Genomic DNA, 110,659 nt, shown 5'->3' with positions numbered 1-110,659 from the left:
GCCGGGGCAATTCATCACGGCACTGGCGGCAGATCAGGGGCTGTCCGGTGCAGTTCTGCCGGCACAGCAGGCACTGGCCCCACCAGAGCGGGCCGGATTGTAAGCGGGCGGTCAGACGTCTTATCATGGGGCGGTATCGATAACGGGTGTCTGCGATGAGTGTATATGTAGAACGACGGGGCCGGGGGCCGGATCTGGTGCTGCTGCACGGCTGGGGCATGAACGGCGCCGTTTGGCAGGGGCTGGCCGAGTTGCTGGAGGCCGATTTCCGGCTGCATCTGGTGGACCTGCCGGGGTTCGGCCACAGCCCGGCGCTGCCGGCCTCGGCGGGGCTGGACGACTGGGCTGGTGCCGTGCTCGGCGCCGCCCCGCCCCGGGCGGCCTGGCTGGGCTGGTCCCTGGGGGGGCTGATCGCCACCCATGCCGCCCTGCGCATGCCCGAGCGGGTCGGCGGCCTTATCACCCTCGCCAGTTCGCCCCGCTTCGTGGCCGGGGACGATTGGCCCGGCATCAAGGCCGGGGTGCTGGCGGAGTTCGAACGGCAACTGGCGGAGGATCACCTGCAGGTGGTAAACCGCTTCCTGGCCCTGCAGGCCATGGGCAGCGAGCACGCCCGGGACGACATCCGCCGCCTGCGCGACAGCCTGGGGCAAAAGCCGACGCCCGACGCCGGCGCCCTGGCCGCCGGCCTGGCACTGCTGGGCGAGGTGGATCTGCGGCCGCGGCTGGCCGAGCTGCGGGTGCCGCTGCTGCGGCTCTACGGTCGGCTCGACGGCCTGGTGCCGAGAAAGGCCGCCGCCCTGGTGGACGAGCTGGCGCCGAACAGTCTGAGCCATATCGAGCCCAGGGCCTCCCATGCGCCCTTTATCTCCCATCCCGACGCCACCGCCGAGCGGATCCGCCGCTTCCTGCACGAACTCGCCTGATCCCGGCCGTTGCCGGGCTCCTTGGCCGGGCGGAATCGGGGCGGGGAGGCCATAATAAGGAGGCGATCAACGGCGACGGAGGTGAATGATGGCATTACCGGTGATTTTGCCCAACCTGGCCCCCAACTGGGCCCAGCCCACCACGGAAGCGGCCCAGGCCGACAACGTGCGCCGCCCGGTGATCCCGGTGATCAAGGCGGTGCAGCCCTATGTGGCCATCCGCAAGCGGGACCAGGACAGGGACCGCAGCCGGCGGGAGGCGGCGTTCGAAGCCTGGCTGGGCCTGCACCAGGGCGGTGTCTGCTGGATTGGCGCCAGTCCCGTCATGAGCCGTCGGCTCCACGCGATCAGCCGGCGTTACCACGACCGGCACGAAAGCGCCGGCAGTGCCCTGGATATCGAAGTCTGATCCCCGGAGGTCTCCGCCATGGCCAGTTACCCCGTTTTTCTCAAACGCAACCAGCAGGTCGCCGATCGGACCCTGGCGTTCTATTTCGACAAGCCCGAGGGCTTCGCCTTTCGGGCCGGGCAGTGCATCCGGCTGGTGCTGATCGATCCACCGGAAACCGACGGGGAGGGCAACGGCCGCATCCTGTCCCTGGCGTCGGCGCCCGCCGAGGCGGAGCTGATGGTGGCCACCCGGATCCGCGGCAGCGCCTTCAAGCGGGTGCTGAGCGGTTTGGCTCCCGGTGCCGAACTGACCCTGAAAGGCCCCTACGGTGACTTCGTGTTGCCGGCCGATCCCCGCACGCCCGTGGTGTTTATTACCGGTGGCATCGGTATCACCCCGGTGCGCAGCATGCTGCTGCAGGCCCTGGCGGAGCAGGAGGAACGGCGCCTGGTGCTGTTCTATGCCAACCGCCAGCCGCAGGACGCCCCCTTCCTCGAGGAGCTGCAACAGGCCTGCGCGGGCGACGCCCGTTGCACCCTGGTGGCGACCATGACCCGGGCGGAGCCCGCGGCAACCGGCTGGCAGGGCGAGCAGGGCCATGTGGACGAGGCCATGCTGGCGCGCTACCTGGATGAGGTGCAGGCGCCGCTCTATTTTGTGGACGGCCCGCCGGCCCTGGTGGCGGCGATGAAAGCCATGCTGGGCCGGCTCGGGGTAGCCGAAGAGCGGGTGCGCACCGAGGAATTCGCCGGTTATTAGCGGCCCGGGCCGCGAAAATCCGCCGCGAAGTGCCAGGAAAATAGATCTGCCGCTTCTCTGTGTGTAAAATTCGCGCTCTTCCGATGAGCAATTGAGACGATCCCATGGGCAGAGCCTATCAAAACCGCAAGGAATCCATCGCCAAAACGGCGAACGCCAAGAGCAAGGTCTACAGCAAATACGGCCGCGAGATCTACGTTACCGCCAAGTCAGGTGGAGCAGACCCTGACGGCAACCTGTCCCTGCGCGGCCTGATCGAGCGCGCCAAGAAAGACCAGGTGCCGGCTCACGTTATCGAAAAAGCGCTGGAAAAGGCCAAGGGCGGCGCCGGCGAGGATTTTTCTCCCGCCCGTTACGAAGGCTTCGGCCCGGGCAACTGCATGGTGATTGTGGACTGCCTGACCGACAACCCCAACAGGACCATCGGCGATGTGCGCCAGTGCTTCAACCGGGTCAAGGCCAAGCTGGGCACCTCCGGCACCGTCAGTCACATGTTCGATCACTGTGCCATCCTGGCCTTTGCGGGCGACGATGAGGAAGCCGTGCTGGAGGCCCTGATGGCGGCCGACGTGGACGTGACCGATATCGAGAACGAAGACGGCCGCATCACCGTGTTCGCGCCCCATACCGAGTACTTCAAGGCCAAGCAGGCGCTGACCGAGGCCTTCGAGGGTATCGACTTCGAGGTGGATGCCATCCAGTTCGTGCCCCAGACCACGACCCCGGTCAGCGGCGACGACGTGGCCCAGCTCGAGAAATTCCTCGACATGCTCAACGACGTGGACGACGTACAGAACGTCTACCACAACGCCGAGTACTGATCTGGCAAGGGGGGCCGATATGGCCCCTTCGTCGACAGACCCTCCCCATGGAGGGTTTTTTTACATTCCCCGGCCGTACCGGAACCATAAATCGCTAACGATCTTCACCCTATTGGTGCACCAAAACATCGCATCCTTTCCTTCTTCTGGCCCGCCTGGCGCAGCGCCGGGCCACTGTCTTTGCCCAGGTAATCGACAAAAGCTTTTTATATTCAATGGATTATGCTTTATCTGATGATCTTTTTGCCATTAATGGCACGATAGTTGCCTTTATTTTTTACGATTAAAATTTATTTCGTAAACATGTTTACAGGATGTTAAATGTTGATCTAGTATTAAATCGTTAACAATAAAACAGCATTTATGTGAACGAGGAGTTAGCCGTGAGGATCAAGATCATCAACCCCAACACCACCCAGTCGTTTACCGATGCCTTGCAGCGGCTGGCCGATGCGGTGGCCCGGCCCGATACCGAGATCCTGGCGGTCAGCCCCGCCAGCGGACCGGCATCTATTGAAAGTTTTTATGACGAGGCCCTGGCGGTGCCCGGCGTACTGGAAGAGATCGCCAAGGGCGACCGGGAACAGGATATCGACGCCTATGTGCTGGCTTGTTTCGGTGACCCCGGCCTCTACGCCGCCCGGGAGCTGACCGACAAGCCGGTGCTGGGCATCGCCGAGGCGGCCTTCCACCTGGCGGCCATGGCCAGCGCCTGCTTCAGCGTGGTGACCACGGCCCCCCGGGTCCGTTTTATGACCGAGCACCTGGTCAGCCGTTACGGCTTCGGCGAACAGTGCAAGAAGGTACGCACCACCCCCATCCAGGTGCTGGATCTGGCCCGCTCGCCGGAGGCCGCCATCGCCAAGGTGATCGCCGAGTGCCTGCGGGCGCGGGAGGAGGACAAGGCCGAGGCCATCGTGCTGGGCTGCGCCGGCATGTCCCAGTATCGCGCCCAGATCGAGCAGGAAATCGGCATTCCGGTGATCGATGGTACCGTCGCCGCGGTCAAACTCTGTGAGGCCATGGTGGACATGAAACTGGGAACCAGCAAGGTGCTGACCTTCAACTGGCCCCGACCCGAGCTGGCCAACCCCGGGCGCAGCCTGAAAATCGCCTGATCCGGGGGCGGCCAACAGCGGCGGTCGGGGACACCCGGTTGCCGGAACAGGATGCACGGCCCAAGACGCGGCCGGCAGAGGAAAAGGGGGGTGGCAACACCGCCCCAGTGATGGAATACCGAGGACAAACCAATGGCAATCCAACAAGTGAACAGCGAAACCGCGATTCCCATGGCCCAGGTCGGCGCCCAGCCGGTCACCGCTGGGGAGGTGCACGAGAAGAAGGCGGGCGATGAATCCCTGGCCCCCCAGAAACACCGCATCATGGGCCGGGTCTCCTACCTGCTGGCCTGGTTCGGCGGTTGCGTATCGATCGGCACCTTTACCATGGGTTCCAGCATAGTGGGCACCCTCAACCTGCTGCAGGCAACCGTGGCCATCGCCATCGGCTGCTTCGTGATCGGCATTGCCCTGGCCCTGAATGGCGCCGCCGGTTACAAATACGGCATTCCCTTCATGGTGCAGGCGCGCGGCGCCTTCGGCTTTGCCGGCACCCGCTTTCCGGGGCTGGTGCGGGCGGTGCCGGCCATCGTCTGGTACGGTTTCCAAAGCTGGATCGGTGCCGGCGCCCTGAACGCGGTGTCGGCCACCCTGTTCGGCTTCGACAACCTGGTGCTCTACTTCATCCTGTTCCAGTTCCTGCAGATAGGCCTGTCCATCTTCGGCTTCAAGGGCATCAAGTGGCTGGAGAACGTGGGCAGCGGCTTTATCCTGCTGGCGCTGGTGTACATGTTCTACAGCGTGATCAACCGCTACGGCGACGAGATCACCACCAACCTGGTGAATGTGGAAGGGACCTGGGGCCTGCCGTTCTGGGGGGCGACCATGCTGTTCCTCGGCATCTACAGCACCATGATGCTCAATGTCAGCGACTATTCCCGTGAGCTGAAGGAAGGCACCAAGCCGGGCCTGCTCACCACCATCTACGCCATGTCCATCCTGCCCTGCACCCTGTTCATGGGGCTGATCGGGCTGATGGTGTCCGGTGCCACCGGGGTGTCCGACCCCATCCAGGTCTTCGCCAGCGCCGTCGACAACACCCCGCTGCTGGTGATTACCCTGCTGTTCATCGCCTTCGCCCAGGTCACCACCAACGTGCTCAACAACGTGGTGCCGCCCACCTATATCCTGATGGACGTGTTCAAGCTGAAGTTCCGCACCTCCACCATACTGGTGGGCCTGCTGGCCTTCTGCACCTTCCCCTGGGAACTGGTGAAGGACGAATCCTCCGCCGGCCTGCAGCTGTTCGTGCAGACCTACTCCGCCTTCCTCGGTCCCATCTTCGCGGTAATGGTGGTGGACTACTTCATCCTGCGTCGCCGCAAGCTCGACCTGGACAAGCTCTATGACGAGAACGGGCCCTACCGTGGCGTCAACTACGGCGCGGTGATCGCCGCCCTGGCCGGTGCCGCCGTGGCCCTGACCTTCTCTTCCGTGTCCTGGTACGCCAGCCTGCTGCCCGCCGGCATCATCTACTACCTGCTGATGCAGCACTGGCAGCCCTGCCAGCGGTTCCGCCAGTAATCAATCCGGGGGCCGGGACTGGCCCCCGCTCCGACCTTCACATGAGGAATACCGATATGGACGATCGTCAGCTTGAGGTAAGGGGGCGGGATCCCCTGCTGTACAATGAGGATCTGGCCCCCATCAAGCACAAGGACCGCAGTTGGGGCTGGTTTGAAATCTTCAACGTCTGGTCGAACGACATCCAGAGCCTGTTCGGCTACACCCTGGCCGCCTCCCTGTTCCTGGCCTACGGCCTGAACGGCTGGGCGGTGATGGCCGCCATCATCCTGGCCGGCTTTATCGTCATGGTGCTGGTCAACCTGACCGGCAAGCCCAGCGTCAAGTACGGTATTCCCTTCCCGGTGATGATCCGCTCCAGCATGGGGGTGCGCGGCGCCAACTTTCCGGCCCTGCTGCGGGCCATCATCGGCATCTTCTGGTACGGGGTGCAGACCTACTTCGCCTCCACCGCCGTGACCCTGCTGCTCACCGCGCTCTGGGGCGTGGGCAACGGCAGCAGCTTCCTCGGATTGTCCGGCACCGCCTGGCTGTCGTTCCTGATCGTCTGGCTGTTCCAGATCCTGCTGTTCTGGCAGGGCATCGACAAGATCAAGACCTTCCTCAACTGGGCCGGCCCCCTGGTCTATGTGGTGATGCTGGCGTTGATGGTGATCGTCTGGATCCAGGCCGGTGACCAGCTGATCCCGGCGGTGGGCACCATCTTCAGCGGCGGCGGCAGCTATGAGGGCGGCAGCATCGCGGCCTTTACCGCCATCGTCGGCACCATGGTGGCCTATTTCGCCGCCGTGGTGATCAACTTCGGCGACTTCACCCGTTTCGTGCGCAGCGAACGGGAGATGAAGATCGGCAATCTGGTGGGGCTGCCGCTCAACGTGGCCTTCTTCTCCTTTATCGCGCTGATCATCACCGCCGGCACCATGGTGCTGTTCGGCGAGGCGCTGACCAACCCGGCCGATATCGTGGAGCGGGTGGATTCCCTGCCCCTGACCATAGTGGCGGCGCTGACCTTCTTCGCCGCCACCGTCGGCATCAACCTGGTGGCGAACTTCATTCCGCCGGCCTATGACCTGGCCAACCTGTTCCCCAAGATGATCAGCTTCCGCATCGGCGGCCTCATCACCGCCATCGTCGCCTTCTTCGTGGGCGCGCTCTGGGTCTCGGTGATCAGCCAAATCGGCATCCCCGGCTTCGTCAATGCCCTGGGCGCCATCGTGGCTCCCTTCTACGGCATCATAGTGGTGGACTACTACCTGGTGAAAAAGCAGAGGCTGGACATGGAGCAGCTGTTCTCCACCGATCCCAAGGGTGCCTACTACTACCAGAACGGCTGGAACGCCAAGGCGCTGATGGCCTTCGGCCTGGCGGCCCTGTTCTCCATCTCCACCGTGCTGGTGCCGGCGCTGGCCGATCTCAACGGTTATGGCTGGCTGATCGGTGCCGCCCTGGGCGGGCTCTTCTACCGGTTGTTGATGCGTAGCTCGGTGCCCCAGGCCAGGACCAAGGCCAGCAAGGCCGGCTGAAAAACCCACTGAACGAAGAAGGGGCCCGGGCCCCTTCTTTCCTTAACAAAATATTCCATTTATTGTTGACAATATAAGCCCTGTGCTAATCTGTGCGCGTTATCCGTTCCACCAACAGAGTGATCGCGCCCCTGGTGGCCGAATCAAGACGGCAGGAATCAAGAGCACCTCACCAGGGGGCCTGCCATGCATCCAAGGTAGCGCCATGCAGAATAAAACCAACGATCTCGACAGCGTCTATCAACGCATCTGGGAGGCCATCGTCGCCCACAAGCTGTTGCCGGGCACCCGCCTGAAAGAAGAAGATCTAAGCGAAACATTTGGACTCAGCCGGGGCTTTGTGCGCAAGCTGCTGCTGCAGCTGTCCCACCACAAGCTGGTCCACCTGGTGCCCAACAGCGGCGCCTTCGTGGCCGAGCCCTCGCCGGAAGAGGCGCGGGAAATCTTCCAGGCCCGCCGGCTGATCGAGGCCGAGCTGGTGCGGGAGCTGGCGAGCAAGTGCACGGCCCGGGAAAAGCAGCTGCTGCAGGAGCACGTGGAGCGGGAGCACCAGGCCTTCGCCCAGGGGCAGCAGAGCCTGCGCATCCGGCTGTCCGGCGAGTTTCACCTGCTGATCGGCAAGCTGGCCAACAAGCCGGTGCTGACCTCCTTCCTGCACGAGATCATCCCCCGTTCTTCCCTGATCATCGCCCTCTACCAGGGTCCCGGGCCGCTCAAGGGCAAGGCGCGCCATTCCGGCCTGTCCTGCAGCGAGCACACCGGCCTGCTGGCCGCCATCGCCGCCCACGAGGTGGACAAGGCGGTGCAGCTGATGATCGACCACCTCAACGAAATCGAAGCCCAGCTGCAGCTGGAGCCGACCCACGACGAAGACGTCAACCTCAAGGAAATTTTCGCCGACCTCTGAGTACCCATAGGACGGCCATCTGCCCCATGCCCTGCCCCAAAAAGGGTAGTGGGGCCTCTTTTGGGGGCAGAGCCCGCCCCGCCAGCCTGTTCAGATGTACTCTTTCCCGCCGCCGGGTCCGCCCGGTTAGTGACTGATCTTCCACCACTTATTTTCTCCACCACGGCCATCGGCCGCGGTGGCGGCAGCTTTGGCACTATCGTTGCAGTTATCACCTCGCCTGAATCGAAAGTTTCAGGCTTGCCCGATACATGGACCCCACAGAGGTGAGTAATGGAACTCGTTAAATTGCATAGCTTGAAACAGATGATGGTTCACGGCCTGGCGGCCCTCGGCCTGCTGGCGGCGGCCAGCACCGCCCAGGCCAGCCAGTTGGCGGACATCGAACAACGCGGGGTGCTGCGGGTGGCGGTGCCCCAGGACTTTCCGCCCTTCGGCTCGGTCGGCCCGGATCTCAAGCCCAGGGGCTACGACGTGGACATGGCCGCCTACCTGGCGGAGGAGATGGGCCTCAAACTGGAGCTGATCCCGGTGACCAGCGCCAACCGCATCCCCTACCTGCAGACCGGCAAGGCCGATCTGGTGATCTCCAGCCTGGGCAAGAACGAGGAGCGGGAGCGGGCCATCGACTTCACCGAGGCCTACGCTCCCTTCTTCCTCGGCGTGTTCGGCAACGGCGAACTGCCGGTGGCGGCGGCCGCGGATCTGGACGGCCGGGTGGTCGGGGTGACCCGGGGCGCGGTGGAGGACATGGAGCTGGAGAAGGTGCTGCCCGCCTCGGCCAGGCTCCAGCGCTTCGAGGATAACAACACCACCATCTCCGCCTATCTGTCCGGCCAGGTACAGCTGATCGCCACCGGCAACCTGGTGGCCGCCGAGATCGCCGAACGCCACGCGGACAAGGCGCCGGTCGCCAAGTTCATGCTGAAGGACTCTCCCTGCTATATCGGCCTGAAAAAGGGGGAAACCGAGCTGCGCGACAAGGTCAACACGCTGATCGCCCAGGCCCTGGCCGACGGCACCCTGGAGCGTATTTCCCAAACCTGGCTGAAAGCCCCGCTGCCGGCCGGCTTCGGCAGCTGAGAGACGCGCCATGCTGAACTTTAACGAGCTGTGGCCCTACCAGGAGCTGATCCTCCAGGGCTTGTGGGTCACGGTGGAACTGACTTGCTACGCCACGCTGGGAGGCGTGGCCATCGGCACCGCCTGCGCCGCCGCCCGCCATTACGGCGGCCGGCCCCTGCGGGCGCTGGTGGGGGCTTATGTGGAGCTTATCCGCAACACGCCCTTTATCGTCCAGCTGTTCTTCGTCTTCTTCGGGCTGCCCAGCCTCGGGATCAAGCTCGGCGCTTGGGAGGCGGGCCTGCTGGCCATGCTGATCAACCTGGGTGCCTACAGCGCCGAGATCATCCGCGCCGGCCTGGCGGCCACCCCCAGGGGGCAGATAGAGGCGGCCCGGGTGCTGGGGCTCAGCCCCCGGCAGAGCTTCTTCCGGGTGGTGCTGATCCCGGCGTTCGAGAAGATTTATCCGGCGCTGACCAGCCAGTGCATCATCGTCATGCTGGGCTCGGCGGTGGTGTCGCAGATTTCGGTGGCCGACCTGACCTACGCCGCCAACCTGATCCAGTCCCGCAACTTCCGCAGCTTCGAGGCCTACCTGGTGGCGGCGGCGTGTTACCTGGGGCTGGCGATACTGATGCGGCAGCTGTTCGCGCTGCTGGGTCACCGCCTGTTCCGCCATCGGAGGGCCACGGCATGATGGAGTTCACCAACTGGGATATCTTCCGCAACCTGCTGCTGGCGGCGCGCTGGACGGTGGCATTGTCGCTGGTCGCCTTCGCCGGCGGCGCCCTGGTCGGGCTGCTGCTCACCGCCCTGCGCCTGACCGGGCGCCGGCCGCTGCAGTGGCTGGTGCGGATTTACGTGGAGCTGTTCCAGGGCACGCCGCTGCTGATGCAGCTGTTCCTGGCCTTCTTCGGCCTGGCCATGCTGGGGCTGGACATCTCCGCCTGGGCCGCCGCCGCCCTGGCGCTGACCCTGTTCACCAGCGCCTTTCTCACCGAGATCTGGCGCGGCTGCATCGACACCCTGCCCAGGGGCCAGTGGGAAGCCGCCCGCTGCCTGGGACTCGGTTTCGGCCAGACCCTGAGCCGGGTGATCCTGCCCCAGGCGGTGCGGGTGGCGCTGGCGCCCACCGTCGGCTTTTCGGTGCAGGTGGTCAAGGGCACCGCCCTGGCCTCGATCATCGGCTTCGTGGAGCTGACCAAGGCCGGCACCATGCTCAACAACGCCACCTTCGAGCCGTTCAAGGTGTTCGCCCTGGTGGCGTTGCTCTACTTCGCGCTCTGCTATCCGCTGTCCCTGGCCAGCCAGTACCTGGAGAAAAAATTCAATGGCACTCGTTAATATCGAACAAGTTCACAAGTACTACGGGGAGCTGCACGTGCTCAAGGGCATCGATCTCAGGGTCAAGGCGGGCGAGGTGGTGTCCATCATCGGCCGCAGCGGCTCCGGCAAGAGCACCCTGCTGCGTTGCATCAACGGCCTGGAAGACTACCAGCAGGGCGGCATCGTGGTCGACGGCAAGGAAGTGACCAGCGACGAGGTGCAGGTGCGCCGGCTGGCGCGCAGCGTGGGCATGGTGTTCCAGAGCTTCAACCTGTTTCCGCACCTGACGGTGGGGGAGAACCTGATGCTGGCACCCCGGCTGGTGCTGAAGCAGGCCAGGGAGGAGGCGCGGGAGCTGGCGCTGGAGATGCTCGGCAAGGTCGGCCTGGCCGACAAGTTCGACCAGTACCCGGACCGCCTGTCCGGCGGCCAGCAGCAGCGGGTGGCCATCGCCCGCGCCCTGGCCATGTCGCCCAAGGTGCTGCTGTGCGACGAGATCACCTCGGCGCTCGACCCCGAACTGGTGGGGGAGGTGCTCAAGGTGCTGGAGGAACTGGCGGCGGAGGGCATCACCCTGATCCTGGTGACCCACGAGATGAACTTCGCCCGGGACGTGGGCGACCGGGTGGTGTTCATGCACCAGGGCAAGGTGTGGGAAAGCGGCCCGGCCGAGGAGCTGTTCGCCCGGCCCCGGACCGCCGAGTTGCAGAGCTTTATCAATGCGGTACTGTAGCGGAACCCTTGTCGATCAGGACAGACCCGCATGAGCCAGCTTGGCGAACAGATCCGCGCACAGTTTTCGCAACTCGGCCCCCAGGAGCGGCGGGTGGCCAGCTTTATCCTCGACCATATGGACGATCTGGCCACCTACAACTCGGTGGAACTCAGCCGCTGCTGCGGGGTGTCCAAGTCCACCGTCAGCCGGCTGTTCCGCCGCCTCGGCTACGACAGCTTCCGGGAGATGCGCGATGAAAACCGCCGCCTGCGCCAGTCCGGGGTGCCGATACCGGCGGCGCTCGGCGACGGACCGGCGGGCCTTATCGAGCGCCAGCTCAAGTGCGAGCAGGACAAGATTGCCCAGTTGCTGACCCTGCTCGGCAACGGCAGCCTCGATGGCCTGATAGGCGGCCTGGCCGGGGCGCGGCGGGTGGGCATCATCGGCTTTCGCAACAGCTACCCGGTGGCCCTGCACCTGCGCCAGCAACTGGTGCAGGTGCGCGCCGGGGTGCAGTTGCTGCCCCAGCCGGGCCAGACCCTGGCGGAGGAGCTGGTCGATTACGGCGTCGACGACCTGATCATCCTGGTGGCCTTTCATCGCCGGCCGGCGCTGTTTCCCAAGCTGCTGGCCAGCCTGCGCCGGAGCGGGGTGCCGCTGGCGCTGATGGTGGAGACCCAGGCCGAACTGCCCGACGCCCCGGACTGGCTGCTGGAGCTGCCGCTCGATTCGGTGTCCGCCTTCGACAGCTACAGCGCCGCCATGTGCACCGTCAGCCTGATCTGCAACCTGCTGCTGCACCGGCAACTGGCGCAGGGGCGGGAGCGCATCGGTCGCATCAACGAACTCTACCGGCAGACGGAGGAGCTGGAGCTCAACCGGCTGTGGCAGTTTTCCAGCGGGGGCTGATCAGGCCTCGCCCTCGAAGGTGCGATCGCAGGCGCCGATCAGCCGCTCCGCCAGCAGCCGGCTGTGGGCCGAGAGCTGGGCCTGGGCGTGCAGGGTCAGCTCCAGGTCCGGCACCGGCGGCAGGCCGTCGCGCTGGTCGAGGATGCGGTGGCGTTCGGTAACCAGGCGGCGGGGCAGCAGCGAGATGCCGAGACCGGCTTCCACCGCGCAGCACACCCCGGACAGGCTGGTGCTCACATAGGCCAGCCGCCAGCTGCGGCCCAGGCTGTCGAAGGTGTGGGCCATCTCGCTGCGGTAGAGGCCGCCGATGGGAAAGGTGACCAGGGGAATGGGGTGGTTGTCCAGATTGTTGCCGTCCAGGCTGTCGATCCAGCACAGCGGCTCGGGCCAGCTGGCCAGGCCGGGGGCGCTGCCCTGGCGCTGCTTGACCAGGGCCAGGTCCAGGTCGCTGCGCTGGAACTCGCGCCAGATGTCGCTGCACAGGCCGCTCTTCACCTCCAGGCGGATGCCCGGGTATTCGCTGGCGAAGGCCGACAGGGTGGGCATGATGGCGTGGGTGGCGAAGTCTTCCGGCACCCCCAGGCGGATCTTCTGCTGCTCGGCGCTCAGGCTGGTCTGGGCCAGCGCCTCGTTCATCAGCTGCAGGATGCGGCGGGCGTAGCTCAGCACCCGCTCTCCCTCCAGGGTGGCGGTGACGTAGCGCCCCTTGCGGTGCAGCAGCTCGCAGCCGAGCAGGGATTCGAGCTTGCGCACCTGCTGGCTGACGGTGGACTGGGTGAGGTGGGTGCTGTCGGCGGCGCGGGTAAAGCTGCCGGTGTCGACCACGGCGACAAAGCTGCGCAGCAGCACGGGATCCAGGGTGGTGTTCAGGTTCATGCCTTCCATCCAGTGGCAAAGCCACTAGTTGCCATTCGGTTATTTAATTTATAAATCAAACGGCCTTGCTCTACAATCAGGGGTGTTCAGCATTTAAACAGCAGCCTCGTCAAGACCACTGCTGATCCGTTGGCGCAGACCAACCACTTTGCATAAATAAAGGACAGATGTCATGGCCCGTAATTCTTATTATGCCCCCACCGGCGGTCTGCCGCCCCAGACACAGCTGATCAACGATCGCGCCGTCTTCACCGAAGCCTACGCCATCATTCCCAAGGGCGTGATGAGCGACATCGTGACCAGCTTCCTGCCGTTCTGGGACAACACCCGGCTGTGGGTCATCGCCCGGCCGATGAGCGGCTTCGCCGAGACCTTCTCCCACTACATCATGGAAGTCTCCCCCCAGGGCGGCAGCGACAAGCCCGAGCTGGACTCCGGCGCCGAAGGCGTGCTGTTCGTGGTGGAAGGGGAAATGACCCTGACCCTGGAAGGCAAAGTGCACCAGATGCAGACCGGCGGCTACGCCTTCCTGCCGCCCGGCACCAACTGGAGCCTGAAGAACAACGGCGACGCGCCGGTGCGCTTCCACTGGATCCGCAAGGCCTACGAATACGTGGACGGCATCGAAGTGCCGGAAGCCTTCGTCACCAACGAGAACGACATTGCACCGACCCCGATGCCGGACACCAACGACGCCTGGGCCACCACCCGCTTCGTGGACTCCGCCGACATGCGCTACGACATGCAGGTCAACATCGTGACCTTCCAGCCCGGCGGCGTCATCCCCTTCGACGAAACCCACGTCATGGAGCACGGCCTCTATGTGCTGGAAGGCAAGGCGGTGTACCACCTGAACCAGGACTGGGTGGAAGTGGAAGCCGGCGACTACATGTGGCTGCGCGCCTTCTGCCCGCAGGCCTGCTACGCCAGCGGCCCGACCCGCTTCCGCTACCTGCTGTACAAGGACATCAACCGCCATATGGTGCTGAACGCCTCGCCCGCCTACCGCGGCAACCGCAAGTAAGCGATATCGGTTAAACAAAGGGCGGCCTCCGGGCCGCCCTTTTTGCGTATGGCCGCGAGGGGAAAATCGTAAGGCGTGAGGGGGAAGAGTCGGTATTCTGCAACGGCTCACCCCTCACCCCTCACCCCTCACCCCCTAACACAGCAGCAGCCGGTGCAGTTCGTGCAGCGAACTCACCTGGTAGTGGGGGCTGATGCCCTCTGGCGCGGGCTTGCCGGCGGGGTTCAGCCAGCAGGTGTGCAGGCCGGCGTTGAGGCCGCCGAGAATGTCGGAGTGGGGGTTGTCGCCCACCATCAGCACCTGCTCCCTGGGGGGCTGGCCCATCAGCTCCAGGGCGTGTTCGAAAATGCCCGGATCCGGCTTGGCCAGGCCCACCTGCTCGGAGATCACCAGGGGGGAGAAGGCGTCCCTGAAGCCGGTGCGCTCCAGCCGTACCTGCTGCAGCTCGGTAAAGCCGTTGGTGATAATGCCGAGTTGTGCCTGGCCGGTCAGGGCGTCGATCAGCTCCCTGGCGCCGGGCAGGGGAGCGCAGATATCCGCCATGGCGGTGAGAAAGGCGCTGTTCAGCTCGCGGGGGCTGACCTCCAGCCGCTCCGCCCAGCCGGCGAAGCGCCGGTGCTGCAATTGCTCGGCGGTGATGTGGCCGTCCTGGTAGTCCACCCACAGCGGCTGGTTGAGGGTCTGGTAGTGGGCAAAGTCCTGCTCGCCGAAGTCGACCCCGAAGCCGGCGAACATGCGCCTGAGCCCCTGGTAGGCGTCGAAGTGGAAAAGGGTGTCGTCGGCGTCGAACAGTATCCATTTATATTGCATTTGTTATCTTCTCCAGCGTCTTTCGCGCTTTTGTGGGGGCTTTCTGCAAGAACGTGAGAATTGTATGCTTTTTGGCCGAGAAAGCACAGGATAGCCTTTCAAGACTCGAACATGTCCTGTCATGCGGGCGCTTCCTTTCCCCCTCGTGCGGGCTGGCCTAAGATAGGAGCCCGGCCCCGCTCAGGAAAACCCAAGGTGCAACTCAACTACAACCTGCTGCCCACCCTCAGGGTGCTGCTCGATACCCGCAACCTCAGCCTGGCGGCCGAGCGGCTGCACCTGAGCCAGCCCTCGGTGAGCAAGCAGCTGGCCCAGCTGCGCCGGGACTTCAACGACGAGCTGCTGGTGCGCGAGGGCCAGCGCTGGCTGCTCACGCCCCGGGCCGAACAGCTGGCCCGGGAGCTGGCCGACGCGCTCGGCGGCCTGGAGCGGCTCTACGCGACGCCCGGCTTCGAGCCGGCCCGCTGCGAGCGGGTGTTCCGCCTGGCCTCGTCCGACTATGTGGCCCAGTACATCTTGCCGGACATCTGCGCCGAGCTGGCCCGCCAGGCGCCGGGGGCGGCGCTGGAGTACGAGCTGTGGGACAAGCGCCAGCTGCCGCTGCTGTGGGAGTCGCCGCTCGATCTGGTGTCCACCATCACCGAACAGGTGCCGGAGCTGATCCGCGGCCTGCGCCAGGGGGAAGACGGCCTGGTGGTGCTGATGGGCCGGCAGCACCCGCTGGCGGGGCGGTTGCTCGGCTTGGACGACTACCTGGCCTGGCCCCATCTGCAGGTGAGCGGCGGCGGCGACAAGGACAGCCCGGTGGAGCGGGTGCTGGCGCCCCTGGGGCTGGCCCGGCGCTGGTTTGCCCGGGTGCCCTTCTTCCAGGCGGCGGTGGAGGTGCTGTGCCGCACCCACTGCCTGCTGACCACCCCGGCCCATATCGCCTGGCAGCTGTCCCAGGCCCATCCCCTGGCCTATACCGCCCTGCCGTTCGCCACCCAGAGCCAGCAATACCACCTGATGTGGCACCAGCGCCACCACCAGGATCCGGCCCACCGCTGGTTCCGGGAGCTGTGCTTCCCCTTCCTGCGGGATCACCTGCAGCGTACGGTGCGGGAGAGTCGCACCAAGCTATAGCCTGTGGTTATGAAATCTATTCCTAACTTTCATTATGGGCATGGTTAGGGCGGTATTAAGCTGAGACCCAGAACCCCGGTGACAAGAGAGGAAGAGCATGGAACTGACCAGTTGGCTGGCCTTGGCGGCGATTTGCGTGATGGGGGCCATCAGCCCCGGGCCCAGCCTGGCCCTGGTGATCCGCAACACGGTGCGGGGCGGCCAGGGGCACGGGGTGGCCACCGCCCTGGGCCACGGCCTGGGGGTGGGGCTCTACGCCCTGATCACCGCCCTGGGACTGGCGCTGCTGATCACCAAAACCCCGCTGCTGTTCGACCTCATCCGCTACGGCGGCGCCGCCTTTCTCGCCTGGCTGGGGCTGAAGGCGCTGCTGGCCCGGCCCGGCGATGAAGGGGGCCGGCAGGGCAGCCATCCGGTGCGCGGCCGGCGGGGCGCCTTCGAGGGCTTTATGGTGGCCTTTCTCAATCCGCAGCTGGCCATCTTCTTCCTGGCCCTGTTCAGCCAGTTCGTGCGCGCCGACACCGGCTGGCAGCAGGGCGGCATCATGATGCTCACCGCCGGCGGCATCGACGCCCTCTGGTACGTGCTGGTGGCCCTGGCGCTGTCGCGCGGGCCCGTGCTGGTGTGGCTCCAGGCCAAGTCGCGGATGATCGACAAGTTCAGCGGCCTGGTGCTGCTGGGGCTGGCACTGAAGGTGGTGTTCTGATGGAAGCCCATACCCTGCTGATGTTCGTGATCGCCACCCTGTCGCTCAACCTGATCCCGGGGCCGGACGTCGTCTATGTGGTGTCCAGCACCATGCGCGGCCGGCTGCGCACCGGGCTCAAGGCCGCCCTGGGCCTGGGCCTGGGCTACCTGGTGCACACCGCCGCCGCCGTGCTGGGGCTGTCGGCGCTGATTTTGAGCTCCGCCTTCCTGTTCGGCCTGGTGAAGTACCTGGGCGCCTGCTACCTGCTCTACCTCGGTGCCATGGCGCTGCGCAACAGCTGGCGCGGCACCTCGCCCCTGCGGCCGCAGGCCGGCGCCGCGCCGGCGCGGGGGGTGTTCCGCCAGGGGGTGGTGGTGAGCGTGCTCAACCCCAAGGTGGCCATCTTCTTTTTGTCCTTCCTGCCCCAGTTCGTGAGCGTCAACTCGGCCAATCCCGCCGCCGAGCTGGTGCTGCTCGGCCTGCTGTTCAGCCTGCTGGCGACCCTGAGCAACAGCCTCTACGCCTGCCTGGGCGGCCTGGTGTTCGGCAACCCCGCCAGCGCCCGTTACACCCGGGCGCTGGAGGGCGGCTCCGGGGTGCTGCTGCTGGGCCTGGGCGCGCGCATCGCCCTGAGCCGGGGCTGACCGGCTGTAGGCGGCTCAGCGCCGCTGGTAGAACACCTTGCCCACCCGCCGGATATGGTCCAGCAGGGCGGGATTCTCTATCTCCCGGTAGGCGCTGAGGTCGAACTGCCAGGGCAGCAGCAGATCGTCCAGCCGGTTGCACAGGTTATCCAGCAGCCGCTGGTCGATATCCTCGCCCACCAGGGTCAGGTCGATATCGGAGCCGGGGCGCTCCCGGCCCATGGCGCGGGAGCCGTACAGGATGGCGCGCTCTATCTGCGGGAAGCCCGCCAGCACCGATCTGATGCGCCCTATGGCCTCATGGCCGAGTCCGTACGAAGCCTCAGTCATCCATCAGCCCCGAGAGCCGACTCCTGAGCTGCTGGAACAGCGGGAGGTACTGGGTGCAGACCGCCTCGACAATGGCTTCGGCGGTCGCCTTGTTGTAGGTATGGGAAGTGCGGTTGCGGCTGGCGATCATCGCCATCCACAGTTCACCTTGTTCGATCAGGCCGACTTCAAAGGCTTTGCGGGTCGCATCGCGGGAGCCGAAGATGTCCTGGGTGCCCTGGTAACGCAGAAAGTCCTTCAGGCAGTTCCAGGCCAGCTCGTGGGTGTATTCAAAGGCCTGGATCAGCCCCTGCTTCTCCAGGTCCGACAGGGGACGGGTAGTGCCGAGCGTGACGGCATCGGTGAGCTGTTGCAAGGCCAGCTGGTAGTTCTGGAAGCGCTGTTGCCAGCGGATATCCTCGGACATGGAATCCCCGCGATCAGGTGAAGGTGGTGGGGCTACTTTACCTCTTTACGGCCATGGGCGGAAACCGCCATCGGCCTCGGCGGCATCTGTGCCTCGATGCGGATAAACTTCAGCAAAAGGGCTGTTATTTCATGGAGTGCAGGCCGACCACATTGCCTTCGGTATCTTCCACCAGGGCGATAAAGCCGTGGGGGCCGATGGCGAACTTGTCGCGCACCAGGCGTCCGCCGTTGGCCGCCGCCCGGGCGGCCTCCACGGCGCAGTCGTCGCAGCCGAAATACACCAGGGTGCCGTTGCCGCCGGGGGCGCAGCCCTCCATACGCGCCAGGGTGCCGCAGGCCCCGGCGCCCTCCGGCTGGCCCGGAAAGGCCCACATCTCCAGGTTGGTGCCGTCGTCGACGGTGGGGTCGGCCAGCGGCTCCAGCCGCACCGCCAGCATGGCTTCGTAGAAGGCTCTGGCCCGGGGCATGTCCGCCACATAGATCTCGAACCAGACGACCGGATTCATGTTCATCACCCTGCTCCTTGTTGTGGTCAAGCGTTATGGTCAAGGCCTTAACTATAGCCGGCTCTAGAGCGCCATATGGTTTGAAAATCAAGCTGTCAGGCGTGTGCTATCCCAGCCACTCTCATCGGCAGCAAACGACGTTTGCAGATTGACACCTGACTGATGGAGCGCAGGCGGCCCGCCTGCTTTCCCGCGTAGCGGGAACCTTCGGACTGGCTAACTACACCACAAGTTTAGAGAGGTTCGAGGCAGAACAGGCATTGCGGGTTGGGCTGTGCCTTCGCCTACCTCGGTGCCCCCTCATGCGGGCGGGCCGCCCGCGCCCCAAAAAACATCATGCTGCTCAACTTTTAAACTGATCGGTGCTCCGGCCGGGATGGCGCCCGGGCTCAGTCTTCCTCCACCTGGCCGCGCAGTATGGCCTCGAGACTGACCTTGGGGCAGACCGCGTCGTTGATGTAGTCGATCAGGTTGCGCGCCGCCCGGCGGATGTATTTTTCCGTGCCGGCATCGAGGCAGTGGCCTTCGGCATCGAACACCTGCTGCACATTGGCCACCGACACCGCCAGGGGCAGGGGCACCGCCCCGATATGGGCGCAGATGGCGCGCAGCTGCTCGGTGGACTTGATGGCGCCGATGGTGCCCGCCGCCACCCCCAGCAGGGAGACGGGCTTGCCGGCCAGCTTGCTGGGAAAGCCCAGGTTGTCGATGGCCAGCTTCATGGGGCTGCTGATGCCGCCATGGTATTCCGGCGAGGCCAGCAGCACCCCGGTGGCCGAGGCCACCGTTTCCTGGAACTGGGCGATGGCGTCCGGGTTTTTTGCCGGCAAGCCCGGCAGGGGCAGCTCCAGGCCGTCCAGCCGCAGGGGGATCAGCTCCACCCCGGGCATCTTCCTGAATTCGTCATGGACCAGTTCCAGCGCCATGGCGGTGTAGTTGCCGGGGCGTACGCTGCCGCAGAGGGTCACTATCTTGATGGACATGGCTGTGTTCTCCTGTGGGTAAGGCAATTGGGCTTCTCCGGGCCCGGGGCTGGATACGAGTATAGAAAGGAGAGCGGCCGGGCGCCTGCCCGGTGGTCGCGGGCCGGGCCGGAATGGCGGCCCGGTTGTCCGGCGGCTCAGGAGGGAATCAGCAGCACCGGGTTGGTGGCGTGCCGGCAGATGCCTTCGGCGGTGCTGCCGAGGGGCAGCTCGGCGATGGGGTTGGTGCCGCGCTTGCCGAGGATGATCAGGGGCGTTCTGACGTTGCTGGCGGCTTCGCAGATCTCCTCCACCGGATCGCCGACCACGGTGCGGACGTCCAGGTTGGGATTATCGGTGGCAAAGCTCTCACCGGCCTGCACTTCCTCGAAGGCCACCTGGTGTTCGGGGCTGCGCACTATCATCACCATGCCCTGGCGATCGGTACCCACCAGCTCGGTGAAGCAGGCCCTGGCCCTGGCCGAGGCCGGCGAGTTGTCGGTGGCCAGCAGCAGGGGGGCGTCGTCCGCCACGGCCCCCAGATCCGAAGGCACTATCAGCAGCGGCAACTTGCAGAGGCGTGCCAGGTTCAGTGCCACGTTGCCCATAAAGAATTCCCGGCTGCGGGAATGGCTGCGGTTGGCCACCACTATCAGGTCGGCCTGTTTCCTTTTGGCACAGTCGAGGATGGAGGACACCGCAAAGCCCGAGACGAACTGGGTATGCACCGTTATCGCCAGCTCACGGCTCATGTCCGCCGCCACCTGCTCCAGGTGGAGCTTGCGATTGGTGCGATCGTTGGCGTCCTTATGGGCCCGGCGGTGGGGTTCGTCCGCGTGCACCAGGGTCAGCTCCCGGATATCGAACAGGGCCACCATCTGCCGAAGCCGGGACTGCACCCTGTCCCAGCCCGCCGAAAAATCAATACCTGCAACGCAATGCCTGAACATAAGGCGCCTCCTGGCGTTGGATCCAACCAGACATGAACTGTCACCTCACTCAAGGATAGCCCAGGCCCCGGGGAGCCGCCTTCGATCCCGATCCTGTTCTGGCCCCGGGCCTTATTCGAGGCGGCTCGCCCGGCGAATGTGCAACAGCTCTATGCGAAGGCCGACCATGCCGCTGGTCGGGCTGTCCTCCCGCAGCCGGGCCAGGGCTTCTATCGCCAGGCCGTCCTGCTCGAAGGCGGGAGGCAGATTGACGGGATGGTAGTGGGTGCCGCGCACATCGCGGATCACATAGAGGCCCCCTTCCAGGTTGAGGTAGCGGATGGTGCCGCTGATATAGAGGCTGGGTTCGCCCGGGGCCAGTTCGAACCAGCGGGGAATATTGGCGTGCACGGCGGTGGTCAGCATCAGGAGCAGGCCGAGCAGTCGGACACGCCAGCGATGGCAGTAAGGGCATGGCATACAAGGCTCCTGTCGGGCGCCATATGATTCTCTATATCGCCTGCAAGGTAATGGTTTATCCCCGTGCTCCTTGCCATGGCTCAGGGTTAACTATAGTCAGCATCCCCCGGATCTACGGCATGTCGTTGATCCGGCAAAAGCGGCCGGGCTGACGGATACTGATAGCAATGGCGCATCGCCGGCCGGGATGGCGCCTCTCTCGTTTCCGACGTCCGCAAGAGGAGAATAGCGATGAAGATAACCTTTCTCGGCGCCACCCAGACGGTGACGGGCTCCAAGTTTCTGGTGCACAGCGGCGACACCCGCATCCTGGTGGACTGCGGCCTCTACCAGGGCTACAAATGGCTGCGCGAGCGCAACTGGCAGCCGTTGCCGCTGGATATCGACCGGCTCGACGCCATAGTGCTGACCCACGCGCACCTGGATCACTCGGGCTATATTCCCGTGCTGTACCGCCAGGGCTACCGGGGGCCGGTGTATTGCCATCCGGCCACCCGGGCCCTGTGCGAGATACTGCTGGCGGACAGCGGCAACCTGCAGGAAGAAGACGCCCGTTTTTTCTCCCGTCACCAGCTGAGCAAGCATGCCGAGCCTGAGCCGCTTTACGACAGGGCCACGGCGGAGCAGAGCATGACCCTGTTCCGCCCCCTGGAGTTTGGCCAGGTGCTGGATCTCGGCGGGATGCGCCTGCACCTGCAGCCCGCCGGCCATATCCTCGGGGCCGGCAGCTTGATCCTCGAGGCCGAGGGCAAGCGGGTGGGTTTTTCCGGCGATGTGGGGCGACCGGACGATCTCTTCATGTATCCCCCCAAACCCTTGCCGGAGCTGGATCTGCTGTTGCTGGAGTCCACCTACGGCGATCGCCGCCACGAAACGACGGATCCCTTCCTGCAGATGGAGGAGCTGGTCAACACCACGGTGGCCGGCGGCGGCATCATGCTGATCCCCAGTTTTGCGGTGGGCCGCGCCCAGGCCGTGCAGTATTTGCTGACGACCCTGATGGAACAGGGGCGCATTCCCAGGCTCAAGGTGTTTCTCGACAGCCCCATGGCGATCGAGGTGGGCGAGATCTACGAGCGTTTCGCCGACCAGCACAAGCTGAGCCGGGCCGACTGCCGGCGGATGAGCCGTACCATCACCCTGGTGCGCAGCGTGGAGGACTCCAAGGCGCTGGCCGACGAGGTCTACCCCCATATCATCATCGCCGGCAGCGGCATGGTGACCGGCGGCCGCATCCTCCACCATATGAAACGGTTGCTGTCGGATCACCGTACCACCCTGTTGCTCACCGGCTACCAGGCGGGGGGTGGCCGGGGGGCCAAGCTGCAGCAGGGAGCCGAGAGCGTGCGCATTCACGGCGACTGGGTGACCAATCGCGCCCGCATCGAAATGCTGCACGGGCTGTCGGGCCACGCTGACTATGTGGAGCTGCAGCAGTGGCTGGCGGCCTCGGCGCTGACCGCCGACACCCGCATCCAGCTGGTGCACGGCGAGCCCGATGCCCTGGAGGCCATGCGCGATTACCTGCGCCGCACCAGCCCCTACCGGGTGGAGATAGGGGAATACCAGCGGATACTGACCTTTTAGCCTGCCAGCCAGTGGCGGATGGCGGGCAGCAATGCCGGGGAGAGGTCGATGGCATTGCTGGGGTGGGCGACGCCGTTGCCGGTGAGCAGCCGGCGCAGCCCGGCCCGGGCCAGCTCATCTTCTATGTCGTCGGCGAACAGGCCGTGCACGGCGGCGCAGTCCACCGGCCCCATCCCCTGGGCGCGCAGGGCCCGCAGGCAGCTCAGCACGGTCCGGCCGCTGGCGATCACATCGTCCAGGATCAGGGCGCCATGGCTCCGGTAAGCCCCCAGATCCGGCAGGTTTACCTCCACCTCCCGGTCGCCCCTGCGCACCTTCTCGCCCACCACATGGGGCCGGCCGCTGGCCCCGGCCAGCGCCGCCACCCATTGTTCGCTTTCCGCGTCCGGGCCCACCAGCAGCACCGGCTCTGGCCGGCCGCGCAGCCAGTCCGCCAGCAGGGGGGCGGCGTGCACCACTGTGTTCGGCACCGAATAGATCTCGTCCAGGCGGTGGATGCGGTGCAGGTGCGGGTCCACGGTGATCAGCCAGTCGATGCGGGGGGAGAGCAGGCGGGCGAAGCTGTGGGAGCTGAGCGCCTCGCCGGGGTGGAAGCGGGCGTCCTGGCGCAGGTAGCAGAGGTAGGGGGCCACCAGGCCGACCCGGGCGGCGCCGAGCTCCCGCAGGGTGTCGCACAAAAAGCACAGGGGCAGGAACTTGTCGTCCGGGCGGGACAGATCCGCCAGCACCAGGCAGGGGCGGCCCGCCACCTCGCCCAGCAGGCGCAGGTAGCTTTCGCCGTCCGGAAAGCGGCGCCGCTCCAGCCGGCCAGGCTCGGCACCCAGCCCGTGGCAGAGCGGGCCGAGCAGCGGATGCCCGTCTTCCAGCGCGAACAACAGCGGTGTCATGGCGTCTCCCCGATCATAAACAGATCCTGGTTGTCGGCGTAGTAGTCGGCGGCGTAGTCCAGCTCGCCCTGGCTGTCGGCGTAGAGGGTGAACAGCGGCTGGCCCCGGGCCAGGGCCTGACCCAGCTTGGCGTGCAGGCGCAGGCCGGCGGCCGGCGAGATGGGCGCCCCGGCCAGCTTGGCCAGCCGGGCCAGGCGGCGGTTGTCCATGGCCAGCAGGGTGCCGCTGTGGCCGGCGCCCAGCTCCAGCCGGAAGGCCGCCTGGGGAATGGCCTTGAGCCCGCCCTGGGCGGCGCAGATGCGCTGGAACTGGACCCAGGCCTTGCCGGAGGCGAGCAGTTCCCGGGCGCGGGCGATGGCGGCGGCCAGCTCTTCCCCGCTGGCCATGTTGAGCAGGTGGCCGGTAAGGAACAGCGCCCGTTCGCGCAGATCGGCGGGCGCCTGGGGCGCGTTGTTGAGCACGGCGAGGATGTCCAGTGCCTCCTGGGCCGGACCTATGCCGTAGCCGATGGCCTCTTCCCCCCTGGTGGTCAGGCAGCGCAGCCTGAGCCCCAGCGCCTTGCCCACGGTGTCGAACAGGTGCGCCAGGTGCCGGGCCTGGGGTTGACTGCGCACCTTGGCGGTGGGGCCCACCGGAATGTCGATCAGCACGTGGGTGGAGCCGGCGGCCAGCTTCTTGGACAGCACCGAGGCCACCATCTGGCCCTCGCCGTCCACGTCCAGTGCGTGTTCGATACGGATCAGCATGTCGTCCGCCGGGCTCAGGTTGACGGCCCCACCCCAGGCCAGGCAGGCGTTTACCTGGGCGACCGTGGCCTGGATCTGATCCAGGCCGAGGTGCACATTGGTCAGCACCTCCATGGTGTCGGCGGTACCGGAGGGGGAGGTGATGGCGCGGGACGAGGTCTTGGGCATCGTCAGCCCGGCCGCGCTGGCGATGGCCACCACTATGGGGGTGGTGCGGTTGCCGGGCACGCCGCCGATGCAGTGCTTGTCGAGCACCTGCGGTTTGTCCGGCCAGCTCAGGCACTTGCCGCTGGCCACCATGGCCCGGGTGAGGGCGATGATCTCCCCGCTATCGAGCCGGTCGACGCAGGCGGTGACGAAGCTGGCGATCTGCATGTCGGAATAGCGGTGGGCGCTGATGTCCTGGATGATGTCGTCGATTTCCCGGGCCGAGAGGGCATGGCCGTAGATCTTCTTGCGTACCGCGCTCATGGAATGCAGCACCGGGGCGTGGCTCAGGGTCACCGCCTCGCCGCCCTTGAGCCCCAGGCGCTGCCAGGCAATGCGCGAAAAGCCCACCCGGCCGGGCGGCAGTACCGCCTCGGTGACCACGTTGAGGGTGGCGATGATGGCGCGCCCGCCCAGGCTCAACTGCAGGCGGGTGTTGGCATTGAAGCCTTCGGCGCGGCACACCTCGCAGTCGGCCCGCAGGAACACCACGGGCTCCTGGTGGGTGTCTATCCCCATTTCGACGGCGATCAGGGCATGAGGTTCGGTCATGGCAAATACCTTCGGCTGGGCTGCCGGGGCAGTAGGGGAGCAGTCTCTCCTACAAGCCTAGCGCGCCCCTGGGACTCGTGCCCGGCGGCCGCGGCGGGCGCCGGATTTTCAGGCCCCGCTGCCCGTCCGGATCATGGCGAAGGGGCGCAACAGCGCTTAGGCTCTTGTTCAATGGAGCTTTTTACGCGAGAGCCGCAACATGCCCCCATCTCCGGATCCCCGCCTGCCGGTCTATCGTACCCAGGGCCTGACCAAGGTCTACGGCAGCGGACCCTCGGCGGTGTACGCCCTGCGCGGGGTGGAGCTGACGCTGCCCGCGGGGGAGCTGGTGGTGTTGCTGGGCCCCTCCGGCAGCGGCAAGTCCACCCTGCTGAACCTGCTCGGCGGGCTCGACGCCCCCAGCGGCGGCCGGATCTGGTTCTTCGAACGGGAGCTGACCGCCATGGACGAGGCCCGCCTCACCCGCTACCGGCGGCGCCATGTGGGCTTTGTGTTCCAGCTCTACAACCTGATGCCCAGCCTGACCGCCCGGGAGAACGTCGAACTGGTCACCGACATCGCCGAGCAGCCGCTGGACGCGGGCGAGGCCCTGGCCATGGTGGGGCTGGCGGCGCGGGCCGATCACTTTCCCGCCCAGCTCTCCGGTGGCGAGCAGCAGCGGGTGGCCATCGCCCGCGCCGTCGCCAAGCGGCCGACGGTGCTGTTTTGCGACGAGCCCACCGGTGCCCTCGACAGCCAGACCGGTCGCGCCGTGCTGCGGGTGTTGCAGCAGGTGAATCGCGAGCTCGGCACCACGGTGCTTATCGTGACCCACGCCGCCGCCACCGCCGCCATGGCGCACCGGGTGATCCACTTCGCCGACGGCGCCATCCGGGCGGTGGAGACCAACCCTGACCCCTGCGGCGCCGAGGAGATCGAATGGTGAGGATGCCGTGATGAAAGCGCTCGATCGCAAGCTGGGCCGGGATCTGTGGCGGGTCCGGGGCCAGGCCCTGGCCATCGGCCTGGTGATCGCCATGGGGGTGATGCTGCAGGTGATGATGGACGGCCTGGTCAACTCCCTGGAGCAGACCCGGCAGGACTATTACCAGCGCTACCGGCTGGCGGAGCTGTTCGCACCGGTGAAGCGGGCGCCCCGGGCCGTGCTGGAGCGGGTGGCCCGGCTGCCCGGGGTGGCGGCGGTGGAGGGGCGCATCAACGGCGGCGCCCTGCTCAGCCTGCCGGGGCTGGCGGTGCCGGTGCGGGCCCAGGCGGTGTCGCTGCCAGAGTGGCGGACGGCGCGGCTGAACGAGGTGCACCTGGTGGCGGGACGGCGGCCCGATCCCGGCCGGCGGGACGAGGTGCTGCTGCTGGAAGGCTTCGCCAGGGCCCATGGCCTGGCGCCCGGGGATCGGCTGCCGGCCACCCTCAACGGCGCCCGTCGCACCCTGGCCATAGTGGGGCTGGCCCAGGCACCGGAGTTCCTGTACACCACGGCACCGGGCGAGATGGTGCCGGATGACGCCCGCTTTGCGGTGCTCTGGATGAACGAGACGGCGCTGGCGGCGGCCCTGGATCTGGAGGGGGCGGTGAACGAGGTGCTGGTCGGCCTGGCCCGGGGCGCCGAGCCGCGGGCGCTGCAGGACCGGCTCGACCGGTTGCTGGCCCCCTACGGCGCCCTGGGGGCCTACGGCCTGGACGAGCACCTGTCCAACCGCTTTATCGTCGAGGAAATAGCGGGGCTCAGGGTATCCAGCCGCACGGTGCCGCCGGTGTTCCTGGCGGTGGCCGGTTTCCTGCTGTACATGGTGCTGTCGCGCATGGTACAGGCCGAGCGCGACCAGATAGGCCTGCTCAAGGCCTTCGGCCATGGCGACGGGGAAGTGGGCCTGCACTACCTCAAGTTCGTGCTGGTGATCGCCCTGGCCGGCGCCCTGACCGGTGCCCTGCTGGGGGTGCTGGCCGGGCGCGGCCTGAGCGGCTTCTACCAGCAGTACTACAAGTTTCCGTTCCTGCAGTTCGCGGTGGCGCCGTCCGCCCTGCTGCTCGGCCTGGGGGTGAGCCTGCTGGCCGCCGTGGCCGGGGCGGCCCTGGTGCTGCAGCGGGTGTTTGCGCTGGCGCCCGCCGAGGCCATGCGCCCGCCCGTGCCGCCGGACTTCAGCCGGAGCCTGCGCTTCGGCCCGCGCCTTAAGCGCTGGCTGGACCAGCCCAGCCGCATGGTGCTGCGTGGCCTGTGGCGCCAGCCCGGCCGCGCCGCCCTGGCGGTGCTGGGCATGGCGGCGGGCATGGCGCTGTCGGTGGCCATGCTGAGCGTGATGACCGCCTTCGATCGCAGCCTGGAGCTGAACTTCAGCGTGCTCGAGCGGGGCGACGTCACCCTGAGCTTTGTCGATCCCCTGGGCGAGCAGGGCCTCTATGCCCTGGCCCGGATGCCGGGAGTGCTGGAGCTGGAGCCCTTTCGCACCGTGCCGGCCCTGTTCAGTCATGGCCGGCACCGCTATCGCGGCGCCCTCACCGCCCTGGTAGCCGAGCCGCGCCTGTACCGGGCCCTGGATCGCCGGCAGCAGCCCCTGCCCCTGCGCGCCGACGGTGTCATCCTCTCCCGCGCCCTGGCCGAGACCCTGGCCATAGGCCCGGGCGACCGGCTCCGGGTGGAGGTGCGCGAGGGGCGCCGGCCGGTGCTGGAGATCCCGGTGGTGGGGCTGGCCGACACCCTGCTGGGGGCGCCGGCCTTTATCGAACTCGGCGGGCTCAACCGGTTGCTGAAAGAGGGACCGCGGGCGTCCGGCGCCCACCTGCGCATCGACGCCGCCGCCGGCGAGCGGCTCTACCGGGAGTGGAAGGAGATGCCGGTGGTGGCGGGGGTGAGCCTGCGCACGGAGCGGCGGGATGCCTTCCGCCGGGTGATGGACAGCGGCGCCGGCGCCACCCGCTACGTGATGGCGGCCATCGCCGCCGTGATCACCTTCGGCATCGTTTACAACAGCGCGCGCATCGCCTTCGCCGAGCGGGCGCGGGACCTGGCCAGCCTGCGGGTGCTGGGGCTGACCCGCGCCGAGGTGAGCTTTGTGCTGCTTGGCGAGTTGGGGCTGCTGATCCTGCTGGCGCTGCCCCTGGGCAGCCTGCTGGGCTACGGCTTTTCCCTGGCGGTGGCGGCGGGCTTCAGCACCGATCTGTACCAGGTGCCGGTGGCCTTCGAGCCCGCCGGCCACGGCGTGGCGGCCCTGGCGGTGCTGGTGGCGGCGGTGCTGTCCGGCGCCCTGGTGCGGCGCGACATCAACCGGCTGAATCTGGTATCCGCCCTCAAGACCCGGGAGTAATCCATGGCTCGACCCCAGTCCCGCCGCTGGCTCACCCTTGGCACCGCCCTGGCGGTGGCGGTGCTGCTGGTCTACGCCTTCTGGCCCGGGCCCACGCCGGTGGACACCGGCCCGGTGCGGCTCGGCCCCATGGTGATGACCATCGACGAGGAGGGGCGCACCCGGGTGCGCCAGCCCTATGTGGTGGCGGCCCCGGTCGACGGCCGCCTGCTGCGGGTGGAGCTGGAAGCCGGCGACGAGGTCGTCGCCGGCGAGACCCTGCTGGCGCGGCTGTTGCCGGCGGCGCCCGGGCTGCTGGATCGCCGGCGCCGCGAGCAGGCGCTGGCCGGGGTGGCGGCGGCGGAGGCCGCCCTGGGCGTGGCGCGCGCCGAACGGGAGCGGGCGAGGGCGGAACTGGCGCTGGCCGAGGCCGAACTGGTCCGCGGCACCCGCCTGCATGAGCAGGGTGCCGTGACCGCCGCCGGGCTGGACGCGACCCGCCGCGCCGCCCGGGTGGCGCGCGCGACCCTGGACAGCGCCGGGGCGGCGCAGCGGCTGCGCGAGGCGGAGCTGGCCCAGGCCCGGGCGCAGTTGCTGGAGACCGACGCGGGCGGGGGGGCGGAGCCGTTGCCCCTGGCGCTGGTCGCGCCGGTGTCCGGCCGGGTGCTGCAACTGCTGCAAAAGAGCGAGACGGTGCTGGCCGCCGGCACCCCCATCATGGAGCTGGGCGACCCGGAGGGGGATCTGGAGGTGGTGGTGGAGCTGCTGTCGACCGACGCGGTGCAGGTGATGCCCGGCATGGGGGTGATCATCGATCACTGGGGCGGCCCGGCGCCCCTGGCCGGGGTGGTGGAGCGGGTCGAGCCCCGGGGGTTCACCAAGTTTTCCGCCCTGGGGGTGGAGGAGCAGCGGGTCAACGCCGTCATCCGCATCGCCGGCGAGCCGGCCAGGCGCCGCAGCCTGGGCCACGGCTACCGGGTGGAGGCGCGGATAGTGGTGTGGCAAGAGGAGGCGGCGCTGATCGCCCCGTCCAGCGCCCTGTTCCGGGACGGTGAGCGCTGGGCGGTGCTGGTGGTGGAAGGCCGGCGGGCGCGGCTGACCCCGGTGCGGGTGGGGCATGACAACGGCGTCGAGGCGCAGATACTGGCCGGGCTGGAGGCGGGGCAGCGGCTGGTGCTCTATCCCGCCCCCGGGCTGGAGGACGGCGCCCGGGTGCGGCCGCGGGAGGACTAGCCCCGGGCCAGCCCCGGCGGGCTAAGCTTGGGGTATGCCGCTTTTTCATGGTGTCGCCATGGTTCACCGCTATTACGCCAACCTGCTGCTGACGGGGGCCACCGCCGGCGCCCTGCTGGGCGGTGGCCTGCTCTGGCTCGGCGGCCAGCCGGCGCCGGCGCGCTGGCTGTGGCTGGGGGCTTCGGCCTGCGTATTTCTGCTGACCCTCGTCGACATAGTGCGGGCCATGGCGCGCAGGCAGGCGGGGGTTGATCTGCTCGCCCTGTTTTCCATCGGCGGCGCCCTCGCCCTGGGGGAATACCTGACGGCGGGGGTCATCGCCCTGATGCTGGGCAGCGGCCGTACGCTCGAGGACTACGCCGAACGGCGGGCGGGGCGCGAGATGTCGGCACTGCTTGAAAAGGTGCCGCGCCATGCCAACCGCTACCAGGGCCAGGCCATAGTGCAGGTGGCGCTGGCCGCGGTCGAGCCGGGCGACCGCCTGCTGGTGCGCGCCGGGGAAACGGTGCCGGTGGATGGCAGCCTGCTGTCGGAGCAGGCGGTGCTGGACGCCGCCACCCTGACCGGCGAGTCCTTGCCCGTGGATTGCCGTGCGGGCCAGCGCCTGCAAAGCGGCTGCGTCAATGCCGGCACGCCCTTCGACATGCTGGCGACGCATGCCGCCGAAGACAGCGCGCTGAGCGCCATCGTCCGGCTGGTACAGTCCGCCCGCGAGTCGAGGGCGCCGGCCATGCGCCTGGCCGATCGCTATGCGCTGCTGTTCGTGCCCCTGGCACTGGCGCTGGCGGGAGCGGCCTGGGCCTGGTCCGGCGACCCGGTGCGGGCGCTGGCGGTGGTGGTGGTGGCCACCCCCTGTCCGCTGATCCTGGCGGTGCCGGTGGCGATAGTGAGTGCCATGTCGCGCTGTGCCAGCCACGGCGTGCTGATCAAGCACGGCGGCGCCATCGAGAAGCTGGCGCGGGCCGAGACCCTGTTCTTCGACAAGACCGGCACCCTGACCGGCGGGCGCGCCCGCCTGGTGGCGGTGGCCGGCGCGCCGGGGGCCGACGACGAGGCGGTGATCCGGCTGGCCGCGTCACTGGATCAGATGTCCGACCATGCGGTGGCCCGGGCCGTGGTGCAGGCGGCCCGGGAGCGGAACCTGGAGCTGTCGCTGCCCTCGGCGGTGAGCGAACAGGCCGGCAGCGGTATCTGCGGCATGGTCGACGGCCGCCGGGTGCGGGTGGGCAGCCTCGATTATGCCGCCGGCCTGGAGCCTTACCCGCCCTGGGTGGAACGGCTGGCGCGGCGCGGCGGCCAGGAGGGGAGCGGCGCTGTTTATGTCGCGGTCGACGGCCGCCTGGTCGGGGCCCTGCAGATGGCGGACGAGATCCGGCTCGACACCCCGCGGGCCCTGCGGCTGCTGCGGCTGGCCGGTATCCGGCGCAGCGTCATGCTGACCGGTGACAGGCGCGAGGTGGCGGAAACCATTGGCGGCGTGCTGGGGGTGGACGAGGTGCTGGCCGAGCAGACCCCGGCGGCGAAACTGGCCGCCATTGCCGCCTCCTGTGAACATGGCGTGACCCTGATGGTGGGCGATGGGGTCAACGATGCCCCGGCCCTGGCGGCGGCCGACGTGGGGATTGCCATGGGCGCGCGCGGCGCGGCGGCCGCCGCCGAGGCGGCGCAGGTGGTGCTGTTGGTGGACCGGCTGGACCGGCTGGCCTTTGCCCTGCGCATTGCGCAGCGGGCCAGGGCCATCGCGCTGCAAAGCGTGACCCTGGGGTTGGGACTGTCCATGATCGCCATGGTGATCGCGGCGCTGGGCTACCTGCCACCCCTGGCCGGCGCCCTGTTGCAGGAAGGGATAGACGTTGCGGCTATCCTCAACGCCCTGCGCGTGCTGGGGCTGGAGCGCCAGCCCTTGGAAGCGCGCCTGTCGGAGGACCGGGTACGGCGGCTGCGGGAAGAGCACGCCGCCATGCTCCCGGTGCTGGAGCAGATCACCCGGCTGGCCGACCGGGTGGCGGAGCTGCCAGCGGAACAACTGCTGGCCGGCCTGCAGCGGCTGCTCGCGGCCCTGCGCCAGGAGATCCTGCCCCACGAGCGGCGCGACGATACCGAGCTGTATCCGCAGGTCGCCCGCCTGATCGGGGGCGACGATCCCATGGCGACCATGAGCCACACCCACCGGGAAATCTACAAGGCGGTGCAGGGGCTGGAGCGCCTGGCCGCGGCGCTCGAGGCGCCGGAGCTGGCGTCGCCCGCCCTGCCCGAGCTGCAGCGTGCCCTGTACGCCCTCGACACCATACTGCGCCTGCATTTTGCCCAGGAAGAAGAGCTGTACCACAACCTGGCCGGATAAGCCCGGCGCGCCTGGTCTACCTCATCCGCCGTACGGCTCCCGGGGCGGGCATTTCCCCGCCGGCGTGGCGGCCGGGGATGCTAAGATGGAGGTTGTATCCCGGCAACCGCAGGACAGACTCCTATGCTCCGCCCCCGTATCGCGCCCCACCAGCTCATCCACCAGCACCAGCCGCTGGCCCGGGACGATCTGGGCGTGCTGTGCTGGAATACCCAGAAACTGACCCTGAACCCCGAGTTCCGGCTGTGCCTGGCGGGGCTGATGCAGCGCTTTCCCACCAGCCTGCTGCTGTTGCAGGAGGCCAAGCTGGCGCTGCACGGCCGGTGGCAGCTGGAGGGCTGGTCCTACGCGGTGTCGCCCAATATCCAGACCCCGGCGCACCTGTTCGGGGTGCTGACCGCCGGCCAGTGCGCCTTCGACGAAGTCACCGCCCTGCTCAGCCGCACCCGGGAGCTGCGCTTTGCCACCCACAAGAGCCTGATCCTCACCCGCCACCCCCTGGCCGGGGGCGAGCAACTGCTGGTGGCCAATATCCACGCCATCAACTTCGTGCATCACGGCCTGTTCCACCTCGAAATGGAGCAACTCAAGCGGGAACTGCTGCTCCACCGGGGGCCGCTGATCGTGGCCGGGGATTTCAACGTCTGGAGCCGGCAGCGCCGGCACTACCTGGCCGAGTTCTGCCGGGCCACCGGCCTGCAGCAGGCGGTGATGGAAGACCCGCACCATATCAAGCACTACTTCCGCCAGCCCCTGGACTTTATCTTCTACCGGGATATGAGACTGCACTCGGCCACCGCCATCAATACCGACATGGTCTCCGACCATAATCCCATCTACGCCCGCTTTTCGGTGTGAGGGGGCCAAACGAAGTCATGCCCGCGAAGGCGCTGAGGGATCCCCAAAAAAAATCGGCAGGCATGGTAGATTGCGTCTTTATTAATCGCCAAAAAAACAAAGACGTTCCGCCATGCCTGCCGTGTCCTCAGTTTGCCATAAATTCTTCGCGTCTGCCTTTGCTCCTTTTCATCAGGCTCGGGTAAAAACCCTGCTGAACTGTGCCGAAGGACTCATTACCGGCAACACCCTCTCCTTGACCCGGATTGGACGACATCTGCCCGGCAAAGCCTGCGTCAAGCACAAGATAAAACGCGTCGACCGCTTTCTTCGTAATGAGAAGGCCCACCAGGACTGCGTCACCATGAGTGCCGCCCTGACCCGCCGCATCACCGATTGCTTGCCCTGCTGCTTCATTGCCATTGACTGGAGCGGCTGTTGCAGCCAGGACTTTCATGTCTTGCGCGCCAGCCTGGTGTATGAAGGTCGCAGCCTGCCCTTGCTGAACCGTGTTGTGCCCTCTGCGCGGCAAGAAAATCATGATGAACATCAGCAGTTTCTGCTCGATCTGCATGCCGCCCTGGGGGCACACCAGCGGGTCATTCTTCTGTCGGACGGTGGCTTTAAAACGCCGTGGCTGAATCAGGTGCGGGCGTTGGGCTGGGTGTTTGTAGGGCGAGTGCGCGGGCGCATCCATGGCAAGTTGGATAACGAGAAAGAGTGGTATCCCGCGGCCACGCTGGCCCAGCAGGCGACGGCTACCCCGGAGGCGCTGGGAGCGGGCCTGTTGGGTAAGACAGTGAAGCCGGCCTGCCCGGTTTACTATCACCAGTACCATGCCCCCTCGAAGGGACGGCACAAGAAACGGGGCAAGAAGCAGCCCATGTATCCCCAGGCAGAGAAGCAGTATCGCGACGCAGCGGAAGAGCCGTGGCTGCTGGTGACCTCGGATGCGGACCTCACTGCCCGGCAGGTCGTCTCTCTGTATCGGAAGCGGATGCAAATCGAGCAGAACTTCCGTGATGACAAGAGCCAGCGTTATGGTTTTGGCTGGAGCAACAGTAAAAGTCAGGGGGAGGGTCGCTTGGGTCAACTGTGCCTGATAGCCCAGGTAGCAACCCTGTTCCTGTGGTTGGTGGGGTTCGAGTGCGAACAACAAGGGCTGCATCGGCGATACCAAGCCAACACCGAGGAGCGTCGGGTACTTTCCTTTTTAACCTTGGGAAAACAGGTGATTATCCATGAGCCGAGGAGAGTAACGGGCTCGCTACTGGAGCGAGCCTTAACACGCTTGAGCCGTATCTACACCCTCATGGAAGAGGTCGCGGCATGACCAGAAAAAACTGGGGAGCCCTCAGCGCGAAGGCGGGCATCCAGGGCGGGCGGGGCTGATCCAAACAGGTTTCACTCCGCTGCCAGCTGCTCCGCCAGTTGCCGGGACAGCTCCAGCAATTCGTCGGCCTCGGCCAACCCGTCGATAAGGCGCTGGGGGATGCCGGACAGCCCCACCTGGGCGCCCACCAGGGTGCCGGTGAGCATGGCGCGGGCCTGGTTCTGGCCGCCGCCGTTGATGGCGTGCAGCACGGCGGCCTCGAAGTCGTCGTGAAAGCGGGCGGCCAGGTAGTAGGCGGCGGGCAACTGGTGGTAGATGGCGCAGGGCATGCCGTACACCAGCGAGACCTTCCAGGCCGGCTCGATGCGGATGGCGGGATCCTCGGCGGCCCTGGCCACGCACGAGGGGGTGAGCAGGGCGTCCGGCGAGGCGAAGCGGCCGGCCCGGGGCGGCTCGGGGGCATGGGGCGGCGGCGGTTGCAGCCGGTTGCCGGTGACGGTATGAAAGGGCAGCTCGTCGGCCTGGACCAGCGCCATCAGCTTGCCGGACAGGGCCGGATCCAGCCGGTGCCCCTGCACCAGCAGGCCGGTGACGGCGCCGAAGGCCACCGTCATCGCCACCAGGTTGTTGTCTATCTGGGTGAGCACCGTATTGGCCGCCACCGCCTCGGCCAGCCGGCGCGGCGAGCGGGCGTGGCGCACGGCGATGGCCAGGGTGCGCTCTATCGCCTCGGTGGTGTCGGCGTGGCCGCCGCAGCGGCCCCAGGGGTGGCCTTCTTCCACCCGCTTGTGCCAGGCATCGCGCATCGACTGGCTGGTGTAGCCGCCGGGGCCGGCATGGGGCGTGCCGTCGAGCAGGGGGAAGAAGTCATGGTCCAGCCGCCAGCAGAAGTCGGCCTCGTCGTAGTCGCCGCAGTCCACCAGGGAGGCCAGGGTCAGCTTGAGCAGCAGGCCCGCCTGGGAGAGTTCGCCGGCCTTCAGCCCTTCGTGGTAGCGGCCGGGTTTGGGCGTGGTGTAGCCGTCGATCCAGTCGCCGTGGTCCCGGTGCAGCTGGTCGAGATCGTAATACCAGTGCGGGCCCACGCCCAGGGCTTCGCCGATAAAGGCACCCATGATGGCGCCGGCGGCGCGATCCTGCAGGGGAGAAAGAGGGGGCATGGCGGCTTCTCGGTAAGGGGGACAATCTCTATTGTAGGCGCTGGCGCCAGGTCCGGCGGCGGCGCCTTCCCGAACCCCGGTGGCGGGTGGTTTACACTAAAAGACACCGAGGCCGGATCCGCCCCGCCAACCATGGAGTTTACATGAAAAAACTTGCCGCTTTGATCCTGGCCGGCTGCGCCGTGCTCGGCGCCGGACTGACCGCCCCACAGGCCCAGGCCTGTACCAGGGCCGTTTACCTGGGGGAGGAGGGGCGGATCCTGACCGGCCGCACCATGGACTGGAAAACGGACATCGGCACCCACCTCTGGGTGCTGCCGCGCGGGGTGGAGCGCCACGGCGCCGCCGGGCCCGCCTCCCTGCGCTGGACGGTGAAATACGGCAGCGTGATCGCCAGCGCCTACGACCTGGCCAGCAGTGACGGCCTGAACGAGGCCGGCCTGGCCGCCAATCTGCTGTGGCTGCCCGACTCCGTCTTCCCCGAACCGGACGGCACCACCCCGACCCTGTCGCTGTCGCTGTGGGCCCAGTACATGCTCGACAATTTCGCCACCGTGGCGGAAGCCGTGGAGCATGTGCGCAAGCACCCCTTCCTGGTGCTGACCGGCCAGGTGCCCGGGCAGGACAGGGATGCCCTGGTGCACCTGTCGTTGTCCGACGCCGGTGGCGACAGCGCCATCATGGAATACCTGGATGGCGAGCTGGTCATCCACCACGGCCGCGATTACCAGGTGCTGACCAACGAGCCGCCCTACGCGCAGCAGCTGGCCCTGCTGCAATACTGGGAGAACATCGGCGGCACCACCATGCTGCCGGGCACCAACCGGCCGGCCGACCGCTTCGCCCGGGCCCATTTCTACATCAATGCGGTGCCCAGGGTGGAGGACGCCCGCCTGGCCACCGCCGCCGTGTTCAGCGTGATCCGCAATGTGTCCGTGCCCTACGGCGTGAGCACGCCCGAGGTGCCGCATATTTCCTCCACCCGTTGGCGCAGCGTGGTCGACCACAAGGATCTGCGCTACTACTTCGAGTCTGCCCTCAGCCCGAGCACCTTCTGGCTGGATCTCCAGGGCCTCGACTTCGCCCCGGAAGCGGGCAGCCGGGTGCTGCGCCTGGGTGAAGACCAGCGCCGGATACTGGCCGGCGAGGTGTCGGCGGAGCTGGAGGCGAGCGAGCCGCTGACCTTCCAGCCCGCCGCCGTCGAGGCCGGCTTAACGCCATGAAGGCCGCCCCGCTGCTGGCATCGCTCCTGCTGCTGGCCGGCTGCGGGCCCGAGCCGGACCGGGTGCTCGGCACCCTGGAATGGGATCGCATCACCCTGCCGGCCCCGGCGGCGGAGCCCGTCACCCGGCTGGCGGTGCGGGAAGGCGAGCGGGTGATGCCGGGGCAGGTCCTGGTACAGCTGGACGACGGCCTGGCCCGGGCCCGCTGGGCCGCCGCCGAGGCCGAGGTGCAGCGACGGCGGCAACTGCTGGCGGAGCTGCGTGCCGGCCCCAGGCCGGAAACCATAGCGGTGGCCCGGGCCGCCCTGGCCGCCGCCCGCGCCGAGGAGCGGGAAGCCCTGGCCCAGTATCGCCGCCTGCGCACCCTGGAGCAAAACGGCCATGTGTCCCGCGCCGACAGCGACGCCGCCAGGGCGGCGGCGGAAAGTGCCGGGGCCCGGGCGGAGGCGGCCCAGGCGGCCCTGCTGGAGTTGCAGCGGGGCACCCGCCCCGAGCAACTGGCCCAGGCGGAGGCGGCGCTGGCCCAGGCCCGGGGCGAGGCCGAGGCGCTGTTGCTGCAGCTGCAGAAACTGACCCTGCGGGCGCCCCGGGCGGGATGGGTGGACAGCCTGCCCTTCAAGGCGGGCGACGAGGCGCCGGTGGGCGGCCCGCTGGCGACCCTGCTGGTGGGCGACAGCCCCTATGCCCGGGTGTATGTGCCCGCGCCCCTGCGCCCGGGTATAGGGGTGGGGGACGCCGCCCGGGTGATGGTGCCGGGGGTGGAGCCGGGCTTTCGCGGGCGGGTGCGCATGATCCGCGGCGAGCCCGGCTTTACGCCCTATTACGCGCTGACCGGCGAGGACGCGGCGCGGCTCAGCTACCTGGCGGAGATCCAGCTGGGCGAGGACGCCGCCGGGCTGCCCGCCGGCCTGCCCCTGAGCGTGACCTTCGAGGAGGCCGCCGATGCCCGATGACGCCCTGGCCATCCGCGCCAGCGGAATGAGCAAAGACTTCGGCGGCCTGCGCGCGGTGGACGGGATGGACCTCGGGGTGGCGCGGGGGCAGGTGTACGGCTTTCTCGGCCCCAACGGCTCCGGCAAGTCCACCAGCATCCGCATGCTGTGCGGCCTGCTGACCCCCTCCGCCGGCCGGATTGAGGTGCTGGGGCTGCGCATTCCCGAGCAGGCCGAGGCGCTGCGCCGACGCATCGGCTACATGACCCAGCATTTTTCCCTGTTTGCCGATCTCACCGTGCGCGAGAACCTGGAGTTTCTCGCCGCCATCCAGGGCCTGTCCCGGCGGGCGGGCGCCCGGCGGGTGGACGAGCTGCTGCGGGAATATCGTTTTTCCGACCGGGCCGGGCAGCTGGCGGGCGCCCTGAGCGGCGGCGAAAAACAGCGGCTGGCGTTGGCGGGGGCGGTGATCCACCGGCCGGAGCTGCTGTTCCTGGACGAGCCCACCAGCGCGGTGGACCCGGAACTGCGCCGGGATTTCTGGGAAAAGCTGTTCGAGCTGGCGGACGGGGGCACCACCATACTGGTGTCGACCCACTACATGGACGAGGCGGAACGCTGCCACCGGCTGGCGATCCTGGATCGCGGCCGCCTGGTGGCGGACGGCAGCCCGGCGGCACTGACCGGCACCCTGAGCGGCCGCACCCTGGAGGTGTGCTGCGCACAGCCGCGGCAGGCGAAACAGCGGCTGCTGGCGCTGCCAGGGGTGCTGAGCGTGGCCCAGATCGGCAACAGCCTGCGGGTGCTGGTGGCGGAACGGCAGGGCAGCGGGGCGGCGGCCCGCATCGGGCAGGCGCTGGCGGGACTGGCGGCCCAGGTGCGGCCGACCCGGCCGAACCTGGAAGACGTTTTTGTGGCGGTGACCCGCCGCGACGGCGGCCCGGCGGGCGGGGCGACGCCGTGAACGGGCGCCGGCTGTGGGCGGTGGTGCAAAAGGAGCTGCGCCAGATCCGCCGCGACCGCATCACCCTGGCGATGATCGTCGGCATTCCCCTGCTGCAGCTGACCCTGTTCGGCTACGCCATCAACCTCAACCTGCGGCACCTGCCGGCGGCCATCGCCGACGAGGCGCGGACCAGCCAGTCGCGCCAACTGGCGATGGACATGATTGCCACCGGGGTGATAGCGCCGGTGGCCGAGGCGAACAGTGCCGGGGAGCTGATGCGGCTGCTGCGCCGGGGCGAGATCCGCGTGGGGGTGGCGATCCCGGCCGACGTTGAGCGGCGCCTGGCCCGGGGGGAAGAGGCGGTGCAGGTGCTGGTGGACGGCAGCGACACCGTGGTGCAGAGCGCGGCGCTGCAACTGGCGCAGCTGCCGCTGGCCCGCCGGGCCGAGGAGCGGCCTTCATCGTCGGTGCCCCTGCCCGCAGCGCCCATCGGCGTGGTGAGTTTTTACAACCCGCAGCGGGTTTCCGCCATCAACATAGTGCCCGGGCTTATCGGCATCATCCTGACCATGACCATGGTGATGTTCACCGCCGTGGGCATAGTGCGCGAGCGGGAGCGGGGCAACATGGAGCTGCTGATCGCCACCCCGCTCGGCCGCGCCGAACTGATGATCGGCAAGGTGCTGCCCTACGGACTGATCGGCCTGGTGCAGACCAGCCTGATCCTGCTGCTCGGCCTGCTGCTGTTTGCGGTGCCCATCCGCGGCAGCGTGCTGGATGTGTACTGGGCCAGCCTGCTGCTGATCCTGGCCAACCTGAGCATGGGCCTGCTGATTTCCACCCGCGCCCAGTCGCAGTTCCAGGCCATGCAGATGACCTTTTTCATCTTCCTGCCGTCCATCCTGTTGTCCGGCTTTATGTTTCCGTTCGACGGCATGCCCCGGCCGGCCCAGTGGATTGCCGAAGCCCTGCCGCTGACCCACTTTTTGCGGCTGATCCGCGGCATTATGCTGCGCGGGGCGGGGCTGGCCGAGCTGTGGCCGGAGGTGCTGGCGCTGCTCGGCTTTATTGCGCTGATGATGACCCTGGCGATTGCCCGCTTCCGCAAGCGGCTCGACTGAGTCGCCGCTCAGCGGCCGGGCTCGCGCACCCGGGTCAGCAGCCAGGCGCCGAGGGCGAACAGCACCAGCAGGCTGAGCAGCGACAGCCGGTTGCTGCCGGTGGCCAGCGCCACCGCCCCCACCAGCAGGGGCCCCAGCACCGCCGCGAACTTGCCCACCATATTGAACAGGCCGAAGTAGGCGCCGGCCTGGTCGGCGGGGATCAGCCGGGAATAGAAGGAGCGGGACAGCGCCTGCACCCCGCCCTGCACCAGGCCGATGGCCCCGGCCATAAGGAAGAACTGGCGCTCGGTTTGCAGGCCGTAGCCCCAGGCGGTGACCCCCACGTAGACCAGCAGCCCCAGGTAGATGGCCTTGCGGGTGCCGATGCGCTCGCCCAGGTAGCCGAAGGCCACGGCGGCGGGAAAGGCGATAAACTGCACCATCAGCAGCGCCGCCACCAGGCTGTTGCTGTCGAAGCCCAGGGCCATGCCGAAGTCCACCGCCATGCGGATAACGGTGTGCACCCCGTCGATATAGAGCCAGTAGGCGATAAGGAAGGTGAACACCGCCGGCCGGCCCGCCGCCTGCCGCAGCAGGGCGACCAGGGCGGCGAAGCTGGTGTCGGTGCCGGCAGCGGCGCCGGCGGGCCGCTCCTTCACCCAGAAGAACAGCGGCAGGGAAAACAGCGTCCACCAGGCCGCCACCATCACGAAGGAGACCTTCACCGCCTGGGTGGCCGAGGCCAGGCCGAACCACTCGGGCTGGGTGGCCATCACCACGTTGAGCGCGAACAGCAGGCCGCCGCCCAGGTAGCCCAGGGCATAGCCCCAGGCCGAGACCCGGTCGCTCTCTTCCGGGGCGGCCACGTCCACCAGCAGGGCGTCGTAAAAGGTGAGGCCGCCGAAAAAGCCGACGCTGGCGGCGGCGAACAGCAGCGCCGCCAGCAGCCATTGGCCCTCGCCGGCCCAGAACAGCCCCAGGGTGGGCAGCACCCCGATCAGGGTGAACAGCAGCAGCAGGCGCTTTTTTGCGCCGTGCCGGTCGGCCACGGTGCCCAGCCAGGGGGACATCAGCATCACCAGCAGGCTGGCCGCCGAGCTGAACAGCCCCAGCCAGAAGGTGCTTTGGGCCGCCGCCATCTCCCCGGCCCAGTACTGCTTGAACAGCACCGGAAAAAAGCCGGCCAGCACGGTGGTGGCGAAGGTGGAGTTGGCCCAGTCGTACAGCGCCCAGGACCAGGCGGCACGGTTTTTAAGGGTAAGGGTGGTCATGGAGAGATCCTCGAATGGGGAGTGGGGCCGATCATCGCACGCCTCCTTTACCGTTGGGTGTCGGCCGGGGAGGGCAATCCGACCCTGGCCGACGCCGGCGTCACAGGCCGCTTGGGCCGCCTGCTTAAACGATCTTCTCTATTCTGGCCGCGATTGCGGGCCGCCACCAAGGTGAGGGGGTGTTTTTGTGGGCGGAGGCCGATGGCCTGGCCTGATAAGAGCGAGCCTGGTAATGGCTTTTCCATGGCGAGAAGTGGATTCCCCGCAGTCCGCTTGAACGTATATTAGCCAACAGCACCGGGCGGCGGCACAAGCGACGAAGAATGAAGCTGAAAGGAAACCTCGTACTCGAACAGGCTGACGTTGGGCACGACGCATACTGAGTACCGCATTGACTCGCTGATCTGCTTGGCGACGATGACTCCGTGAACTGCCTTACCATGGCCGATTGTCTGACTTACCCAGCCCATGTAGCGCATCAGCTGGCCTATGGTGTAGTCCGGGGTTCGGCCGCGTTTGAGCTCGAACACAAAGAACTCATCGGCATCCGAAACCGCGAGAATATCGATTGGCCCAACCGCAGTTGGGAACTCCACGCCATCTCTTCCGGTTGGATCGACATATACGCGCAAGCGCCTTCCGTTGACTGGGATCGACGCGAGGTTCTGAGCAAGGAAATCGCGCAACTGGTGCTCGAGACCAAATGCCGCTTCCTCCCCGTCCGCGGTGTTCGTGTCCTTCTCAGGCTCGTCGAGCAACTCTCTCAGCACTGAGCCTGACTCGTACTGTGCGCCAGGCGGTATCAACCGGAACTCAGTATCCGTCTCCTGCAATGTCCAACCCTGCTTTCTGAGGCTAGCTCGAAGCTGCTGCGATGTGCTTTGAGTTGCATCGAGTCCATCAACTACGAAGGTCGGATTCTGCCTTAGCCACTCTTTCATGGCATGTAAGGTGACGCTACCGTCTTCGCCCGGCAGAAGGACGTAGTGTGCTTTACGAATGCTTGCCATAGATCCTTCCCCTGTTAGATAACGCCCGCAGCGCGGGAAAAATTGAAGCGCAGCGGAAATTTTTGTTCCTGTGACTACGATTGTGTGCTCCCGGCATGGGCGTAAACTGATAGGGTGAAAGTTCCCTGTAGGAGGGCCAACGTCGATGGAGAGCTGTGCTGATCATACTGCTCCCGGTGAGTGGTTGATTTCCTTAGCTTTCATCCATGGAAGGGCTAAAGGGTTAGGTCCTGCCTTTTTCCTCTTTAACGAGAGTTTTAGCAGCAAAAGACAAGACCTGATCCCAAGGCGCTTGCAAGTCGCTTGGGCAGGCTGCTTAAACGATCCTCTCTATTCTTTCCGCGATTGCGGACAGCTACTAAGGTGAAGGGGCGTTTTTGTGGTTGTTAATTGTTACCTGATAATCAAGCGCCATGGTCGCGACCAGTAGATCGGAAGCCCCATTCATCGATACCCCAACCGTAAGTCGCCGTTTCGAAAATAGCGCCGTCATATTCAATGGACGCTGCGATCAATCGATAAAACAGTTCGACTGTCGAGTAATAACGATCCACCAGTTCTTGGCGACTGCTGGGAGCTTTTCCGTGAGCGGCGATATCTCGAAGCTTTTTCCAAGAAGAAATTCGCTCATCCGGGATGCCGCGCTCACGAGCAAATTGATAGAGCCGATCCACCGTGCGCACTTTCTGGAAAGATCTAACAGCATTCAGCGCTCTGCCGCGAAGATCGTCGTTCCCTTCCCAAGTCTCGATGTGCTTTACCAGAGAGCCCAAACCTGTCAATTTTTCACGACCACTACCACTATTTTTCAGCAGGACATCTGAAAGAGCTTCGACGGCGGCTGCAATTGTAAGCGCGGCTGTTCGAATCGATCCCATCGATCCTCCCCGAACACCTTCGAGCTCGTCAAAAACCTTCTCAGCTAAAGCTGTGTCAGCATCCGAAAACCACTCGAAAAATCGCTTCACACACAGCCAAAACGAAGCGGGGTCATCCGGGGGAACAGGCCTAGTCAGGTACGAGCCATGGCACGAAAACGGCCCCGAGAACAAACAGGTATCTATTCGATTATTAAACTCTCGAACAGCTACAACTGGACGGACTGTGCATGCCAAAGAGAACGACAGCGCTTGACACACTAAACCAGCCCAGTTTGGCATCATTGGCGTTTCTTGTTTAGCTCGAACAACAAGCCAGCGGCGATCAGTCTGTCGATAGCTTACGGCTGCCAAGCCTAAATACCCCTCATGCCGATCGATCGACCACTGTTCCAGCAGCACATCGTCGCCAGCCTTCATCACTGTGTGAGTCTTAGCATCAAAGCTGAGACTTGGCGAGTCTATGTACAGTCGACCCTCGCTGCTATCAGACTGAGGCCTAGTCTCTGAGCACAGGAGTGACTCAATACCGCTTGCGACGCGCCAGGTACATGTTTTCGTGCTTGCAGGATATGCTCGGGGGGTGATCCAGTTGCTTCGCCATTCACGCCCATCAGCAGCAACAGCTCTTAGCATGACATGCTGATCATCGTCTGGAATCTGACCGTGAACACCTTGCTCTTGGCTCATCAGAGGAGGGAAACCAGTTAGATAGCGCCCGATGATTTCAAACGATAGGTGCCCCCCCTTTCGAGATCGAATTACCCCCGAACCATCAAACATCGATGTGTGGTAACCAGGACAAGAAAGCAATTGCATTTCAGGACAGATAATTTCCCAGTCACCTTCAACTATCGCTCTGGCAATGCGCTGCTCGTGGTCTTGCTCCATGAGAATAGCACTCCTTATTTAATAACAGGATTTATTTCGGCTTTGATATTTCAGCACTTCTGGCTTACATTTCCAATGCAAAAATCAACAACAAGATTACGACACTTATCCATATTAGGCTAGAGGGTCAGGCCTTTCCTTTTTAACGAGAAAACTAGCAGCAAAAGACAAGACCTGACCCCAAGGCGCACACAAGGCGCAACGTTCTCTCGTATACTTGATATGCGCTGCGTGATGGATGGATCAAGCTTCACCATTCTAAGTGAAACGCCTAGTGCGGACCTGCATGCAGGGTGTTGTGGGGGCTGAGGGTTAGAAACCCCCGGCACCCGACTAGGTGGCGCCGTCAATTAGTCTCCTTAGCGGTTGCCGAACTATTCTTATGTCGTTGGCTTTAAGGAATGAGCGCCAATATTCTAACACCTCCTTAGTAAAGAGGTACAGGTTGTACTTCTTTCCGCTAGCTAGCGTAATCATGCAATCTTGCCCTTCCACTAAATATGTTTCTATCTCTCCAGCATTATTTGCATACACATCAATAAACTTACCTTTCTTTTGGATAAAACTCTTTGTGCCGGGAGTTTTTGGTCTTTTCGTTTTGTAGTCGCGTAAAGTGAAATGTTTTGAGGTGTTTGCTATTTCTGCTACGGCCACTAGAGCTTCATTCGTATTCCATGACTGGATTTGCTTTTTCTTATCTTCGCCCTTCAGATTTTTCCTTTCAATGAAATAGTCTCTAAGTGAATGAGCGGTAATGCAAAAGTTATATAGGTGATCTGCTTTGTGGGTTCTGCTTTTTGCGTGATAGGCACGATAGCTTTCCCGCTCTAATTTCCTGTAGAGCGCTTCGATAGAATCTAGTGATGGATTAAGTGCCATTGAATATCCAATAACGCCCGGCTTTGGGGCGGACTTGTAGCCGCAAAGCGGCGGAAAGACTGTCCCAGCCCCGAAGAGTCTGTTGATTTAATTGTTTGGCTACAAGCTTGTTTAGTATTTAACTGGGTTGGAAAAAACCACTCTTTGTCTTGAGTCGCTTACGCAGGGATTGTCATAGCCTTTAAGTAGTGGCCCGTATTTCATTTTTCTTCTTCTCATTTCAGGGTTTTTTGACTCAATGATACATTCAAAATATTTCATGTCTGCTATGAATATGTTGATAAATATAGTCTTTATTTTATTGTTGCTGTAGTAACCACATCCAACTGGTTCTTTGTAATAATCCTTAGATTCTGTGTTGGTTATGCCCCAGTTCATTGCTTCCATGCATGCATCATAGGACTGATAAGTACTATACCACCATTGCGGTTTTTCGTTTTTTTTATTTGTGGTAAATCCCATCCAAGGCTCTTCAGGTGTTTCCCCAAAATCTCCACATCCAACTATCATAATGATTAGTGAAAAGGAGATTGATGCTTTCAATATGGAATTCATTTTTATTCTCCTTTTTATAAGGCTGTTTTTAACTGTAAGGAAATTGGATTGTTGTCTGGTTTTTTATATTATCTATTGATGATTAGTTTTGATGAAATAAAGTGTAGATATTAACACGGGGCAATTTCGAACAGTCTTCAGTCCAGTAACCATGCGGCTTTCAAGGCTATCCTAGCAGATGTAACTTTCCACTAGGTTAATATAAAGGGTTTCCAGTTATTAGGCACGCTACCGCCCTTGGGTTACAGCGCCCCATATGCTGTAAAAAGCAGCTTAGCGGCAGGTGCCAACAGGGTCTAGCCGGTGGTGCGGTTTTTGTGTTTTAAGGTAGCGATTGGTTAATAAGTAAACAATCGGTGCGCGGGTTGAAGTGCGCGGCCGGATATCGGGACCATGCTCCGGTTTATGGACTCCCGCCTTCGCGGGGGAGACATCTGAAAGAAGCCTGCGGGGTGTTGGAGTCGGAGTGGGCCCCGGGGGAGACATCTGAAAGAGGCCTGCCGGGGCGATATGCCGTAATGGCCCGGGTTGCCCCGGGCCTCTTTGTTACTTTTTCTTCTGCAAGGCGGCCGCCAATGCGGCGCCCATGGCGCCCTGGGGGGCGGGCTGCTCGCGGCGGGCGGGGCGGTTGCTGGTCTGGCCCTTGTTGCCGCCGGTTCCCCGGCTGCCCTGGTTGCGCTCGTCCCGGCGCGGTTTGCCGCCGGCCTGGTCGGCGGCGCTCTGCTCCAGGCGCATGGTCAGGGCGATGCGGTTGCGTTGCAGGTCCACCTCCAGCACCTTCACCTTGACGATATCGCCGGCCTTTACCACTTCCCGCGGATCCTTGATAAAGCGGTCGGTCAGGGCCGAGATATGCACCAGGCCGTCCTGGTGCACGCCAATGTCCACAAAGGCGCCGAAGTTGGTAACGTTGGTCACCACCCCTTCGAGCACCATGTCCGGGATCAGGTCGGCGGGCTTTTCCACCCCGTCCATAAAGCGGGCGGTCTTGAACTCGGGGCGCGGGTCCCGGCCCGGCTTGTCCAGCTCCTTCAAAATGTCCTGCACCGTGGGCAGGCCGAAGTGCTCGTCGGTGTAGTCGCGGGCGTCCAGGGTCTTGAGCAGGCCGCTGTTGCCGATAAGGCCGTTCACCGGCTGTTGCAGTTTGGCCAGAATGCGCTCCACCACCGGGTAGGCCTCGGGGTGCACGGCGGAGGCGTCGAGCGGGTTTTTGCCCTCGCGGATGCGCAAAAAGCCGGCGCACTGCTCGAAGGCCTTGGGCCCCAGGCGCGGCACCTTCAGCAGCTGCTTGCGCTCGGCAAAGGCGCCCTGCTCGTCGCGAAAGGCCACTATGTTCTGGGCCAGGGCCGGGGTCAGGCCCGACACCCGCGCCAGCAGCGGCGCCGAGGCCATGTTCACGTCCACCCCCACGGCGTTCACGCAGTCTTCCACCACCGCTTCCAGCTTGCGCGCCAGCTGGGTCTGGGACACGTCGTGCTGGTACTGGCCCACGCCGATGCTCTTGGGATCGATCTTCACCAGCTCGGCCAGGGGATCCTGCAGCCGGCGGGCGATGCTCACCGCGCCGCGCAGGGACACGTCCAGATCCGGAAACTCGTTGGCGGCCAGCTCCGAGGCGGAATAGACCGAGGCGCCGGCCTCGCTCACCACCACCTTCTGCAGCTTGAGCTCGGGCGCCTGCTTCATCAGCTGCTCCACCAGCCGCTCGGTCTCGCGGGAGGCGGTGCCGTTGCCGATGCTCACCAGGCTCACCTGGTGGCGGCGGCACAGCTCGCCCAGGGTGCGCAGGCTCTGCTCCACCTTCTTGTGCGGCTCAAAGGGATAGACGGTGGCCTGCTCCAGGAGCTTGCCGGTGCCGTCCACCACCACCACCTTGACCCCGGTGCGGATGCCCGGATCCAGGCCCATGGTTACCCGGGCGCCGGCGGGGGCGGCCATCAGCAGATCCTTGAGGTTGAGGGCAAACACCCGTATGGCTTCTTCCTCCGCCTGCTCCCGGGCCTGGCCCAGCAGCTCGGTTTCCATCTGCAGCGAGAGCTTCACCCGCCAGGTCCAGCTGATCACCCCGGCAAGCCATTGGTCGGCGGCGCGGCCCTTGTTCTGCCAGCCCACAAAGCGGGCGATAATGCCCTCGCAGGGGTGGCTGTCGGCCTCGGTTTCCACCACCAGGCTCAAGGAGAGCACCCCCTCGTTGCGGCCGCGCAGCATGGCCAGCAGCCGGTGGGAGGGCACCTTGGCGATGGGCTCCTGGTGCTCGAAGTAGTCCTTGAACTTGGCGCCGCCTTGCTCCTGGCCGGCGATCACCCGCGCCTGCAACAGGGCGTGCTGCCACATATGGCGGCGCACCGCCTCCAGCAGATCCGCCTGCTCGGCGAAGCGCTCCATCAGTATGTATTTGGCGCCGTCCAGCGCCGATTTGGCGTCATTTATGCCGGCATCGGCCTTGATATAGCCCTCGGCCAGCTGCTGGGGATCCTGGCCCGGGTCGTTGAACAGGGCGTCGGCCAGGGGTTCCAGCCCGGCCTCGATGGCGATCTGCCCCTTGGTGCGGCGCTTGGGCTTGTAGGGCAGGTAGAGATCTTCCAGCCGGGTCTTGGTGTCGGCGGCCAGCAGCTCGGCCTTAAGCGCCTCGGTGAGCTTGCCCTGTTCGTCGACGGACTTGAGGATAACGGCGCGCCTGTCTTCCAGCTCGCGCAGGTAGCCGAGGCGGCTGTCCAGGTTGCGCAGCTGGGTGTCGTCCAGGCCGCCGGTCACTTCCTTGCGGTAACGGGCGATAAAGGGCACGGTGGCGCCTTCGTCCAGCAGGGCCACGGCGGCGTTGACCTGGGCCTGGGCCACGCCCAGTTCCTGCGCCAGTAATTGGTTGATATTGGTCATAAATCAGTCTTCGAAGGGGCTGTATCTAATGTGGTTGATGTACCACTCCCTGACGCCCGAGGGGGTGTTTACCCGCACCTCGTCGTCCACCTGGCCATCGCTTGAATCGACAACGACAAGCCGGCACTTTCCAGAGGTTCCCGGAAACATGTGCCGTACTCTACAAGCGATGGCGGGTCATTAAAACCATGTTCGGGTTTTCGGCATCCGCTGGGCTGGTCCGGCCCGGCCGCATCGGACGCCCGTTGTCCGCGGGCTAGGGCGGCAATGAGCGGCCGCTGGTGTTCCTGAGCAGCCAGTCGGCGAAGCGCCTGGCATAAGGGTTGGAAAAGCCTTCCTGCGGGTACACCAGGTAGAAGTCCTCGCTGCTGGGCAGCCGCTGGCCGAAGGGGGCTATCAGGGTGCCATCCCTCAACTGGTCTTCCACCAAAGACAGCCTGCCCAGGGCCACGCCGAAGCCGGATTCCACCAGGTGCAGCACGCAGGCGTAGGTGTCGAACTGCATGCCTTCGGAGGGGTTGACGCGCGTCGCCTCGGCAAACTGCAGCCATTCTCCCCAGCCTTCCTCGTAGCCCATCACATGCAGCAGTTCATGATGACGCAGATCGTCCACCTGCCGCAGCGGCTGCCTGGCCAGCAGCGCCGGAGAGCAGACCGGAAAGAGGGTATCCCGGCTGAGCCTTTCGACATTCACGCCCGTCCACTGTCCCTTGCCCCAGCGGATTTCCAGGTCTCCCGCCATCTCTTCCTGCCGCAGCCAGATGTCCGTGTTCAGTTGCAGGTTGATGTCCGGGTGCTCCGCCTGAAAAGAGGTCAGCCGGCGCGCATTCAGCCAGTAGCTGAAAAACGCCATGCTGCCCCGGATCTTGACCTGTTTGCGGTGCCCTTCACCAAAGATCTCGTTGGTGGCGATCATCAGCTTCTGGATGGCGCCGTGCACAATCGGCAGGTAGGCCAGGCCTTCTTCCGTCAGCTCGATGCTGCGGGCCTGCCGTTTGAACAGCGGGGTGTTCAGCTGCGCTTCCAGGCTTTTGATCTGCTGGCTGATGGCGCCCTGCGTCATATGCAGCTCGTTGGCCGCCTGGGTAAAGCTGAGCAGCCTGGCCGCCGCTTCAAAGGAGCGCAGCCAGTTCAGGGGGGGCAGTGCCTTGTTTTTCATCGCGTCCATTCCACTTGCATACCAACACTCTTCCAGTGAGGGCTTGTTGTCATCCGTAAACGGCAGGTCCGCCGCCGGGGCAACCCATTAGCAAAACGACCCCTAAGGCCGTTTTTTATTCGTTTCCGGATTTATTTCGTTTCGGTCATTCTTGGCAGCAAGGCTACAGGAAACCGGTTTAAAGAAACAGATGGCAATGAAAACGGCACATAAATGCATGTTTCTGGTGCCGGTTATACCGCCAGGGTATCAATTCCGCCCCCAAACCGAGGGTGGACGACAGCGGTGACCCGGGCCGGTTGCCAGGGGTTTGCTAATGCAACGGCCTCTGCCGACGGCTCGGGAGCCCCGTTGCAGGGTAATGATTCAATAGTAAAAAGGAACAGCATCCATGAACAATGCCGATTACAAAAACGCCGGCGCGGGTACCAAGGTGGTGTGGGCCGGAGAAAAAGCCGCGCTTGCCCATAACGCCACCCAGGTGCCCATCATGCTCAGCGCCGCCTTTCAGTATGACGATATCGACGAGTGGTATGACGTCGCCATGGGTGAGAAGCCGGGGCATATCTACAGCCGCATGAGCAACCCCACGGTGCGCGCCCTGGAAGAAAAAATCTGCGTGCTGGAAGGCGCCGACAATGCGGTTGCCTTTGCAACCGGAATGGCCGCGATCAGCAGCACGCTGTACACCTTCCTGCGGCCCGGCGATCGGGTGGTGTCCGTCAAGGACACCTACGGCGGCACCAACAAGATTTTCGACGAGTTCCTCCCGGGCATGGGGGTGGAGGTGCGGCTCTGCCCCACGGAAGACATGGTCCTGCTGGAACGCGAAATCGCCGCAGGCTGTGCGGTGCTCTACCTGGAAACGCCGACCAACCCCACCCTGAAGATCCTGGATATCGAACGGCTGGCCCGTGCCGGCAAGGCGGCCGGCGCCCTGGTGATCATTGACAACACCTTCGCCACGCCACTCAATCAGAACCCCCTGGAACTGGGGGTGGACATAGTGCTGCACAGCGCCACCAAGTTCCTGAGCGGCCATGCGGATGTGATGGGCGGCGTGGTGTGCGGCTCCGGCGAGCTTATGCGGCGGGTGGCGCACTACCGGGAAATCAACGGCTCCTCCCTCGATGCCTTCTCCGCCTACCTGATCATCCGCGGCATGAAAACGCTCAAGCTGCGGGTGCGCCAGCAGGAAGCCAGTGCCATGGCCCTGGCGCGTTACCTGCAAGGCGAGCCGCTGGTCGAGCAGGTCAACTATCCGGGGTTGCCGGAGCACCCGGGTCATGACATCGCCGCACGCCAGATGAAGGGATACGGCGGCATCGTCAGTTTTGTCCTCAGGCACGGCATGGACGCGGTCAGGATACTCCTGCCAAAACTGGTCTATGCCAACCGGGCCGGCAACCTCGGCGCGGTGGAAACCATATACGGCCCGGCAAGAACCACCAGCCATGTGGAAAACACGCTGGAGGAACGGCTGGCCCTGGGTATCTCCGAAGGCCTGGTGCGCATCTCGGTGGGTATTGAAGACACCGACGACCTGCTGGCGGATCTGCAGCAGGCGTTCGACCAGCTGCGGCAATCCCTTTAAGGATATTCAATATGTCGCATGGTTGGCGCCAGTCGCAGCCATGTGGCGCTGTTCCACTCTCAATAAAGCAAGGACGATTTATGGCGCATAACGTTGCAATACTGGGCTTCGGTGTCGTTGGGCAAGGGCTCGCCGAGATACTGCATGACAAGGCCGCCTCGCTGCGCGAAGGGCTGGGGTTCGACGCCCGCATCGTCGCGGTATCGGACCTGATGAAGGGCTCCCTCTATCATCCGCACGGGCTCGATATTCCCGAGCTGCTGAAGGCCGTTCGCACCACCGGCTCCCTCGACAGCTACCCCGACGAGCCGGGCCTGGTGCGCGGCCGGGACAGCTTCGACACCATCAGGGAGAGCAACGCCGACACCGTGGTCGAGCTGACCTATACGGATGGCAAGACGGGCCAGCCGGCCATCGACCATTGCCGGCTGGCGTTTGAATGCAAGAAAAACGTGGTGATGAGCAACAAGGGGCCGGTATCGCTCGCCTATGAAAGCCTCGCGCGGATGGCGGAGGCGCACGGCGTGCGCTGGGGCTTTGAAGGCACGGTAATGAGCGGAACGCCGGCCTTGCGCATGCCGCTGGTCGCGCTGTCCGGCAATGACATCAGCGAAGTCAGGGGCATTTTGAACGGCACCACCAACTTTATGCTGACCCGCATGGCCGAAGGGGTCGGCTACGACGACGCCCTGGCCGAGGCCCAGGCAAAAGGCTATGCGGAAGCCGATCCGACCAGCGATGTGGAAGGGTACGACGCCCAGTACAAGACGGCCATCCTCGCCAATGTGGTAATGGGCATCCCCCTCAAACGGGAAGACATTCTCTGCCGGGGTATTCGTGATATTTCACCGGAGGATATTGCCCGGGCGTCACGCGAAGGCAAAATCTGGAAGCTGCTGGCCAGGTGCCGGCGCGAGGGCGGCAGTGTCCAGGCCAGTGTGGGGCCGGTTGCCATTCCGCTCACCGATCCGCTGGCCGGCGTTGGCGGGGCGCTGAATGCCATCACCTATGAATGCGACCTGGCCGGCCCCATCACCCTGATCGGGCCCGGTGCCGGAAAAACAGAAACGGGATATTCCATCCTGATCGATCTTATCAATATTCATCGCCATCAAATCTGAACCATTAAAAGACCCATTCTCTTTTTAATGGCATTACCCGCTTTGTGATTGGAAAATGACCATGACGTCAATATCTGTAGAGTCTATGGAAGGAAAACTGTTTTTGTCCGGGCAATGGGTCGGCGTGGATAACACCTACGACCTGTTCAATGCCGAGAAAAACAGCCTGATTACCAGAATTGCTTCCGCCCGGGAATCCCATGTGCTTGCGGCCATCCGCAACGGCAAGGCCGGCGCGGAAGTGGCGGCGGCAATGCCGGTGCACGAGCGAATGAGAATATTGCACGGCGCGGCGGACGTTGTTGAAAACAACCGCCATGTTTATATCGACGCCATTGTGTCGGAGGGATGTAAAACCCGGCGGGAAGCCACCAAGGAAGTGAACCGCTGCATACAGACCTTAAGGCTTTCCGCCGAAGAAGCGCGGCGCATCAACGGCGAGACCATTGCATTCGACCAAATGCCGGGCAGCGAGGGACGCGTCGGTTATTACTATCGCTTTCCGGTGGGGCTCATCGTGGCGATCACACCCTTTAACGATCCGCTCAACCTGGTCGCGCACAAGATAGGCCCCGCGGTGGCCAGTGGTAACGCCATTATCGTGAAGCCGGCACCGGCAACTCCCCTGAGCGCCCTGCTGCTGGCCGAAGCCTTTGCCCAGGCGGGCTTGCCCGACGGCGTGCTGTCGGTGCTGCCCGGCTTTCCGGAAGACATGGGGGATCACCTGATCACCCATGACGATGTGCGCATGATTTCATTTACCGGCGGGCTGAACTCCGGCAAGGCACTGATGCAGAAAGCCGGGCTGAAGAAAATGAGCATGGAGCTGGGCGCCAGCTCTCCGGCGCTGGTGCTCGACGATGCGGAGCTCGGGCCGGCGGTCGAGGCGATCGTTTCCGGCGCCTTCTGGGCCGCCGGGCAGAACTGCCTCGGTGTGCAGCGTGTTTATGTGCACCGCGCCCGCTACGGCGAATTCCTCAACACCCTGGTGGACAGGACCCGCAGCCTGCGGGTCGGCAGCAAGCAGAGCGAAGAAACCGATGTCGGCCCCATGATCAGCCTGTCCGAGGCCGAGCGGGTGGAAAGCTGGGTTAACGAAGCCCTTGCCAACGGCGCCCGCCTGCTCTGCGGCGGCGAGCGCAACGGGGCCTTCTACCTTCCGACCATACTCGAGAAGGTGCCGGACAACTGTCGCCTGGCCCGGGAGGAGATCTTCGGCCCCGTGGTCATGGTTGAGCCGTTCGACAGCCTGGATGAGGCCATCGACAAAGCCAATGGGGTCAACTTCGGGCTGCATGCCGGCGTATTTACCCAGGATATCAACAAGGCCTTCTCTGCCATTCGTCGCCTCGAGGTTGGCGGGGTGATGATTAATGACAGTTCCGATTACCGTATCGATGCCATGCCCTTCGGTGGCGTCAAACACTCGGGTATTGGCAGGGAAGGCGTGAAATTCTCTATTCAGGAAATGACCGAGACCAAGGTGGTGTGTTTTAAAACCAGCGGTTTTTGATTTTCTGAACCGAGAGGGAAGGTTGCCGGGCCCTTGGCCGTGGTGGTTGGCCCGGCAATATCATCAGGGAATAATTTGATAGGTATGTCATATGAACAAACATCAACAGAATAAAATGGCGGTCGATCCCGCCATTCTCTGGCCCGCCGCCATTCTCATTCTGGCCGCCAGTGTCCCCCTTGTGATCAACCCTGTTGCAGGCAAGGAAATAGTAGCGGCGATGCTGAACTGGGTGACGGGCGAGTTCGGCTGGCTTTATCTGCTGTCCGTGGTCGGCAGTTTCTTTTTCATGTGCTGGCTCGCCTTCGGCCCGGTGGGAAAAATCAAGCTGGGCGCGGCGGAAGATAAGCCCGAGTTCAATACGGTATCCTGGATAGCGATGCTTTTTTGCGCCGGGATCGGCATATCCATCTGTAACTGGGCCTTTATTGAACCGCTTTACTTTATGACGACCCCTCCGCTCGGGGTGCAGCCGGGTACCCCTGCCGCGGTTGAGTGGGCCGCCATGTACCCGATGTTTCACTGGGGAATCGTGCCCTGGGCCCTGTATCTGATGCCCGCGCTGCCGATAGGCTATGCGCTCTATGTGCGCAGGGTCAATGTACTGCGCCTGAGTGAAGCCTGCCGTGGCGTGTTGGGGGATAGGGTCGACGGCATTATCGGAAAGATCATCGACGTCACCGTGATATTTTCGATAGTGGGCGGTGTCGGCACCTCACTGGGGCTTTCTGTGCCATTGGTCTCCAAGCTGTTTCAGACCATGTTTGGCTTCGAAGACTCTTTCGGTTTGCAGATGTTTATCCTGGCCGCCTGGATCCTGATGATTTCCTGGAGCGTTTACAACGGCCTGAACAAGGGGATACAGGCCCTTTCCAATATCAATGCGATTTTGGCCCTGGCGTTGCTCGGCTTCGTGCTGGTGGCCGGCTCTACCGTCTTCTTGCTCAAGCTCTGGACCAACAGCCTCGGGCTGTTCATGGATAATTTTTTCCGTATGAACTTCTGGACCGATCCCATTGAACAGGGCGGATTTCCCGAAGGCTGGACCATGTTCTACTGGGCATGGTGGGTTGCCTATGCGCCCATGATGGGGTTGTTTGTGGCTCGGATATCGCGTGGCCGGACCATCCGGGAACTGATACTGCACGGGGTGACCTGGGGCAGCGTCGGATGCTGGGCCTTTTTTGCCATCTGGGGTGGCTACGCCATCGATATCGATATCAACGGCACGCTCAATCTGCAGGCCATTCTCGCCGAAGAAGGCATTCCGGCGACGGTGGTGGCCGTGTTGCAGACGCTGCCCAACTCCGCGCTGGTGCTGCCGATTTTTACGCTGCTGTGCTTTGTGTTCCTGGCGACGACGGTCGACTCTTCGGCCTACATGCTGGCGGCCATTTGTACCAAGGACATCACCGGGTACCAGGAGCCGGCGCGCTGGAACCGTATCCTGTGGACCCTGCTGCTGGCGGTGGTTGGCATTGGCCTGCTGTCGGTGGGCGGTTTGCAGGCGGTGCAGTCGTCAACGGTGCTCGTTGCGCTGCCGATGATCCCCGTACTGTTCATCATGGCCGTGTCACTGCTGCGCTGGGCATACCAGGATTTTGCCGCCGAACTGAGGCCGCAGTGCATCGCCCATCACCGGGCCCGGGTACCGGCCGTGGAAACAACGGAGCAAGGCGAGGAAGCGGTCGAACCGCTTGGATACCAGAAACCGGTATCGGGCTGATGCCCGGTTGTTTTCAGCGGTTCACTGCCTGACTGGTGACACCCCCGGCCGATGGCCGGGGGTTTTGCATGTCGGGGCAAGGGTGTTGCGGCGGTATCTGCCGAGCCGGGGCGGCCATCAGTCTTCGAAGGGGCTGTATCGAATGTGGTTGATGTACCACTCCCTGACGCCCGAGGGGGTGTTTACCCGCACCTCGTCGTCCACCTGCTTGCCGATCAGCGCCCGGGCCATGGGCGAGTCGATGGTGATATGGTTGTTTTTGGTGTCGATCTCGTCGGGGCCGACGATGCGGTAGCGCACCGTTTCACCTTCTTCGTTTTCCAGCTCGACCCAGGCGCCGAAGAACACCTTGCCGTTCTGGCGCGGGTCGTGGTCGACGATTTTCACCGCCTCCAGCCGCTTCATCAGGTAGCGGATGCGGCGGTCGATTTCCCGCAGCCGCTTCTTGCCGTAGATGTATTCGGCGTTTTCGCTGCGGTCGCCCAGGGCGGCGGCTTCGGATACCGCCTGGGTCACCGCCGGCCGTTCCACCTTCCACAGGTGCTTGAGCTCGTCGTCCAGCTTGTGCCAGCCGGCACGGGTGATCAGGTTGGTTTTCATGGGCGGGTGTTCCGTGGCCTGAAAGGTGCCGGCTATTGTGTCCCAGCGCCGGGGAAGAGGGAAGCCCCCGGCTATTCCCAGGCCGGGAAGGGGTCGGGCAGTTGTTGCCAGGCGGCGGGGCCCTGGTGCAGTTCCTCGTCGGTCAGCAGGCAGGCGTCCAGCTCGCGGCACAGCCCGGCCTGGTCCAGGCCCTGGCCGATAAACACCAGCTCCTGGCGGCGATCGCCGTAGGGCTCGGCCCAGCTGGCCAGGATATGCTCCCGGCTTTCTTCGTCCTCGGGCCAGTCTTCCTCCGGCACCGCCTGCCAGAACAGGCCGGCGCCGCCGTGGTAGGCGATGCCGCCGGCCTGGTTCCACTGGCCGGCAAAATCCGGGCGGCTGGCCAGCCAGAAAAAGCCCTTGGAGCGCAGCAGCCTTCCTTCGTCCCGGGGCCGGTGCAGAAAGTCGAAGAAACGTTGGGGGTGGAAGGGGCGGCGGGCGCGATAGACGAAGCTGCCTATGCCGTATTCCTCGGTCTCCGGGCGGTGCTCGCCGCGCAGCTCCTGCAGCCAGCCGGGGGCGCGGGCGGCGCGTTCGAAGTCGAAGCGGCCGGTGGCCAGCACCTTGTCCAGGTTCACCCGGCCCTGGCGGATGGGCAGGATCTCGGCCTCGGGGTTGAGCCGGGCGAGGATGGCGGTCAGCTCCGCCAGTTGCGCCGGGCTCACCAGGTCGGTCTTGCTCACCAGCAGCAGGTCGCAGAATTCCACCTGCTCGATCAGCAGGTCGGTCACGCTGCGCTCGTCGTCCTCGCCCAGGCTCTCGCCCCGCTCGGCCAGGACCTGGGCGGCCTGGAAGTCGGCCAGGAAGTTGACCGCGTCCACCACCGTCACCAGGGTGTCGAGCCGGGCGATGTCGTGCAGGCGGCTGCCGTCCTCGCCCTCGAAGGTAAAGGTTTCGGCCACCGGCATCGGCTCCGAGATGCCGGTGGATTCGATCACCAGGCAGTCGAAGCGGCCCTCGCCGGCCAGCCGGCGCACCTCCAGCAGCAGATCCTCGCGCAGGGTGCAGCAGATGCAGCCGTTGCTCATTTCCACCAGCCTATCCTCGCCCCGGTGCAGGCTCACCTGCTGCTGCACGGTGGCGGCGTCGATGTTCACCTCGCTCATGTCGTTGACGATCACCGCCACCCGCAGGCCCTGGCGGTTGTTGAGGATATGGTTCAGCACCGTGGTCTTGCCGGCGCCGAGAAAACCGGACAGCACGGTCACGGGGAGGGGGGAAGGGCTGGACATTGTGTTTGCTCCGCTTGCTTGCCATGGCTTATGATGAATCAGTTGTTATAACATAACACAGTTTGTTTATCCCCTGTATCAGCAAGGAGCCCCGGTCATGAGCATTACCGATCAGCTGTCGTCCTGTTTCGCCCCCGTCAGTGTGCAGGGCGGCGATCCCGCCACCCTCACCCGGATCTATGAGCCCGACTGCAACCTGGCGGTATGGCAGCGGCCCCTGCCGGCCGGGGTGGCCGACTATGTGCAGCGGCTGCTGCAGGCGGACAGCCGGGTCAGCGTGCGCGAGCTGGTGCCGGCCGAGGCGGTGGCAGGGGAGCTGGCCGGGCAGTTGCCGGATCTGCCCGGCCGGGAGGCCCTGGCCGCCGACGTGCAGCAACTGGCGGAGATGTTCGCCTGCCTGTTCGATTTGCCCCGGGTGGGCGTGCGCCTGGCCAGCCTGCAAACCGCCATGTGCCCGCGTTTCCACGTGGACCGGTTGCCCTGCCGGCTGGTGTGCACCTATTCCGGCCCGGGCACCCACTGGCTCAACCAGGAGCAGCGTAACCAGCTGCTGGCGCAAGGGGGGCGGGAGCCGGAGCAGTGGCAGCAACTGGCGGTGGGCGAGGTGGCGCTGATGAAGGGCGACGGCTGGGAAGGGGAAGAAGGCCGGGGCCTGTGGCACCGTTCGCCGCCGGTGCCCACCGGCTACCGGCGGCTGTTCCTGTCGATGGATTTTGCCGACTGAACCGAACCAAACAGGTGCGCTCGCACCATTTTGGTGTTCTGTTGTGGTGCGCTGCCGGGCGGCGGTGGCGGTGCCGCCGGATAAAGCACCACGAATACCACCAAGGTGGTATTTTTAATGCTTGGAAATGGTCCGAGCGGGGCAGCTCCGTCTTTTCCACGCCATGGAACGCTTCTTGCTGAAGGTGTTGAAAAAGCACTAAAAACAAGGAGTTTGCATGGAATCGGCAGCCATGAGCGGTCAGTTTGTTTCCCCCCATATGGCCGGGCGCGGCCCCCGCATGAGCCTGGCCCTGCGCCTCAGGATGAAGCGGGCCTGCTGGCTCAACCGGCGCAGCATCGCCGGCCTGGAGCAGGTGTTCGGCGGCTTTGCCGCCACCCGGGTCAGCCTGCTCCAGCGCTGGGCAGGCCAGCAGTGGTACTTTCTCGAAACCCTGGGCCCACGGCTGGACTGGCGGCAGCCGGCCGCCAACGGCGCCCTGCTGCGGGATCAGTGCCGGGAAAACGGCGACTGCTCCGAGTTGTTCATGCTGTCGGCCGAAGGGCGGGTGCTGGCCTCCAGCCAGGCCGGACGGGAGGGGCAGGCCGACACCGACGCCAAGGTACTGGCCAAGGCCGGGGCCAGACCCTTTCTGCACGGCCCCTACGCGGATCCGGTCACCCTGCGGCTCGGCCCTTCCAGCTCGCGCTTTCACGACGCCATGACCCTGATGTTCTACTTTCCGGTGCGGGTGAAGGACGAGCTGCGCGGCCTGCTGTGCGCCCGGGTGCCGAACGATGTGATGAGTGACCTTATCCAGCGCGAAGCGGGGCACATCTACCCCGATTCGGGCGACAACTACCTGTTTATGGTCGAATCCCGTTTCGACTCGCGCATCGCCCCCGGCACCGCCCTGTCCCGCTCCCGCTTCGAGGACAGCACCTTCGGCGGCGGCGAAAACCTGAAGGAGGGCATCAACACCCCCTGGGGCCAGATCCGCATCCACCACCATACCGAGCTGGAGCTGCGCTTCACCGATCCGGCCACCGGCGAGCTGCACCCGGGCGTGAAGAGCACCATAGAACGCGGCCACAACTGCTTTGTGCGCTACCCGGGCTATGCGGACTACCGCCATATCCCGGTGGTGGGCAAGGGCGTCACCTTCTCCCTGCCCGGCTCGCCGGATCGTTTCGGCATGATGTGCGAGGCGGATCTGGCCGAGGTGTTCAGCCGCCGCCCCCTGGGCTGGCAGCTGCAGGCCGGCTACCAGGCCTGCGTGCTGCCGGTGCCGGCCTTCAACCTGGCGGCGGCCGGGCTGGAGCTGGCGCTCGCCCCCCTGCTGCTGGGCAACCTGCTGATGCTGCTGCTGTCCGGCTGGTGCTTTACCCGGCTGGAACCCAGGCGGTTGTCGCGCCGGCTGAACGAGATGACGGGGGTGGTGCGCACCCTGGCCGAAGGCGAGGGCAACCTGCGCCAGCGGCTGGACAAGTCGCGCCTGGGGCGGGACGAAACCGGCGAGCTGGGCATGTGGATGAACAGTTTTATCGACAACCTGGACGGCATGATGGGCTCGGTGATCGCCATGGCGGAGCGGCTGGAGCAGAGCAACCAGGGGCTGTTCCGGGTCAACCGGCAAACCCAGGATCACTCCCGCACCCTGTCCTCCGCCATCGAGCAGATGCTGGCGGCCCTGGCCAGCCAGCAGCAGCAACTGGATCTGGCCAGCGCCACCGCCGGCGAGATGAAGCAGGCCATGGATCAGGTGGTGGTGCGGACCCAGCAGCAACTGCTGTCGGCCCGGGACGGCAACCAGCGCATCCGCGAGGTGGTGTCCAGCTCGGCGGCGGTGGTGCGAAGCCTGGACGGCCGGGCGACGGAGATCGACGACATCGTTTCCGCCATCAGCGACATCACCAAGCAGACCGAGCTGCTGGCGCTCAACGCCGCCATCGAAGCTGCCCGGGCCGGGGAGTTCGGCCGGGGCTTTTCGGTGGTGGCCGACGAGGTGCGCGCCCTGGCGGCCCGCACCGCGGTGGCGGCGGAAGACATCCGCCACAAGGTGGAAGGCATGCAGGGGGAAACCCGGGCGGCGGTGGCCATGATGGAAAACGGCGTGGCCGAGGTGGATCAGGGCCTGCGTCTGGTGGACCAGGGCGGCGAGGCGGAGCAGCGGCTGCAGCAGAAGGTGGAGCAGATGTTCACCGCCATCCGGGACATGGCCGAGACCCGCGAGCAGAACCGCCAGGCCACGGCGCTGATCGCCGATCTCACCGAGGAGATGAATGCGTCCTTCGGTGAGCTGCAGCGCAGCACCGAACAGGTGAAGGGCACCGCCTTCGGCCTGCAGCAACTGGTGGGCAGCTTCGAGGTCAGCCGGGGCGCTGGTACGACGCGACCGGCATGACTCAGTCGAAGTCGACGGCCCGGAAGTGGGGGTTGTCGGTAAGCGCCTCCATGCGGGTCAGCTCCGCCAGCCGCACCAGTCGCTCGGCCCCGTCGGTGCCCAGCAGCAGGCACTCCTGCCGATCCCCGTCGCGGCGGGTGTCGAGGGCGATGCCCGTCAGCTGGTGGCCCGAGGCCAGGGTCAGCCGGATCCGGTAGCGGTACAGGCAGGCGATTTCGAGGTAGTCATGCTGATCGCAGCTCATCATGGTGTGTTCCTCCGGTTCAGCCCAGGTGCTCCAGGGGCAGGGCGGTGTCCTGCTTGATCCGCCGCAGCACAAAGCTGGAGCGCACCCCGGTCACCCCCTCCAGCCGGGTCAGCTTGCCCAGCAAAAACTGCTGGTAGTGCTCCATGTCGCGCACTATCACCTTGAGCTGGTAATCGGCCTCGGTGCCGGTGATCAGATCGCACTCCAGCACCTCGGGAAACGCCAGTATGGCCGCGTCGAAGGCCTCGAACCGCTCCGGGGTGTGCCGGTCCAGGGAGATGTGGATATAGGCCTGCAGGGTCAGCCCCAGTTTGGCGGCGTTGAGCCGGGTCACGTGATCGAGGATAAGGCCGGCTTCTTCCAGCGCCTTGACCCGGCGCGAGCAGGGCGAGGGCGACAGGCCGACCCGCTCGGCCAGCTCCAGGTTGCTGATGCGGCCGTGGCGCTGCATCAGCTCCAGGATGCGCCTGTCGGTGCGGTCGAGTTGGAGGAGGTTGCTCAAGAATCTGTCCTTATGGCAATAACTGTTCTTAATGGATTATAGGTGGGGAGAGTTATTGCGTTAAGGGGCGGAAATGACTTTATCTTTGCAACCACTCGCCCCGGCTTTGGCGCTACTATGGTTCCATCTTCTGGGACAGGCGGACCGACACCCTCGGACCCTGCCGCGAACCGGGCTTATCCCCCCGGCCAGCCCCACCGAGCACACCAGGCCTTATCGGGCGGGTAGTGTGGACCGGCGCCACCAGCACCGGGTGTAGCGGAAGCAAAGACACGGCCGATGCCGGCATTAAAAGAGCGCCTCGAGCGCTCTTTTTGCGTTTGTGCGGCCACAAAAAAGCCCCGGCGCTGGCCGGGGCTGTAGAGGTGCCGGGGCGCTGTGCTTACAGCTGCGGGCCGGCGGCCACCAGGGCCTTGCCCTCGGCGGTGTCGGTGAACTTCTCGAAGTTGTTCACGAAGCGCTGGGCCAGATCCAGGGCCTTGGCGTCCCAGTGGGCCGGCTCGGCGTAGGTGTTGCGCGGATCCAGGATGGAGACGTCTTCCACGCCCTGCAGTTCGGTGGGGATGGCCACGTTGAAGTAGGGCAGGGTCACGAAGTCGGCGTTTTCGATGGAGCCGTCGAGGATGGCGTTGATGATGGCACGGGTCGCCTTGATGGAGATCCGCTTGCCGGTGCCGTTCCAGCCGGTGTTCACCAGGTAGGCTTCGGCACCCACCGCGTCCATGCGCTTGGCCAGCACCTCGGCGTACTGGGTCGGGTGCAGGCTCAGGAAGGCCGCGCCGAAGCAGCTGGAGAAGGTGGGGGTGGGCTCGGTGATGCCGCGCTCGGTACCGGCCAGTTTGGCGGTGAAGCCGGACAGGAAGTGGTACTGGGCCTGGTCACGGGTCAGCTTGCTCACCGGCGGCAGCACGCCGAAGGCGTCGGCGGTAAGGAAGATCACCTTCTTGGCGTGACCGGCCTTGGACACCGGCTTGACGATGTTGTCGATGTGGTGGATGGGGTAGGAAACCCGGGTGTTCTCGGTTTTGCTGCCATCGTTGAAGTCGATGCTGTTGTCGGCCAGCACGGTCACGTTCTCGAGCAGGGCGTCGCGGCGGATGGCGGCGTAGATCTCGGGCTCGTTTTCCTGGCTCAGGTTGATGGTCTTGGCGTAGCAGCCGCCCTCGAAGTTGAACACGCCGTCGTCGTCCCAGCCGTGCTCGTCGTCACCGATCAGCTGGCGGTTGGGGTCGGTGGACAGGGTGGTCTTGCCGGTGCCGGAGAGGCCGAAGAAGATGGCCACGTCGCCGTCCTGACCCACGTTGGCGGAGCAGTGCATTGAGGCGATGCCCTTGAGCGGCAGCAGGTAGTTCATCATGGAGAACATGCCTTTCTTCATTTCGCCGCCGTACCAGGTGCCGCCGATCAGCTGCATGCGCTCGGTCAGGTTGAAGGCCACGAAATTTTCGCTGTTCAGGCCCTGCTCCTGCCAGTTGGGGTTGGTGCACTTGGCGCCGTTCATCACCACGAAATCGGGCTCGAAGCCTTGCAGCTCTTCCTCGGTGGGACGGATGAACATGTTCTTCACGAAGTGGGCCTGCCAGGCTACCTCGGTGACGAAGCGCACGGACAGGCGGGTGTCCGGGTTGGCGCCGCAGAAGGTGTCCACCACGAACAGCCGCTTGCCGGACAGCTGGCGGGTAACCAGGCCCTTGAGGTGTTCCCAGGTGTCGGGGCTCATGGGCTTGTTGTCGTTCTTGCCCTGATCGGCCCACCACACGGTGTCGCGGGTGACGTCGTCACGCACTATGTATTTGTCTTTCGGAGAGCGGCCGGTAAAGATGCCGGTGTCCACCGCAACGGCGCCCAGACTGGTTACCACGCCCTTTTCGTAGCCTTCTAAATCTGCACGGGTTTCTTCTTCAAACAACTGGTCGTAGGAAGGGTTGTAAAGGATCTCGGTTACGTCGGTAATACCGTATTGGGAAAGGCCTAATTGTTGCGCCTTGGACGTCATTGTTATCTCCTGGGTACAGAGGGGTTGGGTAGCGATCGTTATTAGTGTTGTTTTGGAACAAGAGAATATCAGTTATCAGGCGGCGTTTAGGGGATCAGCTTCAAAATTTGCAATTTTGCGCGGCGAATTAAGCAAAAAGGGGCGAAATGCCCCTTTTTGTTATCCCGAAATGTTAATGCAATGTCGGCGGATTATTAAATAATGTCTGTAAATCAGCGGCATCGAAACGATAGTGCTGGCCGCAGTAGTCGCAGTGCATTTCCACTTTGCCGTGTTCTTTCACAATATCGTAGGCTTCATCCCTGCCCACCTGCAGCAAGGCCTGCTCGCATTTTTCCCGGGAGCAGGTGCACTGGAAGCTGACATCCTGGGGATCGAACACCCGCACCGCCTCCTGGTTGTACAGCCGGTACAGCACCTCGTGGGCGTCCAGGTGCAGCAGTTCTTCCGCCTTGATGGTGTCGGTGAGGGTTTCGAGGTGGGCGAAGTCGTTCTCCTGTTCGGCGTTGCCGGCGGGCAGCGCCTGCAGCAGCAGGCCGGCGGCGAGCTGCTGGCCGGCATGGGTGTCGGTGAACAGCCAGATGCGGGTGGCCAATTGCTCCGACTGGGCGAAGTAGTTTTCCAGGCTCTTGCCGAGGGAGTCGGCGCTCAGCTCCACTATGCCCTGGTAGCGTTCGCCCTCGTCGGGAGTGATGGTGATGGCCAGGTAGCCCTTGCCGACCAGGTCGGCAAGCTGGTTGCTGTCGGGCACCAGCCCTTCCCAGCGGGCCACGCCGCGCAGCTGTTGCCGGTGGTCGCCGTTGACCACCGCCAGTTTGACCGGGCCGTCGCCCTGCAGCTGCACCGTGATGTGGCCTTCGAACTTGAGGGTGGCGGTGAGCAGGCTGGTGGCGGTGAGCAGTTCGCCCAGCAGGCGCTGCACCGGCGCCGGGTAGGCCTGGGCGGCCAGGATCTGGCGGAAGCTCTGCTGCAGTTGCACCAATTCGCCGCGCACCTGGTGGTGGTCGAACAGATAGCGGTGGAGTTGATCGGTCTTGGTCATAAGGGATCCTGTATGCTGGCTCAGTCGCCTTGTTTGATTTTAAGCAGGGTGCGCCTTTCCTTCTTGTCCGGCCGGCGTTCGGGGCTGGGCGCGAACTGGGTGTTGAGCTTGCGGGCCTCGGCGTTCTGCTCCCGCTTGCGCAGGCTCTCCGGGGTTTCCCGGTACAATTGCTGGGCGATTTCCGCCTTGCTCCGGTGCTCGGACAGCGCCAGCACCACCACTTCCTTCTCGTCGTGGCCCTGGCGCAGGCGGATGGTGGCACCCACTTCCATCATCTTGCTGGGCTTGGTGCGCTGGCCGTTGTAGTGCACCTTGCCGCCGTCGATCATTTCCCGGGCCAGGCCGCGGGTCTTGTAGAAGCGGGCGGCCCACAGCCATTTGTCCAGCCGGACGGACAGTTTTTCTCCGTTCATTGCACGCGCTCCCATGGAAACCGAAGCCGGATTATACCAGATGCCCCGGCCGCCGGAGTAGAAAGGGGTGGCAAAAGCATGCTCATGGCCACTTGCGGGCAGACGTTTTTCCCCAGTTGCGATAACCTCTGAATAACGGGTGAACATAACGACGGAACAGGCATGGCGGACGACAAACAGAAACCAGAGATACTGCATACGGAACTGGTGGCCGAAAGCCGCCTGTTCAAGGTGGAATCGGTCCATCTGAAGTTCAGCAACGGCGTGGAGCGGGTCTACGAGCGCATGCGCGGCAGCGGCCGCGGCGCCGTGATGCTGGTGCCGCTGCTGGACGACGAGACCCTGCTGTTGATCCGCGAATATTCCGCCGGCACCCACAGCTATGAACTGGGTTTTCCCAAGGGGTTGATCGATCCGGGAGAAGACGCCCTGGAGGCGGGCAACCGGGAGCTGATGGAGGAGATCGGCTACGGGGCCAGGGAGCTGACCCACCTCAAGCAGGTGACCCTGGCGCCCGGTTATTTTGGCAGTCGCATGGATATTTTGCTGGCACGGAATTTGTATCCCGAACAGCGCGAAGGGGATGAGCCGGAGCCGCTGGAAGTGGTGCCCTGGCCGCTGGGCCAACTGGATGAGCTGATGGCCCGGCCCGACTTCAGCGAGGCGCGCAGCATCTGCGGCCTCTTCCTGCTGCAGGACTGGCTCAATAAAGAGGAGTAACCATGGATATCACTGCCTTGCTGCCAGGCGTCAAGGCGGCGGCCCGGGAGGCGGGCCGACGCATACTGACGCTGTACGACAGCGGCCACTACCAGGCTGAGCACAAAGACGACGACAGCCCGGTCACCAGCGCCGATCTGGCGGCGCACGCCTACCTCGACCAGGCCCTGCGCCGGCTGGCCGACATTCCGGTGCTGTCGGAGGAAGGGGGCGACATTCCCCTGGCCGAGCGCCGCCGCTGGCCGCGCTACTGGCTGGTGGATCCGCTCGACGGTACCCAGGAGTTCATCGCCGGCAGCGGCGACTTCTCCACCATGATAGCGCTGATCGAGCAGGGCCGGCCGGTGCTGGGGGTGGTTTATGCCCCGGTGCAGGATCTGATGTACTACGCGGTGCACCAGCATGGTGCCTTCAAGGAGGCGGAAGGCCGCACCGTGCGCATCCGTGCCCGCCATCACGACCGGCAGGCGCCGCTCACCGGCCTGTGCATCGCCATCAGCCGCCGGCAGGACGTGGACTGGGTGCGTTCCCGGCTGAGCACCAGCCTGGACTACCGGCTGGTGCCGCTGGGCTCGAGTTCGCTCAAGTCCTGCCTGGTGGCGGAAGGGGCGGCCGATCTCTACATCCGCATCGGCCCCACCGGCGAGTGGGACACGGGCGCGACCCAGTGCATAGTGGAAGAGGCGGGGGGAAGGATCCTGGATCTGAACCTGGACCGGCTCAGCTACAACCTGCGCGACAGCCTGATCAACCCCAACTTTATCACCCTGGGGGACGAGGGCCTGCCCTGGCGGCAGATACTGGTGAAACGGGGATAGCGCGGTGCGGCGTCAGCCTTCGTGGTCGGCGCCGTAATCTTCGATTTCGATGCCCAGCTCGGCCATGATGTCCCGGGCCCGGGCGGGGATCTGGTCGGGCACGTCCTTGCGCAGGTCGTCGTCCTGGGGCAGGGGCTGGCCGGTATAGGCGTGCAGGAAGGCCTCGCACAGCAGTTCGCTGTTGGTGGCGTGGCGCAGGTTGTTGACCTGGCGGCGGGTGCGCTCGTCGGTAAGGATTTTCAGCACCTTGAGCGGGATGGAAACGGTGATCTTCTTGACCTGTTCATTTTTCTTGCCGTGCTCGGCGTAAGGGCTGATATAGTCGCCGTTCCATTCAGTCTTCATTATTCACCCGTCGTAAGGTTAAAAAGCCGAAGGGATTGTAACCCCTACATTTTTTATTGGCAATCCAACCACAAAGCCTTGTGGACGTCCGGAAGGCTTGACGGCTTTTTTGTGCTGGGTTACTGTGCGCGTCTTGGAAATTCCGGATCATCAGGCTGCCAGCGTGCAAAGGAGAGGACATGCCCGACTACCAGACCCAGACTTACGCCGTTCGTACCGGCATCGACACCGATACCCAGCATGGTGCCGTGGTACCGCCGGTCTACCTCACCAGCACTTATTCGTTTGCCGATTATAACCAGCCGCGCCAGTTCGACTACACCCGTTCCGGCAACCCTACCCGACAGACCCTGATCGAGGCCCTGACCAAGCTGGAAGGCGGCGCGGGGGCGGCGGTCACCTCCACCGGCATGGGCGCCATCAACCTGATCATCACCTCCCAGCTGCAGGCCGGCGATCTGCTGCTGGCGCCCCACGACTGCTACGGCGGCAGCCACCGGCTGTTCAACTCCCTGGCGCGGAAGGGCAACTTCCGGGTGGAATACGTGGATCAGAACGACCCCGCCGCCCTGGCCGAGGCCCTGGCCAGAAAGCCGAAGATCCTGTGGATTGAAACCCCGTCCAACCCGCTGCTGCGGGTGGTGGACATCGCCGCCCTCTGTGCCGCGGCGAAAGACATCGGCGCCCTCTCGGTGGTGGACAACACCTTCCTGTCGCCGGCGCTGCAGCAGCCGCTTGCACTGGGCGCCGACCTGGTGGTGCACTCCACCACCAAGTACATCAACGGCCACTCGGACGTGCTGGGCGGGGCCGTGGTGGCCGCCGATGCCCAACTGGCCGAGGAGCTGCGCTGGTGGGCCAACTGCCTGGGCCTGACCGGCTCGCCCTTCGACAGCTACCTGACCCTGCGCGGCCTGCGCACCCTGGGTGTGCGCATGCGCCAGCACTGCGAGAACGCCGAGGCCCTGGTGGCCTACCTGCAGGGCCGGCCCGAGGTGAAGGCGGTGTACCATCCCAGCCTGCCCGGCAATCCCGGTCACGAGGTCGCCGCCCGCCAGCAGTCCGGCTTCGGCGCCATGCTCAGCTTCGAACTGGACGTGGACGAGGCGGGCATGAGGGCCTTTTTGCAGCAGCTGCAGCTGTTCACCCTGGCCGAGTCCCTGGGCGGGGTGGAGAGCCTGATCGCCCACCCGGCCACCATGACCCACGCGGCCATGACCGAGGAGGCCCGCGCCGCCGCCGGCATCAGCAACCAGCTGCTGCGGGTGTCGGTGGGGATCGAGGACGTGCGCGACCTCATTCACGATTTAGACAATGCATTCAAGGCGTTAACCAAGTAAATGACCATGCTCCAGAACGACACCGGCGGCCAGCGTCGTCCGGTCCACAAGTTTGGCGGCAGCAGCCTGGCCGACGCCGCCTGTTTTCACCGGGTGGCCGGCATCATCCACAACCTGGCCCAGCCCGACGCCCTGATCGTGGTGTCGGCGCCGGGCAAGACCACCAACCGGCTGATCGAGCTGCTCAGCCTGTTCACCAGCGGTGACAGCGCGGCCCCCGAGGCGCTGGAGGGCCTGCACGGCTTTCAGCGCAGCCTGATCGAGACTACCCTGGACGAGGCCGGCGCGGCGCCTCTGCTGGCGGCCCTGGACGACGACATCCAGACCATTGCCGCCGTGCTGGAAAGCCAACGGCTGGACGATTACCAGCGCAGCCTGATCCAGTCGTTCGGCGAGGTCTGGTCTTCCCGCCTGCTGGCCCGGCTGCTTGCCGGTCAGGGCCTGCCGGCGGCCAGCCTGGACGCCCGCCGCTTCCTGCTGGTGTCCGGTTCGCCGGTGCAGGTGGACGAAGTCGAGTCCCGCCGCCGCCTGGGTGCGATCCTGGCCGGGCACCAGGACCAGATCCTGGTGGTGACCGGCTTTATCGCCGCCGACGCCGAGGGGCGTACCCGGCTGCTGGGGCGCAACGGCTCCGACTTCAGCGCCACCCTGCTGGCGTCCCTGGCCGACAGCAGCCACGCCACCATCTGGAGCGACGTGCCCGGGGTGTTCAGCGCCGATCCGCGGCGGGTGAAGGAGGCGCGGCTGCTGACCCGGCTGTCGCTGCCGGAAGCCGCCGAGCTGGCCCGGCTGGGTTCGCCGGTGCTGCACAGCCGCACCCTGGGCCCGGTGGCCGCCAGCCGCCAGCAACTGATGCTGCGCTGCAGCTACCACCCGGACGACGGCCATACCCGCATACTGCGCCAGCCGCAGCGGGCCCAGGGCGCGCGCATCGTCACCGCGGTGGACGATACCGTGCTGCTGGAGATGAGCATTCCCGCCCGCTATCAGGAGACGGTGGACGCCCTCACCGACTGGCTGACCCGGCGCGAGCTGGCGCCCCTGGCCTGCAAGCGCCGGCCCGAGCGCCGGCTGTGGCAGATTGCCTATACCCGGGAGCAGGCCGAGCAGGCCTTCTCCCTGCTCAGGGATCACCAGCCCGCGGGCAGCTTCGAGGGGCTGCAACTGCGGGAAGGCTTCTCCCTGGTGGCCCTGGTGGGCAAGGGCGTGACCGCCCAGGCCGAGCAGTGCCTGCACTTCTACCACGCCCTCAATGAGCAGCCGCTGGAGTTCATCCAGCCCGCCGGCAACGGCCTGAGCCTGGTGGCGGTGGTGCGCAAGGTGGTGCTGGATCCGCTGCTGCTGCGCCTGCACCAGAGCCTGTTCAGTCGGCCCAGGCGGGTCGGGCTGGTGCTGTTCGGCCGGGGCAACATCGGCCAGGCCTGGCTCAGGCTGTACCGGGAGCAGAAGGCGCGGCTGGAGCAGGAGCTGAACGTGCAGCTCAGCCTCTACGGCGCCTTCGACTCCCGCGGCGGCATGTTGGCCAGCCAGGGCCTGGAGGTGGAGCAGGTGCTGAACGACTTCCAGCCCAGGTCCATCGTCTGGCCCGACTGGCTGGAGGATCTGGAGGAGCACGGCTTCGACAGCCTGGTGGCCCTGGACTTCACCGCCTCCGAGGCGCTGGTGCAGCACTATCCGGCCCTGGTGCAGCGCCATGTGCACCTGATTGCCGCCAACAAGCACGGTGGGGCGGCGGAGCAGGCGTTCTACCTGCGGCTCAAGCAGGGCCTGGCCGAGCACAGGGTGCAGTTTCTCAGCAACGCCACCGTGGGCGCCGGCCTGCCGGTGCAGACCGCCATCCACCAGTTGCGCCACTCGGGCGAGCAGATCCGCGCCATCAGCGGCCTCTTCTCCGGCACCCTGAGTTGGCTGTTCCAGCACTTCGACGGCAGCCAGCCCTTTTCCGAGCTGGTGTTGCAGGCCTGGCAGCAGGGCCTGACCGAGCCGGATCCCCGGGAGGATCTGAACGGCCAGGACGTGAAGCGCAAGCTGGTGATCCTGGCGCGGGAGGCGGGCTTCGACCTGGATCCGGCCAAGGTTCGGGTCAGCAACCTGGTGCCCGAGTCCCTGGCGGCGCTGGACAGGGAGCGCTTTATCGACCGGCTGGACGAGCTGGACCAGCCCCTGGCCGAGGCCCTGGCCCAGGCCCGGGAAGAGGGCGGGGTGCTGCGCCACGTGGCCCGCTTCGATGCCCAGAGCGGCGAGGCCAGCGTGGGGCTGGAGGTGGTGGCCGGCGAGCACGCCTTCGCCCACCTGCGGCCCGGCGACAATGTGTTCGCCATCGAGACTCAGCACTACCGCCAGAACCCCCTGGTGATCCAGGGCCCCGGCGCCGGCCGGGAAGTGACCGCCGCTGCCATGCAGGCGGATCTGTGGCAGTTGCTGACCACCCTGTAAACAAGGAGGCTCCCGCAAGGGAGCCTCCTTTTGCAGAAACGTCCATTATCCGATTTTCCCGGATCTGCCCCTGCCAACACGGCTGCTTAACGGTGGTCACTTCCGTTCTGGTGGTCCATGACCTATTGCACAGGGCTCCCGCTTTTCGGGCATGACAACAGAGCTTCCGTAGCCGGCGCTTCAGCCGCCGGTGAGCCCAGCACAGGGCCTGTCGGTACCCTGCCGTTTGCAGCCTTGCGCCACCTGAAGGGGCGCCTACAGACGCTATCCCGATTAAGGGGGCCATCACGTACTCCGTCAGACTCAGCCAGGCCAAGTCCTGCATCTGCTTTTTCCTTATCTCCACCCGGCCCGTTTTTCTCCTGAATCCTTTTTTCACAACACCGGGTTATCTTGTTTTTTCAATGGGTTGACCCGAGTTTTCCGGTTCCGGCAGGGAGTTTGTGAGAGTGTGCTCACATTATTTTTCACATTCATTTGTGAATAATTGTTATGAGGTTGGTGATATTAATATCTTTTAAATCAGTAACTTGTTTATTTTTGTGGCTTTCCCGTTTTGTGAGATCTCGACATTAACTGTGATTAAGTGTGATCGATAATGTACCTATCACAGTAGTTCACAGCTTGGGAGTAACACAGATGAGCGCACTTTCCCGTATTGGCCTGGTCGGCCTCGGCTCCATGGGCATGGGCATGGCCCAGTCCCTGATCCGCGCCGGCTTCGATACCTATGGTTTTGACCTGAACCCGGACGCCTGCGCTCGTCTGGCCGAAGCCGGCGCCGCCGGCACCGGCCCCTCGGCGCTGCCCTACGCGGACCGGCTCGATGCCCTGGTGCTGGTGGTGGTGAATGGTGCCCAGGTGGAGGCGGTGCTGTTCGGCGAGCAGGGCCTGGCCCAGGCGCTGCGCCCGGGCAGCCTGGTGATCGTGTGCAGCACCCTGGCCGCCACCCAGACCCAGTCCATCCACCGGCGCCTGGCCGAGCTGGGCCTGGAAATGATAGACGCGCCCATCTCCGGCGGCGCCGTCAAGGCCGCCGACGGCCGGCTGTCGGTGATGGCCTCGGGCAAGCCCGAGCTGTTCGAGCAGGCCCGTGGGCTGTTCGACGCCGTGGCCGAAAAACTCTATGTGGTCGGGCCCGACATCGGCCAGGGCAGCACCGTCAAGACCATCCACCAGCTGCTGGCCGGGGTGCACATCGCCGCCGCCGCCGAGGCCATGGCCATGGCCGCCAAGGCGGAGATCCCGCTGGAGCTGATGTTCGAGGTGGTCACCCACAGCGCCGGCAACTCCTGGATGTTCGAGAACCGGGTGCCGCACATCCTGGACGGCGACTATGCGCCGCGCTCCAGCGTCGACATCTTCGTCAAGGATCTGGGCATAGTGCTGGACACCGCCCACCAGATGAAATTCCCGCTGCCGCTGGCCTCCGCCGCCCACCAGATGTTCCTGGCCGCCAGCAACGAGGGCTACGGCCGTGAAGACGACGCCGCCGTGGTCAAAACCTTCAAGGGCATCCGTCTGCCGGAGGGCAAGTAAATGACGCAACGTCTGGGTGTTATCGCCGACGACTTTACCGGCGCCACCGATATCGCCGGCTTTATGGTGGAAAACGGCTGGCGCGTGACCCAGCTGATCGGCCACGGCCCCGCCGAGGTGCCGGCGGACGTGGACGCCGTGGTCATCTCCCTGAAGAGCCGCTCCTGCGCGGTGGAGCAGGCGGTGGCCGACTCCCTGGCGGCGCTGGCGCGGCTGAAAGAGCTGGGTTGCGACCGTTTCTTCTTCAAGTACTGTTCCACCTTCGACTCCACCGCCGAGGGCAATATCGGTCCGGTGACCGACGCCCTGCTGGCGGCGCTGGGCGAGACCTTTACCGTGATCTGCCCGGCGCTGCCGGTGAACGGCCGCACCGTCTGCCACGGCAACCTGTTCGTGAACGGGGTGCCGCTCGACGAGTCCGGCATGAAGGAGCACCCGGTGACCCCCATGCGGGATGCCAACCTGCAGCGGCTGATGGCCGCCCAGGCCCGGGGCCAGGTGGGGCTGGTGGACTATCACGCCGTGCTGGCCGGCCCGGAGGCGGTCCGTGCCCGGCTCGAGGAGCTGAAGGCCAATGGCGTGAACTACGCGGTGCTGGATACCCTGACCATGGCCGATCTGCCGGTGCTGGGCGAGGCGGTGAGCGAGCTGAAACTGGTCACCGGCGGCTCCGGCCTGGGCGCGGGCCTGGCCCGCGTTGCCACCGGCGGCCAGGGTGCCGCCCTGGCCCGGGAGCTGGGTGCGCCGGTGGCCGGCGGCCGCGCCGTGGTGCTGTCCGGCTCCTGCTCGCAGATGACCAACGCCCAGGTGGCGGCCTACCAACAGAAGGCGCCGCACCGGCTGGTGGAGGTGGCCCGCTGCATCGAGGCGCCCGCCGCCTACGCCGCCGAGCTGGCCGACTGGGTCGCGGCCCAGGACAGCGCCCCGGCGCCCATGCTGTACGCCACCCAGCCCGCGGCCGAGCTTTCCCGCATCCAGGCCCAGTATGGCGCGGCCCGGGCCAGCGAAGCGGTGGAAGGGGTGTTCGCCGCCGTGGCCGCCCGCCTGGCCGGCCAGGGTTTCGGCAAGTTTATCGTGGCCGGCGGCGAGACCTCCGGTATCGTCACCCAGGCGCTGGCGGTGACCGGCTTTCACATCGGCCCGCAGATCGCCCCGGGCGTGCCCTGGGTGCGGGCCCTCGACAAGCCGCTGTCGCTGGCGCTCAAATCGGGCAACTTCGGCGACGAGCACTTCTTCAGCAACGCCCAGGAGTTTTTCCATGACTGAATTTTCCCTGCGCCTGGAAATGGTGAAGATCGCCAAATCCATGTTCGAGCGCGGCTACAGCAGCGGCGGGGCGGGCAACCTCAGCCTGGTGCTGCCCGACGGCAACTTGCTGGCCACCCCCACCAACACCAGCTTCGGCGATCTGGATCCGGACCGCCTGAGCAAGGTGGACATGAACGGCAACCACCTGGACGGCGACAAGCCCTCCAAGGAAGTGTTGATGCACATCGCCATGTACCAGCAGCGGCCCCAGGCCGGCGGCATAGTGCACCTGCACTCGCCCTACCTGACCGCCCTGTCCTGCGTGGACGGGCTGGATCCGGCCAACTGCCTGCCGCCCATCACCCCCTATTACGTGATGCGGGTGGGCAAGCTCCCGCTGATCCCCTATTTCCGCCCCGGCAGCCCGCGCATCGCCGAGGAACTGGGCAAGCTGGCCGCCGGGCACGGCGCCGTGCTGCTGGCCAACCACGGCCCGGTGATCAGCGGCAAGAGCCTGCGCGAGGCGATGTTCAACGCCGAGGAGCTGGAAGAGACCGCCCGGCTGTATTTCATCCTGCGCAACGGCCCCATGCGCACCCTGACCGACGATCAGGTGGCGGAGCTGGAGCAGGTATTCAAAGGCAAGATGTAAGGAGCGGACCATGGCCCGATTTGCAGCCAACCTGTCGATGATGTTTACCGAAGTGCCCTTTATGGCGCGCTTCCAGGCCGCCCGCGCCGCCGGCTTTCGCGCGGTGGAATACCTGTTTCCCTACGCCGAGGACAAGGACGCCATCGCCGCCGAGTTAAAGCGCCGGGGCCTGACCCAGGCGCTGTTCAACATGCCCCCCGGCGACTGGGAGGCGGGCGAGCGCGGCCTGGCCTCGCTGCCCGGCCGGGAAGCGGAATTCCGCGCCGGCGTGGCCACTGCCCTGGCCTACGCCGAGGCGCTGGGCTGCACCCAGCTGCACGCCATGGCCGGCCTGTGCCAGCCCGGGCTGAGCCGCGAGCAGCAGCAGGCCACCTATGTGGCCAACATCCGCTACGCGGCGGACCAGGCGGCCCCAAAGGGTATTCTGGTGCTGATTGAACCTATCAATAGCCGCGACATGCCCGGCTACTTCCTCTCCACCCAGGTGCAGGCCGAGGCGCTGCTGGCAGCGATCGACCGGCCCAACGTCAGGATCCAGCTCGATCTCTACCACTGCCAGATCATGGAAGGGGATCTCACCCGCACCATAGACCGGCTGTGGGGCAAGTTCAGCCATATCCAGATAGCCTCGGTGCCCGAGCGCCACGAGCCGGACCAGGGCGAGGTCAACTACCCCTGGCTGTTCGACTACCTGGACGCCAAGGGCTACGACGGCTTCCTGGGCTGCGAATACCGCCCGCGCGGCCAAACCGAAGCCGGCCTGGGCTGGTTCGCCCCCTGGGCGGACAAGGAGTAAGCCATGATCCCCGCCGAACGCCGCGACTACATCTACCGCTATGTGCACGAGCGCAACATGGTGTCCATCAACGAGCTGGCCGCCGAGCTGGACGTGTCGCACATGACGGTGCGCCGGGACATCCAGCAGCTGGAGGCCGAGGGCAAGGTGGTGTCGGTAAGCGGCGGGGTCAGGCTCAACGACGCGGTCAAGCAGGAACTGGCCTACAGCGAAAAGGCCAGCATCCACCATAACAGCAAGGTCGCCATCGGCCTGGCGGCGGCGGAACTGGTGGAGGACGGCCAGGTGATCTACCTGGACGCCGGCACCACCACCTTCGAGGTGGCCAGGGGCATCGCCCGCAAGGCCAACCTGACGGTGGTGACCAACGACTTCACCATCGCCAACTATCTGATGCAGTACCCCCAGCTCACCCTGTTCCACACCGGTGGCCTGGTGGACGTGCGCAACCGCTCCTGCGTGGGCCAGGCGGCGGCGACCCTGCTCGCCAGCCTGAACCTGGACCTGGCCTTTATCAGCTCCAGCTCCTGGGACCTGGAGCGGGGCATGTCGACCCCCACCGAGAACAAGGTGATGGTCAAGCAGGCGCTGCTGAAGGTGGCGCGGCGCCGGATCCTGGTGAGCGACAGCAGCAAGTACGGCAAGTACGGCATGTTCCGCATCTGCCCGCTGCAGGCGCTGACCGACATCATCAGCGACGGCGGCCTGGCGGAAGAGACGGCGGAACAGCTGCGCGGCCAGGGCCTGCAGGTCCGGCTGGTGGGCTCGGCATGAAAACGATTATTACAAACCAACCTCTGTAGCTTATCGGGTGCCCTCAAGCACCGAGGAGAATCAAATGAATATCATCATTACCGGTGGTGCGGGCTTCCTCGGCCAGCGCCTGGCCAAGGCCTTGCTGCAACAGCAGCAGATCGCCTTCGACAGCCTCACCCTGGCGGACGTCATCGTCCCCACCTCGCCGCTGGCGGACGAGCGGGTGCGCTGCGTGCAGGCGGATCTGGGCGACCAGGCCGCGGTGCAGGCGCTGGTGACCCCGGACACCGGCCTGATCTACCACCTGGCGGCCATCGTCAGCAGCCATGCCGAGGCCGACTTCGACCTGGGCGTGCGGGTCAACATCGACGCCACCCGCTACCTGCTGGAAGCCGCCCGCCACCAGGCGCCCGGCTGCCGCTTCGTGTTCTCCAGCTCGCTGGCGGTGTTCGGCGGCGAGCTGCCGGAGGTGATCCAGGACCACACCGCGGTCTGCCCCCAGTCTTCCTACGGCATGGAGAAATCGGTGGGCGAGCTGCTGGTCAACGACTATGCCCGCAAGGGCTTCGTCGACGGCCGGGTGCTGCGCCTGCCCACCATCAGCGTGCGTCCGGGCAAACCCAACAAGGCGGCCTCGTCCTTTGCCAGCGGCATCATCCGCGAGCCGCTGCAGGGCGAGGAGAGCGTCTGCCCGGTGGCCCTGAGCCTGCCCATGTGGCTGTCGTCCCCGGCGACCGTGGTGGAGAACTTCGTGCGCGCCGCCCAGGTGCCCGCCGAGGCCTTCGGCGCCAGCCGCACCGTCAACCTGCCGGGCATCACCGTGACCGTGCAGCAGATGATCGACGCCCTGCGCCGGGTGGCCGGCGACCAGGTGTGCGCCCGCATCCGTTATGAAGAAGACGAGGCGGTATCGCGCATCGTGGCCAGCTGGCCCGGCCGTTTCAACATTACCCGTGCCCAGGGGTTGGGCTTTGTACAGGACGCCGACTTCGACAGCGTGATCCGCCGTTTTATTGCCGATGATATGGAAGGAACCAAGTAATGACAGACGCAAGCTCAATGGCCCCGGTGATCGGCCTCGCCGTCGCCGTGGTGGTACTGATTTTCCTGGTGGTGAAGACCCGGGTGCATGCGCTGATCGCCATGCTGGCGGCAGCCAGCATGGCCGGCGCCCTGGGCGGCATGGCCGCCGGTGACATCGTCAACGTGATCACCAAGGGCTTCGGCGGCACCCTCGGCAGCATAGGTATCGTCATCGGCCTCGGCGTGATGATGGGCCGCATCCTGGAAGTGTCCGGCGCCGCCGAGCAGATCGCCTACAGCTTTATCAAGTGGCTGGGCAAGAAGAAGGAAGAATGGGCCATGGCCATCACCGGCTATATCGTCTCGGTGCCCATCTTCGTCGACTCCGCCTTCGTGATCCTCTACCCCATCGCCAAGGCGCTGGCGCAGAAGGGCAAGCGCAACCTGCTGACCGTGGGCGTGGCCCTGGCCGGCGGCCTGGTGGTGACCCACCACACGGTGCCGCCCACCCCGGGCCCGCTGGGCGTGGCCGGCCTGTTCGGCGTGGACGTGGGCGCCATGCTGCTCACCGGCCTGGTGCTGGCGCTGCCCTGCGTGTTGGTGATCGTGCTCTACGCCCAGTGGCTGGGCAAGAAGTACCCGGACTTCCACGCCCCCGTGGTGCAGGACAGCCCCGAGCTGGAAGAAAGCTACAACCAGTACCTGGCCTCCAAGGCCGGCAAGGCACTGCCCAGCCTGTTCCTGTCGCTGCTGCCGATACTGGCGCCGATATTGCTTATCTTCATCAATACCCTGTTCGGCACCCTGGCCAAGATCGACGGCTGGAACGGCCTGAGCGAGAACCCGGTGGTGCAGCTGTTCACCTACCTGGGCCACCCGGTGATCGCCCTGTCCATCTCGGTGCTGCTGGCGGTGTATACCCTGGTGCCCAAGATGAACAAGCACGACACCATGGAGCACCTGGAAGAAGGGCTGCAGAGCGCCGGTATCATCCTGCTGGTGACCGGTGCCGGTGGCGCCCTGGGTGCGGTGCTGCGTGAGTCCGGCGCCGGCGCCATGCTGGGCGAGCAGATCGCCGGCCTGCCGATGCCGCCGGTGCTGATCCCCTTTATCGTCTCCACCCTGGTGCGGCTGATCCAGGGCTCGGGCACCGTGGCCATGGTCACCGCGGCCTCCATCTCGGCGCCCATCCTGGCCACCATCCCCGGTGTGAACATGCTGGTGGCGGCCCAGGCGGCGACCATGGGCTCCCTGTTCTTCGGCTACTTCAACGACAGCCTGTTCTGGGTGGTCAACCGCATGATGGGCATCAAGGACGTGAAGCAGCAGATCATCGTCTGGTCCATCCCCACCACCCTGGCCTGGGCCACCGGCCTGGTCGGTGTGCTGGTGCTCAACGCCGTGCTGTAAGCGGCCAGGAGCCGACTGAGGGGAGCGAGTGGCCGTTGCCGCCCGCCTGGGCCACATCGTCTGATCCCCGTCTTTAAAAGAAAAAATCCGATGACGCCTCGTCATCGGATTTTTTGTGCTCCTGGCCTCGGGTGGCGACACAGGCTCAGTGGCGCAGGAGCAGTTTTTCGATTTCGTACACCGGCATCTTGACCAGATCCTTGTCCAGCTCGGCACGGATCGCATTTTTCAGCGTTTCCGAATAGGCCGAGCGCAGCATGCCGAGGGCGCGCGGCGGCGCGACCATGATCACCGACCGGGTCTTGTCGGCGCCGAGGACGTCGTCCAGATGCCGGACGAGACGGGTCAGGAATTCCTGCTCGGCCTGATCGTGCCAGTCGGTCTGCTCGAAGGTGGTGCGGATGTGGCCCGCGGCATGGCTGCGGCCGGGGGCATCGGTGCCGAGTTCGCGCGTCGGCTGGGCCTTCTGCTCGAACACCTCTATGGTCTTGAGGTTGGGCGACTTGGCGTCGCCGTCATTCTGCAGCACCAGCGCCTTGCCGCCATCGCACACCACTACCCACTCATTCTCTAGAATAGACAACCCGGACATACAACAGCCTCCATGGATCCTTGGGTATCTCTTAGGATAGCAGCGGCGCGATTGCCCTGCGCGATTGCCCTGCGCGGGCGCCCGGCTGCTCGCGGGCGATGTGCCGGCGGCAGACCACGGCGATAACGCCGGCCCTGGGTGCACAGGGCACATCTGTTTTTTTCTAGGGTTTCTTGAGGATGCGATAGGCAAACAGCAGTATGATCGCGCCGATGACGGCGGTAAAGAGGCTGCCCAGGTTGAAGCCGGTGACCGAGCCGAAGCCCAGCCGGGTGCCGACCCAGCCACCGACGAAGGCGCCCGCGACGCCCAACAGTATGGTCATGATCAGGCCGCCGCCGTCCCGCCCGGGCATGATCCACTTGGCCAGGAAACCGGCGATCAGGCCGAAAAGGATCCAGCTCAGAATTCCCATCTTCAGCTCCTTTTCCATGTCGATATTCCCGAGAGCATAGCCCAGACGGACGGAAAAGGAGCCATTCAAACCGGTTCCTGCGTCAATCCGGGTCCGGCCTGTGCCACAGCCGGCGGCCCATGGCAAAGGTGGCGGTGATGTTCAGGGTGTCGGGATCGACCAGCAGCAGATCCGCGTCCTGGCCCACCGCCAGCCGGCCCTTGCGGCCCAGCCCGAGGATGTCGGCGGGATTGCGGGTCACCACCGGCAGCACCTGCTCGGGCGATAAGCCCTCTCGGGTCATGGCCAGTACCGCCTGTTGCCAGATGCTGTCGATGCGGCCGGCCTCCAGGCCGAGCAGGCGGCCTTCTGCATCGAAGCGGGGCAGGCTGGCGTTGGCATCGGAGCTGAAGCTGATGCGATCCGGCGCCACGCCCTGGCGCAGGCAGAGGGCCAGTGCCTCTGCCGCGTCCAGTTCCCCGTCGTCCAGCAACTGGGGCAGGGTGGAGGCGGTGAAGTCGATGTAGCCGCCGTCCCGGCCCCAGGCGATGGCCTCCTGCAGCAACGGCCGGCTGCGGTTGCAGTGGGTGGGGTAGAGCTGGCGCCGGGGCAGGTCGGTCTGCTCGACCAGTCGGCGCAGGGGCGTCAACCCTTCCCGGCCGTCGCCCAGGTGGAACAGGGCCACGCCCTGCTTGCCCGCCAGCAGGCCGCCCACCCTGGCCTGGGCCACGGTTTCCGCCAGCGCCTGATGGCTGGGCATGGAGGAGCGGTGATCGCTGATGGCGATTTCGCCCACACCGATGATGTCCGGGAGCAGCATCAGATCCTGTTCCACCGAGCCGCTCAGGGTCTTGGCGGGCAGGTGGTAGGAGCCGGTGTACATATAGGCCGACAGCCCGGCCGCCTGCAACTCCCGCACCTTGCCCAGCAATTGGGGCAGGTTGCGGGTGATGCTGTCGGTACCCAGCGCCGCCACCAGGGTGGTGACCCCGGCACGGATGGCTTCGTCTGCATACAGCTCGGGGGTGCGAAAGCCGAAGCCGCCCTCGCCGCCACCACCGATGATATGGGCCAGGGGATCCACCAGCCCGGGGATCAGCCAGCGGCCGGCGGCGTCCAGCCGTTCGACCGGGCAGGGCAGGCGGATGTCGCCCGGGTCCCGTCCCATCCAGACGATCTGGCCGCCGGCCAGCAGCAGGGCGCTGTGCTCGCCGGGGACGGGGGTGAAGACGCGGGCGTTTTCGATCAGGGTAAGGGGAGCCGGGCTCCCCTGGGGTTGGTTAGTCGCCATAAATGCTGTACTCGAAATACTTGGCGTTGATCCGCTGGTAGGTGCCGTTGTCGCGCAGGGCCCGGAGGGCGCCGTTGAGTTGCTCGCGCAACTCGTTGTCCTGCTTGCGCACGGCGATGCCCATGCCCCGGCCGAACCATTTCTCGTCGGTGAACTCCGGGCCGCGGAACTCGAACCGGTCTCCTCCCTCCTTGTCGAGCAGGCCCTGCTGGGTGGCGGAGGCGTCGTTCAGCACCGCGTCCAGCCGCCCGGCCCGCAGATCCAGGTAGGCTTCGTCGGCGCTGCCATAGCGCACTATGGTGACGCCGCTGCCATAGCTGTCGGACAGGAACTTGTCGTTGGTGGAGGCCCGCTGCACCCCGATGCGCTTGCCCTTAATGCCGTCGGGGCTGAGATCCAGGGCGGCGTCCTTGGCCACCACGAAGCGGTTGGGGATCTTGGCGTACTTGTCGGTAAAGCTGACGCTGCGTTCCCGTTCGGCGGTGATGGACATGGCAGCGATGATGGCGTCGTACTTGCGCGCCAGCAGGGCCGGGATAATGCCGTCCCAGTCCTGGGCCACCAGCTCGCAGCGGGCCTTGAGCTGCTCGCAGATGGCATGGGCCAGCTCCACGTCGAAACCGGCGACGGTGCCGTCGGGCTGGGTGTAGGAAAAGGGCGGGTAGGCGCCTTCCACCCCGAAGCGGATGTGCGTCCACTCCTTGGCGGCGACCTGGGCGGACAACAAGGAGGCGACGACGGCGCCTGCAATAACAGATGCTTGCATGATAGATCTCCGAATGTAAGAAAAGGCGCAGCAGGACGCTGCGGAATGCCAGGCGGGCAAGCCTTATTCGTCGAACCACTCCGACAAATAAAACGGCTTGAAGTAGAAGGCCAGGAAGTGGCCTCTGGCATTTCTCAACATGGAGACGTTATCGATCCCTGATCGCGGAAATAAAAATTAACAATCTTGTATCATTTGTCCGCGGCGCTGGCAAGCGCGGCGGCGGATTCAGTCGTGCTCGGCGATATCCGCCATCCGGGCCTGCAACAGGGTGATGATGGCCTCGGCATCCAGGCCCACCGACAGGCCGCGCTTGCCGCCGGACACCAGCACATAGGGGTAGTCCGCCGCCGAGGCGTCCAGCACCGTGGTCAGCCGCTTCTTCTGGGCGAAGGGGCTGATGCCGCCCACCTTGTAGCCGGTGAGCCGTTCCGCCTTGGCCGGCGGCATCATGTCGAGCTTTTTCACCCCGGCGGCCTTGGCCAGGCGCTTGAGGTTGACCTTGCCGGAGGAAGGCACCAGGGCCACCACGGCGCCCTGTTCGCCTTCGGTGAGCAGGGTCTTGAACACCTGGGCCGGGGGCACCCGCAGCTGTTCGGCGGCATGGGCGCCGAAGTCGTCCTGGGCGGTGCAGTCGTACTGATGCAGGCTGAAGGCGGCCTTCTGCTGTTCCAGAAACAGGATGGCGGGGGTCATGAGCGTGATTTCCGTGCATATAAAAAAGCCCAGTCTGCGACGACCGGGCTCGGTTGACAAGTGTCAGCTCAAGGGCTGCGCCCTCTTACTCTTTTATATTAGCCGGTATTGCGCATGCCGGCGGCGATGCCGGCGATGGTGACCATCAGCGCCTGGTCCAGCACCGGGTGGATTTCGCCCTGCTGGCGGGAACGCTTGAGCAGTTCGGCCTGCAGCACGTTGAGCGGATCCGTGTAGGGGTTGCGCAGCTTGATGGATTCCTTGATCCAGGGCTGGTCGGAGAGCAGCTCGGCCTCTTCCTTCAGTTGCAGGATAAGATCCATGCTTGCCTTCAGCTCTTCCCGCAGGCGCGTGCCCAGGGGCTTGAGCGCTTCCGGCACCAGCACGCTGTCGTAGTAGGCTGCCAGGCCCAGGTCGGCCTTGAGGAACACCATCTCCAGCATGTCCAGACGGGCGCGGAAGAAGGGCCAGCGCTTGTTCATCGTCACCAGGGTGCTTTCGTGGCCGTCCTCGATGGCCCGCTCCAGCCCCTTGTGGGCGCCCAGCCAGGCGGGCAGCATCAGCCGGTTCTGGGTCCAGGCGAAGATCCAGGGGATGGCGCGCAGGCTTTCCACCCCGCCGTTGGGCTTGCGCTTGGCCGGACGCGAGCCCAGCGGCAGCTTGCCCAGCTCCAGCTCGGGGGTGGCGGCGCGGAAATAGGGCACGAAGTCGGGCTCGCCGCGGATCAGCGAGCGGTAATGATCGCAGGATACCCGGGCCATGGTGTCCATCAGCTCGCGCCACTGGGGTTCGGGCTCCGGCGGCGGCAGCAGGTTGGCCTCGAGCACGGCGCTGGCGTAGAGCGCCAGGCTGTCGATGGCCACCTGGGGCAGGCCGAACTTGAAGCGGATCATCTCGCCCTGTTCGGTGACCCGCAGGCCGCCCAGGGTGGAGCCGGGCGGTTGCGCCAGGATCGCCTGGCGGGCGGGGCCGCCGCCCCGGCCCAGGCTGCCGCCCCGGCCGTGGAACAGGGTCAGCTTGACCTGCTCTTTCGCGCTCAGGTTCACCAGTTGTTCCATGGCGCTGTACTGGGCCCAGCCGGCGGCCAGCATGCCCGCGTCCTTGGCGGAATCGGAATAACCGATCATCACGTACTGGTGGCCCTGCAGGTAGCCGCGGTACCAGGGCAGGGCGTACAGCTGCTCGATCACCTCGGCGCCCCGGTTGAGGTCGTCCAGGGTTTCGAACAGCGGCGCCACCGGCAGCGGGAAGTCGACGCCGGCTTCCTTCAGCAGCAGCTGTACTGCCAGCACGTCGGAGGGGGCGCCGGCCATGGAGATGATGTAGATGCCGAAGGCATCGCGGGGGTGCTCGGCGATGACCCTGCAGGTGTCCAGCACCTCCTTGGTGTCGTCCGAGGGCTGCCACTGGCGCGGCAGCAGCGGCCGGCGGGAATTGAGTTCGTTGAGCAGGAAGGCCTGCTTGTCGGATTCGCTCCATTCGGCGTAGTCGCCCAGGCCCAGGTAGCGGGTGATCTCGGCCAGGGCCTGGGTGTGGCGGTCGCCGTCCTGGCGGACGTCGAGCTTGAGCAGGTGGATGCCGAAGCAGGCGACCTTGCGGATCACGTCCAGCAGCAGGCCGTCGGCGATCAGCCCCAGGCCGCATTCGTGCAGGGAGCGGTAGCACAGCTCCAGGGGTTCACGCAGCTGTTCGGTGCTGGTGATCAGATCCCGGGCGTCGGTCTTCTGGCCCTGCACCCTGGCGTTGAGGTGCATCAGGGTTTCGCGCAGATCTTCCCGCAGCCGGCGCAGCACCGCCCGGTAGGGTTCGTCGCTCTCGCCGCTCTGGATGTAGAGTTCGCGGTTGGCTTCCGACATGGACAGCTCGGACACCAGCTCCTGGATGTCGTTGAGGAACAGGGAGCTGGCCATCCAGCGGCCGAGCAGCAGCACTTCCCGGGTGACCTTGGCGGTGACGAAGGGGTTGCCGTCCCGATCGCCGCCCATCCAGGAGGCGAAGCGCACCGGCGCGGCGTCCAGCGGCAGGCGCACGCCCAGGTGGTCGTGCAACTGCTGGTCGAGCTGGCGAATGAAGCGGGGCAGGGCGGGCCAGAGGCTGTTCTCGATCACCGCGAAGCCCCATTTGGCCTCGTCCACCGGGGTAGGGCGCAGGGAGCGGATCTCGTTGCTGTGCCAGGCCTGGGCGATCAGCTGTTCGACCCGGGCCAGGATCTCCGCTTTTTCCGGCTCGGGCAGATCCAGCTCCAGGGCGGCCAGGCAGTCGTTGAGCTGCACGTGCTTGTGGATAAAGGTGCGGCGGGTCACTTCGGTGGGGTGGGCGGTGAGCACCAGCTCGATGTCCAGGGCGGCCACCGCCTCCTTGATGCGGTTGTCGTCGATGTCGGCGCCCTTGAGTCGCTCGAACACCTGGTGCAGCGGGCTGGGGCCGGCGCTGCGCTGGTACTCCCGGGAAATGGTATGGAACTGCTCGGCCACGTTGGCCAGGTTCAGAAACTGGTTGAAGGCGCGGGCCACCGGCAGCAGCTCATCGTCACTCAGGTTTTTCAGGGTACTCAGCAGCTGCTGCTGATCGTCCTGGTTGCCTTGCCGGGCCGACTTGGCCAACTGGCGGATGGTCTCGATCTTGTCGAGAAAGGCCTGGCCGTGGTGGGCCTTGATGGTATCGCCCAACAACTGCCCCAGCAGACCGACGTTGGCCCTGAGTGCTGCATGATTATCCATATCTGCCTCTTTTGTTAATTTATTACAAAATGATGACGCTTCTGCCACTTATCTAGCCATTTTTCCCGGTTCCGGTCAATCCCACTTCGGGGTTGACCGGAAATTCTGTAATTTATTTACTGAAACAGAAGCGTTTGACCAGATGTTGCAGCACCTGGACGGTGGGGGTGACGAAGGACAGATCCAGGTATTCGTCGGGCTGGTGGGCCTGGGCGATATGGCCGGGGCCCAGCACTATGGTCTGGCAGCCCAGTTGCTGGATGAAGGGCGCCTCGGTGCAGTAGTTCACCGCCTCCGCCGGGTTGCCGGTGATCTCGGCGGCGGCCCGGACCAGCTCGGCCTCCGGATCGGTGCCGTAGGCAGGAATGGGCTCGTGCAGGTGGCTCACCTCCACCGCGCCCGGGTACTGTTCCTTGATGGGTTCCAGGGCATGGTGCAGCAGCCCCATCAGTTCGTCGGGGCCGACCCCGGGGATGGGCCTCATGTCGAAGTGCAGCTCGCAGCAGGCGCAGATGCGGTTGGGGCTGTCGCCGCCGTGGATATGGCCCAGGTTGAGGGTGGGCTGGGGCACCTTGAAGTGGGGGTTGGCGTACTTCTCCTTGAGCTGGCGCTGCAGGTCGAGCAGCCGGCCCATTACCTGGTGCATGATTTCCAGGGCGTTGAGGCCGTTGGCCGGATCCGAGCTGTGGCCGCTCTTGCCGGTGATGCGGATGGCTTCCGACATGTGGCCCTTGTGCATCATCACCGGCACCAGGCCGGTGGGCTCGCCGATCACCGCGTAGTCGGGCTTGATGGCCATGGCGCCGGCGATGGCCCGGGCGCCGGCCATGGTGGTTTCCTCGTCGGCGGTGGCGAGGATGCGGATGGGCTTGTCGAGCTTGCTCAGATCCAGATCCTTGAGCGCTTCTACTATAAAGGCGAAGAAGCCCTTCATGTCGATGGTGCCCAGGCCATAGAGGCGGTTGCCTTCCTCGGTGACCTTGAAGGGGTCCTTGTTCCAGCGGCCCGGGTCGAAGGGCACCGTATCGGTGTGGCCGGCCAGCAGCAGGCCGCCGTCACCGCTGCCCTTGGTGGCCAGCAGGTTGAACTTGCCGGGCAGATCGGGCAGTTCGGTCACTTCCACCTCGAAGCCGAGCTGGCTGAACCAGTCCGCCAGCAGACGAATCACCTGCTCGTTGCTCTGGTCCCAGCTGGGATCCGTGCTGCTGATGGAGGGCAGGGCGATGATGCTGCGGTACAGGTCCAGCAAGTTGAGCGATTTCATGGGATCTCCGTCGGGATTTTATCTAATTTAAATTCAACACAATTGCATAAATATGTTTTTATTGCTAGGCTGCGGACTTGTCATTTTCCGGGTAACCAGCGTAACAGATGGCCATGCATTTCCCCTCCTCACAACAGCGACGACGACAGCCCGCCTGATCCTTTTGCCCTAGGGTGACACAGGGCCCGAAAACGCGCTAGGCTGAGGCCTGCATATCTATACCAAGCTGAATCGATATTTACGGACGCGACCATGTTAAAAGCTGCAATCATTGGTGCCAGCGGTTATACCGGAGCCGAACTGGCCGGTCTGATCCATGGCCACCCCCACCTGACCCTGGCCGGACTCTATGTGTCCAACGGCAGCCAGGATGCCCACAAGCCCTTCACCAGCCTGCATCCGCGCTGGCGCGGCATCATCGATCTGCCGCTGCTGCCCCTGGACGACGAGGCCATCAGTCGCATCCACACCGAGGCGGATCTGGTGCTGCTGGCCACCGCCCATGAGGTGAGCCACGACCTGGCGCCCGGCTTCCTGGCCAAGGGCCTTCCTGTATTCGACCTCTCCGGTGCCTTCCGAGTGCCCGGCGAAGGCTTCTATGACCAGTTCTACGGTTTCCACCACCAGTATGGCGACTGGCTGGCCAAGGCCGCCTACGGCCTGGCCGAGTGGAACCAGGAGGCGATCAAGGCGGCCCAACTGATAGCGGTGCCCGGTTGCTACCCCACCGCCTCGCTCAGCGCGCTCAAGCCGCTGCAGCAGGCGGGGCTTGTCGCCGAAGGTGCCCGCCCCATCATCAGCGCCGTGTCCGGCGTCAGCGGGGCCGGGCGCAAGGCCAGCATGAATAACAGCTTCTGCGAGGTCAGCCTCAAGCCGTACGGGGTGTTCAACCATCGCCACCAGCCGGAGATCAGCTACCACCTGGGCAAGCAGGTGGTGTTCCAGCCGCACCTGGGCAACTTTATCCGCGGCATCCTGGCCACCGTCTATGTCCAGTTGAAGGACGGCGTGAGCGACCAGCAGATCGCCGCCGCCTACCACCAGGCCTACGACGGCCAGAAAATAGTGCGCCTGGCCGGCCAGTGGCCCCAGATCAACGACGTGGCCGGCACTCCCTTCTGCGATCTGCACTGGGGACGGGACGGCAACCAGCTGATCGTGGTGTCGGCCATCGACAATTTGCTGAAAGGAGCGGCCAGCCAGGCCATCCAGTGTATTAATATTCATCAGGGATTCTCGCCGGTGGCGGGTCTGATCAAGGAGTAACGAGAGATGGCAAATCAACAACCGCTGGTGATCAAGCTGGGCGGCACCCTGCTGGAAAGCGACAAGGCCCTGGCGGCCCTGTTCACCACCCTGAAAACCTTTCTGGACGAGGTGAGCCGGCCCCTGCTGCTGGTGCATGGTGGCGGCGTGCTGGTGGACAACCAGCTCAAGGCCATGGGCCTGACCTCCACCAAGAAGAACGGCCTGCGGGTGACCCCCTTCGAGCAGATCCCGGTGATCGCCGGCGCCCTGGCCGGCACCGCCAACAAGCTGCTGCTGGCCCAGGCCATTGCCCACGAAATCCCCTCGGTCGGCCTGTGCCTGGGTGACGGCGGCCTGTGCCGGGTCAGCCAGCTGGATCCCGAGCTGGGCGCCGTGGGCCAGATCGAGGGCGGCGATGCCACCCTGGTGAACAGCCTGCTGGCCGGCGGCTTCCTGCCCATCGTCAGCTCCATCGGCATTACCTTCGACGGCAAGCTGATGAACGTGAACGCGGACCAGGCGGCCACCGCCATCGCCGAGATCCTGGACGCGGATCTGGTGATGCTGTCGGACGTGAGCGGCATCCTCGACGGCAAGGGCCAGCGCATCGCCCACCTGACCGAGGCCGACGCCAATGAACTGATGGAAAAAGACATTATCAAGGACGGCATGGCAGTCAAGGTGAAGGCGGCGCTCAAAGCCACCAAGACCCTGGGCAAACCGGTGGCCGTGGGCAGCTGGCGCTACCCCGAGCAACTGCTGTCGCTGCTGGCGGGCGAATCCGAGTACGGTACCCGGATTTCCCACTAAGGAGGCCTTATGCAGCATTTATTGAGTATGAAGGACTACAGCAAGGAGCAGATCGAACAGCTCCTTGCCCTGGCCATGGAGATCAAGGCCAATCCGGCCAAGTACGCCGAGGCCCTCAAGGGCAAGAGCGTGGTCACCCTTTTCGAAAAACCCTCCCTGCGCACCCGGGTCACCTTCGACATCGGCATCAACAAGCTGGGTGGCCATGCGGTCTACCTGGACAGCCAGAACGGCGCCATGGGCAAGCGGGAAACGGTACAGGATTTCGCCGCCAACCTGTCGCGCTGGTGCGACGCCATCGTCGCCCGGGTATTCGACCATCAGACACTGGTGGAAATGACAAAATATGCTACCGTGCCGGTGATCAACTCCCTGTGCAACCTGTATCATCCCTGCCAGGCGCTGGCCGACTACATGACCATCGCCGAGCATCACGATGATCTGAGCAAGGTGCACCTGGCCTATGTGGGCGATGGCAACAACGTCACCAACTCCCTGTTGCTGACCGGCGCCATCCTGGGCACCACCGTCACCGCCGCCTGCCCGCGTGGGCACAACGTGGACGCCCAGATCCTGAAGGAGGCCGAGGCCCTGGCCGCGATCAGCGGCGCCAAAATACGGGTGACCGACAGCCTGGACGATATCGAGGGCGCGGACGTGATCTATACGGACACCTGGGTTTCCATGGGCGATAATACCCCCCTGGATCAGGTGAAGGAGATCTTCATGCCGTACCAGGTCAACCAGGCCCTGCTCGACAAAACCGGAGCCAAACAGGTGCTGCATTGCCAGCCCGCCCACAGGGAGTGGGAAATAACTTCCGAGGTGATGGACGGCCCCGCCTCCCTGATCCTCGACCAAGCTGAAAATCGCATGCACGTCCAGAATGCCGTGCTGCTGACACTGATTAACAGGGATATTCATTAATGAGCCAATTCAAAAAAATCGTGCTGGCCTATTCCGGCGGTCTGGACACTTCGGCCATCATTCCGTGGCTGAAAGAGAACTACGAAGGCTGTGAAGTGGTGGCCTTCGTGGCCGATGTGGGCCAGGGCGCCGAAGACCTGGAAGGCGTCGAGCAGAAGGCGATCGCCTCCGGTGCCTCCAAGTGCATCGTGGCGGACCTGAAAGACGAGTTCGTCAACGACTACGTCTACCCGACCCTGACCACCGGCGCCATCTACGAAGGCACCTACCTGCTGGGTACCTCCATGGCCCGCCCGGTGATCGCCAAGGCGATGGTGGAAGTGGCCCTGGCCGAAGGCGCCGATGCCATCTCCCACGGCTGCACCGGCAAGGGCAACGACCAGGTGCGTTTTGAAGGCGCCGTGGCCGCCCTGGCTCCCCAGCTGGCCATTATCGCCCCCTGGCGGATCTGGACCATGCGCAGCCGTGAAGAGCTGCTGGCCTACCTGGCCGAGCGCAAGATCCCCACCACCGCCAGCGCCACCAAGATCTACTCCCGCGACGCCAACGCCTGGCACATCTCCACCGAGGGTGGCGAGCTGGAGAGCACCTGGAACGAGCCTTCCGAGCAGGCCTGGACCTGGACCGTCTCCCCGGAGCAGGCTCCGGACAAGGCCGAGACCGTGTCCCTGACCGTGGAAAAAGGCCGCGTGGTCGCCGTCGACGGCCAGGCCATGAGCCCCTACCAAGTGCTGGTGACCCTGAACGAGCGTGCCGCCAAGCACGGCGTGGGCCGGGTCGACATCGTCGAGAACCGCCTGGTGGGCATGAAGTCCCGCGGCTGCTACGAAACCCCCGGCGGCACCGTGATGATGGCCGCCCTGCGCGCCGTCGAGGAGCTGGTGCTGGACAAGCCGACCCGCGCCTGGCGCGAAAAGGTGGGTGCCGAGTTCTCCCACCTGGTGTACGACGGCCGCTGGTTCACCCCGCTGTGCAAGGCGCTGCTGGCCTCTGCCGAAGCCATCGCCGAGGACGTGTCCGGTGAAGTGGTGCTGAAGATGTACAAGGGCCAGGTTACCGCCATCAAGAAGCGCTCGCCCAACAGCCTGTACTCCGAAGAGTTCGCCACCTTCGGCGAGGACGAGGTGTACGATCAGAGCCACGCCGAAGGCTTTATCCGCCTGTACTCCCTGGCCAGCCGGATCAAGGCGCTGAAAAACCAGCAGAAATAAACAAAAGATGACAAAGGGGGCTGAGGCCCCCTTTTAAATAGAGAGCTACAGGTCGACAGGCTGGCGCTTTGGTCACTGAGCCGGTGCTTGACTGTAACCGTAGCTAAAGAGGCAACTGGGCTACCTCCGCCGACACGCTTCAAGCACATCCCTGTGTCGCTCGACACATGCCATCCCTGGCATGTGACGGTCGGCGGAGGCAATCCCAGTTGCCTCTTTCCAGCCCCGACGCCGTCTGATGGTAGTGCCAGCAGGCGGCAGCGGAGCGATAGGGAGGACAAAGGGCTCTCCTCCGCCGGCCCTCCGCGCCAGGGAGGGCGCGGCGGAGCCTCCAGGGGGCGAGCTTGCTCGCCGTGACGAGCCATTTCGGCCTGACCGAACATCCAGTGAATGTTCGCAGCAGGCCGAAATGGCGAGTATCAGGTCCCACGGCGTGCCGGGGGAGGAGAGCCCTTTGGTCGACAACTGCTTCGATCAACAGTCAACGAAGATTGCTGACCAAGAGACAGGCGAGCGGTTTACCGCTTGTGGCCAGGATATCTGGCAGCAAAAGATAAAGGGGGCATAACGCCCCCTGTGTTTATATAATGGCCGCACTCTGCATATGCAGCCCGGGCCGAGCCGATTTGGCCCGCCGGTCTATCACCTGTGCAACCGTCACAGGACCGAATTCAGTAATGTCGTCAAGGAGTAAAAAGGTTATGGCACTTTGGGGTGGGCGTTTCAGCCAGGCGGCAGATGCCAAGTTCAAGCAGTTCAATGATTCTTTGCGTTTCGACTATCGTCTGGCGGAGCAGGACATCGTCGGCTCCATCGCCTGGTCCCGGGCCCTGGCCAAGACCGGGGTGCTGACCAACGAGGAGCAGCAGAAGATTGAGCTGGCGCTCAACGATCTCAAGCTCAAGGTGATGGAAGATCCCAGCCAGATCCTGCACTCCGACGCGGAAGACATCCACTCCTGGGTGGAAGGTCATCTGATCACCGCGGTCGGCGACCTGGGCAAGAAGCTGCACACCGGCCGCAGCCGCAACGACCAGGTGGCCACCGATCTCAAGCTGTGGTGCAAACAGCAGGTGCCGCCGCTGCTGGCCAAGCTGGACGCCATGCAGAAGCAACTGGTGGCGGTGGCCCGCCAGCAGCAGGGCACCGTGCTGCCCGGCTACACCCATTTGCAGCGGGCCCAGCCGGTCACTTTCGCCCACTGGTGCCTGGCCTACGTGGAGATGCTGGAGCGGGACTACACCCGGCTGCAGGACGCCTACAAGCGCATGGACACCTGCCCCCTGGGCTCCGGCGCCCTGGCCGGCACCGGCTTCCCCATCGACCGGCACGAGCTGGCCCACTCCCTCGGCTTTTCCTCGCCCACCCGCAACAGCCTGGACTCGGTGTCCGACCGGGATCACGTGCTGGAGCTGATGAACTGCGCCTGCAACTCCATGATGCACCTGTCGCGCTTCGCCGAGGATCTGATTTTCTACAACTCTGGCGAGTCCGGCTTCCTCGAGCTGTCCGACCGGGTCACCTCCGGCTCCTCGCTGATGCCCCAGAAGAAGAACCCGGACGCCCTGGAGCTTATTCGCGGCAAGAGCGGGCGGGTGTTCGGCGCCTACGCGGGCATGATGATGACCCTGAAGGCGCTGCCCCTGGCCTACAACAAGGACATGCAGGAAGACAAGGAAGGGCTGTTCGACGCCCTGGATACCTGGTACGACTGCCTGGAAATGGCCGAGATGGTGCTGCACGACATCAAAGTCAACGAGGAGAAAACCCGGGAAGCGGCCCAGGGCGGCTATTCCAACGCCACCGAGATGGCCGATTACCTGGTGTCCAAGGGCATTCCCTTCCGCGAGGCGCACCATATCGTCGGCGCCATAGTGGTGCACGCCATCGGCAAGAAGCTGCCGATGGAAGAGCTGCCGCTGGAGGACTTCAAGCAGTTCAGCCCGGTGATCGAGGAGGACGTCTATCCCCGGCTGTCGCTGGAGTCCAGCCTGGCCAGCCGCTGCGCCCTGGGCGGCGCCGCGCCGGCCCAGGTGGAGTTCGCCCTCACCAGCGCCGAACGCCGGCTGACGCAGCGTGATACCTCCGGTATCCATGTGCGCAGCGCCCGCCTCACCGATCTGGACGCCATCGAGCGGATGGTCAACTACTGGGCCAATATCGGCGAGAACCTGCCCCGTACCCGCAAGGAGCTGGTGCAGGCGGTAGGCGAGTTCGCCGTGGCCGAAACCCAGGGCCAGATCAGCGGCTGTGCCTCCCTCTATGTGTACGACACCGGCCTGGCGGAGATCCGCTCCCTGGGCGTGGAGCCCGGCTTCCAGGGCCAGGGCCAGGGCAGGGCGCTGGTGGAGAAAATACTCAAGAAAGCCGAGGACATGGCCATCGACCGGGTCATCGTGCTGACCCGGGTGCCGGAGTTCTTTATGAAGCTCGGTTTTTCCACCACCAGCAAGACCCTGCTGCCCGAGAAGGTGATGAAGGACTGCGATCTCTGCCCCCGTCAGCACGCCTGCGACGAAGTGGCGCTGGAGATCATGCTGAAGGGCAAATCCGGCCTGATCGGCAAGGCGAAAGTTGCTTAAAAAGTCCGCGGCCGGCTTGCAACCGCCGGCCAGATCCGTATAATGCCGCTCGCTTGGTTTATTACCAGGCGAGCCGATAAGGCTCACGTCAGGTAGCTCCTGGCTCTTTACAGGCCCCCGATATGGTGGGCACCGTTGTTAAATCACACCCCCTCTTTCGCATGGAAGGGCAGGCGGTGCTGATTTTATGTTCTTTACCCAATTGGAGCTCTGGTAATGCAGAACCAAAGAATTCGTATCCGCCTGAAGGCGTTCGATCACCGCCTGATCGACCAGTCTACTGCGGAGATCGTAGAAACTGCCAAGCGCACTGGCGCCCAGGTTCGTGGTCCTATCCCGCTGCCGACGCGCAAAGAGCGTTATACCGTACTGATTTCTCCACACGTGAACAAAGACGCACGTGATCAGTATGAAATTCGCACTCACAAGCGTCTGGTTGATATCGTTGAGCCGACTGACAAGACTGTCGATGCTCTGATGCGACTGGATCTGGCTGCTGGCGTAGACGTCCAGATCAGCCTGGGCTAATAACGGAAAGAGGTTTTATCAATGGCAATCGGTCTAGTAGGTCGTAAGCTGGGTATGACCCGTGTCTTCACCGAAGACGGCGTGTCCATCCCGGTCACCGTTATCGAAGTAGATGCCAACCGTGTTACCCAGGTGAAAACACTGGAAAAGGATGGCTATGCTGCCATTCAGGTGACCACTGGCACCAAGAAAGCTAACCGCATCACCAAGCCGGAGGCGGGTCACTTCGCCAAAGCCGGTGTTGACGCGGGCCGCGGTCTGTGGGAATTCCGCCTGGGTTCAGGCGAAGGCGAGAGCATCGAAGTCGGTGCCGAGCTGAAAGTCGACATCTTCGCCGATGTCAAGAAAGTAGACGTTACCGGTACTTCCAAGGGTAAGGGTTTCGCTGGCGCCGTTAAGCGCTGGAACTTCCGCACTCAGGACATGACCCACGGTAACTCCTTGTCTCACCGTGCTCCGGGTTCTATCGGTCAGAACCAGACTCCGGGCCGCGTGTTCAAAGGCAAGAAAATGGCCGGTCACATGGGTGCTGAGCGGGTTACCACTCAGAACCTGGAAGTGGTCCGCGTTGATGTTGATCGCAACCTGCTGCTCATCAAAGGTGCAGTCCCGGGTGCGACTAACGGCAACGTCATCGTTAAACCTGCCGTTAAAGCGTAACGTCTGAGGAGATAGTAATGGAATTGGTAATGAAAGACGCGCAAGGCGCTCTTGAAGTTTCCGAAACTACCTTCGGGCGTGAGTTCAACGAAGCGCTGGTGCACCAGGTTGTTGTGGCCTATGCAGCAGGCGCTCGTCAAGGTACTCGTGCTCAGAAGACCCGTTCCGAAGTGTCTGGCGGCGGTAAAAAACCGTGGCGTCAAAAAGGCACCGGCCGGGCCCGTGCCGGTACCATCCGCTCTCCGATTTGGCGTTCCGGTGGTGTGACCTTCGCGGCCAAGCCGCAGGATCACAGCCAGAAGGTCAACAAGAAGATGTACCGTGGTGCCATCAAGAGCATCCTCTCCGAGCTGGTACGTCAAGAGCGTCTGATCGTGGTTGAGAAGTTCGGTGTTGAAGCCCCGAAAACCAAAGAACTGGTTGCCAAGCTGAAGCAGTGGGATCTGAACGATGTTCTGATCGTGACTGCCGAAGTGGACGAGAACCTGTTCCTGGCCGCCCGCAACCTGTACAAGGTTGACGTGCGCGACGTGGCCGGTATCGACCCCGTTTCTCTGATCGCGTTCGACAAGGTACTGGTAACTGCCGACGCAGTTAAGCAAATCGAGGAGATGCTGGCATGATCCGTGAAGAGCGTATTCTGAAAGTTCTGAAGGCGCCGCATATCTCTGAAAAAAGCACCATGGTGGCCGAAAAGACCAACACTATCGTGTTCAAGGTCGCCAAGGACGCTACCAAGGCTGAAGTAAAAGCCGCGGTCGAGAAGCTGTTCGAAGTTGAAGTCAAAGATGTCCGCACTCTGCTGGTCAAGGGTAAAACCAAGCGTACCGGCAACCGCATGGGCCAACGTTCCGACTGGAAAAAAGCCTACGTGACCCTGAAAGAAGGTCAGGACATCGACTTCATCGGCGGTGCCGAGTAAGAGAGGAGTAATCAGTAATGGCAATCGTAAAATGTAAGCCTACTTCTCCGGGTCGCCGTCATGTGGTCAAGATCACCAACCCGGATCTGTACAAAGGCAAGCCGTTCGCCCCGCTGCTGGACAAAAAGTCCAAGACCGGTGGTCGTAACAACGCTGGCCGCATCACCACCCGTCACATCGGTGGTGGTCACAAGCAGCACTACCGTATCGTTGACTTCAAGCGCAACAAAGACGGTATCCCGGCCAAGGTAGAGCGTCTGGAATATGATCCGAACCGCTCCGCCAACATCGCCCTGGTGCTGTACGCAGACGGCGAGCGTCGCTACATCCTGGCCCCGAAAGGCGTTCAGGCCGGCGACCAGCTGCTGTCCGGCGATGCTGCCCCGATCAAGGCCGGTAACTGCCTGCCGATGCGCAACATCCCCGTGGGTAGCACCGTGCACGCCATCGAGATGAAGCCTGGCAAAGGCGCGCAAATCGCTCGCTCCGCCGGTACCTACGCCCAGATCCTGGCGCGTGAAGGTAACTACGTCACCCTGCGTCTGCGTTCCGGCGAAGTACGTAAAGTACTGGCCGAGTGCCGCGCTACCCTGGGTGAAGTGGGCAACGCCGAGCACATGCTGCGTCAATTGGGTAAAGCCGGTGCTCAGCGCTGGCGTGGTGTTCGCCCGACCGTACGTGGTGTGGCGATGAACCCGGTAGACCACCCGCACGGTGGTGGTGAAGGTCGTACCTCTGGTGGCCGTCACCCGGTTACTCCTTGGGGTAAACCGACCAAGGGCGCCAAGACCCGTAAAAACAAGCGTACCGACAAGTTCGTGGTACGTCACCGTAACAAGTAATAGTTTTTTAGAGGTATCACCATGCCACGTTCTCTCAAGAAAGGTCCGTTTATCGACCTGCACTTGCTGAAGAAGGTAGAGAAAGCGGTGGAAAGCGGGGATAAAAAGCCAATCAAAACTTGGTCCCGTCGTTCAATGATCATTCCGAACATGATCGGTTTGACCATCGCTGTCCATAATGGTCGTCAGCACGTACCTGTCTACGTTTCCGATGAAATGATCGGTCACAAGCTGGGTGAATTTGCACCGACTCGTACTTATCGTGGCCATGCCGCCGATAAGAAGGCCAAGAAGCGTTAAGGGGTAACAGATGGAAGCTATAGCTAAACACCGCTTTGCTCGTACTTCTGCCCAGAAGGCGCGCCTGGTAGCCGATCAAGTTCGCGGTCTGTCCGTAGACAAGGCACTGAATGTCCTGGCTTTCAGCCCGAAAAAGGCTGCCGTTCTGGTGAAGAAAGTTCTGGAATCTGCCATTGCCAATGCCGAGCACAATGAAGGTGCGGATATCGATGAGCTGAAAGTGGCCAAGATCTTCGTTGACGAAGGTCCCACCATGAAGCGTATTCGTCCTCGTGCCAAGGGCCGCGCGGACCGTATCATGAAGCGTACCAGCCACATCACTGTGGTTGTGTCCGACCGCTAAGAGGCTAGGAGATAAGCAATGGGCCAGAAAGTACACCCGAATGGTATTCGCTTAGGGATCACCAAGCCTTTTAACTCGACCTGGTTTGCGAATACCAAGGACTTCGCTGACAACCTGCACAGCGATTTTCAAGTACGTCAGTACCTGAACAAGGAACTGAAAAACGCCTCCGTTTCTCGGATCGTGATCGAGCGTCCGGCGAAGAGCATCCGTGTGACCATCCACACTGCTCGTCCCGGCGTCGTGATCGGCAAGAAAGGCGAAGACGTGGAAAAACTGCGCAAGCACGTAGCCACCCTGGCTGGTGTGCCTGCTCAGATCAACATTTCCGAAGTGCGTAAGCCTGAGCTGGACGGTCAGCTGGTTGCCGATTCTATCGCCTCCCAGCTGGAGCGCCGCGTGATGTTCCGTCGTGCCATGAAGCGCGCCGTTCAAAACGCCATGCGCATCGGCGCCAAAGGCATCAAGGTGGAAGTGAGCGGTCGTCTGGGCGGCGCTGAAATCGCGCGTACCGAATGGTACCGTGAAGGTCGTGTGCCTCTGCACACCCTGCGTGCCGACATCGACTACGCAACTTCTGAAGCATCTACCACTTACGGCATCATCGGCGTAAAGGTTTGGATCTTCAAGGGTGAGGTACTGGGTGGCCTGCAGGCCGTTGCCCAGGAGCCGCAAGCCCCGGCCAAGCCCAAGCGCAAAGGCCGCGGTAAGTAAGGAGACTCGGACATGTTGCAACCAAAACGTACGAAATTCCGTAAAGTCCACAAAGGCCGTAACCGCGGTGTGGCGACCTCAGGCAACCAGATTTCCTTTGGTTCCTTTGGTCTGAAGGCGACTACTCGTGGACGTATCACTGCTCGTCAGATCGAAGCAGCCCGTCGTGCGATGACTCGTCACGTTAAACGTCAAGGCAAGATCTGGATCCGTATTTTCCCGGACAAGCCCATCACCGAAAAGCCCCTCGAAGTACGTATGGGTAAAGGTAAGGGTAACGTGGAGTACTGGGTCGCCCAGATCCAGCCGGGTCGTGTCCTGTACGAGATGGACGGTGTACCTGAGTCACTGGCTCGCGAAGCCTTTGCACTGGCGGCTGCCAAGCTGCCCGTTAGGACCACTTTCGTAACTCGGACGGTGATGTGATGAAAGCACAAGATCTGCGTGAAAAGAGTGTTGAAGAACTGAACCAGGAGCTGCTGGGCCTGCTGCGCGAGCAGTTCAACCTGCGCATGCAAGCAAGCACCGGTCAGCTGGCTCAGACCCACAACCTCAAAAAGGTACGTCGCGACATCGCGCGTGTGAAGACTGTTCTGAACCAAAAGGCAGGTGCCTAAGATGAGCGAACAAAACATTCGTACTCTGCAGGGCCGTGTAGTGAGCGACAAGATGGACAAGTCCATCACTGTGGCTATCAACCGCTTCGTGAAGCACCCGATCTACGGGAAGTACATCAAGCGCACTACCAAGCTGCACGTTCATGACGAGAACAACGAGTGCAAGACCGGCGACGTCGTGACCATCCGCGAGTGTCGTCCGATCTCCAAGACCAAGTCTTGGACCCTGGTAAAAATCATTGAGCGTCCGGTGAAAGCCTGACGATCTCTGGTATACTTGCCACGCAAACGGCCCAGCGATGGGCCGTTTGTTTTTTACCCTACCTTTTCCGGATTCATGGTGATATAATGCCGCGCCTTCTTTGGCAGCCAACATCCCGAAAAGGGTTTTAAAGTAGTCACTTTAGCGGAGCACTAACATGATCCAAATGCAAAGTATGCTGGACGTGGCCGACAATTCCGGTGCGCGCAGCGTAATGTGTATTAAGGTCCTGGGTGGTTCGCACCGCCGTTACGCCGGCATCGGCGACATCATCAAGGTTACCGTCAAGGAAGCGATTCCGCGCGGTAAGGTTAAGAAAGGTGATGTAATGAACGCGGTGGTCGTACGCACTCGTAAAGGCGTTCGTCGTCCGGACGGCTCTGTCATCCGTTTCGACCGTAATGCGGCCGTGATTTTGAACAACAATCACCAGCCGATCGGTACTCGTATTTTTGGACCGGTGACTCGTGAACTTCGCTCTGAGAAGTTCATGAAGATTGTTTCACTGGCACCTGAAGTACTGTAAGGAGTCAACGATGGCAGCAAAAATCCGTCGCGATGACGAAGTCATCATTCTTACCGGCAAAGACAAAGGCAAGCGTGGCACCGTCACCAAAGTCCTGACTCAAGAAGGTAAGGTTATCGTCGCAGGTATCAACCTGGTCAAGAAACACCAGAAGCCCGTGCCCCAACTGGGTCAGGCTGGCGGTATCATCGACCTGGAAGCACCGATCGACGTGTCTAACGTAGCGCTGTTCAACCCTGCCTCCGGCAAGGCTGATCGCGTTGGTTTCCGGATTGAAGACGGCAAAAAAGTCCGTTTCTTCAAATCCACCGGCGAACTTGTGAAGTAATTGGAGTTTATACGATGGCGAAACTGCATGATTACTACAACGAAAATGTAGTAAAAGAACTGACAAGCCAGTTCGGGTACAAGACTATCATGCAAGTCCCTCGGATTGAGAAAATCACCCTGAACATGGGTGTGGGTGAAGCCCTGGCTGATAAAAAGATCCTGGACAATGCCGCTGCCGATCTGGCCGCCATTTCCGGTCAAAAGCCGTTGATCACCAAAGCTCGTAAATCCGTTGCTGGCTTCAAGATCCGTGAAGGCTACCCCATTGGTTGTAAAGTAACTCTGCGCGGCGAGCGCATGTGGGAGTTCCTGGAGCGTCTGATTTGCATCTCTATCCCCCGGATCCGTGACTTCCGTGGCCTGAACCCGAAATCGTTCGATGGCCGTGGTAACTACTCCATGGGTGTACGCGAGCAAATCATTTTCCCTGAAATCGATTATGACAAGGTAGATCGTGTGCGTGGTCTGGACATCACCATCACCACCACTGCCCAGTCAGACGAAGAAGGTCGTGCTCTGCTGGCTGCCTTTGACTTCCCATTCCGTAAGTAAGGTGTAGGGTTATGGCAAAACAATCAATGAAAGCTCGCGAAGTCAAGCGCGCAAAGCTGGCTGACAAGTACGCAGCCAAGCGTCAAGCACTGAAAGACATCATTTCTGACGTGAAAACTTCTGACGAAGCGCGTTGGGATGCAGTGCTGAAACTGCAGCAACTGCCCCGTGACGCAAGTCCCTCTCGTCAGCGTAACCGCTGCAACATCACCGGTCGTCCGCACGGTTTCCTGCGGAAGTTCGGTCTGAGCCGCATCAAGGTGCGCGAACTGATGATGAAGGGTGAAATTCCGGGCCTGAAGAAGGCTTCTTGGTAAGCGAACACGGGAGTAATACACAATGAGCATGCAAGATCCGATCGCGGATATGCTGACCCGCATCCGCAACGGTCAGGCAGCCAACAAAGTTGCTGTCACCATGCCTTCTTCCAAGGTCAAAGTGGCTATCGCCAAAGTCCTGAAAGAAGAAGGTTACATTGCTGACTTTAATGTTGCTGGTGAAACCAAAGCCGAGCTGGAAGTGACCCTGAAGTACTTCCAGGGCCAGCCGGTGGTGGAAACCCTGCAGCGCGTCAGCCGCCCTGGTCTGCGCATCTACAAGAAGCGCGACGAGCTGCCGAAAGTGATGGCAGGTATGGGTGTTGCCATCGTTTCCACGTCCAAGGGTGTGATGACCGACCGTGCCGCGCGTAAAGCCGGTATGGGTGGTGAGATCATCTGCTACGTTGCTTAAGGAGTAGGATATGTCTCGCGTTGCTAAGGCACCTATCGAAATTCCTGCCGGCGTAGAAGTGACGTTGAACGGTCAGGAAATCACCGTCAAGGGTGGCAAGGGTACTCTGAATCGTACCATCAATGCTGCTGTTGAAATCAGCCAGGAAGACAACCTGTTGAAGTTCGTGCCCCGTGGCAATGCCGCCGGCGCCGACGCCCAGGCCGGTACCGCCCGTGCCCTGGTCAACAACATGGTTGTGGGTGTTACCCAAGGCTTCGAACGCAAGCTGCAGCTGGTTGGTGTAGGTTATCGCGCCCAGATGAAAGGCAACGCCGTTGCCCTGTCTCTGGGTTTCTCTCACCCGGTTGAGCATGCACTGCCTGACGGCGTGACCGCTGAATGTCCTTCCCAGACCGAGATCGTTCTCAAGTCTGCCGACAAACAGCTGATCGGTCAGGTTGCTGCCGATATTCGTGCGTACCGCAAGCCCGAGCCCTACAAGGGCAAAGGTGTTCGCTACTTTGGCGAGCAGGTGCGCAGTAAAGAGGCCAAGAAGAAGTAAGGTAACACTATGGACAAAAAAGCAGCTCGTATCCGCCGTGCTACCAAAGCACGCAAAAAGATGCTGGAACTGGGTGCGACTCGCCTGGTGGTTCACCGTACTCCGCGCCACATCTATGCACAGGTTATTGCACCGAACAGTTCAGCCGTTCTGGCTTCCGCGTCTACCGTGGAGAAGTCAATTCGTGAACAAGTGAAATATACCGGTAATGTTGAGGCCGCCGCAGTCGTCGGTAAAGCCATCGCTGAGCGCGCGCTTGAGAAAGGCGTGACCATCGTCGCTTTTGACCGTTCCGGTTTCCAATATCACGGTCGCGTTGCCGCTCTGGCAGCCGCTGCTCGTGAAGCTGGTCTTCAGTTCTAAGGGTGGAGTCGAAAATGGCAAAAATCGAAGCTCAAGCCGGTGAACTGCAAGAAAAGCTGATTGCAGTTAACCGTGTATCAAAAGTAGTTAAGGGTGGTCGTATCTTCTCCTTCACCGCATTGACTGTGGTAGGTGACGGTAACGGTCGTATTGGTTTTGGTTACGGTAAAGCCCGTGAAGTTCCTGCCGCCATTCAAAAGGCGATGGAACAGGCTCGTCGTAACATGCGTAAAGTTGAACTGAATCACGGCACCCTGTTCCATCCGGTGAAGGGCCGTCACTCTGGTTCCAACGTGTTTATGCAGCCCGCTTCCGAAGGTACCGGTATCATCGCCGGTGGCGCCATGCGCGCCGTGCTGGAAGTGGCCGGTGTACACAACGTACTGGCCAAAACCTACGGTTCCACCAACCCGAACAACGTAGTTCGCGCTACCATCGACGCTCTGACTCATATGAAGTCGCCCGAGCAAGTCGCTGCCAAGCGTGGCCTGACTGTTGAACAGATTCTGGGGTAATGCGCCATGGCTAACAAGACTGTAAAAGTAACTCAGACTCGTAGCTCCATCGGCCGTCTGCCTAAGCACAAGGCAACGCTGCGTGGCCTGGGTCTGCGTCGCATTGGTCACACCGTCGAGCTGGAAGACACAGCTTGCGTACGCGGTATGATCAACCAGGTTTACTACATGGTTAAGGTTGAGGAGTAATCGCATGCGTTTGAATACTCTGTCTCCTGCCGCCGGATCCAAGCCTTCTGCCAAGCGCGTAGGCCGTGGTATCGGTTCTGGCCTGGGCAAGACCGGTGGCCGTGGCCACAAGGGTCAGAAGTCCCGTTCCGGTGGTAAGGTTCGTAACGGTTTCGAAGGCGGTCAGATGCCGCTGAAACAGCGTCTGCCGAAGTTTGGTTTTACTTCGCGCAAAGGCCTGGTCAGTGCAGAAGTACGTCTGAGCGAACTGGCGAAAGTTGAAGGCGAAGTGGTGGACCTGAACACCCTGAAGCAAGCTGGCGTGATCACCAAGAACATCCAGTTTGCCAAAGTGGTTCTGTCTGGCACCATTGACCGTCAAGTGACTGTGGTTGGTCTGGGCGTCACCAAGGGTGCCCGTGCTGCCATCGAAGCCGCCGGCGGAAAAATCGAGGAATAATAAGTACTATGGCCAAGAAACCAGGATTAGATGCTAAAAACGCACAGGGCGGGCTGAGTGAACTGAAAAGCCGTCTGCTTTTCGTTCTGATCGCGATCATCGTGTTCCGTGCCGGCTCCTACGTGCCTATTCCTGGGATTGACGCCGCCGTACTTGCCGACTTGTTCCAGCAACAACAGGGCACCATCATTGAAATGTTCAACATGTTCAGTGGTGGCGCCCTGGAACGAGCGTCCATACTGGCGCTGGGGATAATGCCGTATATTTCGGCATCCATCATCATCCAGCTGCTGACTGTGGTTCACCCCGCCTTGGCCGAGCTCAAGAAGGAAGGTGAATCAGGCCGTCGCAAGATCAGTCAGTACACCCGGTATGGCACCCTTGTTCTGGGCACCATCCAGGCCATCGGTATCGCCACCGGTCTGCCGAACATGATGCCGGGACTCGTGGTAAACCCGGGTTTCGGTTTCTATTTCACGGCGGTGGTGAGCCTGGTCACCGGTACCATGTTCCTGATGTGGTTGGGTGAGCAGATTACCGAGCGAGGCATTGGCAATGGTATCTCGTTGATTATCTTCGTGGGTATTGTTGCCGGTCTGCCATCGGCCATTGGTGCCACGGCAGAGCAGGCGCGTCAGGGGGAATTGCACATTCTGTTGCTGTTGCTGCTGGCCGTGATTGTGTTTGCGGTAACCTATTTCGTGGTCTTTGTTGAGCGTGGCCAGCGCCGCATCGTGGTGAACTACGCCAAGCGTCAACAGGGTCGCCAGGTATTTGCGGCACAGAGTACACACCTGCCCTTGAAAGTGAACATGGCGGGGGTTATTCCGGCAATTTTTGCATCCAGCATCATCCTGTTTCCGGGTACCGTAGCCTCTTGGTTCGGTCAGGGGCAGGGGTGGTTTGCCAACCTGCTGCAGGAGCTGTCGCTCACGCTGCAACCCGGCCAGCCGCTGTACGTGATGTTGTATGCCGCTGCCATCATCTTCTTCTGTTTCTTCTACACCGCGCTGGTGTTCAATCCGCGCGAAACGGCAGACAACCTGAAGAAGAGTGGTGCTTTCATCCCGGGGATCCGTCCGGGTGAGCAAACAGCGCGCTATATCGACAAAGTGATGACTCGCCTGACCCTGGTCGGTGCCCTGTACATTACCTTTGTCTGTTTGGTTCCACAGTTTTTGATGACAGCCTGGAACGTCCAGTTCTACTTTGGTGGTACCTCGCTGTTGATTATTGTGGTCGTCATCATGGATTTCATGGCTCAGGTGCAAACCCACATGATGTCCCACCAGTATGGCGATGTCCTGAGAAAAGCGAACCTGAAAGGCTACAACCGTTAAGGTTCGGTTATTTACGGAGTTAAGCAATGAAAGTCCGTGCTTCCGTTAAGGCAATCTGCCGTAACTGCAAGATCATCAAGCGCCACGGTGTGGTGCGGGTGATCTGCTCTGAGCCCAAGCACAAACAGCGCCAAGGCTAAAAAAGTTACGGTTTAACTTGAAAGTTGAAGGCAGGCTGGCTAAAGTAGCCAGCCACCTTTGTTGGGTGTATGTGTAGTCATTACGTATCCTAGACGGGCTTTGTAATGGCTTATTATTTGTTATTTTGTAGGAGTGCATAGTGGCCCGTATCGCTGGCATTAACATTCCTGACCATAAACACGCCGTCATCGCTTTGACTGCTATTTATGGCGTCGGCCGTACCCGCTCTAAAGCCATTTGTGCTGCAGCCGGTATCGCTGAGGATGTGAAAATTAAAGAATTGGATGAAGCGCAGATCGAACTTCTGCGTGAACAAGTGGCCAAGTTCACCGTAGAAGGTGACCTGCGCCGCGAAGTATCCATGAACATCAAGCGTCTGATGGACCTGGGTTGTTACCGAGGTCTGCGTCATCGTCGCAGCCTACCCGTTCGCGGTCAGCGCACCAAGACCAACGCCCGCACGCGTAAAGGTCCTCGTAAACCGATCAAGAAATAACGGGAAGGTAGATCATGGCTAAAACTCCGGCTCGTAGTGCACGCAAGCGCATCAAAAAGCAGGTGAGCGATGGCATTGCCCACGTTCATGCATCTTTCAACAACACCATAGTAACTATTACCGATCGTCAGGGTAATGCTCTGTCTTGGGCAACCGCCGGCGGTTCAGGTTTCCGTGGTTCCCGCAAGTCCACCCCGTTCGCTGCTCAGGTAGCGGCCGAGCGCGCTGGTGAAATTGCCAAGGAATACGGTGTTAAGAACCTGGAAGTAATGGTGAAGGGTCCGGGTCCGGGCCGTGAGTCATCCATCCGTGCGTTGAATGCGGCAGGTTTCCGCATCACCAACATCACCGATGTGACTCCCATCCCGCACAACGGTTGTCGTCCTCCCAAGAAGCGTCGCGTATAACCCTTCTTGTAGGATAGTTGGAGAAAGAACATGGCAAGATATCTGGGTCCCAAGCTCAAACTGAGCCGTCGTGAGGGCACTGACCTCTTCCTGAAGTCAGGCGTTCGCGCGATCGATTCAAAATGTAAAATTGATACCGCACCCGGTCAACATGGCGCCCGCAAGCCGCGCCTGTCCGACTACGGTGTACAGCTGCGTGAAAAGCAGAAAGTTCGTCGTATCTACGGCGTACTGGAAAAGCAATTCCGCAACTACTATAAAGAAGCTGCCCGCCTGAAAGGCAACACTGGTGAGAACCTGCTGCAGCTGCTGGAAGGTCGTCTGGACAACGTTGTTTACCGTATGGGTTTTGGTGCCACCCGCGCCGAGTCCCGTCAGCTGGTCAGCCACAAGGCTATCCTGGTGAACGGTAAGGTTGTGAACATTCCTTCCTTCCAAGTTTCTCCCGAGGACGTAGTCAGCGTTCGTGAGAAGGCTAAGAAACAAGCCCGGATCAAAGCCGCTCTGGAAGTGTCCGGTCAACGTGAAAAGCCGACCTGGGTAGAAGTTGACGCTACCAACATGCAAGGCGTTTACAAGCGTCTGCCTGAGCGTAGCGACCTGTCTGCCGAGATTAACGAACAGCTGATCGTCGAGCTTTACTCCAAGTAAAGCTAGCTTCTAAGAGAGGACACAATGCAGGGTTCTGTAACAGATTTTCTTAAGCCGCGTCTGGTTGATATCGAACAGATCAGCCCGACTCATGCCAAAGTGACTCTCGAGCCGCTGGAGCGTGGCTTTGGTCATACATTGGGTAATGCGCTGCGTCGTATTCTGCTTTCTTCCATGCCGGGTTGTGCCATCACCGAAGTCGAACTCGACGGTGTGCTGCACGAGTACAGCAGCAAGGAAGGTATCCAGGAAGATATCCTGGAAATCCTGCTGAACCTCAAAGAGGTTGCTGTCAAGCTGGAAGGCAAGGACGAAGTGACCCTGTCTCTGACCAAAACTGGTGCAGGTCCCGTAACTGCAGGCGACATCACCCACGGTGATGACGTCGAGATCGTTAACCCAGACCACGTCATCTGTCATCTGACAGGGGACGAGGCCGAAATCAGCATGCGTCTTAAGGTGCAGCGTGGCCGCGGCTATATTCCCGCCGCCGCCCGCGCCCACACCGAAGACGACGAGCGTCCCATCGGACGCCTGCTGCTGGATGCGGCCTACAGCCCCGTGGTTCGTATCGCCTACAATGTTGAGGCGGCCCGTGTCGAACAGCGTACCGATTTGGACAAGCTGGTTATCGACATGGAAACCAACGGCACTCTGGATCCGGAAGAAGCCATCCGTCGTGCGGCCACCATCATGGCCGAACAGCTGGAAGCCTTCGTGGATCTGCGTGACGTGAGCGAACCGGAAGAGAAAGAAGACAAGCCTGAGTTCGATCCTATCCTGCTGCGTCCTGTCGACGATCTGGAACTGACCGTTCGCTCTGCGAACTGTCTGAAGGCAGAAGCGATCCATTACATTGGTGATCTGGTACAGCGTACCGAGGTGGAGCTGCTGAAGACTCCCAACCTGGGTAAAAAATCTCTTACCGAGATTAAAGACGTGTTGGCGTCTCGTGGTTTGTCTCTGGGCATGCGCCTGGAGAACTGGCCGCCTGCCAGCATCGCTGATGAATAAACCGGATCACGGGTTTTACAGATTTAGTTAGGAAGGATTAGGTCATGCGCCATCGTAAGAGTGGTCGTCAACTGAACCGGAACAGCAGCCATCGTCAGGCCATGTTCCGTAACATGGCCAGCTCCTTGGTTCGTCATGAAGTTATCAAGACGACTCTGCCCAAGGCTAAAGAGCTGCGTCGTGTGGTTGAACCTCTGATCACACTGGCCAAGAGCGACAGCGTTGCTAACCGTCGCCTGGCATTTGCCCGTACTCGCGACAGCGAAGTGGTTGGCAAACTGTTCAACGAACTGGGACCCCGCTACCAGGAGCGCCCGGGTGGTTACACCCGCATCCTGAAGTGCGGTTTCCGCGCCGGCGACAACGCCCCTATGGCTTATATCGAGCTGGTAGGTCGCGACGTCGAGGCCACTGAAGCAGTTGCTTCTGAAGAATAAAAACCAAAAGCCGGGCCCAGCCCGGCTTTTTCTTTTCCTGGTCCCGCATTTCCCCGCCTTGTTGTTTATTTCCGGCTTCTCTCCCTCCCACTGATCTGGATCAATCCGATCGTTGCCATTTTTTAACATTATATTGTGCAACTGAAATGACAATTATGGCTTTCCTCTATGTCGCGGGTACTGCTGCTTGCTTCCCTGCTGCTGTTGGTGGTGTTGAACGGCACCGCCAATGCCGATCCCCGAGCCGATGTGCCCGGGCTGCTGGCCGACTGGTATCCTCAGGCGGCCATTGAGCCCATCGATGCGCCCCTGAGCGGTTGGCGCATTATCCCCGGCGACAAGGTGCCCCGATACGCCTTTCTTTCCCGTCAGTTCGCCGATATCCCCGCCTATTCCGGCAAGCCGGTGGAGCTGCTGCTGGCGATGGACGGACGTGGTCGGCTTGAGCACAGCCTGGTGGTCGAGCACCATGAGCCGATACTGCTGATCGGCATTCCCGAGATCAAGCTGACCGAATTCGTCGACCAGTACCGGGGCATCGATGCCCGTGAGCGGGTACAGGTCGGTCTGTCCCGGCGCGACGACATTCATTCGGTGGATGGCGTCACCGGGGCCACCGTGACCGTCATGGTGATCAACCAGACCATCATGCGGGCGCTGCGCGGGGCCCAGGCGGCCCTGGCCGAAGGCGAGGGACCGTCCACCTCCGAATCGGCGGACGCCGCAGCAACCCTGAACAACCAGTGGCAGCCGCGCGGCTGGACCTCGCTGAACGAACGCCAGTTAATCCGCTCGCTGCGCCTGACTCAGGGGGAAGTGGAACAGGCCTTTGCCGGTACCCGTGCGGCTTCGCGTACACCGCCGGCCGATCCGGAGCAGGCGTTCATGGAGCTTTATTTCGCGCCCCTGGGCATGGCGGACGCCGGCATCAACCTGCTGGGCCAGCAACAGTATGATCGCCTGATGGCGAGCCTGGCGCCTGGCGATCAGCCGGTGCTGGTGGTGGCCAACGGCGACTACAGCTTCCGCGGCAACGGCTTCGTGCGCGGTGGCATCTTCGATCGTATCCGGCTGTGGCAGGATGCAGAGGAGATCGCTTTCCGCGACATGGACTACCAGCGCCTGGCACCCTCGGATCTGCTGGCCGAAGATACGCCCGAATTTGGCGAGCTGGCCATTTTCATCGCCCGGGAAGACAGCCTGGACCTGACCCGGCCCTGGCAATTCGAGCTGATGGTGCGCCGCCAGGTAGGGGCGTTGGACAGCGAATTTGCCAGCTTCTATGCCGATTACCAATTGCCCGATGCCTACCTGAACCTGCCGAGCCTGATGGAAAGCGCGCAAGTGGGCTGGGAAGAAGACGAGGCCCCGCTGTGGGTGAGCGTCTGGCAGCACAAGGCGGTGCAGATTGCCGTGCTGGGCGTGGGCCTGGTGGTGCTGGTGATCATCCTGTTCCTGCAGGACTGGCTGGTACAGCATCCGACCCTGCTGCACCGGCTGCGTATCGGCTATCTCTGCTACACGCTCTTCTTTATCGGCTGGTACAGCCTGGCCCAGCTGTCGATCGTCAATGTGTTCACCTTTCTGCACGCCCTCTTTACCGGCTTCCAGTGGTCATCCTTCCTGCTCGATCCCATGATGTTCATCCTGTGGAGCTTCGTCGCCCTGACCCTGCTGCTGTGGGGGCGGGGCATCTTCTGCGGCTGGCTCTGTCCCTTCGGCGCCCTGCAGGAGCTGGTCAACGAAGCGGCGCGCAAGCTGAAAATAACACAGTTCACGGTGCCTTTTGCCCTGCACGAGCGGATGTGGGCACTCAAGTATCTGATTTTGTTGGGGCTGTTCGGACTGTCGTTGCAGTCCCTGGCTCTTGCGGAGCAGGCGGCGGAAGTGGAACCGTTCAAGACGGCGGTGACGCTGCGCTTTATGCGCGAATGGGGCTATGTAGCCTATGCCCTCGGCTGGGTGGTGCTGTCGCTGTTCGTACGCAAGGCCTACTGCCGTTACATCTGCCCCCTGGGCGCCGCACTCGCCGTACCGGCCCGGCTCCGGTTGTTCGACTGGCTCAAGCGCCGGCAGGAATGCGGCACGCCCTGTCAGCTTTGCGCCAAGGAATGCGAGGTGCAGGCCATTCATCCCGACGGGCGCATCAACGCCAACGAATGCCACCACTGTCTGGATTGCCAGATCACCTACTACAACCACCGTAAATGTCCGCCTCTGGTGATGAAGGCCAAGAAACGCCGCCAGCGCGAGCTGGAACGGGACGCGGCCAGGATCAAAGTGACCAATGTGGATACCCCCGGACTACAAGGAGAGTCTAATGAGCAAGCATGAAGAGTTGAGCGAACACGTCAAACTGAGCCGACGGCTGTTTTTGGGGGGATCCTCCGCCCTGCTGGCCACGGCGGCGGCGGGTGGTGGCCTGAGTCTGGCTTCATCCCCGGCGCTGGCCGCGGCGGCGGCGCAGAATGGCCACGTGGCCCCCGGCGAGCTGGATGAATACTACGGTTTCTGGAGTGGCGGCCATCAGGGCGAAGTGCGGGTGCTGGGTGTGCCCTCCATGCGCGAGCTGATGCGCATCCCGGTGTTCAACGTGGACTCGGCCACCGGCTGGGGCCTGACCGATGAGAGCAAGCGGGTTCTGGGGGAGAGCAGCAAGTACCTCAACGGCGACTGCCACCATCCCCATATCTCCATGACCGACGGCCACTACGACGGCAAGTACCTGTTTATCAACGACAAGGCCAACAGCCGGGTGGCGCGTATCCGGCTGGATATCATGAAGTGCGACAAGATGGTCACCATCCCCAATGTGCAGGCTATCCACGGGCTGCGGCTGCAGAAGGTGCCCCATACCAAGTACGTGTTCTGCAACGCCGAGTTCATCATCCCCCATCCCAATGACGGCAGTAACCTGAAAAACCTGGATGCTGCCGAGAAGTTCACCATGTTCAACGCGGTGGACGCCGAAACCATGGAAGTGGCCTTCCAGGTCATCGTGGACGGCAACCTGGACAACTGCGATGCCTGCTACACCGGCAAGTATGCCGCTTCCACCTGCTACAACTCGGAAGGTGCCACCGATCTGGGCGGCATGATGCGCAACGAACGGGACTGGGTGACGGTGTTCAACATTCCGCGCATCGAGGCGGCGATCCAGGCGGGCAACTTCACCACCCTGGGTGACGCCAAGGTGCCGGTGCTGGACGGCCGCAAGGGTTCTCCCCTGACCCGGTACATTCCGGTGCCGAAGAACCCCCACGGCCTCAATACCTCGCCCGACGGCAAGTACTTCATCGCCAACGGCAAGCTGTCGCCGACGGTGTCCATGATCGAGATTGCCAAGCTGGACGAGCTGTTCGACGACAAGTTCGAGGATCCCCGGGCGGTGATCGCCGCCGAGCCCGAATTGGGCCTGGGGCCGCTGCACACCACCTTCGATGGCCGCGGCAACGGCTACACCACCCTCTTTATCGACAGCCAGGTGGTGAAATGGAACCTGGCCGACGCGGTGCGTGCCTACAACGGCGAAGACGTCAACTATATCCGCCAGAAGCTGGACGTGCAGTACCAGCCCGGTCATAACCACGCTTCCCACACCGAGGCCCGGGATGCGGACGGCAAGTGGCTGATCGTGCTGTGCAAGTTCTCCAAGGATCGCTTCCTGCCGGTGGGGCCCTTGCACGCGGAAAACGATCAGTTGATCGACATTTCCGGCGAGGAAATGAAGCTGGTGCACGACGGCCCCACCTTCGCCGAACCCCACGACTGCATCCTGATCAAGCGCAACATGCTCAACCCCAAGAAGATCTGGGACCGCCAGGACCCCTTCTTCGCCGAGACCGTGGCCATGGCGGCCCGGGATGGCGTGACCCTGGAGCGGGACAACAAGGTGATCCGCGATGGCAACAAGGTACGGGTCTACATGACCTCGGTGGCGCCCACCTTCGGCATCCAGGAGTTCACCGTCAAGCAGGGCGACGAGGTGACCGTGGTGGTGACCAACCTGGACATGATCGAGGACGTGACCCACGGCTTCTGCATGGTCAACCATGGCGTCAGCATGGAGATCAGTCCCCAGCAGACCTCTTCCATCACCTTCGTTGCCGACAAGCCCGGGGTGCACTGGTATTACTGCAACTGGTTCTGCCACGCCCTGCACATGGAGATGGTGGGCCGCATGTTCGTCGAACCGGCATAAGGAGTGGCATGAACAGGCTATGGCTTTTCTTGCTGTTGTTCGCCTGGCCGCTGGCGGCGGAGGTCCGGCTGACGCCGGCCTCCGTGGCCGGGCTGGCGGAGGTGCCGGCGGGGGAAACCGTGCGCTTGGCTCCCGGCATCTATCCGGCGTTGCGCATCGGGCAGCCCCTGACCCTGCTGGGCGAGCCAGGGGCGGTGATCGACGCCGGTGGCCAAGGCCATGGCCTCTATCTGGATGCCCCCGGCATCCAGGTTTCCCATCTTGAAATCCGCAACTGGGGTAAGGATTTGGGCACGCTGGACGCGGGGGTTTTTATCAGCGACAACGCCGACGGTACCGAAGTTGCCCATCTGCGCCTGCGCGGCCCGGGTTTCGGCATCTGGGCCGACAGGGTCAGCCGCATCCAGCTGTACGCTAACGACATCGAGGGAGACCATCGGCTGCGCTCCCAGGACAGGGGCAATGGTATCCATCTGTTCAATGTCAGCGACAGTGAAATCGTGGGCAACCGGATCCGCCATACCCGCGACGGCATCTATATCGATTACAGCAACCATAACCGGCTGGCCGGCAACCACCTGAGCGAGCTGCGTTATGGCATTCACTATATGTATTCCAATCACAATGAGGTGGTGGCCAACGTCACCCGCGCGACTCGCACCGGCTATGCCCTGATGCAGTCCCGCTTCCTCACCGTGGTCGACAACCTTTCCGAGCAGGATGAGAACTACGGCATCCTGATGAATTACATCACCTACTCCACCATCAGCCACAACAGGGTGGAGGGCGTCAGGGCCAACAGCCATCTGCTCAACCCGCGGGGCGCCGAGGGCAAGGCGATGTTCGCCTACCATGCGGTGGGCAACGAGATCAGCGGCAACTGGCTGGGCCACAGCGATCTGGGCATCCACATGACGGCGGGCTCGGAGCAGAACCGGATCTTCGGCAATGCCCTGGTCGGCAACCGTACCCAGGTTCGTTATGTCTCCAACCGGCCCCAGGAGTGGTCCCAGGATGGCCGCGGCAATTACTGGGGGGATTACCAGGGCTGGGATCTGAATCAGGACGGCCTGGGCGATATCGCCTACGAACCCAATGACGGCATGGACCGGGTGCTGTGGCAGTACCCGGCGGCCCGCTGGCTGATGAATGCGCCCGTGGTCAGCCTGCTGCGCTGGGTTCAGCAGCAGTTTCCGGTGTTCAAGGGGCCTGGCGTGCGGGACTCGTTTCCGC

General features: G+C 63.5%; 115 protein-coding genes (2 of these 115 running past the window's edge). 81 read left to right on the top strand and 34 right to left on the bottom strand.

The window, feature by feature from the left end; genetic code table 11:
* On the bottom strand, positions 1-127 hold the beginning of the coding sequence (locus AN401_RS18485; RefSeq protein ID WP_096780150.1) for a ComF family protein. It extends 569 nt beyond the left edge of the window; only the first 127 of its 696 coding nucleotides appear in the window; the start codon lies at positions 125-127; its stop codon lies off the left edge, out of view.
* Positions 128-155: 28 nt separating this feature from the next.
* Here AN401_RS18485 and bioH point away from each other — a divergent pair, with 28 nt between their 5' ends.
* The 13 genes from bioH to AN401_RS18420 all read left to right on the top strand — a co-directional run bounded on the left by bioH (position 156) and on the right by AN401_RS18420 (position 11,981).
* Positions 156-926, top strand: coding sequence for a pimeloyl-ACP methyl ester esterase BioH (gene bioH, locus AN401_RS18480; protein WP_096780149.1), 771 nt, complete (start codon positions 156-158; stop codon positions 924-926).
* Between the two features lie 85 nt (positions 927-1,011).
* Positions 1,012-1,335: a hypothetical protein gene (locus AN401_RS18475; protein ID WP_232513347.1), complete on the top strand. Its 324-nt coding sequence runs from the start codon at positions 1,012-1,014 to the stop codon at positions 1,333-1,335.
* 18 nt (positions 1,336-1,353) lie between these two features.
* Positions 1,354-2,076, top strand: coding sequence for a ferredoxin--NADP reductase (locus tag AN401_RS18470; protein WP_096780148.1), 723 nt, complete (start codon positions 1,354-1,356; stop codon positions 2,074-2,076).
* A gap of 104 nt (positions 2,077-2,180) precedes the next feature.
* A complete protein-coding gene (locus tag AN401_RS18465; protein ID WP_094040337.1) occupies positions 2,181-2,897 on the top strand; it encodes a YebC/PmpR family DNA-binding transcriptional regulator in 717 nt (238 codons plus the stop codon).
* A gap of 383 nt (positions 2,898-3,280) precedes the next feature.
* Positions 3,281-4,015 (top strand): aspartate/glutamate racemase family protein, encoded by a 735-nt coding sequence (locus AN401_RS18460; protein ID WP_094040338.1) that lies wholly within the window; start codon positions 3,281-3,283, stop codon positions 4,013-4,015.
* A 132-nt stretch (positions 4,016-4,147) separates the two neighbouring features.
* Positions 4,148-5,539, top strand: coding sequence for an NCS1 family transporter (locus AN401_RS18455; protein WP_096780147.1), 1,392 nt, complete (start codon positions 4,148-4,150; stop codon positions 5,537-5,539).
* Between the two features lie 56 nt (positions 5,540-5,595).
* A complete protein-coding gene (locus AN401_RS18450) occupies positions 5,596-7,062 on the top strand; it encodes an NCS1 family nucleobase:cation symporter-1 (protein WP_094040340.1) in 1,467 nt (488 codons plus the stop codon).
* Between the two features lie 205 nt (positions 7,063-7,267).
* Entirely contained in the window at positions 7,268-7,969 is a 702-nt protein-coding gene (locus AN401_RS18445) for a GntR family transcriptional regulator (RefSeq protein WP_094040341.1), read from the top strand.
* A gap of 288 nt (positions 7,970-8,257) precedes the next feature.
* Positions 8,258-9,052: a transporter substrate-binding domain-containing protein gene (locus tag AN401_RS18440; RefSeq protein WP_198401771.1), complete on the top strand. Its 795-nt coding sequence runs from the start codon at positions 8,258-8,260 to the stop codon at positions 9,050-9,052.
* Between the two features lie 10 nt (positions 9,053-9,062).
* Positions 9,063-9,728 carry an amino acid ABC transporter permease gene (locus tag AN401_RS18435; protein WP_096780145.1) on the top strand — a complete coding sequence of 222 codons (666 nt, stop codon included), beginning with the start codon at positions 9,063-9,065 and terminating at the stop codon, positions 9,726-9,728.
* Positions 9,725-10,375: an amino acid ABC transporter permease gene (locus AN401_RS18430; RefSeq protein ID WP_096780144.1), complete on the top strand. Its 651-nt coding sequence runs from the start codon at positions 9,725-9,727 to the stop codon at positions 10,373-10,375. Before AN401_RS18435 ends, AN401_RS18430 begins: the two co-directional genes overlap by 4 nt.
* Complete coding sequence (locus tag AN401_RS18425; RefSeq protein WP_096780143.1) at positions 10,362-11,090, top strand: amino acid ABC transporter ATP-binding protein; 729 nt, start codon at positions 10,362-10,364, stop codon at positions 11,088-11,090. Before AN401_RS18430 ends, AN401_RS18425 begins: the two co-directional genes overlap by 14 nt.
* Positions 11,091-11,120: 30 nt before the next feature.
* Positions 11,121-11,981, top strand: coding sequence for a MurR/RpiR family transcriptional regulator (locus AN401_RS18420; RefSeq protein WP_096780142.1), 861 nt, complete (start codon positions 11,121-11,123; stop codon positions 11,979-11,981).
* Here AN401_RS18420 and AN401_RS18415 read toward each other — a convergent pair whose 3' ends face one another.
* The gene (locus AN401_RS18415; protein ID WP_096780141.1) at positions 11,982-12,857 is read right to left on the bottom strand and encodes a LysR substrate-binding domain-containing protein; all 876 of its coding nucleotides are present in this window, start codon (positions 12,855-12,857) and stop codon (positions 11,982-11,984) included.
* Positions 12,858-13,029: 172 nt separating this feature from the next.
* Between AN401_RS18415 and AN401_RS18410 the strand changes: the two genes are divergently transcribed.
* The gene (locus AN401_RS18410; RefSeq protein ID WP_096780140.1) at positions 13,030-13,881 is read left to right on the top strand and encodes a bifunctional allantoicase/(S)-ureidoglycine aminohydrolase; all 852 of its coding nucleotides are present in this window, start codon (positions 13,030-13,032) and stop codon (positions 13,879-13,881) included.
* 135 nt (positions 13,882-14,016) lie between these two features.
* On the opposite strand, the gene yjjG is transcribed toward AN401_RS18410, so the two are convergent.
* Positions 14,017-14,691: a pyrimidine 5'-nucleotidase gene (gene yjjG / locus AN401_RS18405; RefSeq protein WP_096780139.1), complete on the bottom strand. Its 675-nt coding sequence runs from the start codon at positions 14,689-14,691 to the stop codon at positions 14,017-14,019.
* Positions 14,692-14,886: 195 nt separating this feature from the next.
* On the opposite strand from yjjG, the gene AN401_RS18400 reads away from it, so the two are divergent.
* The 3 genes from AN401_RS18400 to AN401_RS18390 all read left to right on the top strand — a co-directional run bounded on the left by AN401_RS18400 (position 14,887) and on the right by AN401_RS18390 (position 17,145).
* Positions 14,887-15,813, top strand: coding sequence for a LysR family transcriptional regulator (locus tag AN401_RS18400; RefSeq protein ID WP_232513346.1), 927 nt, complete (start codon positions 14,887-14,889; stop codon positions 15,811-15,813).
* A 97-nt stretch (positions 15,814-15,910) separates the two neighbouring features.
* Positions 15,911-16,519 carry a LysE family translocator gene (locus AN401_RS18395; RefSeq protein WP_096780137.1) on the top strand — a complete coding sequence of 203 codons (609 nt, stop codon included), beginning with the start codon at positions 15,911-15,913 and terminating at the stop codon, positions 16,517-16,519.
* Positions 16,519-17,145, top strand: a complete 627-nt coding sequence (locus tag AN401_RS18390; RefSeq protein ID WP_096780136.1) for a LysE family translocator — start codon at positions 16,519-16,521, stop codon at positions 17,143-17,145. Before AN401_RS18395 ends, AN401_RS18390 begins: the two co-directional genes overlap by 1 nt.
* Before the next feature lie 15 nt (positions 17,146-17,160).
* Here the strand turns inward: AN401_RS18390 and AN401_RS18385 are convergent, their stop codons facing one another.
* The 6 genes from AN401_RS18385 to AN401_RS18360 all read right to left on the bottom strand — a co-directional run bounded on the left by AN401_RS18385 (position 17,161) and on the right by AN401_RS18360 (position 20,760).
* The gene (locus AN401_RS18385; RefSeq protein WP_094040353.1) at positions 17,161-17,475 is read right to left on the bottom strand and encodes a nucleotidyltransferase domain-containing protein; all 315 of its coding nucleotides are present in this window, start codon (positions 17,473-17,475) and stop codon (positions 17,161-17,163) included.
* Complete coding sequence (locus tag AN401_RS18380; RefSeq protein WP_096780135.1) at positions 17,468-17,881, bottom strand: nucleotidyltransferase substrate binding protein; 414 nt, start codon at positions 17,879-17,881, stop codon at positions 17,468-17,470. The genes AN401_RS18385 and AN401_RS18380 overlap by 8 nt, the downstream gene beginning before the upstream one ends.
* A gap of 124 nt (positions 17,882-18,005) precedes the next feature.
* Positions 18,006-18,395 (bottom strand): VOC family protein, encoded by a 390-nt coding sequence (locus AN401_RS18375; protein ID WP_094040355.1) that lies wholly within the window; start codon positions 18,393-18,395, stop codon positions 18,006-18,008.
* A 383-nt stretch (positions 18,396-18,778) separates the two neighbouring features.
* Positions 18,779-19,372 carry an NADPH-dependent FMN reductase gene (locus AN401_RS18370; RefSeq protein WP_094040356.1) on the bottom strand — a complete coding sequence of 198 codons (594 nt, stop codon included), beginning with the start codon at positions 19,370-19,372 and terminating at the stop codon, positions 18,779-18,781.
* Between the two features lie 137 nt (positions 19,373-19,509).
* Positions 19,510-20,301: a universal stress protein gene (locus tag AN401_RS18365; RefSeq protein WP_094040357.1), complete on the bottom strand. Its 792-nt coding sequence runs from the start codon at positions 20,299-20,301 to the stop codon at positions 19,510-19,512.
* Positions 20,302-20,412: 111 nt separating this feature from the next.
* Positions 20,413-20,760, bottom strand: coding sequence for a hypothetical protein (locus AN401_RS18360; protein ID WP_094040358.1), 348 nt, complete (start codon positions 20,758-20,760; stop codon positions 20,413-20,415).
* A 231-nt stretch (positions 20,761-20,991) separates the two neighbouring features.
* Between AN401_RS18360 and AN401_RS18355 the strand changes: the two genes are divergently transcribed.
* Positions 20,992-22,347 carry an MBL fold metallo-hydrolase gene (locus AN401_RS18355; protein ID WP_096780134.1) on the top strand — a complete coding sequence of 452 codons (1,356 nt, stop codon included), beginning with the start codon at positions 20,992-20,994 and terminating at the stop codon, positions 22,345-22,347.
* Here the strand turns inward: AN401_RS18355 and AN401_RS18350 are convergent.
* Entirely contained in the window at positions 22,344-23,234 is an 891-nt protein-coding gene (locus AN401_RS18350; RefSeq protein ID WP_096780133.1) for a ribose-phosphate diphosphokinase, read from the bottom strand. The genes AN401_RS18355 and AN401_RS18350 overlap by 4 nt on opposite strands.
* The gene (locus AN401_RS18345; protein WP_096780132.1) at positions 23,231-24,739 is read right to left on the bottom strand and encodes a thymidine phosphorylase family protein; all 1,509 of its coding nucleotides are present in this window, start codon (positions 24,737-24,739) and stop codon (positions 23,231-23,233) included. The genes AN401_RS18350 and AN401_RS18345 overlap by 4 nt, the downstream gene beginning before the upstream one ends.
* A 199-nt stretch (positions 24,740-24,938) precedes the next feature.
* Here AN401_RS18345 and AN401_RS18340 point away from each other — a divergent pair, with 199 nt between their 5' ends.
* The 6 genes from AN401_RS18340 (at position 24,939) to AN401_RS18315 (ending at position 33,764) form a co-directional block, all read left to right on the top strand.
* Entirely contained in the window at positions 24,939-25,664 is a 726-nt protein-coding gene (locus AN401_RS18340; RefSeq protein WP_096780131.1) for an ABC transporter ATP-binding protein, read from the top strand.
* A gap of 10 nt (positions 25,665-25,674) precedes the next feature.
* Positions 25,675-28,038 (top strand): ABC transporter permease, encoded by a 2,364-nt coding sequence (locus tag AN401_RS18335; RefSeq protein ID WP_232513345.1) that lies wholly within the window; start codon positions 25,675-25,677, stop codon positions 28,036-28,038.
* A gap of 3 nt (positions 28,039-28,041) precedes the next feature.
* Positions 28,042-29,250, top strand: a complete 1,209-nt coding sequence (locus AN401_RS18330) for an efflux RND transporter periplasmic adaptor subunit (protein ID WP_096780129.1) — start codon at positions 28,042-28,044, stop codon at positions 29,248-29,250.
* 58 nt (positions 29,251-29,308) lie between these two features.
* On the top strand, positions 29,309-31,594 hold the full coding sequence (locus AN401_RS18325; protein WP_096780128.1) for a heavy metal translocating P-type ATPase: 2,286 nt from the start codon (positions 29,309-29,311) through the stop codon (positions 31,592-31,594).
* Positions 31,595-31,717: 123 nt separating this feature from the next.
* Positions 31,718-32,452 carry an endonuclease/exonuclease/phosphatase family protein gene (locus AN401_RS18320; protein ID WP_094041357.1) on the top strand — a complete coding sequence of 245 codons (735 nt, stop codon included), beginning with the start codon at positions 31,718-31,720 and terminating at the stop codon, positions 32,450-32,452.
* Positions 32,453-32,564: 112 nt separating this feature from the next.
* Positions 32,565-33,764 carry an IS4 family transposase gene (locus AN401_RS18315; RefSeq protein WP_096780127.1) on the top strand — a complete coding sequence of 400 codons (1,200 nt, stop codon included), beginning with the start codon at positions 32,565-32,567 and terminating at the stop codon, positions 33,762-33,764.
* A gap of 71 nt (positions 33,765-33,835) precedes the next feature.
* Here the strand turns inward: AN401_RS18315 and AN401_RS18310 are convergent, their stop codons facing one another.
* The gene (locus AN401_RS18310; RefSeq protein WP_096780126.1) at positions 33,836-34,921 is read right to left on the bottom strand and encodes an ADP-ribosylglycohydrolase family protein; all 1,086 of its coding nucleotides are present in this window, start codon (positions 34,919-34,921) and stop codon (positions 33,836-33,838) included.
* A 143-nt stretch (positions 34,922-35,064) separates the two neighbouring features.
* Between AN401_RS18310 and AN401_RS18305 the strand changes: the two genes are divergently transcribed.
* From AN401_RS18305 to AN401_RS18290, 4 genes are read left to right on the top strand one after another with little or no spacing between them, the layout of a single operon-like run.
* Positions 35,065-36,144 carry a linear amide C-N hydrolase gene (locus AN401_RS18305; protein ID WP_096780125.1) on the top strand — a complete coding sequence of 360 codons (1,080 nt, stop codon included), beginning with the start codon at positions 35,065-35,067 and terminating at the stop codon, positions 36,142-36,144.
* The gene (locus tag AN401_RS18300; protein WP_096780124.1) at positions 36,141-37,097 is read left to right on the top strand and encodes an HlyD family secretion protein; all 957 of its coding nucleotides are present in this window, start codon (positions 36,141-36,143) and stop codon (positions 37,095-37,097) included. Before AN401_RS18305 ends, AN401_RS18300 begins: the two co-directional genes overlap by 4 nt.
* The gene (locus tag AN401_RS18295; protein WP_198401770.1) at positions 37,087-38,040 is read left to right on the top strand and encodes an ABC transporter ATP-binding protein; all 954 of its coding nucleotides are present in this window, start codon (positions 37,087-37,089) and stop codon (positions 38,038-38,040) included. Before AN401_RS18300 ends, AN401_RS18295 begins: the two co-directional genes overlap by 11 nt.
* Positions 38,037-39,143: an ABC transporter permease gene (locus AN401_RS18290; RefSeq protein WP_096780123.1), complete on the top strand. Its 1,107-nt coding sequence runs from the start codon at positions 38,037-38,039 to the stop codon at positions 39,141-39,143. Before AN401_RS18295 ends, AN401_RS18290 begins: the two co-directional genes overlap by 4 nt.
* Before the next feature lie 8 nt (positions 39,144-39,151).
* On the opposite strand, the gene AN401_RS18285 is transcribed toward AN401_RS18290, so the two are convergent.
* From AN401_RS18285 to AN401_RS18265, 7 genes are all read right to left on the bottom strand, one after another.
* Entirely contained in the window at positions 39,152-40,396 is a 1,245-nt protein-coding gene (locus AN401_RS18285; RefSeq protein ID WP_096780122.1) for an MFS transporter, read from the bottom strand.
* Between the two features lie 284 nt (positions 40,397-40,680).
* The gene (locus AN401_RS18280) at positions 40,681-41,406 is read right to left on the bottom strand and encodes an endonuclease NucS domain-containing protein (RefSeq protein ID WP_096780121.1); all 726 of its coding nucleotides are present in this window, start codon (positions 41,404-41,406) and stop codon (positions 40,681-40,683) included.
* Positions 41,407-41,810: 404 nt separating this feature from the next.
* On the bottom strand, positions 41,811-43,175 hold the full coding sequence (locus tag AN401_RS19905; RefSeq protein WP_157772331.1) for a hypothetical protein: 1,365 nt from the start codon (positions 43,173-43,175) through the stop codon (positions 41,811-41,813).
* Positions 43,176-43,508: 333 nt separating this feature from the next.
* Positions 43,509-44,054, bottom strand: a complete 546-nt coding sequence (locus AN401_RS19900; RefSeq protein ID WP_157772329.1) for a hypothetical protein — start codon at positions 44,052-44,054, stop codon at positions 43,509-43,511.
* A 111-nt stretch (positions 44,055-44,165) separates the two neighbouring features.
* On the bottom strand, positions 44,166-44,609 hold the full coding sequence (locus AN401_RS19895; protein WP_157772327.1) for a hypothetical protein: 444 nt from the start codon (positions 44,607-44,609) through the stop codon (positions 44,166-44,168).
* Between the two features lie 546 nt (positions 44,610-45,155).
* The gene (locus AN401_RS18270; protein WP_096780119.1) at positions 45,156-47,486 is read right to left on the bottom strand and encodes a Tex family protein; all 2,331 of its coding nucleotides are present in this window, start codon (positions 47,484-47,486) and stop codon (positions 45,156-45,158) included.
* Between the two features lie 256 nt (positions 47,487-47,742).
* Entirely contained in the window at positions 47,743-48,645 is a 903-nt protein-coding gene (locus tag AN401_RS18265; protein WP_096780118.1) for a LysR substrate-binding domain-containing protein, read from the bottom strand.
* A 391-nt stretch (positions 48,646-49,036) separates the two neighbouring features.
* Here AN401_RS18265 and AN401_RS18260 point away from each other — a divergent pair, with 391 nt between their 5' ends.
* From AN401_RS18260 to AN401_RS18245, 4 genes are all read left to right on the top strand, one after another.
* Positions 49,037-50,239, top strand: coding sequence for a cystathionine gamma-synthase family protein (locus AN401_RS18260; protein WP_096780117.1), 1,203 nt, complete (start codon positions 49,037-49,039; stop codon positions 50,237-50,239).
* A gap of 80 nt (positions 50,240-50,319) precedes the next feature.
* A complete protein-coding gene (locus AN401_RS18255) occupies positions 50,320-51,360 on the top strand; it encodes a homoserine dehydrogenase (RefSeq protein WP_096780116.1) in 1,041 nt (346 codons plus the stop codon).
* Positions 51,361-51,463: 103 nt separating this feature from the next.
* The gene (locus tag AN401_RS18250) at positions 51,464-52,873 is read left to right on the top strand and encodes an aldehyde dehydrogenase family protein (protein ID WP_198401769.1); all 1,410 of its coding nucleotides are present in this window, start codon (positions 51,464-51,466) and stop codon (positions 52,871-52,873) included.
* Between the two features lie 91 nt (positions 52,874-52,964).
* Positions 52,965-54,599, top strand: coding sequence for a BCCT family transporter (locus AN401_RS18245; protein WP_096780114.1), 1,635 nt, complete (start codon positions 52,965-52,967; stop codon positions 54,597-54,599).
* A gap of 117 nt (positions 54,600-54,716) precedes the next feature.
* Here the strand turns inward: AN401_RS18245 and greB are convergent, their stop codons facing one another.
* A complete protein-coding gene (greB, locus tag AN401_RS18240) occupies positions 54,717-55,199 on the bottom strand; it encodes a transcription elongation factor GreB (RefSeq protein ID WP_094039386.1) in 483 nt (160 codons plus the stop codon).
* A gap of 71 nt (positions 55,200-55,270) precedes the next feature.
* Positions 55,271-56,470, bottom strand: a complete 1,200-nt coding sequence (gene zigA / locus AN401_RS18235; protein ID WP_096780113.1) for a zinc metallochaperone GTPase ZigA — start codon at positions 56,468-56,470, stop codon at positions 55,271-55,273.
* Positions 56,471-56,567: 97 nt separating this feature from the next.
* Between zigA and AN401_RS18230 the strand changes: the two genes are divergently transcribed.
* Positions 56,568-57,194: a DUF1826 domain-containing protein gene (locus AN401_RS18230; RefSeq protein WP_096780112.1), complete on the top strand. Its 627-nt coding sequence runs from the start codon at positions 56,568-56,570 to the stop codon at positions 57,192-57,194.
* Positions 57,195-57,411: 217 nt separating this feature from the next.
* Positions 57,412-59,577, top strand: coding sequence for a methyl-accepting chemotaxis protein (locus AN401_RS18225; RefSeq protein ID WP_198401768.1), 2,166 nt, complete (start codon positions 57,412-57,414; stop codon positions 59,575-59,577).
* 1 nt (position 59,578) lies between these two features.
* Here AN401_RS18225 and AN401_RS18220 read toward each other — a convergent pair whose 3' ends face one another.
* The 5 genes from AN401_RS18220 to hslR form a co-directional block, all read right to left on the bottom strand.
* Positions 59,579-59,824 carry a Rho-binding antiterminator gene (locus AN401_RS18220; protein ID WP_096780111.1) on the bottom strand — a complete coding sequence of 82 codons (246 nt, stop codon included), beginning with the start codon at positions 59,822-59,824 and terminating at the stop codon, positions 59,579-59,581.
* A gap of 16 nt (positions 59,825-59,840) precedes the next feature.
* A complete protein-coding gene (locus AN401_RS18215) occupies positions 59,841-60,326 on the bottom strand; it encodes an Lrp/AsnC family transcriptional regulator (protein ID WP_096780110.1) in 486 nt (161 codons plus the stop codon).
* A 382-nt stretch (positions 60,327-60,708) separates the two neighbouring features.
* Positions 60,709-62,322: a phosphoenolpyruvate carboxykinase (ATP) gene (gene pckA / locus AN401_RS18210; protein ID WP_094039392.1), complete on the bottom strand. Its 1,614-nt coding sequence runs from the start codon at positions 62,320-62,322 to the stop codon at positions 60,709-60,711.
* 172 nt (positions 62,323-62,494) lie between these two features.
* Positions 62,495-63,364: an Hsp33 family molecular chaperone HslO gene (gene hslO / locus AN401_RS18205; RefSeq protein ID WP_094039393.1), complete on the bottom strand. Its 870-nt coding sequence runs from the start codon at positions 63,362-63,364 to the stop codon at positions 62,495-62,497.
* A gap of 20 nt (positions 63,365-63,384) precedes the next feature.
* Positions 63,385-63,777 carry a ribosome-associated heat shock protein Hsp15 gene (gene hslR / locus AN401_RS18200; protein ID WP_094039394.1) on the bottom strand — a complete coding sequence of 131 codons (393 nt, stop codon included), beginning with the start codon at positions 63,775-63,777 and terminating at the stop codon, positions 63,385-63,387.
* A 162-nt stretch (positions 63,778-63,939) separates the two neighbouring features.
* Between hslR and nudE the strand changes: the two genes are divergently transcribed.
* Both nudE and cysQ read left to right on the top strand, forming a co-directional pair.
* Positions 63,940-64,497, top strand: a complete 558-nt coding sequence (nudE, locus tag AN401_RS18195; RefSeq protein WP_094039395.1) for an ADP compounds hydrolase NudE — start codon at positions 63,940-63,942, stop codon at positions 64,495-64,497.
* 2 nt (positions 64,498-64,499) lie between these two features.
* On the top strand, positions 64,500-65,315 hold the full coding sequence (gene cysQ, locus AN401_RS18190) for a 3'(2'),5'-bisphosphate nucleotidase CysQ (RefSeq protein ID WP_094039396.1): 816 nt from the start codon (positions 64,500-64,502) through the stop codon (positions 65,313-65,315).
* A 12-nt stretch (positions 65,316-65,327) separates the two neighbouring features.
* Here the strand turns inward: cysQ and metJ are convergent, their stop codons facing one another.
* A complete protein-coding gene (gene metJ / locus AN401_RS18185; protein WP_094039397.1) occupies positions 65,328-65,660 on the bottom strand; it encodes a met regulon transcriptional regulator MetJ in 333 nt (110 codons plus the stop codon).
* Positions 65,661-65,839: 179 nt separating this feature from the next.
* Between metJ and metB the strand changes: the two genes are divergently transcribed.
* From metB to AN401_RS18140, 9 genes are all read left to right on the top strand, one after another.
* Positions 65,840-67,000 (top strand): cystathionine gamma-synthase, encoded by a 1,161-nt coding sequence (metB, locus tag AN401_RS18180; protein ID WP_094039398.1) that lies wholly within the window; start codon positions 65,840-65,842, stop codon positions 66,998-67,000.
* Positions 67,001-69,436 (top strand): bifunctional aspartate kinase/homoserine dehydrogenase II, encoded by a 2,436-nt coding sequence (gene metL / locus AN401_RS18175; RefSeq protein WP_096780109.1) that lies wholly within the window; start codon positions 67,001-67,003, stop codon positions 69,434-69,436.
* A gap of 639 nt (positions 69,437-70,075) precedes the next feature.
* Positions 70,076-70,975, top strand: coding sequence for an L-threonate dehydrogenase (gene ltnD, locus AN401_RS18170; protein WP_094039412.1), 900 nt, complete (start codon positions 70,076-70,078; stop codon positions 70,973-70,975).
* Complete coding sequence (gene otnK, locus AN401_RS18165; protein WP_096780108.1) at positions 70,976-72,241, top strand: 3-oxo-tetronate kinase; 1,266 nt, start codon at positions 70,976-70,978, stop codon at positions 72,239-72,241.
* Complete coding sequence (gene otnC, locus AN401_RS18160) at positions 72,234-72,875, top strand: 3-oxo-tetronate 4-phosphate decarboxylase (protein ID WP_094039335.1); 642 nt, start codon at positions 72,234-72,236, stop codon at positions 72,873-72,875. Before otnK ends, otnC begins: the two co-directional genes overlap by 8 nt.
* A gap of 10 nt (positions 72,876-72,885) precedes the next feature.
* Complete coding sequence (gene otnI, locus AN401_RS18155; RefSeq protein ID WP_094039336.1) at positions 72,886-73,671, top strand: 2-oxo-tetronate isomerase; 786 nt, start codon at positions 72,886-72,888, stop codon at positions 73,669-73,671.
* 3 nt (positions 73,672-73,674) lie between these two features.
* Positions 73,675-74,445 carry a DeoR/GlpR family DNA-binding transcription regulator gene (locus AN401_RS18150; RefSeq protein ID WP_094039337.1) on the top strand — a complete coding sequence of 257 codons (771 nt, stop codon included), beginning with the start codon at positions 73,675-73,677 and terminating at the stop codon, positions 74,443-74,445.
* 64 nt (positions 74,446-74,509) lie between these two features.
* Positions 74,510-75,469: a D-erythronate dehydrogenase gene (gene denD / locus AN401_RS18145; RefSeq protein WP_094039338.1), complete on the top strand. Its 960-nt coding sequence runs from the start codon at positions 74,510-74,512 to the stop codon at positions 75,467-75,469.
* A complete protein-coding gene (locus tag AN401_RS18140) occupies positions 75,469-76,860 on the top strand; it encodes a GntP family permease (RefSeq protein ID WP_096780107.1) in 1,392 nt (463 codons plus the stop codon). Before denD ends, AN401_RS18140 begins: the two co-directional genes overlap by 1 nt.
* Positions 76,861-77,005: 145 nt before the next feature.
* Here the strand turns inward: AN401_RS18140 and AN401_RS18135 are convergent, their stop codons facing one another.
* The 7 genes from AN401_RS18135 to argE all read right to left on the bottom strand — a co-directional run bounded on the left by AN401_RS18135 (position 77,006) and on the right by argE (position 84,583).
* The gene (locus AN401_RS18135; protein WP_094039340.1) at positions 77,006-77,452 is read right to left on the bottom strand and encodes a host attachment protein; all 447 of its coding nucleotides are present in this window, start codon (positions 77,450-77,452) and stop codon (positions 77,006-77,008) included.
* A 163-nt stretch (positions 77,453-77,615) separates the two neighbouring features.
* The gene (locus AN401_RS18130) at positions 77,616-77,867 is read right to left on the bottom strand and encodes a GlsB/YeaQ/YmgE family stress response membrane protein (protein WP_094039379.1); all 252 of its coding nucleotides are present in this window, start codon (positions 77,865-77,867) and stop codon (positions 77,616-77,618) included.
* An 82-nt stretch (positions 77,868-77,949) separates the two neighbouring features.
* Positions 77,950-79,137 carry a beta-aspartyl-peptidase gene (iadA, locus tag AN401_RS18125; protein ID WP_096780106.1) on the bottom strand — a complete coding sequence of 396 codons (1,188 nt, stop codon included), beginning with the start codon at positions 79,135-79,137 and terminating at the stop codon, positions 77,950-77,952.
* Complete coding sequence (locus AN401_RS18120; protein WP_096780105.1) at positions 79,127-79,903, bottom strand: ABC transporter substrate-binding protein; 777 nt, start codon at positions 79,901-79,903, stop codon at positions 79,127-79,129. Before AN401_RS18120 ends, iadA begins: the two co-directional genes overlap by 11 nt.
* A gap of 228 nt (positions 79,904-80,131) precedes the next feature.
* A complete protein-coding gene (gene ybaK, locus AN401_RS18115) occupies positions 80,132-80,599 on the bottom strand; it encodes a Cys-tRNA(Pro) deacylase (RefSeq protein ID WP_096780104.1) in 468 nt (155 codons plus the stop codon).
* A 98-nt stretch (positions 80,600-80,697) separates the two neighbouring features.
* Positions 80,698-83,319 carry a phosphoenolpyruvate carboxylase gene (gene ppc / locus AN401_RS18110; protein ID WP_096780103.1) on the bottom strand — a complete coding sequence of 874 codons (2,622 nt, stop codon included), beginning with the start codon at positions 83,317-83,319 and terminating at the stop codon, positions 80,698-80,700.
* Between the two features lie 112 nt (positions 83,320-83,431).
* Positions 83,432-84,583 carry an acetylornithine deacetylase gene (gene argE, locus AN401_RS18105; protein WP_094039345.1) on the bottom strand — a complete coding sequence of 384 codons (1,152 nt, stop codon included), beginning with the start codon at positions 84,581-84,583 and terminating at the stop codon, positions 83,432-83,434.
* Positions 84,584-84,835: 252 nt separating this feature from the next.
* Here argE and argC point away from each other — a divergent pair, with 252 nt between their 5' ends.
* From argC to AN401_RS17925, 36 genes are all read left to right on the top strand, one after another.
* Positions 84,836-85,849 (top strand): N-acetyl-gamma-glutamyl-phosphate reductase, encoded by a 1,014-nt coding sequence (gene argC / locus AN401_RS18100; RefSeq protein ID WP_096780102.1) that lies wholly within the window; start codon positions 84,836-84,838, stop codon positions 85,847-85,849.
* A 6-nt stretch (positions 85,850-85,855) separates the two neighbouring features.
* Entirely contained in the window at positions 85,856-86,641 is a 786-nt protein-coding gene (gene argB / locus AN401_RS18095) for an acetylglutamate kinase (protein WP_094039347.1), read from the top strand.
* Positions 86,642-86,650: 9 nt separating this feature from the next.
* Entirely contained in the window at positions 86,651-87,568 is a 918-nt protein-coding gene (locus AN401_RS18090) for an ornithine carbamoyltransferase (RefSeq protein WP_094039348.1), read from the top strand.
* Complete coding sequence (locus tag AN401_RS18085; RefSeq protein ID WP_094039349.1) at positions 87,568-88,779, top strand: argininosuccinate synthase; 1,212 nt, start codon at positions 87,568-87,570, stop codon at positions 88,777-88,779. Before AN401_RS18090 ends, AN401_RS18085 begins: the two co-directional genes overlap by 1 nt.
* 701 nt (positions 88,780-89,480) lie before the next feature.
* Complete coding sequence (gene argH, locus AN401_RS18080; RefSeq protein ID WP_094039350.1) at positions 89,481-91,361, top strand: argininosuccinate lyase; 1,881 nt, start codon at positions 89,481-89,483, stop codon at positions 91,359-91,361.
* A 216-nt stretch (positions 91,362-91,577) separates the two neighbouring features.
* On the top strand, positions 91,578-91,889 hold the full coding sequence (rpsJ, locus tag AN401_RS18075) for a 30S ribosomal protein S10 (protein ID WP_013343788.1): 312 nt from the start codon (positions 91,578-91,580) through the stop codon (positions 91,887-91,889).
* Positions 91,890-91,910: 21 nt separating this feature from the next.
* Positions 91,911-92,549 carry a 50S ribosomal protein L3 gene (gene rplC / locus AN401_RS18070; RefSeq protein ID WP_094039351.1) on the top strand — a complete coding sequence of 213 codons (639 nt, stop codon included), beginning with the start codon at positions 91,911-91,913 and terminating at the stop codon, positions 92,547-92,549.
* A 17-nt stretch (positions 92,550-92,566) separates the two neighbouring features.
* Complete coding sequence (gene rplD / locus AN401_RS18065) at positions 92,567-93,172, top strand: 50S ribosomal protein L4 (RefSeq protein ID WP_094039352.1); 606 nt, start codon at positions 92,567-92,569, stop codon at positions 93,170-93,172.
* Positions 93,169-93,471 (top strand): 50S ribosomal protein L23, encoded by a 303-nt coding sequence (rplW, locus tag AN401_RS18060; RefSeq protein WP_071473729.1) that lies wholly within the window; start codon positions 93,169-93,171, stop codon positions 93,469-93,471. The genes rplD and rplW overlap by 4 nt, the downstream gene beginning before the upstream one ends.
* A gap of 17 nt (positions 93,472-93,488) precedes the next feature.
* On the top strand, positions 93,489-94,313 hold the full coding sequence (gene rplB / locus AN401_RS18055; protein ID WP_094039353.1) for a 50S ribosomal protein L2: 825 nt from the start codon (positions 93,489-93,491) through the stop codon (positions 94,311-94,313).
* A gap of 21 nt (positions 94,314-94,334) precedes the next feature.
* On the top strand, positions 94,335-94,613 hold the full coding sequence (gene rpsS, locus AN401_RS18050; protein WP_008486816.1) for a 30S ribosomal protein S19: 279 nt from the start codon (positions 94,335-94,337) through the stop codon (positions 94,611-94,613).
* A 10-nt stretch (positions 94,614-94,623) separates the two neighbouring features.
* Positions 94,624-94,956, top strand: a complete 333-nt coding sequence (gene rplV / locus AN401_RS18045; protein WP_094039354.1) for a 50S ribosomal protein L22 — start codon at positions 94,624-94,626, stop codon at positions 94,954-94,956.
* An 18-nt stretch (positions 94,957-94,974) separates the two neighbouring features.
* On the top strand, positions 94,975-95,670 hold the full coding sequence (rpsC, locus tag AN401_RS18040; protein ID WP_096780101.1) for a 30S ribosomal protein S3: 696 nt from the start codon (positions 94,975-94,977) through the stop codon (positions 95,668-95,670).
* A gap of 12 nt (positions 95,671-95,682) precedes the next feature.
* On the top strand, positions 95,683-96,096 hold the full coding sequence (gene rplP, locus AN401_RS18035) for a 50S ribosomal protein L16 (protein ID WP_094039356.1): 414 nt from the start codon (positions 95,683-95,685) through the stop codon (positions 96,094-96,096).
* Positions 96,096-96,287: a 50S ribosomal protein L29 gene (rpmC, locus tag AN401_RS18030; RefSeq protein ID WP_094039357.1), complete on the top strand. Its 192-nt coding sequence runs from the start codon at positions 96,096-96,098 to the stop codon at positions 96,285-96,287. Before rplP ends, rpmC begins: the two co-directional genes overlap by 1 nt.
* A gap of 1 nt (position 96,288) precedes the next feature.
* Complete coding sequence (gene rpsQ / locus AN401_RS18025; RefSeq protein ID WP_094039358.1) at positions 96,289-96,549, top strand: 30S ribosomal protein S17; 261 nt, start codon at positions 96,289-96,291, stop codon at positions 96,547-96,549.
* A gap of 157 nt (positions 96,550-96,706) precedes the next feature.
* On the top strand, positions 96,707-97,075 hold the full coding sequence (gene rplN / locus AN401_RS18020; protein WP_014290674.1) for a 50S ribosomal protein L14: 369 nt from the start codon (positions 96,707-96,709) through the stop codon (positions 97,073-97,075).
* Between the two features lie 10 nt (positions 97,076-97,085).
* The gene (gene rplX / locus AN401_RS18015) at positions 97,086-97,403 is read left to right on the top strand and encodes a 50S ribosomal protein L24 (RefSeq protein WP_094039359.1); all 318 of its coding nucleotides are present in this window, start codon (positions 97,086-97,088) and stop codon (positions 97,401-97,403) included.
* A 14-nt stretch (positions 97,404-97,417) separates the two neighbouring features.
* Positions 97,418-97,957: a 50S ribosomal protein L5 gene (rplE, locus tag AN401_RS18010; protein WP_094039360.1), complete on the top strand. Its 540-nt coding sequence runs from the start codon at positions 97,418-97,420 to the stop codon at positions 97,955-97,957.
* 11 nt (positions 97,958-97,968) lie between these two features.
* The gene (rpsN, locus tag AN401_RS18005) at positions 97,969-98,274 is read left to right on the top strand and encodes a 30S ribosomal protein S14 (RefSeq protein WP_094039361.1); all 306 of its coding nucleotides are present in this window, start codon (positions 97,969-97,971) and stop codon (positions 98,272-98,274) included.
* 22 nt (positions 98,275-98,296) lie between these two features.
* Entirely contained in the window at positions 98,297-98,689 is a 393-nt protein-coding gene (gene rpsH, locus AN401_RS18000; RefSeq protein ID WP_094039362.1) for a 30S ribosomal protein S8, read from the top strand.
* A gap of 10 nt (positions 98,690-98,699) precedes the next feature.
* A complete protein-coding gene (rplF, locus tag AN401_RS17995) occupies positions 98,700-99,233 on the top strand; it encodes a 50S ribosomal protein L6 (RefSeq protein ID WP_094039363.1) in 534 nt (177 codons plus the stop codon).
* Between the two features lie 9 nt (positions 99,234-99,242).
* Positions 99,243-99,596 (top strand): 50S ribosomal protein L18, encoded by a 354-nt coding sequence (gene rplR, locus AN401_RS17990; RefSeq protein WP_094039364.1) that lies wholly within the window; start codon positions 99,243-99,245, stop codon positions 99,594-99,596.
* A 14-nt stretch (positions 99,597-99,610) separates the two neighbouring features.
* On the top strand, positions 99,611-100,111 hold the full coding sequence (gene rpsE, locus AN401_RS17985; protein WP_094039365.1) for a 30S ribosomal protein S5: 501 nt from the start codon (positions 99,611-99,613) through the stop codon (positions 100,109-100,111).
* Positions 100,112-100,117: 6 nt separating this feature from the next.
* A complete protein-coding gene (gene rpmD, locus AN401_RS17980; RefSeq protein ID WP_014290666.1) occupies positions 100,118-100,300 on the top strand; it encodes a 50S ribosomal protein L30 in 183 nt (60 codons plus the stop codon).
* A gap of 4 nt (positions 100,301-100,304) precedes the next feature.
* Positions 100,305-100,739 (top strand): 50S ribosomal protein L15, encoded by a 435-nt coding sequence (gene rplO / locus AN401_RS17975; RefSeq protein ID WP_094039366.1) that lies wholly within the window; start codon positions 100,305-100,307, stop codon positions 100,737-100,739.
* A gap of 8 nt (positions 100,740-100,747) precedes the next feature.
* On the top strand, positions 100,748-102,079 hold the full coding sequence (gene secY, locus AN401_RS17970) for a preprotein translocase subunit SecY (RefSeq protein WP_094039367.1): 1,332 nt from the start codon (positions 100,748-100,750) through the stop codon (positions 102,077-102,079).
* A gap of 26 nt (positions 102,080-102,105) precedes the next feature.
* A complete protein-coding gene (gene rpmJ, locus AN401_RS17965) occupies positions 102,106-102,219 on the top strand; it encodes a 50S ribosomal protein L36 (RefSeq protein WP_005319705.1) in 114 nt (37 codons plus the stop codon).
* Positions 102,220-102,359: 140 nt separating this feature from the next.
* Positions 102,360-102,716 carry a 30S ribosomal protein S13 gene (gene rpsM / locus AN401_RS17960; RefSeq protein ID WP_094039368.1) on the top strand — a complete coding sequence of 119 codons (357 nt, stop codon included), beginning with the start codon at positions 102,360-102,362 and terminating at the stop codon, positions 102,714-102,716.
* A gap of 14 nt (positions 102,717-102,730) precedes the next feature.
* A complete protein-coding gene (gene rpsK, locus AN401_RS17955) occupies positions 102,731-103,123 on the top strand; it encodes a 30S ribosomal protein S11 (protein ID WP_094039369.1) in 393 nt (130 codons plus the stop codon).
* 30 nt (positions 103,124-103,153) lie between these two features.
* Positions 103,154-103,774, top strand: a complete 621-nt coding sequence (gene rpsD, locus AN401_RS17950) for a 30S ribosomal protein S4 (protein WP_094039370.1) — start codon at positions 103,154-103,156, stop codon at positions 103,772-103,774.
* A 24-nt stretch (positions 103,775-103,798) separates the two neighbouring features.
* The gene (locus AN401_RS17945; protein ID WP_094039371.1) at positions 103,799-104,788 is read left to right on the top strand and encodes a DNA-directed RNA polymerase subunit alpha; all 990 of its coding nucleotides are present in this window, start codon (positions 103,799-103,801) and stop codon (positions 104,786-104,788) included.
* Positions 104,789-104,832: 44 nt separating this feature from the next.
* Positions 104,833-105,225 carry a 50S ribosomal protein L17 gene (rplQ, locus tag AN401_RS17940; RefSeq protein WP_094039372.1) on the top strand — a complete coding sequence of 131 codons (393 nt, stop codon included), beginning with the start codon at positions 104,833-104,835 and terminating at the stop codon, positions 105,223-105,225.
* A gap of 168 nt (positions 105,226-105,393) precedes the next feature.
* The gene (locus AN401_RS17935) at positions 105,394-107,559 is read left to right on the top strand and encodes a NosR/NirI family protein (protein WP_094039373.1); all 2,166 of its coding nucleotides are present in this window, start codon (positions 105,394-105,396) and stop codon (positions 107,557-107,559) included.
* Entirely contained in the window at positions 107,546-109,426 is a 1,881-nt protein-coding gene (nosZ, locus tag AN401_RS17930; RefSeq protein WP_094039374.1) for a TAT-dependent nitrous-oxide reductase, read from the top strand. The genes AN401_RS17935 and nosZ overlap by 14 nt, the downstream gene beginning before the upstream one ends.
* Positions 109,427-109,434: 8 nt before the next feature.
* On the top strand, positions 109,435-110,659 hold the 5' portion of the coding sequence (locus tag AN401_RS17925; protein WP_094039375.1) for a nitrous oxide reductase family maturation protein NosD. It continues 62 nt past the right edge of the window; only the first 1,225 of its 1,287 coding nucleotides appear in the window; its start codon is at positions 109,435-109,437; the stop codon falls past the right edge of the window.

Source organism: Zobellella denitrificans (assembly GCF_002407485.1).
GTDB lineage: Bacteria > Pseudomonadota > Gammaproteobacteria > Enterobacterales > Aeromonadaceae > Oceanimonas > Oceanimonas denitrificans.
This window is presented reverse-complemented; position numbering and strand designations above follow the sequence as displayed.

Coding starts and splice junctions, on each gene's coding strand:
- rpsH (WP_094039362.1), top strand. CDS start 98,297: ATGAGCATGCAAGATCCGATCGCGGATATGCTGACCCGCATCCGCAAC.
- argE (WP_094039345.1), bottom strand. CDS start 84,583: ATGAAATCGCTCAACTTGCTGGACCTGTACCGCAGCATCATCGCCCTG.
- hslO (WP_094039393.1), bottom strand. CDS start 63,364: ATGACCAAGACCGATCAACTCCACCGCTATCTGTTCGACCACCACCAG.
- AN401_RS18220 (WP_096780111.1), bottom strand. CDS start 59,824: ATGATGAGCTGCGATCAGCATGACTACCTCGAAATCGCCTGCCTGTAC.
- AN401_RS18470 (WP_096780148.1), top strand. CDS start 1,354: ATGGCCAGTTACCCCGTTTTTCTCAAACGCAACCAGCAGGTCGCCGAT.
- pckA (WP_094039392.1), bottom strand. CDS start 62,322: ATGACGTCCAAGGCGCAACAATTAGGCCTTTCCCAATACGGTATTACC.
- rplO (WP_094039366.1), top strand. CDS start 100,305: ATGCGTTTGAATACTCTGTCTCCTGCCGCCGGATCCAAGCCTTCTGCC.
- AN401_RS18260 (WP_096780117.1), top strand. CDS start 49,037: ATGAACAATGCCGATTACAAAAACGCCGGCGCGGGTACCAAGGTGGTG.
- AN401_RS18085 (WP_094039349.1), top strand. CDS start 87,568: ATGAGCCAATTCAAAAAAATCGTGCTGGCCTATTCCGGCGGTCTGGAC.
- rplW (WP_071473729.1), top strand. CDS start 93,169: ATGATCCGTGAAGAGCGTATTCTGAAAGTTCTGAAGGCGCCGCATATC.
- bioH (WP_096780149.1), top strand. CDS start 156: ATGAGTGTATATGTAGAACGACGGGGCCGGGGGCCGGATCTGGTGCTG.
- nudE (WP_094039395.1), top strand. CDS start 63,940: ATGGCGGACGACAAACAGAAACCAGAGATACTGCATACGGAACTGGTG.
- greB (WP_094039386.1), bottom strand. CDS start 55,199: ATGAAAACCAACCTGATCACCCGTGCCGGCTGGCACAAGCTGGACGAC.
- rpsC (WP_096780101.1), top strand. CDS start 94,975: ATGGGCCAGAAAGTACACCCGAATGGTATTCGCTTAGGGATCACCAAG.
- rpsN (WP_094039361.1), top strand. CDS start 97,969: ATGGCAAAACAATCAATGAAAGCTCGCGAAGTCAAGCGCGCAAAGCTG.
- AN401_RS18375 (WP_094040355.1), bottom strand. CDS start 18,395: ATGAACATGAATCCGGTCGTCTGGTTCGAGATCTATGTGGCGGACATG.
- argB (WP_094039347.1), top strand. CDS start 85,856: ATGGCAAATCAACAACCGCTGGTGATCAAGCTGGGCGGCACCCTGCTG.
- AN401_RS18345 (WP_096780132.1), bottom strand. CDS start 24,739: ATGACCGAACCTCATGCCCTGATCGCCGTCGAAATGGGGATAGACACC.
- AN401_RS18450 (WP_094040340.1), top strand. CDS start 5,596: ATGGACGATCGTCAGCTTGAGGTAAGGGGGCGGGATCCCCTGCTGTAC.
- metB (WP_094039398.1), top strand. CDS start 65,840: ATGCCCGACTACCAGACCCAGACTTACGCCGTTCGTACCGGCATCGAC.
- otnI (WP_094039336.1), top strand. CDS start 72,886: ATGGCCCGATTTGCAGCCAACCTGTCGATGATGTTTACCGAAGTGCCC.
- AN401_RS18315 (WP_096780127.1), top strand. CDS start 32,565: ATGCCTGCCGTGTCCTCAGTTTGCCATAAATTCTTCGCGTCTGCCTTT.
- iadA (WP_096780106.1), bottom strand. CDS start 79,137: ATGGCGACTAACCAACCCCAGGGGAGCCCGGCTCCCCTTACCCTGATC.
- argH (WP_094039350.1), top strand. CDS start 89,481: ATGGCACTTTGGGGTGGGCGTTTCAGCCAGGCGGCAGATGCCAAGTTC.
- AN401_RS18335 (WP_232513345.1), top strand. CDS start 25,675: ATGAAAGCGCTCGATCGCAAGCTGGGCCGGGATCTGTGGCGGGTCCGG.
- rplR (WP_094039364.1), top strand. CDS start 99,243: ATGGACAAAAAAGCAGCTCGTATCCGCCGTGCTACCAAAGCACGCAAA.
- AN401_RS18425 (WP_096780143.1), top strand. CDS start 10,362: ATGGCACTCGTTAATATCGAACAAGTTCACAAGTACTACGGGGAGCTG.
- ppc (WP_096780103.1), bottom strand. CDS start 83,319: ATGGATAATCATGCAGCACTCAGGGCCAACGTCGGTCTGCTGGGGCAG.
- AN401_RS18270 (WP_096780119.1), bottom strand. CDS start 47,486: ATGACCAATATCAACCAATTACTGGCGCAGGAACTGGGCGTGGCCCAG.
- AN401_RS18455 (WP_096780147.1), top strand. CDS start 4,148: ATGGCAATCCAACAAGTGAACAGCGAAACCGCGATTCCCATGGCCCAG.
- AN401_RS18255 (WP_096780116.1), top strand. CDS start 50,320: ATGGCGCATAACGTTGCAATACTGGGCTTCGGTGTCGTTGGGCAAGGG.
- rpsK (WP_094039369.1), top strand. CDS start 102,731: ATGGCTAAAACTCCGGCTCGTAGTGCACGCAAGCGCATCAAAAAGCAG.
- rpsD (WP_094039370.1), top strand. CDS start 103,154: ATGGCAAGATATCTGGGTCCCAAGCTCAAACTGAGCCGTCGTGAGGGC.
- AN401_RS18410 (WP_096780140.1), top strand. CDS start 13,030: ATGGCCCGTAATTCTTATTATGCCCCCACCGGCGGTCTGCCGCCCCAG.
- AN401_RS17935 (WP_094039373.1), top strand. CDS start 105,394: ATGTCGCGGGTACTGCTGCTTGCTTCCCTGCTGCTGTTGGTGGTGTTG.
- AN401_RS18435 (WP_096780145.1), top strand. CDS start 9,063: ATGCTGAACTTTAACGAGCTGTGGCCCTACCAGGAGCTGATCCTCCAG.
- rplX (WP_094039359.1), top strand. CDS start 97,086: ATGGCAGCAAAAATCCGTCGCGATGACGAAGTCATCATTCTTACCGGC.
- AN401_RS18430 (WP_096780144.1), top strand. CDS start 9,725: ATGATGGAGTTCACCAACTGGGATATCTTCCGCAACCTGCTGCTGGCG.
- AN401_RS18330 (WP_096780129.1), top strand. CDS start 28,042: ATGGCTCGACCCCAGTCCCGCCGCTGGCTCACCCTTGGCACCGCCCTG.
- yjjG (WP_096780139.1), bottom strand. CDS start 14,691: ATGCAATATAAATGGATACTGTTCGACGCCGACGACACCCTTTTCCAC.
- AN401_RS18090 (WP_094039348.1), top strand. CDS start 86,651: ATGCAGCATTTATTGAGTATGAAGGACTACAGCAAGGAGCAGATCGAA.
- AN401_RS18465 (WP_094040337.1), top strand. CDS start 2,181: ATGGGCAGAGCCTATCAAAACCGCAAGGAATCCATCGCCAAAACGGCG.
- secY (WP_094039367.1), top strand. CDS start 100,748: ATGGCCAAGAAACCAGGATTAGATGCTAAAAACGCACAGGGCGGGCTG.
- rplD (WP_094039352.1), top strand. CDS start 92,567: ATGGAATTGGTAATGAAAGACGCGCAAGGCGCTCTTGAAGTTTCCGAA.
- AN401_RS18265 (WP_096780118.1), bottom strand. CDS start 48,645: ATGAAAAACAAGGCACTGCCCCCCCTGAACTGGCTGCGCTCCTTTGAA.
- rplE (WP_094039360.1), top strand. CDS start 97,418: ATGGCGAAACTGCATGATTACTACAACGAAAATGTAGTAAAAGAACTG.
- AN401_RS18365 (WP_094040357.1), bottom strand. CDS start 20,301: ATGTTCAGGCATTGCGTTGCAGGTATTGATTTTTCGGCGGGCTGGGAC.
- otnC (WP_094039335.1), top strand. CDS start 72,234: ATGACTGAATTTTCCCTGCGCCTGGAAATGGTGAAGATCGCCAAATCC.
- AN401_RS19905 (WP_157772331.1), bottom strand. CDS start 43,175: ATGGAGCAAGACCACGAGCAGCGCATTGCCAGAGCGATAGTTGAAGGT.
- rpsE (WP_094039365.1), top strand. CDS start 99,611: ATGGCAAAAATCGAAGCTCAAGCCGGTGAACTGCAAGAAAAGCTGATT.
- AN401_RS18320 (WP_094041357.1), top strand. CDS start 31,718: ATGCTCCGCCCCCGTATCGCGCCCCACCAGCTCATCCACCAGCACCAG.
- AN401_RS19900 (WP_157772329.1), bottom strand. CDS start 44,054: ATGGCACTTAATCCATCACTAGATTCTATCGAAGCGCTCTACAGGAAA.
- AN401_RS18395 (WP_096780137.1), top strand. CDS start 15,911: ATGGAACTGACCAGTTGGCTGGCCTTGGCGGCGATTTGCGTGATGGGG.
- rplC (WP_094039351.1), top strand. CDS start 91,911: ATGGCAATCGGTCTAGTAGGTCGTAAGCTGGGTATGACCCGTGTCTTC.
- AN401_RS18280 (WP_096780121.1), bottom strand. CDS start 41,406: ATGGCAAGCATTCGTAAAGCACACTACGTCCTTCTGCCGGGCGAAGAC.
- AN401_RS18135 (WP_094039340.1), bottom strand. CDS start 77,452: ATGTCCGGGTTGTCTATTCTAGAGAATGAGTGGGTAGTGGTGTGCGAT.
- AN401_RS18130 (WP_094039379.1), bottom strand. CDS start 77,867: ATGGGAATTCTGAGCTGGATCCTTTTCGGCCTGATCGCCGGTTTCCTG.
- rplF (WP_094039363.1), top strand. CDS start 98,700: ATGTCTCGCGTTGCTAAGGCACCTATCGAAATTCCTGCCGGCGTAGAA.
- AN401_RS18225 (WP_198401768.1), top strand. CDS start 57,412: ATGGAATCGGCAGCCATGAGCGGTCAGTTTGTTTCCCCCCATATGGCC.
- denD (WP_094039338.1), top strand. CDS start 74,510: ATGAATATCATCATTACCGGTGGTGCGGGCTTCCTCGGCCAGCGCCTG.
- metL (WP_096780109.1), top strand. CDS start 67,001: ATGACCATGCTCCAGAACGACACCGGCGGCCAGCGTCGTCCGGTCCAC.
- rpmJ (WP_005319705.1), top strand. CDS start 102,106: ATGAAAGTCCGTGCTTCCGTTAAGGCAATCTGCCGTAACTGCAAGATC.
- AN401_RS18350 (WP_096780133.1), bottom strand. CDS start 23,234: ATGACACCGCTGTTGTTCGCGCTGGAAGACGGGCATCCGCTGCTCGGC.
- cysQ (WP_094039396.1), top strand. CDS start 64,500: ATGGATATCACTGCCTTGCTGCCAGGCGTCAAGGCGGCGGCCCGGGAG.
- otnK (WP_096780108.1), top strand. CDS start 70,976: ATGACGCAACGTCTGGGTGTTATCGCCGACGACTTTACCGGCGCCACC.
- AN401_RS17945 (WP_094039371.1), top strand. CDS start 103,799: ATGCAGGGTTCTGTAACAGATTTTCTTAAGCCGCGTCTGGTTGATATC.
- AN401_RS18420 (WP_096780142.1), top strand. CDS start 11,121: ATGAGCCAGCTTGGCGAACAGATCCGCGCACAGTTTTCGCAACTCGGC.
- ybaK (WP_096780104.1), bottom strand. CDS start 80,599: ATGACCCCCGCCATCCTGTTTCTGGAACAGCAGAAGGCCGCCTTCAGC.
- AN401_RS18385 (WP_094040353.1), bottom strand. CDS start 17,475: ATGACTGAGGCTTCGTACGGACTCGGCCATGAGGCCATAGGGCGCATC.
- zigA (WP_096780113.1), bottom strand. CDS start 56,470: ATGTCCAGCCCTTCCCCCCTCCCCGTGACCGTGCTGTCCGGTTTTCTC.
- rplB (WP_094039353.1), top strand. CDS start 93,489: ATGGCAATCGTAAAATGTAAGCCTACTTCTCCGGGTCGCCGTCATGTG.
- rpmC (WP_094039357.1), top strand. CDS start 96,096: ATGAAAGCACAAGATCTGCGTGAAAAGAGTGTTGAAGAACTGAACCAG.
- AN401_RS18390 (WP_096780136.1), top strand. CDS start 16,519: ATGGAAGCCCATACCCTGCTGATGTTCGTGATCGCCACCCTGTCGCTC.
- hslR (WP_094039394.1), bottom strand. CDS start 63,777: ATGAACGGAGAAAAACTGTCCGTCCGGCTGGACAAATGGCTGTGGGCC.
- AN401_RS18120 (WP_096780105.1), bottom strand. CDS start 79,903: ATGCAAGCATCTGTTATTGCAGGCGCCGTCGTCGCCTCCTTGTTGTCC.
- AN401_RS18300 (WP_096780124.1), top strand. CDS start 36,141: ATGAAGGCCGCCCCGCTGCTGGCATCGCTCCTGCTGCTGGCCGGCTGC.
- AN401_RS18305 (WP_096780125.1), top strand. CDS start 35,065: ATGAAAAAACTTGCCGCTTTGATCCTGGCCGGCTGCGCCGTGCTCGGC.
- nosZ (WP_094039374.1), top strand. CDS start 107,546: ATGAGCAAGCATGAAGAGTTGAGCGAACACGTCAAACTGAGCCGACGG.
- rpsS (WP_008486816.1), top strand. CDS start 94,335: ATGCCACGTTCTCTCAAGAAAGGTCCGTTTATCGACCTGCACTTGCTG.
- metJ (WP_094039397.1), bottom strand. CDS start 65,660: ATGAAGACTGAATGGAACGGCGACTATATCAGCCCTTACGCCGAGCAC.
- rpsJ (WP_013343788.1), top strand. CDS start 91,578: ATGCAGAACCAAAGAATTCGTATCCGCCTGAAGGCGTTCGATCACCGC.
- AN401_RS18150 (WP_094039337.1), top strand. CDS start 73,675: ATGATCCCCGCCGAACGCCGCGACTACATCTACCGCTATGTGCACGAG.
- AN401_RS18380 (WP_096780135.1), bottom strand. CDS start 17,881: ATGTCCGAGGATATCCGCTGGCAACAGCGCTTCCAGAACTACCAGCTG.
- AN401_RS18230 (WP_096780112.1), top strand. CDS start 56,568: ATGAGCATTACCGATCAGCTGTCGTCCTGTTTCGCCCCCGTCAGTGTG.
- ltnD (WP_094039412.1), top strand. CDS start 70,076: ATGAGCGCACTTTCCCGTATTGGCCTGGTCGGCCTCGGCTCCATGGGC.
- AN401_RS18310 (WP_096780126.1), bottom strand. CDS start 34,921: ATGCCCCCTCTTTCTCCCCTGCAGGATCGCGCCGCCGGCGCCATCATG.
- AN401_RS18340 (WP_096780131.1), top strand. CDS start 24,939: ATGCCCCCATCTCCGGATCCCCGCCTGCCGGTCTATCGTACCCAGGGC.
- rpmD (WP_014290666.1), top strand. CDS start 100,118: ATGGCTAACAAGACTGTAAAAGTAACTCAGACTCGTAGCTCCATCGGC.
- rplV (WP_094039354.1), top strand. CDS start 94,624: ATGGAAGCTATAGCTAAACACCGCTTTGCTCGTACTTCTGCCCAGAAG.
- rpsQ (WP_094039358.1), top strand. CDS start 96,289: ATGAGCGAACAAAACATTCGTACTCTGCAGGGCCGTGTAGTGAGCGAC.
- AN401_RS18445 (WP_094040341.1), top strand. CDS start 7,268: ATGCAGAATAAAACCAACGATCTCGACAGCGTCTATCAACGCATCTGG.
- AN401_RS18360 (WP_094040358.1), bottom strand. CDS start 20,760: ATGCCATGCCCTTACTGCCATCGCTGGCGTGTCCGACTGCTCGGCCTG.
- AN401_RS19895 (WP_157772327.1), bottom strand. CDS start 44,609: ATGAATTCCATATTGAAAGCATCAATCTCCTTTTCACTAATCATTATG.
- AN401_RS18285 (WP_096780122.1), bottom strand. CDS start 40,396: ATGACCACCCTTACCCTTAAAAACCGTGCCGCCTGGTCCTGGGCGCTG.
- AN401_RS18355 (WP_096780134.1), top strand. CDS start 20,992: ATGAAGATAACCTTTCTCGGCGCCACCCAGACGGTGACGGGCTCCAAG.
- AN401_RS18325 (WP_096780128.1), top strand. CDS start 29,309: ATGGTTCACCGCTATTACGCCAACCTGCTGCTGACGGGGGCCACCGCC.
- AN401_RS18140 (WP_096780107.1), top strand. CDS start 75,469: ATGACAGACGCAAGCTCAATGGCCCCGGTGATCGGCCTCGCCGTCGCC.
- rplQ (WP_094039372.1), top strand. CDS start 104,833: ATGCGCCATCGTAAGAGTGGTCGTCAACTGAACCGGAACAGCAGCCAT.
- rplP (WP_094039356.1), top strand. CDS start 95,683: ATGTTGCAACCAAAACGTACGAAATTCCGTAAAGTCCACAAAGGCCGT.
- rplN (WP_014290674.1), top strand. CDS start 96,707: ATGATCCAAATGCAAAGTATGCTGGACGTGGCCGACAATTCCGGTGCG.
- AN401_RS18245 (WP_096780114.1), top strand. CDS start 52,965: ATGAACAAACATCAACAGAATAAAATGGCGGTCGATCCCGCCATTCTC.
- AN401_RS18370 (WP_094040356.1), bottom strand. CDS start 19,372: ATGTCCATCAAGATAGTGACCCTCTGCGGCAGCGTACGCCCCGGCAAC.
- AN401_RS18415 (WP_096780141.1), bottom strand. CDS start 12,857: ATGAACCTGAACACCACCCTGGATCCCGTGCTGCTGCGCAGCTTTGTC.
- argC (WP_096780102.1), top strand. CDS start 84,836: ATGTTAAAAGCTGCAATCATTGGTGCCAGCGGTTATACCGGAGCCGAA.
- AN401_RS18475 (WP_232513347.1), top strand. CDS start 1,012: ATGATGGCATTACCGGTGATTTTGCCCAACCTGGCCCCCAACTGGGCC.
- AN401_RS18295 (WP_198401770.1), top strand. CDS start 37,087: ATGCCCGATGACGCCCTGGCCATCCGCGCCAGCGGAATGAGCAAAGAC.